This is a genomic window from Promicromonospora thailandica, assembly GCF_024171955.1.
In the GTDB taxonomy this organism is placed as follows: domain Bacteria; phylum Actinomycetota; class Actinomycetes; order Actinomycetales; family Cellulomonadaceae; genus Promicromonospora; species Promicromonospora thailandica.
In genome coordinates this window covers 1-115,343 of record NZ_JAMTCS010000010.1, presented here as the reverse complement: position 1 = coordinate 115,343, position 115,343 = coordinate 1, and the positions used below count along the sequence as shown (strand labels likewise).

100 protein-coding genes (1 of these 100 running past the window's edge) are annotated in these 115,343 nt (G+C 72.9%); 63 read left to right on the top strand and 37 right to left on the bottom strand.

Features of this window, described 5'->3' with window-relative positions; genetic code table 11:
• The 3 genes in view from APR03_RS16690 to APR03_RS16680 are tightly spaced (at most 29 nt apart) and all read left to right on the top strand, a layout consistent with a single transcriptional unit that may run on beyond the window.
• Positions 1–387, top strand: the 3' portion of a protein-coding gene (locus tag APR03_RS16690) for a quinone-dependent dihydroorotate dehydrogenase (protein WP_253837384.1). Its footprint begins 711 nt before the window's first position; the window shows 387 of its 1,098 coding nt (coding positions 712–1,098); its start codon lies off the left edge, out of view; the stop codon is at positions 385–387.
• Positions 384–593 carry a hypothetical protein gene (locus APR03_RS16685; protein WP_253837383.1) on the top strand — a complete coding sequence of 70 codons (210 nt, stop codon included), beginning with the start codon at positions 384–386 and terminating at the stop codon, positions 591–593. Before APR03_RS16690 ends, APR03_RS16685 begins: the two co-directional genes overlap by 4 nt.
• A 29-nt stretch (positions 594–622) precedes the next feature.
• On the top strand, positions 623–1,414 hold the full coding sequence (locus tag APR03_RS16680) for a putative hydro-lyase (protein ID WP_253837382.1): 792 nt from the start codon (positions 623–625) through the stop codon (positions 1,412–1,414).
• A gap of 34 nt (positions 1,415–1,448) precedes the next feature.
• Here the strand turns inward: APR03_RS16680 and APR03_RS16675 are convergent, their stop codons facing one another.
• Both APR03_RS16675 and yczR read right to left on the bottom strand, forming a co-directional pair.
• Positions 1,449–2,312, bottom strand: a complete 864-nt coding sequence (locus tag APR03_RS16675; protein WP_253837381.1) for a DUF8817 family protein — start codon at positions 2,310–2,312, stop codon at positions 1,449–1,451.
• On the bottom strand, positions 2,309–3,808 hold the full coding sequence (gene yczR, locus APR03_RS16670) for a MocR-like transcription factor YczR (protein WP_253837380.1): 1,500 nt from the start codon (positions 3,806–3,808) through the stop codon (positions 2,309–2,311). Before yczR ends, APR03_RS16675 begins: the two co-directional genes overlap by 4 nt.
• Positions 3,809–3,869: 61 nt before the next feature.
• On the opposite strand from yczR, the gene yczE reads away from it, so the two are divergent.
• On the top strand, positions 3,870–4,547 hold the full coding sequence (gene yczE, locus APR03_RS16665) for a membrane protein YczE (RefSeq protein ID WP_253837377.1): 678 nt from the start codon (positions 3,870–3,872) through the stop codon (positions 4,545–4,547).
• A gap of 72 nt (positions 4,548–4,619) precedes the next feature.
• On the top strand, positions 4,620–5,633 hold the full coding sequence (locus APR03_RS16660) for an aldo/keto reductase family protein (protein ID WP_253837374.1): 1,014 nt from the start codon (positions 4,620–4,622) through the stop codon (positions 5,631–5,633).
• 156 nt (positions 5,634–5,789) lie between these two features.
• Here APR03_RS16660 and APR03_RS16655 read toward each other — a convergent pair whose 3' ends face one another.
• Positions 5,790–6,395, bottom strand: coding sequence for a DUF3043 domain-containing protein (locus tag APR03_RS16655; RefSeq protein ID WP_308216510.1), 606 nt, complete (start codon positions 6,393–6,395; stop codon positions 5,790–5,792).
• A gap of 87 nt (positions 6,396–6,482) precedes the next feature.
• On the opposite strand from APR03_RS16655, the gene APR03_RS16650 reads away from it, so the two are divergent.
• Complete coding sequence (locus APR03_RS16650) at positions 6,483–7,862, top strand: dipeptidase (protein WP_253837373.1); 1,380 nt, start codon at positions 6,483–6,485, stop codon at positions 7,860–7,862.
• Between the two features lie 46 nt (positions 7,863–7,908).
• On the opposite strand, the gene APR03_RS16645 is transcribed toward APR03_RS16650, so the two are convergent.
• The 3 genes from APR03_RS16645 to nadA form a co-directional block, all read right to left on the bottom strand.
• The gene (locus APR03_RS16645; RefSeq protein WP_372494914.1) at positions 7,909–8,445 is read right to left on the bottom strand and encodes an acyl-CoA thioesterase; all 537 of its coding nucleotides are present in this window, start codon (positions 8,443–8,445) and stop codon (positions 7,909–7,911) included.
• 87 nt (positions 8,446–8,532) lie between these two features.
• On the bottom strand, positions 8,533–9,117 hold the full coding sequence (locus APR03_RS16640) for a DJ-1/PfpI family protein (protein WP_253837372.1): 585 nt from the start codon (positions 9,115–9,117) through the stop codon (positions 8,533–8,535).
• Positions 9,118–9,130: 13 nt separating this feature from the next.
• Complete coding sequence (nadA, locus tag APR03_RS16635; protein ID WP_253837371.1) at positions 9,131–10,345, bottom strand: quinolinate synthase NadA; 1,215 nt, start codon at positions 10,343–10,345, stop codon at positions 9,131–9,133.
• A gap of 131 nt (positions 10,346–10,476) precedes the next feature.
• Here nadA and APR03_RS16630 point away from each other — a divergent pair, with 131 nt between their 5' ends.
• Positions 10,477–11,052: a hypothetical protein gene (locus tag APR03_RS16630; RefSeq protein WP_253837370.1), complete on the top strand. Its 576-nt coding sequence runs from the start codon at positions 10,477–10,479 to the stop codon at positions 11,050–11,052.
• A gap of 165 nt (positions 11,053–11,217) precedes the next feature.
• On the top strand, positions 11,218–11,571 hold the full coding sequence (gene erpA / locus APR03_RS16625) for an iron-sulfur cluster insertion protein ErpA (RefSeq protein WP_119143950.1): 354 nt from the start codon (positions 11,218–11,220) through the stop codon (positions 11,569–11,571).
• Between the two features lie 176 nt (positions 11,572–11,747).
• Here erpA and APR03_RS16620 read toward each other — a convergent pair whose 3' ends face one another.
• Positions 11,748–11,996 carry a sulfurtransferase TusA family protein gene (locus APR03_RS16620; RefSeq protein ID WP_253837369.1) on the bottom strand — a complete coding sequence of 83 codons (249 nt, stop codon included), beginning with the start codon at positions 11,994–11,996 and terminating at the stop codon, positions 11,748–11,750.
• Between the two features lie 41 nt (positions 11,997–12,037).
• Entirely contained in the window at positions 12,038–13,246 is a 1,209-nt protein-coding gene (locus APR03_RS16615) for a cysteine desulfurase family protein (RefSeq protein ID WP_372494912.1), read from the bottom strand.
• Between the two features lie 405 nt (positions 13,247–13,651).
• On the opposite strand from APR03_RS16615, the gene ctaC reads away from it, so the two are divergent.
• The 3 genes from ctaC to APR03_RS16600 are packed head-to-tail and all read left to right on the top strand — an operon-like array spanning position 13,652 to position 16,793.
• Positions 13,652–14,578 carry an aa3-type cytochrome oxidase subunit II gene (ctaC, locus tag APR03_RS16610; protein WP_253837368.1) on the top strand — a complete coding sequence of 309 codons (927 nt, stop codon included), beginning with the start codon at positions 13,652–13,654 and terminating at the stop codon, positions 14,576–14,578.
• Positions 14,578–16,395: an aa3-type cytochrome oxidase subunit I gene (gene ctaD, locus APR03_RS16605; RefSeq protein ID WP_253837366.1), complete on the top strand. Its 1,818-nt coding sequence runs from the start codon at positions 14,578–14,580 to the stop codon at positions 16,393–16,395. The genes ctaC and ctaD overlap by 1 nt, the downstream gene beginning before the upstream one ends.
• A complete protein-coding gene (locus tag APR03_RS16600; RefSeq protein ID WP_253837364.1) occupies positions 16,392–16,793 on the top strand; it encodes a cytochrome c oxidase subunit 4 in 402 nt (133 codons plus the stop codon). The genes ctaD and APR03_RS16600 overlap by 4 nt, the downstream gene beginning before the upstream one ends.
• A 121-nt stretch (positions 16,794–16,914) precedes the next feature.
• Here APR03_RS16600 and trpD read toward each other — a convergent pair whose 3' ends face one another.
• Positions 16,915–17,964 carry an anthranilate phosphoribosyltransferase gene (gene trpD, locus APR03_RS16595; protein ID WP_253837362.1) on the bottom strand — a complete coding sequence of 350 codons (1,050 nt, stop codon included), beginning with the start codon at positions 17,962–17,964 and terminating at the stop codon, positions 16,915–16,917.
• The gene (locus tag APR03_RS16590; RefSeq protein WP_253837360.1) at positions 17,961–18,422 is read right to left on the bottom strand and encodes a response regulator; all 462 of its coding nucleotides are present in this window, start codon (positions 18,420–18,422) and stop codon (positions 17,961–17,963) included. Before APR03_RS16590 ends, trpD begins: the two co-directional genes overlap by 4 nt.
• 178 nt (positions 18,423–18,600) lie before the next feature.
• Here APR03_RS16590 and ctaE point away from each other — a divergent pair, with 178 nt between their 5' ends.
• The 6 genes from ctaE (at position 18,601) to qcrB (APR03_RS16560) (ending at position 25,540) form a co-directional block, all read left to right on the top strand.
• Positions 18,601–19,254, top strand: coding sequence for an aa3-type cytochrome oxidase subunit III (gene ctaE, locus APR03_RS16585; protein ID WP_253837358.1), 654 nt, complete (start codon positions 18,601–18,603; stop codon positions 19,252–19,254).
• Between the two features lie 57 nt (positions 19,255–19,311).
• Positions 19,312–20,091 (top strand): cytochrome bc1 complex diheme cytochrome c subunit, encoded by a 780-nt coding sequence (qcrC, locus tag APR03_RS16580; RefSeq protein ID WP_253837356.1) that lies wholly within the window; start codon positions 19,312–19,314, stop codon positions 20,089–20,091.
• Positions 20,088–21,158 (top strand): cytochrome bc1 complex Rieske iron-sulfur subunit, encoded by a 1,071-nt coding sequence (gene qcrA, locus APR03_RS16575; protein WP_253837354.1) that lies wholly within the window; start codon positions 20,088–20,090, stop codon positions 21,156–21,158. Before qcrC ends, qcrA begins: the two co-directional genes overlap by 4 nt.
• A complete protein-coding gene (qcrB, locus tag APR03_RS16570; RefSeq protein WP_253837353.1) occupies positions 21,155–22,873 on the top strand; it encodes a cytochrome bc1 complex cytochrome b subunit in 1,719 nt (572 codons plus the stop codon). Before qcrA ends, qcrB (APR03_RS16570) begins: the two co-directional genes overlap by 4 nt.
• A 165-nt stretch (positions 22,874–23,038) precedes the next feature.
• Positions 23,039–23,668, top strand: coding sequence for a superoxide dismutase (locus APR03_RS16565; RefSeq protein ID WP_253837351.1), 630 nt, complete (start codon positions 23,039–23,041; stop codon positions 23,666–23,668).
• A gap of 177 nt (positions 23,669–23,845) precedes the next feature.
• On the top strand, positions 23,846–25,540 hold the full coding sequence (qcrB, locus tag APR03_RS16560; RefSeq protein ID WP_253837349.1) for a cytochrome bc1 complex cytochrome b subunit: 1,695 nt from the start codon (positions 23,846–23,848) through the stop codon (positions 25,538–25,540).
• 28 nt (positions 25,541–25,568) lie between these two features.
• Here qcrB (APR03_RS16560) and APR03_RS16555 read toward each other — a convergent pair whose 3' ends face one another.
• The 4 genes from APR03_RS16555 to APR03_RS25295 form a co-directional block, all read right to left on the bottom strand.
• Complete coding sequence (locus tag APR03_RS16555) at positions 25,569–25,850, bottom strand: Lrp/AsnC family transcriptional regulator (RefSeq protein ID WP_253837347.1); 282 nt, start codon at positions 25,848–25,850, stop codon at positions 25,569–25,571.
• A complete protein-coding gene (locus APR03_RS16550) occupies positions 25,844–27,682 on the bottom strand; it encodes a DEDD exonuclease domain-containing protein (protein WP_372494911.1) in 1,839 nt (612 codons plus the stop codon). Before APR03_RS16550 ends, APR03_RS16555 begins: the two co-directional genes overlap by 7 nt.
• Before the next feature lie 89 nt (positions 27,683–27,771).
• Positions 27,772–28,602, bottom strand: coding sequence for a phosphoribosylaminoimidazolesuccinocarboxamide synthase (locus APR03_RS16545; RefSeq protein ID WP_253837345.1), 831 nt, complete (start codon positions 28,600–28,602; stop codon positions 27,772–27,774).
• A gap of 43 nt (positions 28,603–28,645) precedes the next feature.
• A complete protein-coding gene (locus tag APR03_RS25295) occupies positions 28,646–29,758 on the bottom strand; it encodes an acyl-CoA dehydrogenase family protein (RefSeq protein ID WP_253837344.1) in 1,113 nt (370 codons plus the stop codon).
• Positions 29,759–29,856: 98 nt separating this feature from the next.
• Between APR03_RS25295 and APR03_RS16535 the strand changes: the two genes are divergently transcribed.
• A complete protein-coding gene (locus tag APR03_RS16535; RefSeq protein WP_253837343.1) occupies positions 29,857–30,792 on the top strand; it encodes an AraC family transcriptional regulator in 936 nt (311 codons plus the stop codon).
• A gap of 21 nt (positions 30,793–30,813) precedes the next feature.
• Here APR03_RS16535 and APR03_RS16530 read toward each other — a convergent pair whose 3' ends face one another.
• The 6 genes from APR03_RS16530 to APR03_RS16505 form a co-directional block, all read right to left on the bottom strand.
• Complete coding sequence (locus APR03_RS16530; RefSeq protein WP_253837342.1) at positions 30,814–32,442, bottom strand: alpha-amylase family glycosyl hydrolase; 1,629 nt, start codon at positions 32,440–32,442, stop codon at positions 30,814–30,816.
• A gap of 87 nt (positions 32,443–32,529) precedes the next feature.
• A complete protein-coding gene (locus APR03_RS16525; protein WP_253837341.1) occupies positions 32,530–34,107 on the bottom strand; it encodes a glucoamylase family protein in 1,578 nt (525 codons plus the stop codon).
• Between the two features lie 82 nt (positions 34,108–34,189).
• Positions 34,190–35,377 (bottom strand): glycoside hydrolase family 1 protein, encoded by a 1,188-nt coding sequence (locus APR03_RS16520; protein WP_253837340.1) that lies wholly within the window; start codon positions 35,375–35,377, stop codon positions 34,190–34,192.
• Positions 35,378–35,403: 26 nt separating this feature from the next.
• Positions 35,404–36,246, bottom strand: coding sequence for a carbohydrate ABC transporter permease (locus APR03_RS16515; RefSeq protein ID WP_253837339.1), 843 nt, complete (start codon positions 36,244–36,246; stop codon positions 35,404–35,406).
• Positions 36,246–37,136, bottom strand: coding sequence for a carbohydrate ABC transporter permease (locus APR03_RS16510; RefSeq protein WP_253837338.1), 891 nt, complete (start codon positions 37,134–37,136; stop codon positions 36,246–36,248). The genes APR03_RS16515 and APR03_RS16510 overlap by 1 nt, the downstream gene beginning before the upstream one ends.
• Before the next feature lie 2 nt (positions 37,137–37,138).
• A complete protein-coding gene (locus APR03_RS16505; RefSeq protein WP_253837336.1) occupies positions 37,139–38,416 on the bottom strand; it encodes an extracellular solute-binding protein in 1,278 nt (425 codons plus the stop codon).
• 222 nt (positions 38,417–38,638) lie between these two features.
• On the opposite strand from APR03_RS16505, the gene APR03_RS16500 reads away from it, so the two are divergent.
• On the top strand, positions 38,639–39,661 hold the full coding sequence (locus APR03_RS16500; protein ID WP_253837334.1) for a LacI family DNA-binding transcriptional regulator: 1,023 nt from the start codon (positions 38,639–38,641) through the stop codon (positions 39,659–39,661).
• 85 nt (positions 39,662–39,746) lie between these two features.
• Here the strand turns inward: APR03_RS16500 and APR03_RS16495 are convergent, their stop codons facing one another.
• Complete coding sequence (locus APR03_RS16495) at positions 39,747–40,514, bottom strand: lysophospholipid acyltransferase family protein (RefSeq protein ID WP_253837332.1); 768 nt, start codon at positions 40,512–40,514, stop codon at positions 39,747–39,749.
• 55 nt (positions 40,515–40,569) lie between these two features.
• On the opposite strand from APR03_RS16495, the gene APR03_RS16490 reads away from it, so the two are divergent.
• On the top strand, positions 40,570–41,286 hold the full coding sequence (locus APR03_RS16490; RefSeq protein WP_253837330.1) for a hypothetical protein: 717 nt from the start codon (positions 40,570–40,572) through the stop codon (positions 41,284–41,286).
• A gap of 82 nt (positions 41,287–41,368) precedes the next feature.
• Here APR03_RS16490 and APR03_RS16485 read toward each other — a convergent pair whose 3' ends face one another.
• Complete coding sequence (locus APR03_RS16485; protein ID WP_253837328.1) at positions 41,369–42,313, bottom strand: ROK family glucokinase; 945 nt, start codon at positions 42,311–42,313, stop codon at positions 41,369–41,371.
• A gap of 164 nt (positions 42,314–42,477) precedes the next feature.
• Here APR03_RS16485 and APR03_RS16480 point away from each other — a divergent pair, with 164 nt between their 5' ends.
• A complete protein-coding gene (locus APR03_RS16480; RefSeq protein ID WP_253837326.1) occupies positions 42,478–44,310 on the top strand; it encodes an AMP-dependent synthetase/ligase in 1,833 nt (610 codons plus the stop codon).
• A 79-nt stretch (positions 44,311–44,389) separates the two neighbouring features.
• On the opposite strand, the gene APR03_RS16475 is transcribed toward APR03_RS16480, so the two are convergent.
• Positions 44,390–44,908, bottom strand: coding sequence for a GNAT family N-acetyltransferase (locus tag APR03_RS16475; protein WP_253837324.1), 519 nt, complete (start codon positions 44,906–44,908; stop codon positions 44,390–44,392).
• Positions 44,909–45,101: 193 nt separating this feature from the next.
• Between APR03_RS16475 and APR03_RS16470 the strand changes: the two genes are divergently transcribed.
• Both APR03_RS16470 and APR03_RS16465 read left to right on the top strand, forming a co-directional pair.
• Positions 45,102–46,328 carry a pyrophosphate--fructose-6-phosphate 1-phosphotransferase gene (locus tag APR03_RS16470; protein ID WP_253837323.1) on the top strand — a complete coding sequence of 409 codons (1,227 nt, stop codon included), beginning with the start codon at positions 45,102–45,104 and terminating at the stop codon, positions 46,326–46,328.
• A 31-nt stretch (positions 46,329–46,359) separates the two neighbouring features.
• On the top strand, positions 46,360–47,721 hold the full coding sequence (locus APR03_RS16465) for a class II 3-deoxy-7-phosphoheptulonate synthase (RefSeq protein WP_253837321.1): 1,362 nt from the start codon (positions 46,360–46,362) through the stop codon (positions 47,719–47,721).
• A gap of 18 nt (positions 47,722–47,739) precedes the next feature.
• Here APR03_RS16465 and APR03_RS16460 read toward each other — a convergent pair whose 3' ends face one another.
• Positions 47,740–48,105: an Rv2175c family DNA-binding protein gene (locus tag APR03_RS16460; RefSeq protein WP_253837319.1), complete on the bottom strand. Its 366-nt coding sequence runs from the start codon at positions 48,103–48,105 to the stop codon at positions 47,740–47,742.
• A 117-nt stretch (positions 48,106–48,222) separates the two neighbouring features.
• Between APR03_RS16460 and pknB the strand changes: the two genes are divergently transcribed.
• Complete coding sequence (gene pknB / locus APR03_RS16455) at positions 48,223–50,196, top strand: Stk1 family PASTA domain-containing Ser/Thr kinase (protein ID WP_253837318.1); 1,974 nt, start codon at positions 48,223–48,225, stop codon at positions 50,194–50,196.
• A 56-nt stretch (positions 50,197–50,252) separates the two neighbouring features.
• On the opposite strand, the gene APR03_RS16450 is transcribed toward pknB, so the two are convergent.
• Both APR03_RS16450 and APR03_RS16445 read right to left on the bottom strand, forming a co-directional pair.
• A complete protein-coding gene (locus APR03_RS16450; RefSeq protein WP_253837317.1) occupies positions 50,253–51,401 on the bottom strand; it encodes a polyprenyl synthetase family protein in 1,149 nt (382 codons plus the stop codon).
• A 78-nt stretch (positions 51,402–51,479) separates the two neighbouring features.
• Positions 51,480–52,097, bottom strand: a complete 618-nt coding sequence (locus APR03_RS16445) for a hypothetical protein (protein ID WP_253837316.1) — start codon at positions 52,095–52,097, stop codon at positions 51,480–51,482.
• A 131-nt stretch (positions 52,098–52,228) separates the two neighbouring features.
• Between APR03_RS16445 and APR03_RS16440 the strand changes: the two genes are divergently transcribed.
• The 5 genes from APR03_RS16440 (at position 52,229) to APR03_RS16420 (ending at position 60,496) form a co-directional block, all read left to right on the top strand.
• Positions 52,229–53,707: a DUF4192 domain-containing protein gene (locus tag APR03_RS16440; RefSeq protein ID WP_253837315.1), complete on the top strand. Its 1,479-nt coding sequence runs from the start codon at positions 52,229–52,231 to the stop codon at positions 53,705–53,707.
• Between the two features lie 73 nt (positions 53,708–53,780).
• Positions 53,781–54,158 carry a universal stress protein gene (locus APR03_RS16435; RefSeq protein ID WP_253837314.1) on the top strand — a complete coding sequence of 126 codons (378 nt, stop codon included), beginning with the start codon at positions 53,781–53,783 and terminating at the stop codon, positions 54,156–54,158.
• A 233-nt stretch (positions 54,159–54,391) separates the two neighbouring features.
• Positions 54,392–56,116 carry an RNA polymerase sigma factor gene (locus APR03_RS16430; protein ID WP_253837313.1) on the top strand — a complete coding sequence of 575 codons (1,725 nt, stop codon included), beginning with the start codon at positions 54,392–54,394 and terminating at the stop codon, positions 56,114–56,116.
• A 76-nt stretch (positions 56,117–56,192) separates the two neighbouring features.
• Positions 56,193–57,761, top strand: a complete 1,569-nt coding sequence (locus APR03_RS16425; RefSeq protein WP_253837312.1) for a SpoIID/LytB domain-containing protein — start codon at positions 56,193–56,195, stop codon at positions 57,759–57,761.
• A 119-nt stretch (positions 57,762–57,880) separates the two neighbouring features.
• Entirely contained in the window at positions 57,881–60,496 is a 2,616-nt protein-coding gene (locus APR03_RS16420) for a LamG-like jellyroll fold domain-containing protein (protein ID WP_253837310.1), read from the top strand.
• Positions 60,497–60,581: 85 nt separating this feature from the next.
• Here APR03_RS16420 and APR03_RS16415 read toward each other — a convergent pair whose 3' ends face one another.
• On the bottom strand, positions 60,582–60,788 hold the full coding sequence (locus APR03_RS16415; protein ID WP_020014335.1) for a DUF7455 domain-containing protein: 207 nt from the start codon (positions 60,786–60,788) through the stop codon (positions 60,582–60,584).
• A 219-nt stretch (positions 60,789–61,007) separates the two neighbouring features.
• On the opposite strand from APR03_RS16415, the gene APR03_RS16410 reads away from it, so the two are divergent.
• From APR03_RS16410 to APR03_RS16325, 18 genes are all read left to right on the top strand, one after another.
• Positions 61,008–63,131: a DNA gyrase/topoisomerase IV subunit B gene (locus tag APR03_RS16410; RefSeq protein WP_253837309.1), complete on the top strand. Its 2,124-nt coding sequence runs from the start codon at positions 61,008–61,010 to the stop codon at positions 63,129–63,131.
• 88 nt (positions 63,132–63,219) lie between these two features.
• A complete protein-coding gene (locus APR03_RS16405; protein ID WP_253837308.1) occupies positions 63,220–63,672 on the top strand; it encodes a DUF4430 domain-containing protein in 453 nt (150 codons plus the stop codon).
• Positions 63,651–64,274, top strand: a complete 624-nt coding sequence (locus APR03_RS16400; RefSeq protein WP_253837307.1) for a DUF6580 family putative transport protein — start codon at positions 63,651–63,653, stop codon at positions 64,272–64,274. The genes APR03_RS16405 and APR03_RS16400 overlap by 22 nt, the downstream gene beginning before the upstream one ends.
• Positions 64,275–64,586: 312 nt before the next feature.
• Positions 64,587–65,795: a lipase family protein gene (locus APR03_RS16395; RefSeq protein WP_253837306.1), complete on the top strand. Its 1,209-nt coding sequence runs from the start codon at positions 64,587–64,589 to the stop codon at positions 65,793–65,795.
• A 158-nt stretch (positions 65,796–65,953) separates the two neighbouring features.
• Positions 65,954–66,250 (top strand): WXG100 family type VII secretion target, encoded by a 297-nt coding sequence (locus APR03_RS16390; protein WP_253837305.1) that lies wholly within the window; start codon positions 65,954–65,956, stop codon positions 66,248–66,250.
• 4 nt (positions 66,251–66,254) lie between these two features.
• Positions 66,255–66,536 (top strand): hypothetical protein, encoded by a 282-nt coding sequence (locus APR03_RS16385; protein WP_253837304.1) that lies wholly within the window; start codon positions 66,255–66,257, stop codon positions 66,534–66,536.
• A gap of 16 nt (positions 66,537–66,552) precedes the next feature.
• Positions 66,553–68,001: a hypothetical protein gene (locus APR03_RS16380; RefSeq protein WP_253837303.1), complete on the top strand. Its 1,449-nt coding sequence runs from the start codon at positions 66,553–66,555 to the stop codon at positions 67,999–68,001.
• Positions 67,998–68,720 (top strand): hypothetical protein, encoded by a 723-nt coding sequence (locus APR03_RS16375; protein WP_253837301.1) that lies wholly within the window; start codon positions 67,998–68,000, stop codon positions 68,718–68,720. Before APR03_RS16380 ends, APR03_RS16375 begins: the two co-directional genes overlap by 4 nt.
• Positions 68,717–69,382 carry a hypothetical protein gene (locus APR03_RS16370; protein ID WP_253837299.1) on the top strand — a complete coding sequence of 222 codons (666 nt, stop codon included), beginning with the start codon at positions 68,717–68,719 and terminating at the stop codon, positions 69,380–69,382. The genes APR03_RS16375 and APR03_RS16370 overlap by 4 nt, the downstream gene beginning before the upstream one ends.
• Before the next feature lie 44 nt (positions 69,383–69,426).
• Entirely contained in the window at positions 69,427–71,031 is a 1,605-nt protein-coding gene (locus APR03_RS16365) for a LysM peptidoglycan-binding domain-containing protein (protein WP_253837297.1), read from the top strand.
• 1 nt (position 71,032) lies between these two features.
• Positions 71,033–72,865 (top strand): discoidin domain-containing protein, encoded by a 1,833-nt coding sequence (locus tag APR03_RS16360; protein WP_253837295.1) that lies wholly within the window; start codon positions 71,033–71,035, stop codon positions 72,863–72,865.
• Between the two features lies 1 nt (position 72,866).
• On the top strand, positions 72,867–77,285 hold the full coding sequence (locus APR03_RS16355) for an FtsK/SpoIIIE domain-containing protein (protein ID WP_253837293.1): 4,419 nt from the start codon (positions 72,867–72,869) through the stop codon (positions 77,283–77,285).
• 18 nt (positions 77,286–77,303) lie between these two features.
• Positions 77,304–78,287 carry a hypothetical protein gene (locus APR03_RS16350; protein WP_253837291.1) on the top strand — a complete coding sequence of 328 codons (984 nt, stop codon included), beginning with the start codon at positions 77,304–77,306 and terminating at the stop codon, positions 78,285–78,287.
• 94 nt (positions 78,288–78,381) lie between these two features.
• A complete protein-coding gene (locus APR03_RS16345) occupies positions 78,382–79,656 on the top strand; it encodes a HupE/UreJ family protein (protein WP_253837289.1) in 1,275 nt (424 codons plus the stop codon).
• Between the two features lie 145 nt (positions 79,657–79,801).
• Positions 79,802–82,243, top strand: coding sequence for a purple acid phosphatase family protein (locus tag APR03_RS16340; protein ID WP_253837288.1), 2,442 nt, complete (start codon positions 79,802–79,804; stop codon positions 82,241–82,243).
• Between the two features lie 74 nt (positions 82,244–82,317).
• Positions 82,318–83,379: a WxL protein peptidoglycan domain-containing protein gene (locus tag APR03_RS16335; protein WP_253837286.1), complete on the top strand. Its 1,062-nt coding sequence runs from the start codon at positions 82,318–82,320 to the stop codon at positions 83,377–83,379.
• Entirely contained in the window at positions 83,376–84,077 is a 702-nt protein-coding gene (locus tag APR03_RS16330) for a BMP family ABC transporter substrate-binding protein (RefSeq protein ID WP_253837284.1), read from the top strand. The genes APR03_RS16335 and APR03_RS16330 overlap by 4 nt, the downstream gene beginning before the upstream one ends.
• A gap of 28 nt (positions 84,078–84,105) precedes the next feature.
• Entirely contained in the window at positions 84,106–84,474 is a 369-nt protein-coding gene (locus APR03_RS16325) for a DUF2200 domain-containing protein (RefSeq protein WP_253837283.1), read from the top strand.
• Between the two features lie 22 nt (positions 84,475–84,496).
• Here APR03_RS16325 and APR03_RS16320 read toward each other — a convergent pair whose 3' ends face one another.
• From APR03_RS16320 to APR03_RS16300, 5 genes are all read right to left on the bottom strand, one after another.
• Complete coding sequence (locus tag APR03_RS16320) at positions 84,497–84,913, bottom strand: pyrophosphohydrolase domain-containing protein (protein ID WP_275977636.1); 417 nt, start codon at positions 84,911–84,913, stop codon at positions 84,497–84,499.
• A gap of 382 nt (positions 84,914–85,295) precedes the next feature.
• A complete protein-coding gene (locus tag APR03_RS16315; protein WP_253837281.1) occupies positions 85,296–86,012 on the bottom strand; it encodes a DUF4232 domain-containing protein in 717 nt (238 codons plus the stop codon).
• 64 nt (positions 86,013–86,076) lie between these two features.
• A complete protein-coding gene (locus APR03_RS16310; RefSeq protein WP_253837279.1) occupies positions 86,077–87,708 on the bottom strand; it encodes a type 2 periplasmic-binding domain-containing protein in 1,632 nt (543 codons plus the stop codon).
• A gap of 94 nt (positions 87,709–87,802) precedes the next feature.
• Positions 87,803–88,774, bottom strand: coding sequence for a carbohydrate ABC transporter permease (locus tag APR03_RS16305; protein ID WP_253837277.1), 972 nt, complete (start codon positions 88,772–88,774; stop codon positions 87,803–87,805).
• Positions 88,771–89,727, bottom strand: a complete 957-nt coding sequence (locus APR03_RS16300; RefSeq protein WP_253837275.1) for an ABC transporter permease — start codon at positions 89,725–89,727, stop codon at positions 88,771–88,773. The genes APR03_RS16305 and APR03_RS16300 overlap by 4 nt, the downstream gene beginning before the upstream one ends.
• Before the next feature lie 244 nt (positions 89,728–89,971).
• On the opposite strand from APR03_RS16300, the gene APR03_RS16295 reads away from it, so the two are divergent.
• The 6 genes from APR03_RS16295 to APR03_RS16270 all read left to right on the top strand — a co-directional run bounded on the left by APR03_RS16295 (position 89,972) and on the right by APR03_RS16270 (position 97,073).
• Positions 89,972–91,063, top strand: coding sequence for a LacI family DNA-binding transcriptional regulator (locus tag APR03_RS16295; RefSeq protein WP_253837273.1), 1,092 nt, complete (start codon positions 89,972–89,974; stop codon positions 91,061–91,063).
• A 2-nt stretch (positions 91,064–91,065) separates the two neighbouring features.
• The gene (locus APR03_RS16290; protein ID WP_253837271.1) at positions 91,066–92,526 is read left to right on the top strand and encodes an MGH1-like glycoside hydrolase domain-containing protein; all 1,461 of its coding nucleotides are present in this window, start codon (positions 91,066–91,068) and stop codon (positions 92,524–92,526) included.
• Positions 92,527–92,596: 70 nt separating this feature from the next.
• A complete protein-coding gene (locus APR03_RS16285) occupies positions 92,597–94,138 on the top strand; it encodes a peptide MFS transporter (RefSeq protein ID WP_253837269.1) in 1,542 nt (513 codons plus the stop codon).
• A gap of 130 nt (positions 94,139–94,268) precedes the next feature.
• Entirely contained in the window at positions 94,269–94,835 is a 567-nt protein-coding gene (locus APR03_RS16280) for an AAA family ATPase (RefSeq protein ID WP_253837267.1), read from the top strand.
• 259 nt (positions 94,836–95,094) lie between these two features.
• Positions 95,095–96,540, top strand: a complete 1,446-nt coding sequence (locus APR03_RS16275) for a GntP family permease (protein ID WP_253837265.1) — start codon at positions 95,095–95,097, stop codon at positions 96,538–96,540.
• Positions 96,537–97,073: a gluconokinase gene (locus tag APR03_RS16270; RefSeq protein ID WP_253837264.1), complete on the top strand. Its 537-nt coding sequence runs from the start codon at positions 96,537–96,539 to the stop codon at positions 97,071–97,073. Before APR03_RS16275 ends, APR03_RS16270 begins: the two co-directional genes overlap by 4 nt.
• A 12-nt stretch (positions 97,074–97,085) precedes the next feature.
• Here APR03_RS16270 and APR03_RS16265 read toward each other — a convergent pair whose 3' ends face one another.
• The 3 genes from APR03_RS16265 to ilvD form a co-directional block, all read right to left on the bottom strand.
• The gene (locus tag APR03_RS16265) at positions 97,086–98,279 is read right to left on the bottom strand and encodes an MFS transporter (RefSeq protein WP_253837262.1); all 1,194 of its coding nucleotides are present in this window, start codon (positions 98,277–98,279) and stop codon (positions 97,086–97,088) included.
• 70 nt (positions 98,280–98,349) lie between these two features.
• Positions 98,350–99,831 carry a sodium/proline symporter PutP gene (gene putP / locus APR03_RS16260; RefSeq protein WP_253837261.1) on the bottom strand — a complete coding sequence of 494 codons (1,482 nt, stop codon included), beginning with the start codon at positions 99,829–99,831 and terminating at the stop codon, positions 98,350–98,352.
• A 121-nt stretch (positions 99,832–99,952) separates the two neighbouring features.
• Entirely contained in the window at positions 99,953–101,656 is a 1,704-nt protein-coding gene (ilvD, locus tag APR03_RS16255; RefSeq protein WP_253837260.1) for a dihydroxy-acid dehydratase, read from the bottom strand.
• 123 nt (positions 101,657–101,779) lie between these two features.
• Between ilvD and APR03_RS16250 the strand changes: the two genes are divergently transcribed.
• The 10 genes from APR03_RS16250 (at position 101,780) to APR03_RS16205 (ending at position 112,177) form a co-directional block, all read left to right on the top strand.
• Positions 101,780–102,817, top strand: coding sequence for a LacI family DNA-binding transcriptional regulator (locus tag APR03_RS16250; protein ID WP_253837259.1), 1,038 nt, complete (start codon positions 101,780–101,782; stop codon positions 102,815–102,817).
• A complete protein-coding gene (locus APR03_RS16245; RefSeq protein ID WP_253837258.1) occupies positions 102,814–104,088 on the top strand; it encodes an extracellular solute-binding protein in 1,275 nt (424 codons plus the stop codon). The genes APR03_RS16250 and APR03_RS16245 overlap by 4 nt, the downstream gene beginning before the upstream one ends.
• Before the next feature lie 5 nt (positions 104,089–104,093).
• Positions 104,094–105,014 carry a carbohydrate ABC transporter permease gene (locus APR03_RS16240; RefSeq protein WP_253837257.1) on the top strand — a complete coding sequence of 307 codons (921 nt, stop codon included), beginning with the start codon at positions 104,094–104,096 and terminating at the stop codon, positions 105,012–105,014.
• A gap of 1 nt (position 105,015) precedes the next feature.
• Positions 105,016–105,858: a carbohydrate ABC transporter permease gene (locus tag APR03_RS16235; protein WP_253837256.1), complete on the top strand. Its 843-nt coding sequence runs from the start codon at positions 105,016–105,018 to the stop codon at positions 105,856–105,858.
• A gap of 8 nt (positions 105,859–105,866) precedes the next feature.
• Entirely contained in the window at positions 105,867–106,853 is a 987-nt protein-coding gene (locus tag APR03_RS16230) for a glycoside hydrolase family 130 protein (protein ID WP_253837255.1), read from the top strand.
• 176 nt (positions 106,854–107,029) lie between these two features.
• Positions 107,030–108,367 carry an extracellular solute-binding protein gene (locus tag APR03_RS16225; RefSeq protein WP_253837254.1) on the top strand — a complete coding sequence of 446 codons (1,338 nt, stop codon included), beginning with the start codon at positions 107,030–107,032 and terminating at the stop codon, positions 108,365–108,367.
• Positions 108,368–108,370: 3 nt separating this feature from the next.
• Positions 108,371–109,345, top strand: a complete 975-nt coding sequence (locus APR03_RS16220) for a carbohydrate ABC transporter permease (protein WP_253837252.1) — start codon at positions 108,371–108,373, stop codon at positions 109,343–109,345.
• A gap of 1 nt (position 109,346) precedes the next feature.
• The gene (locus tag APR03_RS16215; RefSeq protein WP_253837251.1) at positions 109,347–110,252 is read left to right on the top strand and encodes a carbohydrate ABC transporter permease; all 906 of its coding nucleotides are present in this window, start codon (positions 109,347–109,349) and stop codon (positions 110,250–110,252) included.
• Positions 110,253–110,276: 24 nt separating this feature from the next.
• Positions 110,277–111,047, top strand: coding sequence for an IclR family transcriptional regulator (locus APR03_RS25290; RefSeq protein ID WP_253837248.1), 771 nt, complete (start codon positions 110,277–110,279; stop codon positions 111,045–111,047).
• 20 nt (positions 111,048–111,067) lie between these two features.
• Positions 111,068–112,177, top strand: a complete 1,110-nt coding sequence (locus APR03_RS16205; protein ID WP_253837247.1) for an enolase C-terminal domain-like protein — start codon at positions 111,068–111,070, stop codon at positions 112,175–112,177.
• A gap of 76 nt (positions 112,178–112,253) precedes the next feature.
• Here APR03_RS16205 and APR03_RS16200 read toward each other — a convergent pair whose 3' ends face one another.
• Together APR03_RS16200 and APR03_RS16195 are read right to left on the bottom strand one after the other, a co-directional pair.
• Positions 112,254–114,914 (bottom strand): FtsX-like permease family protein, encoded by a 2,661-nt coding sequence (locus APR03_RS16200; RefSeq protein ID WP_253837246.1) that lies wholly within the window; start codon positions 114,912–114,914, stop codon positions 112,254–112,256.
• The coding region (locus APR03_RS16195; protein WP_253837245.1) for an ABC transporter ATP-binding protein at positions 114,914–115,343 on the bottom strand (430 nt) is incomplete at its 5' end. The genes APR03_RS16200 and APR03_RS16195, both read right to left, overlap by 1 nt.

Below are 115,343 nucleotides of genomic sequence, written 5' to 3'. Positions count from 1 at the left end.
CTCCTGGTCAAGATCGCCCCCGACCTCGCCGACCAGGACGTCGACGCCGTCGCCGACCTGGTGCTCGAGCTGGGCCTGGACGGCGTGGTCGCCGTCAACACGACCATCGGGCACGACCGCGGACCGGGTGGGCTGTCGGGCCCGCCGCTGCTGGGCCGTGGCCTCGAGGTCGTCGCCCGGCTGCGGGAGCGACTGGGCGAGGGTCCGGTCATCATCGGCGTGGGCGGCATCACCCGGGCCGACGACGTGCGCGCCTACCTGCGCGCGGGCGCCGACCTGACGCAGGGCTACACGTCGTTCGTCTACGAGGGACCCCTCTGGGCGTCGGAGATCAACCGTGCGCTGACCCGGTCGGCGGGTTCGACGGCAAGTGGGAGGTACGAGTGATCCGTCCGCAGTGGGAGTGGGCCCTGGACGACGCCGAGGGGCGTCGCCTGAGCGAGCCCGTCACGCCCGTCTTCACCGCCCAGTACGACGCCGAGCAGTGGCTCGGTGAGCACTGGCGCGAGCTGGCCGCCGCCGGGGCGGTGCGGGCGCGCCTGCTGCACGACGGCACGCAGGCCGCGCCGGCCGTGGAGCTGCGGGTCGCCTGATCCGAGGTGGCCTCGGGCATCATGGGCGGATGGACCACGACGCCGCACCCGGCCGGTACACCCCCGACGAGGCCAGGGCCCTGTTCCGCGGTGGCCTGAGCGTGCCGACGGCGGGCTGGGCCACCGGCTGGGCGCAGGCGAACCTGCTCGCCCTGCCGCGCGCCGACGCGTACGACTTCCTGCTGTTCGCGCAGCGCAACCCCAAGCCGTGCCCGGTGCTGGACGTGACCGAGCCGGGGGCGACGTCGGCGTCCGTCTTCGCGGGCGACCTGCGTACGGACGTGCCCGCCTACCGCGTGTACCGCGACGGCGAGCTGGTCGAGGAGCTCACCGACGTGTCGGAGGTGTGGCGGGACGACCTGGTCGCCTTCCTCGTCGGCTGCAGCTTCACCTTCGAGTCGGCGCTGCTGGACGGCGGCGTGCCGGTGCGGCACCTCGAGGCGGGGTCGAACGCGCCCATGTACCGCACCGACCGGGAGTGCCGCCCGGCGGGCGCCCTGTCCGGCCCGCTCGTGGTCTCCATGCGCCCGGTCCCGGCCGACAAGGTGGCCGACGCCGTCCGCATCACCGCGCGGTACCCCGCCGTGCACGGCGCGCCGGTCCACGTGGGCGACCCGGGCGCGCTGGGGATCACCGACCTCGGCACGCCGGACTTCGGCGACGCGGTGGAGATCCGCCCGGGCGAGGTGCCGGTGTTCTGGGCCTGCGGCGTGACGCCGCAGGCGGCGGTGATGCGGTCCCGGCCCGCGTTCGCGATCAGCCACGCGCCGGGGCACATGGCGATCACGGACGCGCGGGACGCGCAGTACGTGGTGCCCTGAGGTCGCCAGGTCGCGCGCCGCCGCCGTCGGGCCGTCAGCCGGGCGGCAGGACCGCGCGCGCCTCGGCCACTGCGTCGTCGACCGCCGCGGCCACTGCCGGGTCGACCGCCGGGTCGACTGCCGGGCCCCCGGTCCCGGCGAGCGCCGCGAGCCGGGCGAAGGCGTCCCGGGCGGCCTGCTCGTCGCCCGTGCGCACGCACAGCTCGACGAGGTAGGCCAGGGCGCGGGCGAGCTCCGCGACGGGTGTCGGCGCGACCGTCGCGCCGTCCTCGGCGGCGCGGCGGTCCTGGTCGGTGGCACGGCGCAGGGCGCCGGTGAGGGCCTTGCGGGCCTGGGCCGGTTCGCCGTGGGAGTCCGCCTGCACGACGGCGGCGTCGAGCGCCCGGGCCAGGGGGCCGGCGCCCTCCTCGGTGACCCACACGGTGACGTCGCCGTCGGGTGCGACGGGTCCGGCGTCCGGCGGCGGGAGGCGGCTGAACCGCACCCAGTTGCCGGCCGGGTCGATCAGGCTGAAGCCGGTCAGGCCCGCGTTGTTGGCGCGTCGGCGCGGGCGCGTGATGCGCGGTACGCCGTCGACGGGCAGGCGCCCGAAGCGTTCGCGCAGCCCGGCGGCGAACCGCTCGTAGAGCGGGGTGGTGTCGGGCACGCCGACGACGCAGGTCGAGTGCGACGCCTCCGGGTCCCACCGGGGCATGCCGTAGTAGTGGAGCGCGATCCGGCCGAGCTCGAGGGCCACGTAGGGGTTGGGGCGACGCTGCCGGTAGGTGACCGTCAGGCCGAGCCCGGTCCAGAAGTCCGCGATCACGTCGATGTTCCCGCAGGGCAGGAACGGCACCATGACGGCGGCCGCCGCTGTGGCGCGCAGGGCGTCGTCCGCGGGAGGAGGGGTGTCGGTCATGCTCCGAGCCTGCCAGACGCCCCCGGGCGGCCCGACGACACGCGGTGCCAGGCGCGCACGAGCCGGGGCACGGCGTCGGCCAGCTCGGCGGGGGAGCGCGTGAAGGTGAGCCGCACGTGCGAGCCGGCCCCGGCGCCGTCCGGCGTGAACAGGGGGCCGGCGGCAACCCGTGCGCCCTCGGCGGCGGCCGCGGCGGCGAAGGCCTGGGCGACCGGCCGGCCCAGGTCGACCCAGCAGAACAGTCCGCCCGCCGGCACGGGGACCTCCCAGGGGAGCGCGGCACGCAGTCCGTCGACGAGCAGGTCCCGGCGTTCACGCAGCAGTCGCCGCCGGGCCGGGAGCACCTCGGCGCGGCGGGCCAGCAGCTCGGTGACGGCGAGCTGGTCGAGCACGGCCGTGGCGATGTCGGCCGACTGCCGGGCCCGGGCGAGGTGGGCGATGACCTGCGCGTGGGCCCGGATCCAGCCCACGCGCAGGCCGCCCCAGAACACCTTCGAGGCGGAGCCGACCGACACCACGTGCGGCGAGGTGCCGTCCCCGGCGAAGGGGGGCGGCGTGCCGTCGTCCGACAGGCCGAGCTCCACGAGGGTCTCGTCACCCACCACCGTGACGCCGTACCGGTCCGCGATCTCGCGGACCGCGGCCCGCTCGTCGCCGGCGAGCACGGAGCCGGTCGGGTTCTGGTAGTCCGGCACGAGGTAGACGAGCCGCGGCCGGGCGCGGTGCACGGCCGAGGCGAGCTGGTCGACGTCGAGCGGCCCCGTCGGCACGCCCAGGAGCCGCCCGCCGGCCTCCCGCATGGCCTCCATGGCGTGGAAGTACGTGGGCGTCTCCACCACCGCCCGGTCGCCGGGGCGCAGATGGGTGCGGGCGAGCAGCGCGATCGCCTGCTGGGCGCCCGTGGTGACCAGGATCTCGTCGGCCGTGGTGGGCACGCCGCGCTCGCGGTAGCGCGCCGCGACGGCCTCGCGCAGGGGCGTCAGGCCGTAGGGCTCGTACCCGCCCGAGTCGAGGTAGGCGGGCAGGCCCTCCAGCGCGCGGGCGAAGGCGTCGTGCAGCTCGGGCGGCGCGGGCGGGGTCGCCTGCCAGAGGTCCAGGTACCCGCCTCCGGCGTCGACGCCGGTGATGCCGCCGCCGCGCAGCGCGTCGTCGGCCACGGGGGCGTCGCCGCCCGCCGTCGGGGACGGCCCGCGGCCGGCCGACCGCTGCGGCAGGGTCGTGACGGTGCCCGAGCCGACCCGGCTCACCGCGAACCCGAGCTCGCGCAGCCGCGCGTACGCGCCCGACGTCGTGGTCCGGGAGACGTGCAGCGCCGCGGCGAGCTCTCGCTCGCTCGGCAGCCGGGTGTGCGGGGCGAGCGTGCCGGACAGCACGGCCACCCGCAGCGCGTCGGCGAGCGCCACGTAGGCCGGGCCGCCGGCGTGCCAGGCGCCGAGCAGGCGTGCGGTGGACGCGGGGGAGAGCTGGCGCAGCACGGTCGGCGTCGCGGCGGGCATGAGGCCACTCTTGCGCGATTGGACCTGGAAGACAAGGCCAATGAGTCGCACGATGGGGTCCATGACCGTTCCCACGACACCGACCACGACCACCGGCCGTCAGGTTTCGCCCGATGCGCCCCCTCCCGTGCGGATGCACCCCGCGCGCCGCGTCGTCCAGCTCGTCCTGGGCCTCGTCGGCTTCGGCGTCGCGACGGCGCTCATGCTGCACTCGGGGCAGGGCGCCATGCCGTGGGCGGTGCTCGACCAGGGCATCGTGGACCGCACCGGCCTGGCCTACGGCTGGGTGGTGCTCGGCGTGGGCCTGCTGGTCATGCTCGCGTGGATCCCCCTGCGGCAGCGGCCCGGGGTCGGCACCGTCGCGAACATCATCGTGATCAGCATGGTCATCGACCCGGCGCTGTGGCTCCTGGAGCTGGTGCTCCCCGAGCCGGCGCTCGTGGCGGGGGTCGCGCTGGCGCTGGCCGGGATCGTGCTGCTCGGGGTGAGCACGGCGGCCTACGTGGGCGCGCGGCTCGGGCCGGGCCCCCGCGACGGGCTCATGACGGGCCTGGTGCAGCTCACGGGCCGGCCGGTCTGGGCGATCAAGACGGCGATCGAGGTCTCCGTGGTGGTGCTCGGCGTGCTGCTGGGCGGCACGTTCGGCTGGGCCACCGTGGTGTTCGCGTTCGGTGTGGGACCCGTGGTGCAGGTGTCCGCCCGCTGGCTCGCACCGGCGGGGCTGACCGGGCACCGCTGAGGGATGCTCTTGTCCGGAACCGGTCCGTCGGCAGGGTCGATTCGATTCGAACTCTTGTCATAGGGTGCTGACATGGTCAACTACCGGTACCTCGGCAACAGTGGTCTCAAGATCTCGGAGATCACGTACGGCAACTGGCTCACCCACGCGTCCCAGGTGGAGAACGACGTCGCCGCGGCCTGCGTGCGCGCCGCGCTCGACGCCGGCATCAGCACCTTCGACACGGCGGACGCCTACGCGAACACCGCGGCGGAGCAGGTTCTCGGCGACGCCCTCAAGGGCGAGCGCCGCGAGTCGCTCGAGATCTTCACCAAGGTGTACTGGCCCACCGGCCCCAAGGGCCCCAACGACGTGGGCCTGTCGCGCAAGCACGTCATGGAGTCGATCAACGGGTCCCTGAAGCGGCTCGGCACGGACTACGTCGACCTCTACCAGGCGCACCGCTACGACGTGGAGACGCCGCTCGAGGAGACGATGCAGGCCTTCGCCGACATCGTCCGCCAGGGCAAGGCCCTCTACATCGGCGTCTCGGAGTGGACCGCCGACCAGATCCGCGCCGGCGCCGCCCTGGCCAAGGAGCTCGGCTTCCAGCTCATCTCCTCGCAGCCGCAGTACTCGATGCTGTGGCGCGTCATCGAGGACGAGGTCGTGCCGGCGTCCAAGGAGGTGGGCGTCTCGCAGATCGTGTTCTCGCCCATGGCGCAGGGTGTCCTGTCGGGCAAGTACCTGCCGGGGCAGCCGGCGCCCGCCGGGTCGCGTGCGACCGACGAGAAGGGCGGCGCGCAGACCATCAGCCGCTTCATGACCGACGAGACCCTCGCCGCCGTGCAGAACCTGCGGCCCGTCGCCGACGAGCTCGGCCTGTCGATGGCGCAGCTCGCCGTCGCGTGGGTGCTGCAGAACGACAACGTGGCCGCCGCGCTCGTGGGCGCCTCGCGTCCCGAGCAGGTCGCGGAGAACGTGAAGGCGTCGGGCGTGACCATCCCGGACGAGCTGCTGAAGCAGATCGACGAGGCGCTCGCGGGCGTCGTCCAGCGCGACCCGGCCAAGACCCTCGAGGGCATGCCGAAGCAGCGCCCGGCCTGACCCCCATCCCGCCGAAGTAGAACTGCAGCGAAGTAGAACTGCAGCGAGATAGAACTGTGGCGAGGTAGAACTCTGGCAACCGCCAGGGTTCTACTTCGCCACGGTTCTACTTCGCCACGGTTCTATCTCGCTGCAGTTCTATCTCGGCGAGACGGGTTACTCCGGGTAGTTGCCGCGCTTCTTGCTCATCGGCTTGGGCAGGCGCGAGCGGCGCAGCTGGTAGGCGCGCGTGACCGTGTACATGAGCAGGCCGCGCGGCACCTCGCCGAACTTCGCGGTCAGGCGCTTCTTCAGCGACCGCCACAGCAGCCAGACGTCGACGATCGTCAGGAGCAGGAAGCCGTACAGGCCGAGCATCACGACGATGCTGAGCTCCGGGTACCGCTGCGTGAAGAACGTGGCGAACAGGAAGACGAACGCGACGGGCAGGAAGAACTCGCCGAGGTTCCACCGCGCGTCCACGAAGTCGCGCACGTAGCGGCGGACCGGTCCCTTGTCCCTCGGGGGCATGTACCGCTCGTCGCCGGTCTGCATCGCCTGGTAGGTGCGCTCCCGGTCGACGCGCGACTTCTCGCGCTGCGCCTTGCGGGCCGCCCTGCGGTCGTCCGGGACCAGCGGGCGCTTGTTCGCCGCCTGCGCGACGTTGCGCTTGGGCGTCGGACGGCCCTTGCCGGCGGCGGACGGCGCCTGCGTCACCTCGTCCGGGGACTCGCCCACGGGGGTCACGCCGTCGGGTGTCGAGGTCTTGCTGCGGGAGAACACGGTCCTAGCCTATCCGCTCGCGCCGGTGCCCCGCTGCGAGCCCTCCGACCGCCCGGCCGGTGACCGCCCAGCCGTTAACGTGGTCCGGTGACCACAGAGACCACCGCGGCCCTCCGGGCCCGCGTCGCCGAGCTGTTCCCCGCCCTGCAGGCCGACCTCGAGGCGCTCGTGCGCATCCCGAGCGTCTCGGCCGCCGCGTTCGACCAGGCGCACGTCGCCGCCAGCGCCACGGCCACGGCGCAGCTCCTGCGCGACGCCGGCCTGCCCGACGTCCAGATCCTGTCCGCGCCGCGCCCCGACGGCACGGCCGGTGCGCCCGCCGTCGTCGCGCGCCGGCCCGCCCCCGAGGGCGCGCCGACCGTGCTCCTGTACGCCCACCACGACGTGCAGCCCCCGGGCGACTCGGCCACCTGGGACACCGACCCGTTCGAGCCCACCCAGGTCGGCGACCGGCTGTACGGTCGCGGCGCCGCCGACGACAAGGCGGGCATCGCCGCCCACCTGGGTGCCCTGCGCGCGCTCGGCCTGCCCGAGGGCGCGGACCTGCCCGTCGGCGTCACCGTCTTCCTCGAGGGCGAGGAGGAGTCGGGCTCACCGTCGTTCCGGGCCTTCCTGGAGACCTACCGCGACCTGCTCGCGGCCGACGTGATCGTCGTGGCCGACTCCACCAACTGGAAGGTCGGCGTGCCCGCGCTCACGACGTCGCTGCGCGGCCTGGTCGACGGCGAGATCGAGCTGCGCGTCCTGGACCACGCGGTGCACTCGGGCATGTTCGGCGGCGCCGTGCTCGACGCCGTCACCCTGATGTCCCGGCTCGTGGCGACGTTCCACGACGAGGCCGGCGACGTCGCCGTCGAGGGTCTGGTCACCGCGCCCGAGCCCGAGGTCGACTACGCCGAGGCCGAGTTCCGCGCCGACTCGTCGCTGCTCGAGGGCGCTCGGCTGGCCGGGACCGGGACGCTGTCGGGTCGGCTGTGGTCCAAGCCGGCCCTCTCCGTGATCGGGATGGACGTGACCTCGGTGGCCGCGGCGTCCAACACGATCGCGCCCCGCTGCACCGCGAAGATCTCGCTGCGGCTCGCGCCGGGTCAGGACCCGGTGGCCGCCGACGCGGCGCTCGCGGCCCACGTGGAGCGGCACGCGCCGCTGGGCGCCCACGTCACGTGGCGCTCGGGCGAGCAGGGCAAGCCGTTCCTCGCGCCGGGCGACACCGCGGCGATGCGCGCGGCGCGCGCCGCGTTCACCGAGGCGTGGGACACCGCGCCGGTCGACGTCGGCGTGGGCGGGTCCATCCCGTTCATCGCGGACCTGCTGGAGGTCTTCCCCGACGCCGCGATCCTGGTGACCGGCGTCGAGGACCCGGACTCGCGCGCCCACGGCGCGAACGAGTCGGTGCACCTGGGCGAGCTGCAGAAGGTCGTCCTGGCGGAGGCACTGCTGCTGACGAAGGTCGGCGAGGGGCTCTGACACGAGCCGCCCGCGGGGCGTGGTCGCGCGCCCCGCGGGCCGTCGCTCAGGCGACCGGGCGGGGCGACACGTCCACGGCGCGCGCCCAGGCGGCGACGTCCGCGGGCAGCTCGGGGGAGGCCGGCACCTCGCCGGTCGCGTCGCGGATCACGTCGGCCGGAGCGATCCGGTTGCCCTTGCGGTCGAGGAAGCGGCTGGCCACCCAGCCCCGCGCGTACAGCGTGTCACCGCGCGTGAAGACCTGCTCCAGGTAGAAGACGCGCTCGTCCCAGCCGAGGATCCGGGTGGTGATCTCGAACCGGTCGAACGGCTGCAGCGAGCGCCGGTACTTCATGGTCGACGCCGCGACCACCGGAGCCCAGCCCTTCCGCCGGGCGACCGGGAACAGGCCGAGGTCGGCGATCTGGTTGTTCCGGGCCACGTCCATCATCTGCAGGTACGTGCCGTTGTTGACGTGCAGGTAGGAGTCCAGGTCCAGGGGGCCGACGCGCATCCGGGTGACCGAGGGGTCGAGCAGCGTCTGGCCGGGGCGGGCCTTGCGCGGGAGCAGTCCGGACAAGGTGAGCTGGAGCATGCGAGCCATGTGCCGAGGTTATACCGGGAACCGGAAGTATCAGATACCTGCTCACCGGAGCGCCCGGTTCATGCTCACCGCCCCGCCGCGCGGTGGTCAGGTCGCCTGGATCTCGAACCGCACGGCCCGTGCCACGCCGGGCGTCTCGAGGCGCTCGACCAGGTGGAGCGCCATGTCGATCCCCGCGGACACGCCCGCGGAGGTGACCACGTCGCCGTCGTCCACGTACCGCGCCTCGGTGTCCACGAGGATGCTCGGGTCGATGTCGGCGAGCTCGTCGTAGTGGTTGTGGTGCGTGGTCGCGGGCCGGCCCGCGAGCAGGCCTGCGGCCGCCAGGGGCAGGGCGCCCGTGCAGACGCTCGCGATGACGGGGGTCTGCTTGCGGATCTGCCGCAGCCACTCGAGGTGGCCCGGCTCGGCCAGCAGCGGGCGTGTGCCCAGCCCGCCGGGGTAGACCAGCACGTGCAGCGGGCCGACGTCGTCCGCGCCGTGCGCCGGCAGGATCCGCAGCCCCTTCGCGAGCCGCACCCCGGCTCCGTCCCACGAGAACGTGCTCACCGTGGGACGGAGCTGCGAGTGCGAGCCCCACTCGGCGAAGACCTCGAAGGGCCCGACCACGTCGAGCTCCTCCGCCCCGTCGAAGACGAAGATCCCGATGCGCAGCCCGCCGTTGCCGCTCATTGGCCCGTGCGGGTCAGATCCCGGGGAGGGCCAGCATCTGGTCGAGCGCCACGCGCGCCCAGTGCGCGTCGTCGGCGTCCACGACGATCCGGTTCACCATGCGGCCCTCCACGAGCGACTCCATGGCCCACACCAGGTGGGGCAGGTCGATGCGGTTCATGGTCGAGCAGAAGCACACCGTCGAGTCGAGGTAGTGCACCTGCTTGTCCGGGTGGGCCCGGGCCACCCGGCGGACCAGGTTGAGCTCCGTGCCGATGGCCCACGAGGAGCCGGGCTCCGCGGCCTCGAGCTGCTTGATGATGTACTCCGTCGAGCCGACGTGGTCGGCCGCGGTGACGACCTCGTGCCGGCACTCGGGGTGCACCATGACGTTGATGCCGGGGACCGCCGCGCGGATGTCGGTGACGTTCTTCTCGGAGAAGCGGCCGTGCACGGAGCAGTGGCCGCGCCACAGGATCATCCGGGCGTCGCGCAGCTCCTGGTCGGTGAGCCCGCCGTTCGGCTTGCGGGGGTCGAACACCACGCAGTCGTCCAGCGACATCCCGAGCTCCAGGACGGCGGTGTTGCGGCCCAGGTGCTGGTCGGGGAGGAACAGCACCTTGCCGGTGCCGTCCACACCGCCCACCTGGTCGAACGCCCAGCGCAGCGCGACCTCCGCGTTCGAGGACGTGCACACGGTGCCCGCGTGGCGCCCGGTGAACGCCTTGATCGCGGCCGACGAGTTCATGTAGGTCACGGGGATCGTGGAGTCCGCGATGCCGGCGTCCTGCAGCACCGCCCAGGCCTCCTCGACCTGGCCGATCGCCGCCATGTCGGCCATGGAGCAGCCCGCGGCGAGGTCCGGCAGCACGACCTGCTGCTGGTCGGACGTCAGGATGTCCGCGCTCTCGGCCATGAAGTGCACGCCGCAGAACAGGATGAACTCGGCCTCGGGGCGGGCGGCCGCCTCGCGCGCGAGCTTGAAGGAGTCGCCGGTGACGTCGGCGAAGTCGATGACCTCGTCGCGCTGGTAGTGGTGCCCCAGCACGAACGCCCGGTCACCGAGCGCGGCACGCGCGGCGCGGGCCCGTTCGACGAGGTCGGGGTCGCTCGCGGCGGGCAGGTCGCCCGGACACTCCACGCCGCGCTCGGAGGCCAGGTCACGGCCCTGGCCGAGCAGCAGCAGCGGGGACGGGGCGGGCTCGGAGAAGCCGGTGGGATCAGCCAGCAGGGTGCTCACAGTGACCATCATGACACGCGGCGGTGACGCTCAGACAGCGTCGTCCACAGGGCCGGGGCGGGCTTCCGGACGGTCGTCGGGCGCGGGATCCGGGCGCGGTGTCCAGGTGGGGTGGTGGCGCGCGCCGGGCGCGTGCCACGATGCCTGTCGTGCACGTGCTGCTGCTTGCCGAGACCCTGCCCGACGCCGAGCGACTCGCCTCCGCGTGGCACGCCGCCGCGCCGCACGCCGTCGCCGAGGCCCGTGAGGTCGTGGTGCCCGGGGCGCGTGGCACGGCGCCGTCCGTGCCTCCCGCCCTGGGGCACGAGCCCGCGAGCGGCAGCGTGCTGCTGGCGGGGGCGGCGATCCCCGTGGGCCGGCCGGCCGCCGTCGGCGCCACGGACGCGGGACCCGCGCAGCCCGGCCCGAGCGCACCCGGCCCGGCGCCGTCCGTGCTGCCGCCCGCCGACGGGGCGGCGCTCGGGAGAGCCGCCGCGGGGGCCGACGTCGTCGTGGCGTACGTCACGCGGCTGGACGGCGAGGAGCTGCGCCGCGGCGTCGTCGTGGAGGCGGCCGCCGCGGCCGCGCCGCACGCCGTCCCGGTCGTGGTCGTCACCGACCGCAGCGAGGTGACCAGGCGCGAGTGGTCCACCGCGGGCCTCAGCGGGGTGCACGAGGTGACCGACGGCGACGTCGCCCGCGTGGCTCGGACCTGGACCCCCGGCTGGGCCTCCTGAGCCGGCGCCCGGTGGGCGCCGCGCTGTGGACGCATGGTTGCCCCCGGGGTCCTGAGGCGTACGATCGTCGGAGAACAACCGGTAGCGGGAACAGACGGACGATCCAACGGGTTGGAACGGCTGAAAGTACGACTACGGGTATGTCGAACACGATCGGGAGATGACATGACCGACACCACCACGGACATCGCAACCCACGGCGTCAACGTCACCGACGTCGCCGCGGGCAAGGTCCGTAGCCTGCTCGAGCAGGAGGGCCGCGACGACCTGCGCCTGCGCGTCGCGGTGCAGCCGGGTGGCTGCTCCGGGCTGATCTACCAGCTCTACTTCGACGAGCGGCTGCTCGACGGGGACGCGCTGCGGGACTACGACGGCGTCGAGGTCGTCGTGGACAAGATGAGCGTGCCGTACCTCGAGGGCGCCACGATCGACTTCAAGGACACGATCGAGCAGCAGGGCTTCACGATCGACAACCCGAACGCGGGCAGCGCATGCGCCTGCGGCGGGTCGTTCTCCTGATCTGAGCCGCAGCGCCCGAGGCGGGCCGGTCACCACGGGTGACCGGCCCGCCGTCGTCCGCCCGGGTGGATGCAGGAACTCGCCGAGGTCGGTCGCTTGCCTCGAGATCGGTCCATCGATGGACCGATCTCGAGGCAAGCGACCGACCTCAGCGATACGAGCGGACGTGACCGGGGTCAGGCCAGGCGGACCGTGACCGCCCAGCCCGTCCAGGGGTCGTCGTCATCCTCCGCCCGGTGCTCCCGCGTCGCCACGTGCACGTGACCGCGCATGCGGCACCAGGCCGGGACGTCGAGCCGGGCCGCCGGGTCGGTCGACAGCACCGTGAGCTCCGTCCCCGCCGGCAGGTCCTTCGCGGCGGCGGCCAGACGGATCACCGGCAGCGGGCACCGCAACCCGCGCGCGTCCACCAACGTGTCAGACACGCACGCCACTCTAGTGACCTGTGCGTCGGACACGGGCGGCGTCACAGGCCGCCGACGCCGAGCATGTCCCGCACCCGGGCGACCGCGCCGGGCAGCACGGCGCAGAACCGGTCGACGTCGTCCGCCGTCGTCGAGCGGTCCAGGGCGACGCGCACGTTGCCGTGCGTGAGCACGCCCATCGCCGCGAGCACGTGCGAGGGCTCCAGGGTGCTCGCCGTGCACGCGGACCCGGAGCCGACGGCGAACCCCTGGCGGTCGAGCTCCGTCACGAGCGCCTCGCCGTCCACGTAGAGGAACGAGAACGTCGCCACGTGGGGGAGCCGGTCGTCCGGGTCGCCCACCACCTCGACGTCGGGGATCCGGGCCACCTCGGCGCGCAGCCGGTCGACGAGCTCACGCCGCCGGGCCTCCTGCGCCACACGGTCGGACTCGACCGCCTGCAGCGCCACCGCCGCCGCGAACGCGAGCGGCACGCTCACGCCGCCTGGCGCCCACGGCTCCTCGTCCTCCGGCCCCACGGGCGTCGTCCGCACGCGCTGGCGCACCGCGAGGACGCCGAGACCCGCCGGTCCGCCCCAGTCGGCGGGGTCGGCGGCGAGCAGGTCCCAGGCGTCGGCCACCGCCACGTGGCCGAGGCTCGCCCCGGCGTCGACCAGCAGCGGGACGCCGGCCGCCCGCGCCGCCTCGTGCACCGCCCCGACCGGCTGGTGCGTGCCGACCTCGCCGTTGGCGTGCTGCAGGGCGGCCAGCGCGACGCCCGGCCCGCGGACGGCGTCCGCCATCGCCGCCGCGTCGACCCGCCCCAGCCGGTCCACCGGCACCAGGTGCGGTCCGGCCTCCGGGCCCGCGACGTGCTCCGCCGCGTGCAGCACCGCCGCACGCTCGACGGCGCTCGCGACGACGGTCGTGCCCGCCCGCCGCCGGGCCGCGGCGGCGGACGCGACCGCGGTGTGCAGCGACGCCGTGTGGCTGGGTGTGAACCAGACCTCCTGCGTGCGCGCGCCGAGCACGGCCGCGACCGCCTCCCGGGAGGCGTCGAGCAGCCGGGCGGCCCGGCGTCCCTCGGCGTGCAGGCGGCGTGGGTCGGCCCAGCCGTCGGCGAGGGCCTGCTCGAACGCCTGCCGCGCGAGCGGGTGCCACGGGGCGCGGCCACCGTTGTCGAGGTGCACCCGCTGCGGTTGCGTCCGGCGGGCAGGGTCCGGCTGCTCGGGGTCGGCCCGGCCTGGAGTGCCCGGGGTGGCGTGGCTCACACGTCCTCCTGCTCGTGGGGTCCGGCGGGAGCGTCGCGCCCGTGGCCGGGCGGGCGGCTCCGGCGCCGGGGCGGCGTCGGGACGACGGCGGGACGGGTGCCGTTCCCGTGCGGTTCCGGTGCGGTTCCGGCGCGGGAGCGGGTGCGCCGCCGTCGTCGTCCCCCCGATCCTCGCACCCGCGCGCGAGGCCCCGCGCAGCGATCGTTCTGACACGACCCGGGCGCGTGTCCTGAACAGCACCGACACCTGCCCCGGATGCGGAGTGCGTCACGTCTCCGCGGGCCCCTTCCGGGCATCATCAGGCCTCCGGGCGCGCTAGGCTGCATCTCATCGAGGACGAAGGTTCTGCGTGGAGCTCGGGAGGAAACCGGTGCGACGCGCCGGACGAGACGTGAAAGGCCTCCCTTGCACTCGAAGCCACCTACCCGCACCCCGCGGGCCATCCTGCGCGCGTCGGCTCTCGCCGTCGCCGTCGCGGTGCTGGCCACGGGCTGCGCCAGCGACTCCGTACAGCGCGGATACCTGCCCGGCTACAGCGACGGGGAGGTGACAAACCAGACCGCGCGCATCACCGACCTCTGGGTGGGCTCGTGGATCGCTGCCCTCCTGGTGGGCATCGTGACGTGGGGCCTGATGCTGTGGTGCATCGCGGCCTACCGCAAGCGCAAGGACGACCACCAGCTCCCGGTGCAGACGCGCTACCACCTGCCGCTCGAGCTCATGTACACGGCCGTGCCGCTGATCATGGTGCTCGTGCTGTTCTGGTACACCGACCGGGACATGACCGAGATCAACCGGGTCGACGGCACCGCCACCGAGCACATCCAGGTGATCGGCAAGCAGTGGAGCTGGGACTTCAACTACCTCGACGCCGACGTCTACGACTTCGGCGAGCACGAGGCGGACCCGGGCAGCGTCACGGCGGAGGACGAGCTCGACGGTGCCGTCGGCACCTCGAAGTCCTTCCCGACCCTGTACCTGCCGGTGAACGAGACCGTGGAGTTCACGCTCGACTCGCGTGACGTCATCCACTCGTTCTGGATCCCCGCGTTCCTGTACAAGCAGGACATGATCCCCAACCGGACGAACACGTTCCAGGTGACGCCGACCCGTGTGGGCACGTACGCGGGCAAGTGCGCCGAGCTCTGCGGCGAGTTCCACTCCGGCATGCTCTTCAACGTGAAGGTCGTCTCGGCCGAGGAGTACGAGGCCCACATGGACGAGCTCCGGGCCAAGGGCCAGACCGGCTCGCTGGGCATGGACCTCGCCCGCACGGCCGGCCCGGTCGACAGCCGCCCGGGAGAGACAGAAGAAGAGGAGGCTGGGCACTGATGGCCGCAGCAACCACCGAGCTGGTCCCGGGCCTGGCGCCCAGGCGTCAGACGCTCGGCCGGACCGTCGTCAAGTGGATCACCACCACTGACCACAAGACCATCGGGTACCTGTACCTGATCACGTCGTTCATCTTCTTCTGCATCGGCGGCCTCATGGCCCTGCTGATCCGGGCCGAGCTCTTCGAGCCCGGCATCCAGCTCGTGCAGAGCAAGGAGCAGTACAACCAGCTCTTCACGATGCACGGCACCGTGATGCTGCTGCTCTTCGCCACCCCGCTCTTCGCGGGCTTCGCGAACGTGATCATGCCGCTGCAGATCGGTGCGCCCGACGTCGCGTTCCCGCGCCTGAACATGTTCGCCTACTGGCTGTTCCTGTTCGGCGGCCTCATCACGACGGCCGGCTTCCTCACCCCCCAGGGTGCCGCCTCGTTCGGCTGGTTCGCGTACGCGCCGCTGTCGACCACCACCTACAGTCCGGGGTTGGGCGGAGACCTGTGGGTCTTCGGCCTGGCGCTGGCCGGTTTCGGCACGATCCTCGGTGCGGTCAACTTCATCACCACGATCATCACGATGCGTGCGCCGGGCATGACGATGTTCCGGATGCCGATCTTCACCTGGAACACGCTGATCACCAGCCTCCTGGTGCTCATGGCGTTCCCGCCGCTGGCCGCCGCGCTGTTCGCGCTCGGCGCCGACCGCCGCCTCGACGCGCAGATCTTCAACCCGGAGAACGGTGGCGCCATCCTCTGGCAGCACCTGTTCTGGTTCTTCGGCCACCCCGAGGTGTACATCATCGCGCTGCCGTTCTTCGGCATCGTGTCCGAGATCCTGCCGGTCTTCAGCCGCAAGCCGATCTTCGGCTACACGGGCCTCGTGTACGCGACCATCGCCATCGCCGCCCTGTCGGTGACGGTGTGGGCGCACCACATGTACGTGACCGGCGCGGTCATGCTGCCGTTCTTCGCGTTCATGACGATGCTCATCGCGGTGCCGACCGGTGTGAAGTTCTTCAACTGGATCGGCACGATGTGGCGCGGGAAGCTCACCTTCGAGACGCCGATGCTCTGGTCCATCGGCTTCCTGGTCACGTTCCTGTTCGGCGGTCTGACCGGCATCATCCTGTCGAGCCCGGCCCTGGACTTCCAGCTCTCCGACTCGTACTTCGTGGTCGCGCACTTCCACTACGTCGTCTTCGGCACCGTGGTGTTCGCGATGTTCGCGGGCTTCTACTTCTGGTGGCCCAAGTTCACGGGCCGGATGCTGAGCGAGCGCCTCGGCAAGTGGCACTTCTGGCTGCTCTTCGTGGGCTTCCACACGACGTTCCTGATCCAGCACTGGCTGGGCGTCGAGGGCATGCCGCGCCGCTACGCGGACTACATGCCCCAGGAGGGCTTCACCTGGGAGAACCAGGTGTCCACCATCGGTGCGTTCATCCTCGCCGCCTCGACCCTGCCGTTCCTCTGGAACGTCTTCGTCACGGCCCGCAAGGCGCCCAAGGTCACGGTGGACGACCCCTGGGGTTACGGCCGCTCCCTGGAGTGGGCCACGTCCTGCCCGCCGCCGCGGCACAACTTCGCCTCGCTGCCGCGCATCCGTTCCGAGTCGCCCGCCTTCGACCTGCACCACCCCGAGGTCGTCGCGATGGAGCGCCCGGACTACGACGCCGACCGTGGTGTGCTCGAGAACATCTACGGCGAGGCCGACCGTCGCGGTCAGGAGAAGCAGGGTCAGCAGCGCGCCGCGGACGGCGGCGGGCAGCCCGGCGAGAGCACGACCACGATCGTCGACAACCCGGACGAGGGGACCAGCAAGTGAAGATCGAGAGCCGCCTCTTCCTCTGGGGTACTCCGCTGTTCGTCGGCGCGGGGATCGTCTACGGCTTCATGACGGACTGGAGCGAGCCCGTCGGCTTCCTGGGCATGCCGCTGGTCGGCGGCCTGGTGGCCATGATCGGCGCGTACCTGGCCCTCACGGCCCGCCGGATCGATGCCCGCCCGGAGGACGACCCGAACGGCAACATCGAGGATGCCGCGGGCGACCAGGGCGTGTACGCGCCCTGGAGCTGGTGGCCGCTGGCGATCGCGGGTTCCGCCGCGGTCTGCTTCCTCGGCCTGGCCGTGGGCTGGTGGGTGCTCTACATCGGCTTCTGCGTGGCTGTCATCGCGCTGGTGGGCTGGGTGTTCGAGTTCTCGCGAGGCATCCACTCGCACTGACGGTTCCGCCGAGATAGAACCTTGGCGAGATAGAACTGGGGCCGGACCGCTGATCAGCGGTCCGGCCCCAGTTCTATCTCGCCAGCGTTCTATCTCGCCAAGGTTCTATCTCGGCAGGGGGCTAGCGGCTGGCCGCGATCCAGGCGTCCAGCGTGCTCTGGGCCGCGCCCGAGTCGATCGCCTGGGCGGCCAGGTCCAGACCGGCCGTGAGGCGCTCCACGAGCGAGCCGTCGGCCGTGCCCGGCAGGGTGCCGTCGGCCACCAGGCCCGCGGCGGCGTTGAGCACCACGGTCTCGCGGACGGGGCCGCTCTCGCCGGCGAGGACGGCGCGGGCGACGCCCGCGTTGTAGGCCGCGTCCTGCCCACGCAGGTCCTCGACCTTGATGCGCGTGAGGCCCAGGTCGGCGGCGGGGTCGATCCGGTGCTCGGTGACCGTGCCGCCGGACACCTCCCACACCGTGGCGCCCGCCGTGGCGGCGAGCTCGTCGAGCCCCTCGTCACCGCGGAACACCAGCGCCGACTTGCCGCGCTCGGCGAACACACCGGCCATGAGCGGCGCCATCCGCGCGTCGGCGCACCCGACGGCGGCCGCGCGCGGCTGGGCGGGGTTGGTGAGCGGGCCCAGGAAGTTGAACGCCGTCGGCACGCCGAGCTCGCGGCGGGTCACGCCCGCGTGGCGCATCGACGGGTGGAACGCCGCGGCGAAGCAGAACGTGATGCCCGCCTCGAGCGCGATCCGCGCCACGCGCTCCGGCGGGTGGTCGAGCCGGATGCCGAGCTCCTCCAGCACGTCCGCGCTGCCCGACGACGACGACGCCGCCCGGTTGCCGTGCTTCACGACGCGCAGGCCGGCGCCCGCGATGACCACCGAGGCCATCGTGGAGATGTTCACCGTGTGGGCGCGGTCGCCCCCGGTGCCGACGATGTCCACCGACGGTCCCGGCACGTCGATCCGGGTCGCGTGCCGCACCATGGAGTCGGTCAGCCCCGCGAGCTCCTCGACCGTCTCGCCCTTGGCCCGCAGCGCCACCAGGAAGCCGGCGAGCTGCACGGGGGAGACCTCTCCGGTCATGACCCGGTCCATCGCCCAGGACGCCTCGGCCTGGCTCAGGTCGGTCCCCGTCATCAGCCCGGCGAGCAGGCCGGACCAGGTGGGTGCCTCGAGGTTCACGCGGTACCCGCTCGCGGGCCGGAGAGCAGGCGCGCGACGGCCTCCTGGACCTCGATGGCGTCCAGCGGGCGGGACACCACGCCGTCGGCCAGCGACCACGTGGCGAGCCACGCGTCCTGCGGGCGGCCGGTCAGCACGAGCACCGGGGGGCACTCGTAGATCTCGTTCTTGAGCTGGCGGCACAGCCCCATGCCGCCGGTCTGGTCGGCCTCGCCGTCGAGGACGAGCAGGTCCCACGTCTCGTTGTCCGCGCGGTCCACCACGGCGGCGGGCGTCGCTGCCTCGCTCCACTCGATGGCGGGCGCGCCCGCGCGCAGGCGCGGGCCCACCGCGAGGCGCACCTGCTCGCGCACCGTGCGGTCGTCGCTGTACAGGAGGACGCGCGGGCTCGACACCGAGCCGCCGGGCTCCGCGGCGTTCGTCGCCGCGCTGGTCACATCCGTCGTCATGCCAGTCATGCGTCGATCGTGGCACAGTCCCCGCCCGGACGGCAGTTCTGTCCGCGCCCTTTTCATGGCACTCTGCCAGTTCGCGTCAGCAAGAGACGCCGCAGGTAGGGCGTTGAAAGGACTTTGTGAGATTCGACGCGAGCGTCTGTGACGGTTCGGCGTTCGGGACACCCGAACGTCGGCCATAATGGCTGTCGTGTCGACCGCAACGGCTGCAGCCACCCCCACGCACCAGCACGTGACAGTCAATCGTCCGAACCCGGTCTCGGTCGGGACGATCGTCTGGCTCGCGAGCGAGCTCATGTTCTTCGCAGCGCTCTTCGCGATGTACTTCACCGTCCGGCAGACCATGCCGGCCGAGGAGTGGGCACTCCAGGCGGACAAGCTGAACATCACGTTCTCGACGATCAACACGATCGTCCTGGTGCTCTCGTCCTTCACCTGCCAGTGGGCGGTCTTCAAGGCCGAGGAGTTCAAGCCGTCGCGGTCGGGCAACATCTTCCAGTTCTGGAAGTGGGGCATGCACGAGTGGCTGACGCTGACGTACCTCATGGGGGCGTTCTTCATCGGTGGCCAGATCTTCGAGTACACCGAGCTGGTCCACGAGGGGCTGACCATCGCGTCCAGCCCGTACGGCTCGGTCTTCTACATGACCACCGGCTTCCACGGTCTGCACGTCACCGGCGGCCTGATCGCCTTCCTCTTCGTGCTCGGCCGCTCCTTCGCCGCCAAGCGCTTCGGTCACCACGAGGCCACCACGACGATCGTCACGTCCTACTACTGGCACTTCGTCGACGTGGTGTGGATCGCGCTGTTCGCGGTGATCTACCTGCTGCGCTGACCCACACAGGTTCATGACAGAGAAGCTCCATCACCACAGCGAGACGAGGATATTTTCGTGAAGGCACTCGCCGCCCGCAGGCACCACCGGCTGGCGCCGGTCGTGCTCCTGCTGCTGGCGCTGCTGACCACGGGCGGCATCTATGCCGCCCTGGCTCCGAGCACGGCCAATGCCGAGACCGTCAGCACCGCGGACATCGAGACCGGTAAGAAGCTGTTCCAGGCCAACTGCGCGACGTGCCACGGCGCGAACGCGGAGGGCACCGACGGCGTGCCGTCCCTGGTGGGCGTCGGCGCCGCAGCCGTCGACTTCCAGGTGTCGACCGGCCGCATGCCGATGCAGATGAGCGGCCCCCAGGCACAGGCCAAGCCGCGCCAGTTCGGCGACGAGGACACGGCAGCGCTGGCCGCGTACGTCGCCTCGCTGGGCGCCGGGCCGGCCATCCCGACGGACGACCAGGTGGACGCCGCCCAGGGCGACGCCGCCAACGGCATGGCACTGTTCCGCACGAACTGCGCCATGTGCCACAACGCGGTCGGTGCCGGCGGCGCGCTCTCGGAGGGCAAGTTCGCCCCCTCGCTGTGGGAGACCTCGGAGCGCAACATCTACCAGGCGATGCTCACCGGCCCGCAGTCGATGCCGGTGTTCAACGACGCCAACATCACGCCGGACGAGAAGCGCGACATCGTCGCCTTCCTCGTCGAGCAGCGCGAGGGCTCGGCGGGCGGTAACGCCCTGGGCTCCCTCGGCCCGGTGTCCGAGGGCCTGTGGGCCTTCGCGATCGGTCTCGGCCTGCTCATCGGCGCCGCAGTGTGGATCGGAGCGAAGTCCTCGTGAGCGAGAACCAGAACCCCCGGACCGACGCCTCGAACGAGGTGACGGTCGCCCCCGAGGCCGGCAACGCCGTGGTGCACGCCGACCGGTTCCCCGACCCGGGCGTGCCGGAGCACAAGCACCGGCTCACCGACACCGACCCGAAGGCCGCCAAGCGCGCCGAGCGGACGGTCACCCTCCTGTTCGTCCTGTCGATCCTGGGCACCGTCGGCTCGATCGTCGCGTACGTGCTGGTGCCGCCGGACGGCACGACGGCGGGCGTGCGCCTGTCGACCCTGCTGATCGGCCTCGGCCTGGCGCTGTCGCTGCTGGGCATCGGCGTCGCCGGGATCCACTGGGCCAAGACGCTCATGGGCGACCGCGAATTCGTCCAGGAGCGGCACACGCTCGCGACGCAGGGCGAGGCTCGCGAGACCGCCATCCGCGACATGAACGAGGGCCTCGAGGACTCGGGTGTCATCGGCCGCCGCGGCGTGCTCAAGGGCGCGTTCTTCGGCGCGCTCGCCCTGTTCCCGCTCGCCATCGCGGTGCCGCTGATCGGCTCCGTGGGCGGCGACTGGAACATCTCCAAGTTCAAGCACACGATGTGGCAGCGGGGCACGCGCCTCGCGATCGACCCGTCGGGTCGCCCCATCAAGGCCGCCGACGTCACCGTCGGCTCGGTGTTCCACGTGGTCCCCGAGACCACCGAGGAGTTCCGTGAGACGCACGAGTGGATCACGGAGAAGTCCAAGGCCGTCGTGCTGATGGTGCGCCTCAACCCGGAGGACCTCCGGACCGACCAGTCGCCCGAGGGTGAGACCTGGTCCCACGAGGGCATCGTCGCCTACTCCAAGATCTGCACGCACGTGGGCTGCCCGGTGGCGCTCTACGAGCAGCAGACCCACCACCTCCTGTGCCCGTGCCACCAGTCGACGTTCGACATCGCCGACAGCGCGAAGGTCGTCTTCGGCCCGGCCAACCGCCGGCTGCCGCAGCTGCCGATCACGGTCGACGACGAGGGCTACCTCGTGGCGCAGGACGACTTCGCCGAGCCCATCGGCCCGAGCTTCTGGGAGCGCCTGAAGTGAGCACCGCGACCCACGACACCCAGCGCGAGGCACCGGCCAAGCCGACGACGACGGTCGGCAAGGCGGCCGACTACCTGGACCAGCGCACGTCCATCGGCGTGGCCGTCAAGGAGTTCGCGCGCAAGGTCTTCCCGGACCACTGGTCCTTCATGCTCGGCGAGATCGCCCTGTTCTCCTTCGTCGTGCTCATCATCTCGGGCTTCTTCCTGACGATGTTCTTCGAGCCGTCGATGGCGCTCACGCGCTACGAGGGCGAGCACCCCGCGAGCATGCACGGCGAGCTCATGTCGGTGGCCTTCGCCTCGACCCTCGACATGTCGTTCGAGGTGCGCGGCGGCCTGCTCATGCGGCAGATCCACCACTGGTCGGCCCTGATCTTCATGGCCTCGATCGTGGTGCACATGATGCGTGTGTTCTTCACGGGCGCGTTCCGCAAGCCGCGCGAGATCAACTGGATCGTCGGCCTGCTCCTGATGATCCTCGGCCTGGCCGCCGGCTTCACCGGCTACTCGCTGCCCGACGACGTGCTCTCCGGCAACGGCCTGCGCATCACCGACGGCGTCGTGAAGTCGATCCCGCTGGTCGGCTCGTTCATGTCGTACATGATCTTCGGCGGCGAGTTCCCGGGCCACCACATCGTGCCGCGCCTGTTCACGCTGCACATCTTCGTGGTGCCGGGCATCCTGCTGGCCCTGATCGCGCTGCACCTGTTCCTCATGGTGCTGCAGAAGCACACCCAGTACCCGGGCGGCGGCCGCACCGACAAGAACGTGGTCGGTTACCCGGCGCTGCCGGTGTACGTGGCCAAGATGACCGGCAACTTCTTCCTGGTGTTCGGCGTGCTGGCGCTCATGGGTGCCACGATGTCGATCAACAACGTCTGGAACTACGGGCCGTTCGACCCGTCGCCGGTGTCCGCCGGCGCCCAGCCGGACTGGTACATGCTGTTCCTGGAGGGGTCGCTGCGCCTCATGCCGGGCCAGGGCACCGAGTGGGTCATCTTCGGGTACACGCTGCCGCTGAACATCCTGATCCCGGCCGTGGTCGTGCCGGGCATCCTGTTCACGTTCCTGTTCGTGTACCCGTTCGTCGAGGCCAAGGTGACCGGCGACGACCGCGAGCACCACGTGCTGGACCGCCCGCGCAACAAGCCGGCCCGGACCGGCCTGGGCGTGGCGTTCCTGACGGCGTTCATCATCCTGGCGCTGGCCGGGTCGAACGACCTCATCGCGACGCACTTCCACCTGTCCATCAACGCGATCACGTGGGTGTTCCGCATCCTGTTCTTCGTGGGGCCGGTGTTCGCCTACGCCATCACCCGGCGCATCTGCCTGGGGCTGCAGCGCAAGGACCGCGAGCTGGTGCTGCACGGCCACGAGTCGGGCCGCATCGTCCGGTTCGCCAACGGCGAGTACATCGAGGTCCACACCCCGCTGGACGAGCAGGAGCGCTGGCTGCGGGTGAACTACGAGGCGCCGGCACCGCTGGAGATCGCCCCGAAGACGGACGCCCGTGGTGTGAAGCGCAAGGGCTACTCGTCCGACAAGCGCTGGCAGCGCCTGTCCCGGTTCTTCTACGAGGACCGGGTGGAGCCCGTCACGCCCGCCGAGCTGGAGGCCGCGCACTCGCACGGCGAGCACGACCAGCTCGAGGACGGCGAGTCCGGGCACCAGGCCGTCGAGGCCGGTGCGGGCGCCACCTCGCGGGAGCACTGAGCGACCTGCGACACCAAGCGATGGCCTGTGTCTCCCGGTCCGCGTCTGCGGCCGGGGACACGGGCCATTGCCGTCCCGCCGGGCACCACAGCGGCGCACGGCCAGGACGGCGGCATGACCCGCGTGCCGTCCGGCGCGCGGACCGATCCTGGAGGTACCTCAGCAATGGCTGTCTACACGCTCCCTGACCTGACCTACGACTACGCCGCGCTCGAGCCCCACATCTCGGGCAAGATCATGGAGCTGCACCACTCCAAGCACCACGCGACGTACGTCAAGGGCGCGAACACTGCCCTGGAGCAGCTCGAGGAGGCCCGCGAGACGGGCAACCTGGCAGGCGTCAACAAGATCGAGAAGGACCTGGCCTTCAACCTGGGTGGGCACATCAACCACTCGATCTTCTGGACGAACATGGCTCCCGAGGCCGGCGGCGAGCCCACCGGTGACATCGCCGCGGCGATCGACGAGCACTTCGGCTCGTTCGAGAAGTTCAAGGCGCACTTCACCGCCGTGGCCGCCGGTGTGCAGGGTTCCGGCTGGGCCGTCCTGGCCTGGGACTCGGTCGGTCAGAAGCTGGTCGTGGTGCAGCTCTTCGACCAGCAGGGCAACATCCCCTTCGCGCTCACGCCGGTCCTCATGCTGGACTGCTGGGAGCACGCCTACTACATCGACTACCTGAACGTCCGCCCGGACTACATCAAGGCCTGGTGGAACCTGGTGTCGTGGGAGAACGTGTCCGAGCGCCTGGCGCGGGCCAAGACCCAGACGGCGGGCCTGGTCGTCGCCTCGGCGTGACCTCCTGACCTGATCCGGCGGGCCGCCCGGGGACCTCGTCCCCGGGCGGCCCGCCGGAACTGTCGTGTCACGCGCCGGGCGTCGGGTTTCGTCGTCGGGGTGGAAGGCGCGGCCGCCCGGGTGTCTACTGGAGACATCGATGGGCAGGCACGTGTCTCCTACCCCAGGGGTGATGACGTGGCACAGCAGCAGCGTCCGACGACGCGGGTCGGCAAGGCGGCCGACTACCTGGACCAGCGCACCAGCATCGGAGCGCTGGTCAACCAGCTCGCGCGCAAGGTCTTCCCGGACCACTGGTCGTTCATGCTCGGCGAGATCGCGCTGTTCTCGTTCGTCGTCCTGATCGCCTCGGGCTTCTTCCTGACGATGTTCTTCGAGCCGTCGATGGCGCTGGTCCGGTTCGAGGGCGAGCACCCTGCCGCCATGCAGGGGCAGCTCATGTCGGCGGCGTTCCGGTCCACCGTCGAGATGTCCTTCGAGGTGCGCGGCGGTCTGCTCATGCGCCAGATCCACCACTGGGCGGCGCTGATCTTCGTGGGCTCGATCGTGCTGCACATGTTCCGGATCTTCTTCACGGGCGCGTTCCGCAAGCCGCGCGAGGTGAACTGGCTGGTCGGCGCCCTCATGCTGGTGCTGGCCCTGGCCGCGGGCTTCTCGGGCTACTCGCTCCCGGACGACGTGCTGTCGGGCAACGGCCTGCGCATCATCGACGGCGTCGTGAAGTCGATCCCGCTGATCGGCTCGTACCTGTCGTTCCTCGTGTTCGGCGGCGAGTTCCCGGGCGAGCACATCATCCCGCGCCTGTTCACGCTGCACATCTTCGTCATCCCAGGTCTGCTGATCGCGCTCATCGCGCTGCACCTGTTCCTCATGGTGCTGCAGAAGCACACCCAGTACCCGGGCGGCGGCCGCACCGACAGGAACGTCGTCGGGTACCCGGCGCTGCCGGTCTACGTGGCCAAGATGACGGGCAACTTCTTCATCATCGCGGGCGTGCTGACGCTGATGGGCGCCACCATGGCGATCAACAACGTCTGGAACTACGGCCCGTACGACCCGTCCCCGGTCTCCGCGGGCACCCAGCCGGACTGGTACATCCTGTTCGTCGACGGCGCGCTGCGGCTCATGCCGGGGCCGGGCTGGGAGTGGGTGATCGGCGGGTACACGCTGAGCATGAACCTGCTGATCCCGGCCGTCGTGGTGCCGGGCATCCTCTTCACCCTGCTGTTCGCGTGGCCGTTCGTCGAGGCCCGCGTGACGGGAGACCGGGGCGAGCACCACGTGCTGGACCGCCCGCGCAACCGTCCCGTGCGGACCGCCATGGGCGTCGCGCTGTTCGTCGCGTTCATGGTCTGCGCCCTCGCCGCGACCAACGACCTGATCGCCACCCACTTCTCGCTGTCGATCTTCGCGATCACCTGGGTGCTGCGCGTGCTCCTGATCGTCGGCCCGGTGCTCGCGTTCTGGGTGACCAAACGCGTGTGCCTCGGGCTCCAGCGCAAGGACCGCGAGCTGGTGCTGCACGGCCACGAGTCGGGGCGCATCGTGCGGTTCGCCAACGGGGAGTACGTCGAGGTGCACACGCCGTTGGACGAGCAGGAGCGGTGGCTGCGGGTCAGCTACGAGTCGCCCGCCCCGCTGGAGATCGCACCGCTCACGGACTCGCGGGGCGTGCGGCGTGCGGGCTACCGGTCCGAGCGGCGGTGGCAGCGTCTGTCGCGGTTCTTCTACGAGGACCGCGTGGAGCCCGTCACGCCCGCCGAGCTCGAGGCCGCGCACGCCGCGCACGCGCACGGCCGGCACGCCCAGGTCGAGCGCCCCGCGGCGGCCGTCGGCGCTGGGACGGAGCGCCCGCCGCAGGAGCGGGCGTAGGCCTCGGGCGCGACGGCCGTCGCGGAGCTCAGTCGTCGAGCCCCAGGGCGAACGCCTGCTCCAGGTCCGCCTTGGAGTACGCGCGGAACGCGATGAGCGTCTCGGTGTTCTGCACCCCGGCGACCTTGTTCACGCGGTCGGAGACGACGCCCGAGAGCTGCTCGTGCTCGGGCACGCGGACGATCGCGACGAGGTCGGTCTTGCCCGTCACGGAGAAGACCTCGCTCACACCGTCGATGTTCGCGACCTCCTGCGCGACCTCGGGGATGCGGGACGTCTCGGCGTCGATGAGGACGATCGCGGTCAGCATGCCGTCATCGTATCCACGCGCCGCGCGTTCCCGGCACCCGGGAGGGGAGCCGGGGTCGCGGTGTACGGAAGCGCGACGTCCTGCCCGGCCTCCGTCCCGATCTCGGTGCGCACACGGTCCGAGGCCCACGCGAGGTCGGCGTGCGCGCCCGCCGCGCGCACCGGGCACGCCCACTCGTCGCTGACGTGCACGAGCCGCACGCCGGGGGAGTCGAGCCACGCCAGCAGCAGGTCCGTCTCCTCGGGGTGCGCGGCCGGCGCGGGCGCGACGGGCGGCTCCACGTGCTCTGCCGTCGTCCGCAGCGCCGACACCAGGGGGAGCGGGTCGGCACCCGGCGCGGAGACGTCGGTGGCCGCGAGCCGGCCGTGCCGGACGACCACGATCTCCCAGCCGCCCGGCCTGCCCGGGGCGTCGCCGATGCCGGACGGCCGCGCCGCCACGAGCTCGGCGCAGCGGGCGAGCGGGTCCAGCCGCTGCGCGCGGTGCGCGCCCGAGACGAAGGCGCGCAGCCGCCTCGTCACCTCGCCCGCCTCCTCGTACCGCTCCTGGTGGGCGAGCGCCGCGATCCGGTCGGACAGCGCACGCACCACCGGCTCGGGGTCGCCCGTGAGCGCACGGCGGGCGGCGTCGGCCACCTCGGCGTAGGCGGTGTCGGGCGCCTCGGTGGCCACGCACGGCGCCGAGCAGCGGCCCATGCCGGCCAGGGCGCACGGGCTGCCCGGCGTCCTGGAGACGAGCGGGATGCGGGCGGTGCACTGGCGCAGGTTCAGGGCGTCGTGGAGGGCGTGCACCGCCTCCTGCGCGGTCCTGCGGGACCCGAAGGGGCCGATGTGGGCCGCACCGGCCACGACCGCGCCGACGACCGACAGCCGCGGGTACGCCTCGTCGGTGAGGCGCACCCACGAGTGCCGCTCGGGGAACTTGGAGCGCCGGTTGTAGCGCGGCGCGTGCTCGGTGATGAGGCGCAGCTCGCGCACCTGCGCCTCGAGCGGGGTGGCGCACGCGACCGGCGTGACCCGCTCGGCGATGCGCACCATCTCGGTGATCCGCTTCCGCTTCTCGGCCGCGGTGAAGTACGAGCGCACGCGCTTGCGGATGTTGACCGACGTACCCACGTACAGCACCTCGTCGCCCGGACCGCGGAACAGGTAGACGCCGGGTGCGTCCGGCAGGTCGTCGGCGAGGTGCCGCTTGCGGCGCACCTCCGGCGGCACCGGGTCCGCCGCCGTGGCCAGGTCCTCCAGGTGCGTCACGCCCATCGGCGCGAGGCGGTCGAAGAGGGCGTGCAGCACGTCGACCGTCGCGCGGGCGTCCGCGAGGGCGCGGTGGTCGGGGGAGACGGTGGCGTGGAACAGGTTGGCGAGCGTCGACAGCTTGTGGTTCGGCGCCTCGTCCCGCGTGACCAGGCGCCGCGCCAGCGGCACGGTGTCCACGACGGTGAAACCCGGCCACGGGTAGTCCAGCCGGGAGCACATCTCCTTGAGGAAGCCGACGTCGAACGGCGCGTTGTGCGCCACCAGCACCGTGTTGCGCGCGAACTCCAGGAAGCTCGGCAGCACCAGGGCGATGTCGGGGGCGGTGGCTACCATCGCGTTGGTGATGCCCGTCAGGCGCGCCACGAACGCCGGGACCGGCTGCCCCGGGTTCACCAGCGACTGGAACTCGCCCAGCACCTCACCGCCGCGCACCTTGACGGCGCCGATCTCGGTGATGCCGCCCTCCTTGGCGCTCGTGCCCGTCGTCTCCAGGTCGACCACGACGAAGGTGACGTCCCGCAGCGGCGTGCCGAGCTCCTCGAAGGTGGCCTGGTACGCGGATGTGGTGGTGCTCACGGGCAGAGGCTATCCGGAGACACTGACACGCTTGTTCGAGCCGCGCCGCGGCCCGCCCGCCCCGGGGACGGGCGGGCCACCCGGGACGGTCAGACCCAGCGCTCGCCCGTGAGCTGCTCGTAGATCTCCACGTAGCGGGCGCGGGTCTCGGCCACGACGTCGGCCGGGACCTCCGGGCCGGGGTAGGTGCGGTCCCAGTCCGTCAGCGTCGCCGACCAGTCCCGCACGAACTGCTTGTCGTACGACCACTGCGCGCGGCCCGGCTCGTACTCGCTCGCCTTCCAGAACCGCGAGGAGTCGGGCGTGAGCACCTCGTCGGCGAGCGTCAGCACGCCGTCGGCGTCGAGCCCGAACTCGACCTTGGTGTCCGCGATGATCACGCCGCGCTCGCGGGCGATCTCGGCGCCGCGCCCGTAGATCGCCAGCGTGAGGTCCCGCAGGCGGTTCGTCGTCTCCTCGCCGAGGTCGCGCGCGATCTCCTCGACGGAGATGTACTCGTCGTGCCCCTCCTCCGCCTTGGTCGACGGCGTGAAGACGGGCTCGGGCAGGCGGGAGGCCTCCACGAGCCCGGGCGGGAAGGCCACGCCCGAGACCGTGCCCGTGGCCCGGTAGCTCTCCAGCCCGCCGCCCGTGAGGTAGCCGCGCGCGATGCACTCGACCGGCACGATCTCCAGCCGCTTGCAGCGGATGGCGCGGCCCGCCCACTCGGCCGGCACGTCCTCGCTGATCACGTGGTTGGGCACCAGGTCGGCGAACTGCCGGAACCACCACAACGAGAGCTGGGTCAGGATCGCACCCTTGTCGGGTACCGCCGTCGGCAGCACGACGTCGTAGACCGACACGCGGTCGGAGGCCACCAGGATCACATCGTCGCCGTCCGCGTAGACCTCGCGAACCTTGCCCTTCCGGATCAGTTCCACGGGGCCAAGGCTAACCTCCGGCCGGCGCTCCGGGCCGACCCGTCTACGGCGCGGGCGGCGGCACCAGCGACCCGCCCAGGTTCTCCGTGGCGAGGTAGGGGTTGAGCAGCGGGTGCCGGCTGCCCACGGCGACGTCCCGCCAGAGGCGCTGGAGCCGGTTCGAGGTGCGGAACCCGCTCGTCCCGTTCAGGTCGAGCACGAGCTCCAGGGCCGCCCGGCAGTCGCGGGCGGCGTCCGCGAGGGCCAGGCGCTGGTGGTGCCCGTCGGGGCCGTCCAGGGGGTCCGGCCCGGCAGGAGCCGCCGCGGCGTCCGCCCGGGCGGCGACGGCGAGCATCGTGGTCTCGGCGCGGTGCACCAGGTTCGCCGCCTCGGCGAGCCAGTGCCGCGCCTCGGGGGAGTCGCCCATCCGCGTGTACGCGGACATGTACGGCTTGCGGCCCGAGGCGAACATCTCGGTCGTCGCGTCGAGCGCGCCCTGCGCCGCACCCACCACCGGGGCGAGCACCGCGATCGCGTACAGGAGCCGGTCGGCGGGGCCGAACGGCGCCTTTCCGGCGGTGTGGTCGTCGCGCACGAAGAGGTCCTGCGCGACGACGGTGTGGCTGCCGGTGCCGCGCATGCCCGCCATGTGCCAGGTCCGCTCCACCGTCAGGTCGTCGAGCGGTACGACGACGAAGGTCAGCACGCCGTCGACCAGCACGCCCAGGGTGGCCCAGACGGCGTCCTCGCACCCCGAGACGCTCGGCCAGCTCCCGGTGACGCGCACGCCCCCGGGCACCCGCTCGCCGTGGCCGCCCGGGAACCCGGACCCGCAGAACAGCGCGTCCGGGTCGGCGAACACCTCCGCGACCGTGGCCTGCGGGAAGGAGTACGCGGCGATGTTCTTGGCGGTCAGGCAGGTGCCGGCCACCCAGGACGACGTCGGGCACGCCCGCCCCACCTCGGTCAGCCGGCGCGCCACCGTGGTCGCGTCCGCCTCCGCGCCGCCGTGGGCTCGTGGCGTGCGCAGCGCGAGGGTGCCGAGCGCGCGCAGGGCCGCCAGCGTGTCGGGGGTCGGTCGTTCGTCGTGCTCGGTCGTCCCGGCCTGCGCCCGCAGGATGTCGAGGAGCGCGGCCTGGTCGGTCGGGGTGGTGCGGTCGGCGATGTCGTTGCTCACCGCACGAGTCCAGCAACCGGCGGACCCACGGACCATGCGCGAGCCGCGCGGGTCCATACGCGACCGTGCCCCGAGACCCCGGGGTTAGCATCCACGGTATGGACCTGGTGGGTGAGGTGATCCGTTCCGTCCGAGTGGGCCGGCCGGGGGCGCGGCTGGTGCGGCAGACCGGCTCGCGCGGCGTACGGTTCCCCGCCTTCGAGGGCAGCGGCTTCCACGTCGTCCTGGCGGGCACGTGCTGGCTGGTCACCGAGCAGGGCGACCCGGTCGAGCTCCGGCCGGGCGACGTGGTGCTCACGTCGGCGGGTGCCCCGCACGGGCTCTCGTCCGTCCCGGCCAGGCTGCGCGACCTGCCGATGGTGGAGCTCGGCCCGCACCGGCCGGAGCCGGGTCCCGCGAGCTTCGAGTTCCTGTGCGGGTCCTACCACCTCGGCCCCGGCCGTGCCCCGCACTACCTGCGGACGCTGCCCGACCTCGTCGTCGTGTCTCCCGACCCCGAGCGCGGCCCGCGGCTGCGGGCGCTGACCGACCTGCTGCGCGCCGAGGTGTCGGCGAGCCCGGAGGGCGACGACGCGACGGTGCCGGCCCTCCTGGACCTGGTGCTCGTCCACGTGCTGCGGCAGTGGCGCGACGAGCACGAGCCGGGCGCCGGCGCGCTGACCGACGACCCGGCCATCGCGACCGCCCTGCGGCAGATCCACGAGAACCCCGCGGAGCCGTGGACCGTGGAGCGCCTCAGCCGGGTCGCGGGACTGCCGCGCACGTCGTTCGCGCGGCGCTTCGCCGCGCTCGTCGGCCGGCCGCCCATGCGCTACGTCACCCAGTGGCGCCTGGAGCGGGCGGCCGGGCTGCTGCGCGAGACCGACGCGCCGCTCGCGACGATCGCCCGCCAGGTCGGCTACTCGACCGAGTTCGCCTTCTCGGCCGCCTTCCGGCGTGCGCACGGCATGCCGCCGGGCAGCTTCCGCCGGATGCCGCGACCGGCGATGGGTGTCTCGGCGGGCAGCGCCGGCGGCGTCCGCGCGGAGGGCTGACCGGCCCACGCCGTCTGCAGGTCAGCCGGCGGCGGCCAGGTCGAGCACCGCGTACCCGTGCCCGGCCAGGCGGACGACGTCGCTCGTGCCGTCGCCCGTCCCGCCGTCGCCCGGCTCCACGTCCAGACCGCGCGCGAGCACCGTCCGCGCCGCGGCGGCGCCCGCCAGGGGGAGCCGCACCTCCACGCCGCCCGGGTTGAGCACGACGGCGAGCGTGCCGCCCCGCAGGTATGCCAGCGGGTACCCGGTGGCGAGCACCTCGACGGGGGCGCCGACGTCGAGGCGGGAGTCGCCGTGCCGCAGCGCGATCAGGTCCCGGACCAGGTGCAGCAGCGATCCCTCGTCGTCCACCTGGGCCGCGACGGTCGGCCGGTCCGGGTCGGGGTCCTGCGGCAGGTAGGTCGACGTCGCGGGCGTCCCGGGGCCGTACGGGCCGGCGGGCAGGTCGCCCCACTGCATCGGGGTGCGCGACCCGGAGCGGTCGTACGCCGGGCCGAGCCGCGATCCCTCCAGCGTGGGCGTGCCCGGCACGTAGCGCATCCCGATCTCGTCGCCGTAGTACACCGACGGCATGGCGGGCCACGTCATGGTCAGCACGTGGGCCACGCGCGCCTGCTCGGCGTCGCGCGGGCCGGCCACGAGGCGCGTGAAGTCGTGGTTCGAGGTCGGCAGGCCCACCACGCCGCCCCGCCCGTCGGCGGCGATGGCGTCCGCGGCCGCCTGCCAGGCCCGCACGAACGTCAGGGCGTCGCCGCGCGCCTCCGCGGCCGCCCACGCGGGCACGTCGCCCCAGGCCGGGTCCACGACGCCCGCGCCGTTGTTCCACAGCGAGCGCAGCGGCAGGCCGTTGTCGTCCCCGCCGAACTGGAGGAAGAAGTCCGCGTGGAACCCCGCCGGCACCGAGACCCTCGGGTCGCCCCACTCGCTGACGATCACGCGGCCGGGCCACTCGCGGTCCAGCCAGGCGCGCATCTCGCGCCACAGCTTCCCGGTCTCCACGTGGCCGGGGTCGTCCTTGACGAGCGACGACGCCATGTCCACCCGGAACCCGGCCACGCCGAGGCCGAACCAGTGCGCCATGATCTCCCGCAGCGCGGCGCGGTTGGCGAGCGGCCCGGGGGCGTCCACCGGCTGGCGCCACGGCTCGGCGGGGTCCAGGCGGGCGTACCCGTAGTTCAGCGCGGGCTGCACGGGGAAGAAGTTGGGCCTGTAGTACCCGCCCCGCGTGCCGGGACCGGGCTGGAACCCCTCGGCGGGCACGTCGCTCCACACGAACCGGTGGTCCTCCGGGTCGTCGGCGGACGCGCGGAACCACGGGTGCTGGTCGGAGGTGTGCCCGGCCACGAGGTCGAGCAGCACGCTGATGCCGCGCCGGCCGGCCTCCTCCGTCAGCCGTGCCATGTCCTCGTTGGTGCCGTAGCGCGGGGCCACGGTGAGGAAGTCCGCGACGTCGTACCCGGCGTCGGCGAAGGGTGAGACGAAGCACGGGCTGAGCCAGATCGCGTCCACCCCGAGCCACGCGAGGTAGTCGAGGCGCCCGGCGATCCCCGCGAGGTCGCCGATCCCGTCGCCGTTCGCGTCCGCGAACGACTGCGGGTAGATCTGGTAGAGCACGGTGCGTCCCAGGCGGGAGGCGAGATCGACGGTCAACGGACTGCTCCTTCGTCAGGTACGGACGTGTCGGACGCTCAGGTCACCATGGTGGCCTGAGCGTCCGACACGCGCGGGGGGTGGGGGTCAGTCGCGGCCCACCGCGAACTCCTCCATGCGCATCAGCGGGCGCACCTCGCGCTCCAGGGCACCGCGCGAGACGTAGCGGCGGACGGCGTCCCCGGCCAGCTCGTTGCCCAGCGCGGCCATGATCATGCCCTGGTCCAGGGCCAGGTAGCGCTGCGACACCTGGCCGCTGCGCACCGCGACGGCGTCGTAGAAGCCGCCCGGGCCGTAGGCGTCGAAGTCCGCGGCGATGTTCCGCAGGTTCGCCATGGCGTCACCGTGCGCGTAGCGCAGCGCGAGGAACGAGGCGTGCGGCGTCACGACGCCGTCGCCGTACTCCGTGGGCGCGGGCGAGCCCTCGCGGCAGCCCTCGTACGGCTGGTCCACCGTCGTGCGCTCCTGGTCCGAGGTGTAGCCCGGCCCGTCCAGCCCCAGCTGGTCCACGCCGTACTCGCGGTACCCGCCCGCCGGGTCGTTCGACGGCGAGAAGCCCCAGTACCCGTAGCCCGCCTCGTGCAGGCCGTGCTCGATCTGCCCGCGCACGTACAGCGGGTGGTTGCGGCCCCAGGACCGCGGGCCCCACCGTTCCTCGGGCACGAACAGCGGCACCATGAGCGCCTCGAACATGCTGCCGCCCCACGTCGGCACCACGCGCGTGCCGCGGTAGGGCAGGGCGCCCTCGAACACCGGCACGCCCAGGTACTCGGCCCAGTGCCCCGTGGGGCGTGTCTCGGTCCAGTCCCAGTCGCACGAGTCCGGGAACGTGCGGTACGTGCCGAAGTAGTGCTCCGCCGGGATCTGCCCCGCCGCGATGCCCAGGTAGGACGCGATGCGCGGCTCGGTGTTGAACGCCCCGTAGTGGTGACCCGTGTACCAGACGTCGGCACCCATCGCGCAGTAGTCGCCCGGCACGGGCGCCGTCTCCTGCGGGTCCTCGTCCCAGAAGCCGCCCCGGATCTGGTTCTGCGCCGGGTCGTAGAAGCAGCCGAAGTCCATCCGCTCGCGGACGGCGTCCGCCTCGTCGGCCAGCGCCGGGTCCGCGCGGCTCGCCAGCAGCAGGCCCGTGGCCAGCCACCCGTTGTCCACGCTCGACAGGAACGGCTTGACCGGGTCGCCGCTCGTGGGGAACTCCAGGAGCTTGTCGCCCGTGGCCGGGTCGTACCAGTTGTAGAACATGCCGCTGGGCTCGTGGTGCTCCAGCCCCGCCACCGTGCCCAGGGTCGTCGCCAGACGGCGGTGCGCCTCGCGCGCCCCGATCAGGCCCAGGTCACGCGCCACCACGGTGCTCCACAGGTACGCGCCGATGTTGGTCGGCGACGTGTACCCGCCGCGGCTGCCCGGGTCGAGGTCGCCCCCGATGTTGTCGTCGGGCAGACCCGTCTCCTCGACCACCAGGGCGTCGAACGACCGCCACGTGTCCGCGGCCCAGGTGCGCAGCTGCCGCCGGTCCTGGCCCGCGGAGGCCGCTCCCGGGGCCTCCTGCCCGGCTGCCTCCTGTCCGGTGGCGCTCGCGGGCAGCGGCGTCAGCGCCAGCGCGGCGACGGCGGCGGCCGCCACGGCGCTCCGGCGCGCTCTCGGATGTCTTCCCAGGTGTCCCATCGTGCGTCTCCTCTACGTCGTCGTAGCCGGTTTCGTACAGGTCGGTTCGTGCAGGTCGGTTCGTACAGGGGCTCGTGCGGCCTCAGCCGGGCAGCTCGCCCGTGCGGGCGACCGTGCCGAGCCACCCGAGACTCGGCTTGGGGGTGCGCTCGAACGTGGTGCGGTCGACGGCGACCAGCCCGAACGTCGGGGCGAAACCGCTCATCCACTCGTAGTTGTCGAGCAGCGACCAGTGCAGGTAGCCCTCGACGCGGGAGCCGGCGGCCATCGCCCGCGCCATGCCCTCCAGGGCGCCACGCGTGTAGTCGATGCGCCGGCTGTCGTCGGCGGTGGCGATGCCGTTCTCGGTGACGATCATGGGCACGCCGCCGGTGATGCGGTGGGTGTACTCCAGCGCCTCGCCGAGCGCCTGCGGGTAGTACTCCCACCCGGTCAGCGTCTTCTCGACGTCGTCGCCGAAGGGCACGGGCTCGCCGTCCGCCCCGATGATCGTGCGCAGGTAGCTCTGGACGCCGACGAAGTCGTCGCCGCGGGCCACCTCGAGGAAGAAGTCCTCCCGCGGGTAGGCGTAGGCGTCGCGGGCCTCCTGCGCGCCGTGCGCCGCCTGGAACACCTGGTTGGCGATGGTCCAGCCGGCGCGCACGTGCCCCAGCCCGTGCAGGATCTCGACGGCACGCCGGTGCGCCGTCGCCTGGATCTCGGACGCCGCCTCGTCCGGGGCGGCGAGCCCCGCGGCGTCGAGGTTGGTGCGCCGGCTGGCGCCGAGCATCATCGAGGTGATGTTGGGCTCGTTGATGGTGACCACGTGCCGCACGTCGGCCAGGATCGGCGTGACCGCCTCGACGTAGCGCGCGTACGCGTCGATCGCGTCGGGCGCGAACCAGCCGCCGCGCTCCGCGAACCACCGCGGCAGCGTGAAGTGCAGCAGCGTCACCACGGGGGTCACGCCCGCCGCGAGGCAGGCGTCGATCATGCGCCGGTAGTGCGCGAGCTGGGCCCGCGAGATCTCGCCCTCGGCGGGCTCGATGCGTGCCCACTCGACCGAGAAGCGGTAGGCGTTCAGGCCCGCGTCCGCGAGCAGGCGGATGTCCTCGGGGTAGCGGTGGTAGCTGTCGACGGCGTCGCCCGAGCTCTCCGCGCACAGCGACCCCGCCACGTGCTCCTTGGCCCACCAGTCGCTGTTGACGTTGCCGCCCTCGATCTGGTGCGCGGCGGTCGAGGCGCCCCAGAGGAAGCCGGGGGCGGTGGGCAGCGTGGTCTCTTCGGTCACGGACGAGCTCCTTGGAACGGGGACGGCTACTTGAGGCCGGTGGTCGAGATGCCCTGCACGATGTGGCGCTGCAGGACGAGGAAGACGACGAGGATGGGCAGCACGATGACGGTGGCGCCCGCCACCAGCAGGCCGTACTGCACGGTGTTCTGGCCGGTCGAGTACAGGGCCAGGGCCACGGGCAGGGTGTACTTGTCGGCGGACTGCACGGCGACCAGCGGCCACAGGAAGTTGTTCCAGGACCCGAGGAAGGTCAGGATGCCGAGCGTCGCCAGGGCGGGCCGGGCCTGCGGCAGCACGATGCGGAAGAAGGTGCGGAACTCACCGGCACCGTCGACGCGGGCGGCGTCGAGCAGCTCGTCCGGCACGTCGAGCATGAACTGCCGCATGAGGAACACCCCGAACGGGGCCGCGAGGAACGGCAGGATCAGCGCCGCGTACGTGTTGATGAGGTCCAGGTTGGCCACCAGCACGAACAGCGGCACGAACGTGACCATGCCGGGCACCATGAGCGTGCCCATCACGAGCGCGAACAGCGTGCGCTTGCCAGGGAAGTCCAGCTTGGCCAGCGCGTAGCCGACCATCGCGCTGAACAGGACCGACCCGACGGTGACGGCCAGCGCCACGACCACGGAGTTGAGGAAGTACCGCGGGAAGCTCAGCTGCGCGAACAGCTCGGTGTAGTTGGACCACGTGACCTCGTCGGGGATCAGCGTGGGCGGGAACTGCCGGATCTCGCCCTCGGGCTTGACCGAGGACACGACCATCCAGACCAGCGGCCCGACGGAGGCGACGAGGCCGACCAGCAGGGCGACGTTGAGCAGCAGGGCGCGGGGCGCCAGCGGCCGGGACCGGGTAGCGGTGGCCATCACTTCTCCGTCCGGAGCAGGCGGAACTGCAGGTACGACAGGATCACGATCGCGACGAACAGGATGTAGCTCATCGCCGCCGACAGGCCGTAGTTGCCGAAGCCGAACTGGTTGAAGATCTCGTACGCCACCGAGTTGGTGGCGCCCAGGGGCCCGCCCTGCGTCATCACGAACGGCTCCTCGAAGAACTGCAGGTACCCGATGCCGGTGATGACGGCGCAGAACAGCAGCGTCGGCCGCAGCAGCGGGACCGTGACGGACCAGAACTGACGCACGGGACCAGCGCCGTCGATGGCGGACGCCTCGTACACGTCGCGCGGGATGCCCTGGAGGCCCGCCAGCAGGATCACCATCGAGTAGCCGACGTTGCGCCACGTCGCCATGACGATGAGGGACGGCATGGCCCACACCTCGTCGGTGAGCCACCGCGGCCCGTCGATCCCGACCACGCCGAGCGCGGAGTTCACCAGACCGAAGTCGGGCTGCAGCAGGAACCGCCACACGACCGCCACCGCGACGATCGACGTCACCACGGGGGCGTAGAACCCCACGCGGAAGACCGACCGGAACCACGCCAGCCCCGAGTTCAGCAGCACCGCCAGCAGCAGCGCGATCGCGAGGGTGAGCGGCATGGCCACCCCGACGAAGTAGAGCGTGTTGCCGGCGGCCTGCTGGAACTTCGGGTCCGCGAGGGCCTCGGCGAAGTTGTCGAACCCCACGAAGTTGACGGCCCACGGGCTCCGCAGGTCCCGCCCGCGCATGTCGGTGAACGCCATGTACAGGGAGGACGCGACGGGGACCAGCATGAAGACCGCGAACAGCACGGTGAACGGCAGCGCGAAGCCCCAGGCGGCGATGCCGGTGCGGCGGCGGCGTGCGGAGACGGCCACGGTCAGTCCAGACCCGTCCCGATCGAGGTCGCGGCGTCCTGCATCTGCGTGGCCGCGTCCTGCGGGGTCAGGTCGCCGGCGATGACCTGCTCGATGATCAGGTCGAGCTCGTGCTCGATCTCGGCCCAGGTCGGGATCGCCGGGGTGGAGCGTGCGGTGGTCAGCACGTCCTCGTAGACGGCGACGGCGTCGTCGTCGGCCAGGGCGGGGTCCTCCCACGAGGCCTCGACGGCGGGCAGGTCGCTGGAGATCCCGAACCAGTCCACCTGCGTGGCGGGGTCGGTGGCGAACTGGACGAACTTCCACGCGGCGTCCGGGTTCGCGGCGTCCGCGAGCACGGCGAGGTTCGAGCCGCCGATGAACGACGCGGTGGTCTCGTCCGACGGCAGCGGCACGACGCCGAACTTACCGGCGAAGTCGTCACCCGCCGTGGTCAGCAGGTTCGCACGCTCCCAGGGGCCCGAGACGAACGAGCCGAGCCTGCCGTCGACGAAGTTCTGCACCTTCTCGTCCTCGACCAGGACAGGGGGCGCGAGGCCGTCGCGCATGAACGACGAGTAGTACTCCAGGGCCTTGACCTGGGCGTCGTTGTCGAGGGTGAACTCCCCGGCGTCGTCCATGATCTCGCCGCCCGCCTGCCAGTAGAACGGCAGGTACATGAGGGCGGTGGAGTTGCCGCGGGTCTGCAGCGCGATGCCCTCGTCGGCCCCGGCGTCCTGCAGGCCGGCGGCGAACTCGGTGAGGTCGGCCCAGGTCTGCGGCGCCTCGACGCCCGCCTCCTGCGCGAGGTCGGTGCGGTAGTACAGCACGCGCGACTCGACGTACCAGGGCACGCCGTAGGAGGTGCCGTCGACGACGGTGGTGTCCCACGCGCCCGGGAAGAACGCGTCGGGGTCGATGGCCTCGGGGGTGGGAGCGAGCCCATCCAGCCCGACGAAGCCGCTCATCAGGGTGGTGCCGACCTGCATGACGTCGGGCACCTCGCCGGTGGCGATGGCGGTGTTGATCTTCTCGGTGGACGACTCCCACGGCACGGGGGTGACGTTCACGGTCGCCTCGGGGTTGTCGGCCTCGAACTGCTCGGCGAGCTCGGGCAGCAGCTCGCCCTCGGTGCCCATGGCCCAGACCTCGATGGTGCCCGTCGCGGGCCCGTCGGTGATGCCGGTGGATCCTTCGTCCGTGGTGCCGGCCTCGTCGCTGCGGCCGCACCCGGTGAGGGCGAGGGCCAGCGTGAGGGTCGACGCCGTCGCCGCCGCGACGAGGCGAGGTGTCCTGTTCACGATCACTCCTTTGTTGATCCGCTGGTGATCCGCGAGGATCAGTTCCCGAAATTTCGAAGGTGAATCTCGGAAAGACCCCGGGAGGTTAGGCGGGCTCTGCGGCGTTGTCAACGGGCCCGGCGCTCGGCTACGGCCGGTCGCCTCAGGCAATTACGGGGTCGGTCCGTTCGTCGGCTACGATCCGGATTTCGGAAACGCATCGCCGACGACGCCGGAGGACCCATGGCAGCCGACCAGCCCCGCACACCGCTCGCCGTGGTGGCGGCAGAGGCCGGCGTCTCGGTGCCGACGGTCTCGAAGGTCCTCAACACCCGCCCCGACGTGTCGGAACGGACCCGCACCCGCGTGACCGAGGTGCTGGAGCGGCATGGCTACGAGGTGCGGCCGCCGGCCGCCAAGCCCACCGGGATGATCGACGTGCGGATCGTCGACTTCGAGGGCACCTGGTCGGAGGCGGTGGTCCGTGGCGCCGTCGCGGGCGCGCGGCGGCTCGGCCTCGACGTCGTGCTGGCCGTCGAGCCCGACCCCGACGACTGCAGCGCCTGGGTGCGGCACGCGCTCGAGCGCGGCACCGACGGCCTGGTCAGCATCGTCGCGGTGCCCGACGCCGAGGCCAGGCGCGCGCTGGCGACCACCGGCACGCCGCTCGTCGTCGTCGACCCGCGGCAGCGGCCGCCCGAGGGCATGCTCAGTGTGGGTGCCACCAACTTCCAGGGTGGGCTGGAGGCCACGGGGCACCTGCTGTCCCTCGGCCACACCCGCATCGCGACGATCACGGGTGCGCTGGAGCAGGACAACGCCATCGCCCGCCTCGCGGGCTACCGCGCGGCCATGATCCGGGCGGGCCTGACCACCGACGACGACCTCGTCTACGTGGGTTCGTACGGTGTCACGTCGGGGTACGAGGGGGCGCAGCGGCTCATGGCCCTCGACGACCCGCCCACGGCGATCTTCGCGAGCAGCGACGACACCGCGCTCGGGGCGCTGCGCGCGCTGCGCGAGGCGGGCCTGTCCGTGCCGCGCGACGTCTCGCTGGTCGGCTTCGACGACCTGCCGATCGCGCCCTGGATCGACCCCGCGCTCACCACGGTGCGCCAGCCGCTGGCGGAGATGGGCGCCACCGCCGTCGACCTGGTGCACCGCGCCCGCACCGCGAGCGGCCACACCCTGCGCACGGAGCTCGCGACGAGCCTGGTGCAGCGGGCTTCGACGGCGCCGCCGCGGGCGACGTCGGTACCTCGATGAGGTAAACCCCTTCGAGAACGACCTGCGGGACGCTTTCGGCCTCGGGAGCGTCCCGCAGGTCGTTCTCGACGCGGACTCGGTGGCCTCAGCGGCGGGTCGGGCGGCGCGGCTTGTCGACCTCCGGGAGGGGGAGGCCGCCCGGGCCCTCCTCGGCGGTGGGGGGCGGGGCCTCGCCGCGCGCCATCCGCTCCTTGGCGCTGGCCGCGTAGGCGTCGACGTACTCCTGGCCGGAGAGCGCGAGGATCGCGTACTCGATCTCGTCGGCGACGGCGCGCAGCACGAACTTGTCGGTCTCCATGCCCTTGTACCGGCTGAAGTCGAGCGGTTCGCCGATCACGGCGCCGAGCGGCATGAAGGCGGGCAGGCCGCGGCCGGGCGGCTGCGCGACGTCCGTGTCGACCATGGCGACGGGGATCACCGGCGCGCCGGACTCCAGCGCCATCCGGGCCACGCCGGTCTTGGCCTTGTAGAGGCGGCCGTCGGGGCTGCGGGTGCCCTCCGGGTAGATGCCGAACAGCTTGCCCTCGCTCAGCACCCGCAGACCGGTGCGCAGCGCGGCCTCGCTCGCGGCGCCGCCGGAGCGGTCCACGGGGATGACGCCGATCCCGGTCATGAACCAGGCGACGACCCGGCCCTTGAGGCCCTTGCCCGTGAAGTAGTCGGACTTGCCGAGGAACGTCACGCGGCGCGGGACCACGAGCGGCAGGATGAACGAGTCGATCACCGCGAGGTGGTTGCTGGCCATGATCGCGGGGCCTGTGCGCGGCACGTTCCGGGCCCCCACGACCCACGGCTGGTAGGCGAGGCGCAGCCACGGGCCGACCAGCAGGTTCCTCATCACCCAGTAGAACAAGATTCCTCCTCACGACCCGGCCCCGCGGGCCCGCGTCCGACAATAGAGTGTGCGCATGGCCGCATCGAACACCGACGACCGCGACGACGACGTACCCGGCGACACCCCCCGGGAACTGGGCGACGACGACGTGGCCTCGCGCTGGGCAGACATCGTCGCCACGCTCGGCGACCTCGACGGATCCCGGGCCGACGACGCCGGACGCGACGCCTCCCGCACCGGCGGCCCCGAGGGTGCCGACGGCGCGGACGAGGGCGACGGCGATGCCGACGGCCCGGGCAAGACCGCCGAATCCTCTCAGACTTCGCGGCCGGATGACGAGACCGGCGGTGCGGGCGGCGGCGCGGGCGGCCGCCGGGTGGGCGGCTGGTCCGAGGGCGGCTGGGCGGCCGGCGACTGGACGGTCGCGGGTGCCACGTCCGAGCCGGACGCCGCGGCGCGCCCGCGACCGTCGGGCAGCGGTCCGCGCGACTGGCCGCTGTCGCCCGAGGCCGAGGCGCTCGAGGAGGCCGAGAGCCACTTCACCCCGCCGGAGCCGCCCCCGCTGCTGTCCCGCGACCCGCTGCTGACGATGGCGTGGAGCTTCGTCGTGGGCGTGCCCGTGCTCGCGGTGATCGGGATGATCCTGGCGGCGGCGATCCCCGCGCTGGAGATCCCGCCGCTGGTCGGTCAGATCGGCATCGGTCTGTTCGTGGCCGGCCTGGGCGTGCTGATCTGGCGCATGCCGCACCAGCGCGACCCCGACGACGACGGTCCGGGCGCGGTCGTCTGACCTCCTGCGTCCGCTGCCGCACCTGTCAGACGCTCGGCTCACCCGGGTGGGCCGAGCGTCTGACACGTCCGGGGCGAGCGGGTCAGCGCCGGGCCAGGTCCGCCGCGCCCACGATGCCCGCCTCGTTGCCGTGCTCGGCGAGCTCGATCTGGGCGACGGGCCGGTGGCCCATCGCGGAGAGCTGCGCCTCGAAGCCGCGGCGCACGGGGCCGAGCAGCAGGTCGCCCGCCGCCCCCACCCCGCCGCCGATCACGATGAGCTCGGGGTCCAGCAGGGCCGCGACCGACGCGGAGCCCTCGCCGATCCAGCGGCCGAGCGTGGCGAGCAGCTCGACGGCGAGCGGGTCGCCCTCCTGCGCCGCCTCGGTCACCATGCGGCCGCGGATCTCGGCCGCGTCGCCGCCCGCCAGCTCCAGCAGCCGCGCGGCCTGGTCCACGCGCGCGACGGCGGCGTGCTGGGCGTCGCGCTCCAGGGCGCTGCCCGAGGCGTACTGCTCCCAGCAGCCCTCGTGGCCGCACCCGCAGTAGTGCCCCTCCGGCACCACCCGCATGTGCCCGACCTCGGCGGCCATGCCCCACTTGCCGCGCACGAGGTCGCGCTCGGAGATCACCGCGCCGCCCAGGCCCGTGCCGACCGTCAGCATCAGCATGTCGGTGGCGTCCCGGCCCGCGCCGAACCGGAACTCGGCCCAGCCGGCGGCGTTGGCGTCGTTCTCCACGACGATCGGGACGTCGGCGTCGACCAGCGCGCCGACCTTCGCGGCCAGCGGGTACTCACGCCAGGCGATGTTGGGGGCGAAGTTCACGGAGGTGCGGTCCGGGCTGACGAAGCCGGCCGCGGCGAGCCCGATGGCGCTCACCTCGTGCTCCTTGACGAGCTCGTTGCAGGCGTCCGCGATCGCCTCGTCGATGTTCGCGACGTCGTCGGCGTCGGTCTCCCGGCGTACCTGGGCGAGGATGTTGCCCTCCTCGTCGACGACTCCCACAGCGATCTTCGTGCCGCCGATGTCGACCCCGATGGCGTGCATGCGTCCTCACGTTCTCTCGTTGCACGACGGCCCGCGGGCCGTCGGAAAGGGGGTTGCACCTGTCGGGTGCGCACACCCAGGGTAGCGACCGCCGGCGGTGCTCCACGCGGCGTCCGTTTCCCGGTATCTTTGCAGGCACGGTCAGTACTGCCACTGGAGTCAGAATGGACGAGATCAACAGCCCGGTCCTCATCGAGCTGCCCCCCACCTCCAACCTCAACGACGTGCTCGCGGATCGGGTCGGCAAGGGTGCCGACAAGCCGATGATGGAGGTACCCGCCGGCAAGGACGAGCCCTGGCGGGTCGTCACGGCCGGCCAGTTCGACGCCCAGGTGGTCGCTGTGGCGAAGGGCCTGGTGGCCCGCGGGATCGAGCCCGGCGACCGCGTCGGCATCATGTCGCGCACGCGGTACGAGTGGGCGGTGCTGGACTTCGCGGTCTGGGCCGCCGGGGCGGTCCCCGTACCGGTCTACGAGACCTCCTCGGCCGAGCAGGTCGAGTGGATCACCTCGGACGCCGAGGTGAAGCTCCTCTTCGCGGAGACGGCCGCCAACGCCGCCACCGTCGCGGAGGTGCGCGACACCGTGCCGTTGCTCACGGACGTGCTCGTCATCGACGACGGCGCGCTCGACGCGGTCGCGGGCGAGGGGACCGCGGTGACCGACGAGGAGATCGCCCGGCGACGGAGCCTGGCGAACCTCGACGACGTCGCCACGATCATCTACACCTCGGGGACGACGGGGCGCCCGAAGGGCGCCGAGCTGACGCACCGCAACTTCGCGTCGCTCGCCGTGAACGCCGTCGAGGCCGTGCCGGAGGTGTTCTCCAAGCAGGACGGGCGCACCCTCCTGTTCATCCCGATGGCGCACGTGTTCGCGCGGTTCATCCACGTGCTCGGGGTCGCGGGCGGCGTGGTCACGGGCCACTGGGGCGACACGACCACGCTGGTCGACGCGCTGGGCCAGTTCCGCCCCACCTTCATCCTCGCGGTGCCGCGCGTCTTCGAGAAGGTCTACAACACGGCCGAGCAGACGGCGGCGGCCGGCGGCAAGGCGAAGATCTTCCACTGGGCCACGGCCACGGGCATCGCCTGGTCGCGGGCCCTCGACACGCCGTCCGGCCCGGGCCTGGGCCTGCGGCTGCAGCACGCCGTCGCGAGCGCGCTCGTGTTCTCCAAGCTGCGGGCCCGGCTCGGCGGCCGCGCCGACTTCGCGGTCTCCGGCGGCGGCCCGCTGGGCGAGCGCCTCGGCCACTTCTACCGGGGCCTCGGCCTCAAGGTGCTGGAGGGCTACGGTCTCACCGAGTCCACCGCCCCCACGAGCGTGAACCGGCCCGCGTCGACGAGGATCGGCTCCGTCGGCCTGCAGCTGCCGGGCTGCAGCGTCAAGATCGCCGAGGACTCCGAGATCCTGCTCAAGGGCCACCACATCTTCCGGGCGTACCACAAGAACGAGGCCGCCACGGCGGAGGCGTTCACCGAGGACGGCTGGTTCCGCACCGGCGACCTCGGCGTCCTGGACGACGACGGCTTCCTCACGATCACCGGTCGCAAGAAGGAGATCATCGTCACGGCCGGCGGCAAGAACGTGGCGCCGTCCAACCTCGAGGACCGGATCCGGGCCCACGCGCTGGTGAGCCAGTGCGTGGTGGTGGGCGACAACAGGCCGTTCATCGGCGCGCTCATCACGCTCGACGCCGAGGGGCTGCCCGGCTGGCTCAAGATGCACGGCAAGCCCGCGCTCACCGTCGAGGAGGCCCGCAAGGACCCGGACGTGCTCGCCGCGCTCGACCAGGCCGTGCAGCGCGCCAACAAGGCGGTCTCCAAGGCCGAGTCGATCCGCAAGTACACGGTGCTGCCGGGCGACCTGACCATCGAGAACGGCTACCTCACACCGAAGCAGAGCGTGAAGCGTGCGGTCTTCCTCAAGGACTTCGAGGCCGACGTCGAGCGCCTGTACGCGGACAAGAACAAGGAGTCGCTCCACCTGATCGGCTGAGCCCTGCGAGGTCGGTCGGTTGCCCCGAGATCGGTCCATCGATGGACCGATCTCGGGACAACCGACCGACCTCGGGCACTCACGCCGTCGTGAACGAGATCCAGGTGTCCGGGGGCAGGTCCGGGCGGCCCGGGACGGGGCGGTGCTCCTGCGTCCACGCCTGTCCGACGGCCTCCGTGGCCACCGCCCGCCAGAACCGGACCGCCGGCGGGTTGGCGTCCTGGAACGCGATGTCCCAGCGCCCCGGGTAGGCGGTTAGCACGTGGGCCGCGAGCCGCCGTCCGACGCCCGCGCGACGCGCACCGCGCACCACGAAGAACGAGGTCAGCACGCGTGTGGGCTCGTCCAGCCCGCGCACCAGGGCGAACCCCGCCGCCGCGGGCTCGCCGCCGTGCTCCAGGTGCGCGACGACGCCGCCCCACCCCGGGTCGGTGAACGCCGCGTCCAGGCGCTCGCGGCGGAACTGCCCGGACGCGTCCGGCAGGGCGCCGGAGACCTCGGACATGTCGTGGCGGAACAGGAGCCAGAGCCGCTCCAGGAGCGCGCGGTCGGCGGGGGTCGTGGGGCGCAGGACGAGGCGTGTCGTGTCGTCGGTCATGAAAAAAGCCTCCGGACGCTGCGCGTCGGGAGGCTCACCGTCATCTTCCCACACCCTGGCCCGGGCTGCCCAGTCACCGGACGCGCCGGGCGCTGTCACCGCCCGTCAGTAGGATGACGACGAAGGGTGCCGCGCGGGCGAACACCGGCGCGGGCACCCCCAGAAATTTCCCTGATGAGAGGTGCTCCTGGAGATGGCTGTTCGTCGTGTGGCCCTGCTGACCGCCGGCGGCTTCGCGCCCTGCCTGTCGTCCTCGGTCGGCGGTCTGATCGAGCGTTACACCGAGCTCGACCCCGAGATCGAGATCATCGCCTACCTGCACGGCTACCACGGCCTGCTGACCGGCAACAAGATCGAGATCGACGAGGAGGCCCGCAAGCAGGCGCACGTGCTGCACCGGTTCGGCGGCTCGCCGATCGGCAACTCGCGCGTCAAGCTGACCAACGTCAAGGACGCCGTGAAGCGCGGCCTCGTCCAGGAGGGTCAGGACCCGCTGCACGTCGCCGCGGAGCAGCTCAAGGCCGACGGCGTGGACGTGCTGCACACCATCGGCGGTGACGACACCAACACCACGGCCGCCGACCTCGCCGCCTACCTGCACGAGAACGGCTACGAGCTGACCGTGGTCGGTCTGCCGAAGACGATCGACAACGACGTGGTGCCCATCAAGCAGTCGCTCGGCGCGTGGACCGCCGCCGAGGAGGGCGCCAAGTTCGCCGCGAACGTCATCGGCGAGAACCGCGTCGGCCCGCGCATGCTGATCGTGCACGAGGTCATGGGCCGGCACTGCGGGTGGCTGACCGCCGCGACCGCCAAGGCGTACCGCACCTGGCTCGACGAGCAGGAGTGGGCGCCGGCGCTGGGCCTGTCGCGCGAGCGCTGGGACGTGCACGCGGTGTTCCTGCCCGAGCTCGAGATCGACATCGAGGGCGAGGCCAAGCGTCTGCGCGAGATCATGGACACGCAGGGCAACGTCAACATCTTCCTGTCCGAGGGCGCGGGCATGCACGAGATCGTGGCGCAGCTCGAGGCCGCGGGGGAGACCGTCGAGCGGGACCCGTTCGGTCACGTCAAGCTCGACACGATCAACCCGGGCCAGTGGTTCGCGAAGCAGTTCGCGGAGAAGCTGGGCGCCGAGAAGACGATGGTGCAGAAGTCGGGCTACTTCTCGCGCGCGGCCGCGGCCAACAGCGACGACCTGCGCCTCATCAAGTCGATGACCGACTACGCGGTGGAGTGCGCGCTGCGGGGCGAGTCCGGCGTCATCGGCCACGACGAGGAGGACGGCGACCGGCTCAAGGCCATCGCGTTCCCGCGCATCGCCGGCGGCAAGGCGTTCGACGTCTCGCAGGAGTGGTTCGGGCAGATCCTGTCCGAGATCGGCCAGCCGCTGGTGCCGGCAGCTCCCGCGGAGCACTGAGCACCGTGCGGGCACCACGAGGGGCAGCCAGATGAGCGTCGTCACCGATCCGGCCGAGCGGGCCGCGGGCCCGTCGGGCCTGGACCACTTCCGCACGCTCGAGGCGCGCCAGCAGCCCACCTGGCCGGACGCCGCCGCGCTGTCGGCGGCCACCGGCCGCCTGTCCCAGGCCGCGCCCATCGTGGTGCCCGCACAGGCCGACACCCTGACCGAGCGGCTCGCCGCCGCCGGCCGGGGCGAGGCGTTCCTGCTCCAGGGCGGGGACTGCGCGGAGACGTTCGCCGAGGCGAACGCCGACCGCATCCGCAACAAGATCCGCACCATCCTGCAGATGGCGGTGGTGCTCACGCACGGCGCGAGCACGCCCGTCGTGAAGATGGGCCGGATGGCGGGCCAGTACGCGAAGCCGCGCTCCAGCGACACCGAGACGCGCGACGGCGTGACCCTGCCCGCCTACCGCGGCGACATGATCAACGGGTTCCCCTTCACGGAGCAGGCCCGCGTGCCGGACCCCGAGCGGCTGGAGCAGGCCTACCGGATCTCGTCGGCCACGGCGAACGTGGTGCGAGCCTTCACCCAGGGCGGGTTCGCCGACCTGCGCCAGGTGCACGAGTGGAACCGCGGCTTCATGCGCAACCCCGCCTACGCGCGGTACGAGAAGACGGCGGACGAGATCGACCGCGCCATCCGCTTCATGCACGCCTGCGGCGCCGACTTCGACGCGCTGCGCTCCGTCGAGTTCTTCCTGAGCCACGAGGCGCTGGTGCTCGACTACGAGCGGGCGCTGACCCGGACCGACCAGCGCACCGGCAAGGCGTACGACACCAGCGCGCACTTCCTGTGGATCGGCGAGCGCACGCGCCAGCTCGACGGCGCGCACGTGGACTTCATGTCCCGCATCGCCAACCCGATCGGCGTCAAGCTCGGCCCGACGACGACGCCGCGCGACGCCCTGGCGCTCACCGAGCGGCTCAACCCCGACAACGTGCCCGGGCGGCTCACGTTCATCACGCGGATGGGTGCCGGGCAGGTCCGGGACGTGCTGCCGGCGATCGTCGAGGCCGTCACGTGGGCGGGCGCCAACGTCACCTGGGTCACCGACCCGATGCACGGCAACACGATCACGTCGGAGAGCGGGTACAAGACGCGCCGCCTCACGGACGTGCTGGACGAGGTGGCGGGGTTCTTCGAGGTGCACAAGCGGCTCGGTACCGTGCCGGGCGGCCTGCACATGGAGCTCACCGGCGACGACGTCACCGAGGTGCTCGGCGGCAGCGAGGAGATCTCCGACGCCGGGCTCGCGCTGCGCTACGAGACCCTGGTGGACCCGCGGCTGAACCACCAGCAGTCGCTGGAGCTCGCGTTCCAGGTCGCGGAGATGCTGCGGGCCTGAGCGCAGGTCAGGGCAGGGTCAGAGCAGGGTCTGGGCCACCCGGCGCACGGCGGCGCGCTTGCCGTTGATGAGGGCGTCCACCGGTCGCTCGCCGAGCTCGTCGTTCGGCGTGAAGAGCCACTCGAGGATCTCCTCGTCGGTGAACCCGGCGTCGGCCAGGACCATGACCGTTCCCCGGAGCGTCGGGATGGGGCCCGGGCGCCCGTCGACCTCGGGGAGCACGAACCGGGCCGGTACCTGGAAGGTCTTGTTCTCGCCGCGCTTGATGCCCACGACGTACCGGTCGCGGACGAGGCCACGGCACTTGCCCACCTCGACGTCGAGGGTCTCGGCGAGGTCGGGCAGGGTCAGCCATTCGCCCACGAGGGCGTCGAGATCGGTCACGGGAGAAGCCTAGGCGACGAGGGCCGGGTGGTCGTCCGGCAACGATCCGGCAACGGCGCACCGTCCGCTATGGGCGTTTCGTTCAGCCTGGGGGTGGTCCCCCGTACACTCCCACCCGTGGCTCAGGTGACGGCAGACTCGCTCATCGGCCGTCTGGTCGACGGCCGGTACCGGATCGTGGCGCGCGTGGCGCGCGGCGGGATGGCCACGGTCTACCGTGCGCACGACACCCGCCTGAACCGCGAGATCGCCCTCAAGGTGATGCACCCGCACCTCGCCGAGGGCGACCAGGCGGCGAGCTTCCTGCAGCGGTTCGAGCGCGAGGCGCGCTCGGCGGCCGGGCTCCAGCACCACGGCGTCGTCGCGGTGTACGACCAGGGCACCGACGGCACCATGCGTTACCTGACCATGGAGTACGTGCCGGGCACGAACCTGCGGCACCTGATCCGCGAGGGCGAGCTCACGCTGCGCCGCTCCTTCGCGATCCTCGACGTGGTCCTGTCCGCCCTGGCCGCCGCGCACGCCAAGGGGATCGTGCACCGCGACATCAAGCCCGAGAACGTGCTGCTGGAGGAGGGCACGGGCCGGCCCAAGGTGGCTGACTTCGGCCTCGCGCGCGCCGTCTCCGAGGTGTCGAACACGACGACCGGCACCGTCCTGGGCACCGTCGCCTACCTCGCGCCCGAGACCATCTCGACCGGGCACGTGGACACGCGCGCCGACGTGTACGCGGTGGGCATCCTCGCCTTCGAGATGTTCACGGGCCGCCTGCCCCACGAGGGGGAGGGAGCCATCCAGGTCGCCTTCGCGCACGTGAACAACGACGTACCGCCGGTGAGCGCCTTCGCGGGGCACCTGGGCCGCCCGCTGGACCAGCTCGTCCGTGGCCTCACCGCGCGCGACCCGGACCAGCGCCCGGCCGACGCGGTCGTGGCGCTCGACGTGCTGCGCACGACCTTCCGGCAGATCCCGAACGAGGTGCTCGACATCCCCGCGAAGGCCGCGCCGCCGCCGTCGGCGTCCGCGGTCAAGGCCGCGCGGACCGCCGTCGTGGAGCGGCCGCAGGCCGGCCGGTGGGCGGCCCGGCAGACCCGCCCGCCCGCCACCGTGCCCGGCGCTGTGCCCGGCGCTGTGCCCGGCGCTGTGGCTGGCACCATGCCCGCCTCGGCGACCGCGCAGCCGCCCGCCCCCTCCGTGCCACAGCGGTCCCGGCGCGGTGGCAAGATCCTCCTCGTCCTGGCGCTCGTGGCCGTCCTGCTCGGCGCGTGGTGGTACACCGAGCGCGGTCCGGGGGCGTACGGGGTGGTGCCCGGCGGCGTCGTCGGCGCCACCGCGGAGCGCGCCGAGGAGGCGCTGACCGAGGCCGGCTTCACGCCGTCGAGCACCGAGGAGTACGACTCCGACGTGCCCGAGGGTCAGGTGATCTCGGTGCGCCCGGACGAGGGCAGCCGCGCCGAGCGCGACCAGCCGGTACGGCTCGTGGTCTCGCTGGGGGAACAGCTCGCCCAGGTGCCGGCCGGCCTGGTCGGCATGTCCGAGGACGACGCGGTCGCGGCGCTGGACGACGCGGGTCTGGCGGATGTCGAGGTGTCCCGCGAGTACACGGACGACGGGCCGGAGGGCACCGTCATCTGGGCCTCGGTCCGGGACGGCGACGAGGTGCCGACGGACGAGCACGTGCGGCTCACGGTGTCAGACGGCCCGGCGCCGGTCACGGTGCCGGAGGTCGCGGGCACCTCCGCCGACGAGGCCGAGGCCGCCCTGCGCGCCGAGGGTTTCGAGGTCACCCGCGAGGAGCGCTTCGACGAGCAGACCCCGGCCGGGGCGGTCGTCTCGACGCAGCCGGCGGGCGGCAAGGGCGCCGCGCGGGGCAGCACCGTGACGGTCGTCGTCAGCAGAGGGCCGGAGGGTGCGGTGCCGGACGTCGTGGGGATGTCCGTCGAGGAGGCCACCGCGGTGCTCGAGGAGTCCGGGTACACCGTGTCGGTGCGCGGCTTCGGCGAGCTGTTCGGCGAGGGCGTGCAGGAGACCGACCCGGCCGCGGGCGAGCGGCTCGAGCGCGGGGGTCAGGTCACGCTCTGGACGTACTGAGCGGTGCTGGGCGGTACCGAGCGGTGCTGAGCCGTACTGAGCCGTGCGTCCCGGCGTCAGGCCGCGCGGTCGACGGCGGCGTGCGCCAGGTCCGTCAGCACCCCGCGGCCCGGCTCGCTCAGGTCGGCCAGGTCCAGCAGGGCGTGGGCGCGCACGGCCAGGTCGTCGATGAGGTGCTCGACGGCGTCCAGCGCCCCGGACCCGACGATGATGCCGCGTACCCGCTCGACGTCCTCGTCGGTCAGCGCCTGGTCGCCCAGCGCCGCGCCGAGGGCCGTCGCCTCGGCCCCGTGCGGGTCCGGCAGCATCGCGAGGGTCCGGGCCACGATCACCGTGCGCTTGCCCTCGCGCAGGTCGTCCCCGGCGGGCTTGCCGGTCACCGCCGGGTCGCCGAACACGCCGAGCACGTCGTCCCGCAGCTGGAACGCCTCGCCCAGGGGCAGGCCCGCGGCCTCGATCCCGGCCGCCGCCTCGGCACCCCGGCCCGCGAGCAGCGCACCCATCGCGAGCGGCGCCGCCGCGGAGTAGCTGGCCGTCTTGGCGCGCAGCACCCGGCGGGCGCGCTCCTCGTCGGCCGCCGGGTCGTCGCCCCAGGGCTCGGCCTGCACGAGCACGTCGAGGTACTGGCCCACGACGACCTCGCTCTGCATCGCGTCGAAGCGGGCCCGGACCGGCTCGGCGACGTCGGCCGGCAGGGGGGCCAGCGCCGCCGAGAGCTCGCGCTGGGCGGCCAGGAGCACCAGGTCGCCCAGCAGGATGGCGGCGGCGTCCCCGAACCGGTCGGGCTCGCCGGCCCAGCCCGACGCGGCGTGCTCCGCGGCGAACGCGCGGTGCGCGGTGGGGCGCCCGCGACGCGTGTCGGAGTTGTCCATCACGTCGTCGTGCAGGAGCGCAGCCGCCTGGAAGAGCTCCAGCGCCGCGCCGACACGGACCGCCGCCACGCGGGCGGGGTCGTCCGGCGACGCGGAGCCCCCGTGCGCACGGAACGACCAGTAGCAGAACGCCGCGCGCAGGCGCTTGCCGCCCGTCAGCAACCCGGTCGCCTCGTCCACCATCGCCCGGGCGCTCGGGCTGATCGCGCTGACCTCCGCGCCCAGCAGGGCCAGGTGGGCGGACACCGCGGCGTCGACGTCGGCACGCAGGCCCTCGGCGTCGAGCAGCGCGGCAGGGGTCAGGGCGCCGGTACGGGCGGATGAGGCGGACACGCCCCCAGCCTATGGGGTGCCACGGATGGGTTTCGCGGATGAGGTTCCGCGCGGGGTCCAGGCCGCGGGCCTCGGCCGCTACGGGGTGCGGACGGTGCCGCTGATCGAGGCGAGCCGCCGGTCGCCGTCGTCGAGCACCCCCACCACCAACGACTCCTGCACCTCGCCCGCCTTGGTGCGCGAGATGCGCAGGAACGCCGTCTGGGCCGTCAGGCCGCTGGACTCCGGGGCGGAGACCTGCCGGAAGCCCTGCGCGAGCAGGATCTCCCGGGCCTGACCGATCACCTTCTTGGCGGGAAGCTGCGACGACAGGTTGAGCGTGACCTGCGTCATGGGGGTGCCCGAACCCTTGCCGCCGCCCTTGCCGTCGCCTGCGCCGCCGCTCGGCGTGCCGCTGGTCGCCGGACGCGCCGAGGACGCGAGCAGCGTGGCCCCCTCCGGCAGCGGGAAGAGGTCGGGCGGGAACCCCTCCGCGTACGTGGCGACCGCGGACGACGGGTCGAAGGTGGGCAGCTCGGCCGGACCGCCTGAGGCGGCTGCGACCGGCTCCGGCGAGGCGTCCACGGTCGCCGGCTGTCCTGCCGCGGGCTGGCCCGCCGGCTGCCCGGCCTCCGTCCCGCACCCGGCGGTCGCCAGCGCCAGCCCGACGACGGCGGCGAGCGTAGCGGTGCGGCGGACCGGAACGAGGTGAGGCACGTCGGACACGGTAGCCGGAGAGACCCTCGCGACGACAGCGCAAGGCGCGGACCTCCCCCACAGGCGCGGCGTCGTCCACACGTGCCGTCCTGGGCGCGCCGGTGCCCCGCCCGGCGGCTGGGATCGGAGGCATGAACCTCGAACCCTTCGCCGAGCCCTTTCCCGAGCCCCGTCCCGAACCCTTTCGCGAGCCCTCTCCGGAGCCGCCTCCCGACGGCGGCGCCGGACCCGCACCCGTGCCGGGCCGCATGCCCGACTCCGTGCACGACCGGTCCGCGCGGCTGTCGGGTCCGGCCGCCACGGTCGTCCGGGTGGCCGGACCCGAGGACCTGCTCGCCTACATCCCGTACCGGCTCGGCTTCCAGCCCGCCGAGTCCGTCGTCGCCGTGAGCCTGACCGGTCCGCGGCGGCGCGTCGGGCTCGTGGCCCGCGTGGACATCGACGACCTGCGCCTGCGCGGCACAGGCGGACCGGACGGACCGGACGGACCGGACGGCGCCGCCACCGCGCGCTGGCTCACCGAGCACGTGCTGGCCGACGGCGCCGACCGGGCCGTCGTCGTGCTCTACACCGCGACCGACCCGTCCGCGCCGACCGGCCCCGCACGCCGCGCCGTGGAGGTCCTGCGGGCCCGGCTCGAACGACGCCTCCCCGGCGTCGAGGCATGGCTCGTGGCACCCACCGGCTTCCGGGCGCTCGACTGCACCGACCCGCTCTGCTGCCCGCCGCAGGGACGGCCCCTGTCCGCGCTCACGAGCAGCCGGGTCGCCGCACACATGGTGCTGGAGGGCCGCACCGTGGCCGGCACCCGGGAGGAGCGGTACGCCCTGCGCCCGGCGTCCGAGACGGCACGCACCCAGGCGCGCCGGGCGGCCGCACGCTGGAGCGGCACGTACCGCAGGCTCCTCGACGACGTCCGGCCCCCGTCGTCAGCCCGTACCGCCCGGCCCGGGTCCGCCGTCCGGGACCGGGAGGCGCTCGCGGGCTGGGGCGCCGAGAGCCTGCGTCTGTGGCGGTCCGCGGTCCGGCTCGCCGCCACCGCCGCGCCCGGCCGGTCCGTGGAGCTGTCGCCCGTGACGCTCGGCAAGATCGGGGCGGCGCTCGCGGACACGCCGGTCCGGGACGCGGTGCTCCTCAGCCTGGCGCCGGGAACCGAGGACACGGCCCTGCGCACGGCACGCCGCGAGGCGGACGAGGGCACGGACGCCGCGACCGGCGCCGTGATGGCGGGCATCATCGATCCCGTGCGGGGCGTGCCACCCGACACGGACCTCACCGGCCCCGCGCGCGACGTCCTGGAGGCGGTGGTCGCGCACGTGCCGCGGAACCGGCGTGCGCCCGCCTACCTGCTGCTGGCCCTGATCGCGTGGTGGCACGGCGACGGCGGGCTGGCCGCCGAGCGGGTGACCGACGCGCTCGGGGTGGACCCGGGCTACCGGCTGGCGCAGCTGCTGCGCAGCGCGATCGTCGGGGGAGTCCCGCCCGGCTGGGTGCGGCGCGAGCAGGAGCGGCTCCACGGTGGTGAGCCGAGGAGCAGGCGGGGCACGGCGGCCGGCACGGCGCGTGACCGGGGGCGCGGTGCCGGCTCGGCACCGGAGGGGGCGGCATGACCGCGCCCGGTGCGCGCGTCCGGTCCCGTGTGCCGTGCGATGAGCGAGCGGCGGGTGGGGTAGCGTCGGTGGAATGACGATCGTCGTCGGCCACCTCGCCACCCCCGAGGGCCAGGAGGCCCTGCGCACCGCTGTCACCGAGGCCAGGGAGCGCGCGGTCCCGCTGGTGGTCGTCACCAGCGGGAAGCGCCCGCTGGACGAGTGCCGGAGCGAGACCGAGGAGCTGGTCGGCCGGCTCGGGGCGGGCGTCGACCTGCGGGTCGAGGAGGGCACCGGCGACCTGGCCGAGGACCTCATCCGCGCCGCGGCGAGCGTCGGCGCCGGGCTGATCGTGATCGGCCTGCGCCGGCGCAGCCCCGTGGGCAAGCTCATCCTCGGGGCGGGTGCGCAGCGCATCCTCGTCGAGGCTCCGTGCCCGGTGCTCGCGGTCAAGGTGGGCTCGGAGGCCTGACCCCGCCCGGGAATGGTGCGGGGGTCTCGTTCGTTGACTCTGGGCACGCGAAAACAGCACGCAGAATCTCAGACACCCACGGGGCAGCATGCCCGACGTGACTTCGCACCGAGTTTGCGACGAACGCCGCGTTCGTCGCGGCGTACATGGCTGCCGACGGTACAATATATATGTTCGCCGGCGGAAGAAGAAGGTCCAGTGAAGGCCCCGTCGGCGGTACACCGCCCCCTCGAATGCCGAAAGGTCGGTTTGTGGCGCCCACTCCGCTGAAAGCCCCCCAGGACATCACACCTGTCCCCGCACGCGACAACCTGCCCCGCGAGTTCGAGCATCCTGCCCTGCAGGAGCTCCTTGCTCGCGGCACCGCCGAGGGCTCGGTCGACGCCGAGAACTTCAGGCGTGCATGCGAGACCGCGGAGGTCGGTGACGCCAAGCGGCTCAAGGCGGTGCTGCGGGCGCTGGCCAACGCAGGTGTGCAGGTCGGTCTGCCGACCATGACCAAGACCAAGGTGGCCGCCGCTGCGGCCACCCGTTCCACGGCGGTCGCGGCGAAGGCCCCCGCCGACGGCGACGCCGAGACCGACGCCCCGGCGAAGCCCGCCCGGCGTCGCACGACGACCGCGAAGTCGACGGCCGCCAAGAAGACCACGGCCGCCAAGAAGGCTCCGGCGCGCTCCGGCGCGAAGACCGAGGCGCCGGAGGAGATCGACGAGATCGAGGAGGTGGACGACATCGACCTGAGCGAGGTCGACGACCTCGACGAGGAGACCACCAGCACGCGGAAGAAGCCGGCCGGCAAGACCGCTTCCAAGAAGGCCGCGGCGCGGGGCAAGTCGAAGTACGACAACATCGAGCCCGACGGCGTCGCCGTCGAGGACCCCGAGGACGAGACCGAGGCCGGTGCCGAGACCACGACGCGGGCGACCCGCGGCCGTGCCGGCAAGGCGACGAAGGAAGGCGACGAGAGCTCCGGCTTCGTCGTCTCGGAGCTGGATGACGACGACCAGCCGGCCCAGCAGGTCGTCACCGCCGGTGCCACGGCGGACCCGGTCAAGGACTACCTGAAGCAGATCGGCAAGGTCGCGCTGCTGAACGCCGAGCAGGAGGTCGAGCTCGCCAAGCGCATCGAGGCCGGCCTGTTCGCGGAGGAGCGTCTCGCCACCACCGAGTTCGACCGGAACGACAAGGACCAGCGCCGCTTCGAGCGCGACCTCAAGTGGATCGCGCACGACGGCAAGCGCGCGAAGAACCACCTGCTGGAGGCCAACCTCCGCCTCGTGGTCTCGCTGGCCAAGCGCTACACGGGCCGCGGCATGCTGTTCCTGGACCTGATCCAGGAGGGCAACCTCGGTCTGATCCGTGCGGTCGAGAAGTTCGACTACACCAAGGGCTACAAGTTCTCGACCTACGCCACCTGGTGGATCCGGCAGGCGATCACGCGTGCCATGGCCGACCAGGCCCGCACCATCCGCATCCCGGTGCACATGGTCGAGGTCATCAACAAGCTGGCCCGCGTGCAGCGCCAGATGCTCCAGGACCTGGGCCGTGAGCCCACGCCGGAGGAGCTGGCCAAGGAGCTGGACATGACCCCCGAGAAGGTGGTCGAGGTCCAGAAGTACGGTCGCGAGCCCATCTCGCTGAGCACCCCGCTCGGTGAGGACGGCGACAGCGAGTTCGGTGACCTCATCGAGGACTCCGAGGCCGTCGTCCCGGCGGACGCCGTGTCCTTCACGCTGCTGCAGGAGCAGCTGCACCAGGTGCTCGACACGCTCTCCGAGCGCGAGGCCGGCGTGGTCTCCATGCGGTTCGGCCTGCAGGACGGCCAGCCCAAGACGCTCGACGAGATCGGCAAGGTGTACGGCGTGACGCGCGAGCGCATCCGCCAGATCGAGTCCAAGACGATGTCGAAGCTGCGCCACCCCTCGCGGTCGCAGGTGCTGCGCGACTACCTCGACTGACATTCCACCGACGCCGGGCGGGTGAACTTCTGCGGAAGTCACCCGCCCGGCGTCGTCGTGTGGGAATCTGCCCGACATGTCCTCATCGACCGGCGCCGCGCGGCTCGCGCGTGCGGTGTCCTTCCTCGTCGCCCTGCTCGTCGCCCTCGGCCTGTCCGCGGTCCCCGCGGCCGCGGCCGGTGACACGCTGACGGCGTCCGGCACCTCGACCACCACCGCGTCGTCGCCGCGGACGCTGTCGGTCTTGTACCGGCGCGACGGAGCCCCGCGGAAGAACGTCCGGGTCGCGCTGCAGCGGTACAGCGGGGGCTCGTGGGTCCACGTCCGGCACGTGACCACCGGCTCCACCGGGCGGGCGAAGACGACGGTCAACCCGTCCGTCACGACGAGGTACCGGTTCCGGACGACCACGGCGACGAGCGCGACCATGACCGTGACCGTCGTGCCCGGCTCGTGGGCCGTGGCCGGGTCCGGCAGCGGGCACGGCGTCGGCATGTCGCAGTGGGGCGCGTACCAGATGGCCCGGGAGGGCAGGACGACGTCGGACATCCTGCGCTACTACTACCAGGGCGCGACGGTGAGCACCACGAACAACCCGTGGACGTCGATCGACGTGCAGGTGCTGGGGCGCGCGTCCGACCCGGCCACCACCACGCTGTCCCTGACCGCCGGGTCGTGGCGGATCCTCGACGCGAACCGGGCGCGGCTCGCCACGGGCACGCCGGCGCGGACGATCACCATCGCCCGCACCAGCGCGGGGGTGACCGCCAAGGTCGTCGAGAACGGGACGGTGCGGCAGACGATCAGCGCCCGCCGGACGCTCTACCTCGAGTGGACCGGCACCGATTACTGGCCCGGTACGGCGGGCACCGTCAAGGTGGCCGGGGCGCAGGGCACCTACCGGCACGGCCGCCTGCGGATCACCGCTCCCGGCACGCGGCCGAACGTGGTCAACCAGGTGGTCATCAACGACGAGTACCTCTACGGCCTGGACGAGATGCCGTCCCTGTGGGGCACGAGCGGCTACGGCGGCGCCGCGGCGCTCCAGGCGCAGGCGGTCGTCGCGCGCAACTACGCCGTCCTCGCCAAGACCGCGGGCCTCAAGGCCGCGTGCGACTGCCACGTCTACGACGACACCGCGAGCCAGAACTTCACCGGCTGGCGCAAGGAGGGCGGCGAGGCGGGGGCGACGTGGCGGGCCGCCGTCGACGCCACGCGGCAGGACGACGCCTCGACGGTGACCGTGCTGCGCAACGCGTCCGGCGGCATCGCGGAGACGCCGTACTTCGCGTCGTCCGGTCGGGGCGGCAGCTATGCGGGCACCACGAACAACCAGGACGCGTTCGGGACGGCGCCCCAGTCCCACCTCGTGCACGTGAGCGACCCGTACACCCGGCGGTCCTCGGGCAACCCCTCCGTCTCCTGGACCGGCCGGCTCACGCAGGCCAAGGCCCGCAGCATCTTCGGGCTCGGCTGGGTCCGGTCGGTCAAGGTCACCGCGCGGTACTCGAGCGGGCAGATCAAGACCGTGCAGGCGGTCTCGGACAAGGGCGTCACCCGCACCCGCACCAAGACCGCGGAGGGCTGGCGCACCACGCTCGGGTTCCGGGCGTCGTGGGCGCACACCGTGACCGCCCAGAAATAGCGGTGAGCATGTTGCCCGCATTGGAATGAACTAAATAGGGGTCTATGCGGCAACTTCACCTCCGGCTACGGTGAATCCTGGCAAGGATGCCCCGTGCTCGGACCAGGAAGGTGACGTCGATGTCGCTAGCAAGGCCGCACCGCGAAAGATCCTCCAGCCTCTCCGCACCCGGCACGACGCGCAGGCGCGTCGGCGCCGCGTTCGTGGCCCTCGCCACGGGCGCGGTGCTCGCCGTCGTCCCGGGTACGTCGGCGCCGGCGGCGACGACGTCGGCCGACGGGCAGGCCGTCTGGCCGGTCACGGACGCGCACCTGCCGACGCCGTGGACCGAGCAGGTCACACCGGACAACGCCCTGCCCGAGTACCCGCGGCCGCAGCTCGCGCGTGACCGCTGGGAGAACCTCAACGGCCTGTGGGAGTTCGCCGGTGCGGCCGAGGGCGAGGCGCCGCCGTTCGGCGAGACCCTCGCCGAGGAGATCCTCGTGCCGTACCCGACGGAGTCGGAGCTGTCCGGGATCGACCGGCACGAGGACCACATGTGGTACCGCCGCACGGTCGACGTGCCCGCCTCCTGGCGGACGGGCGGGCAGCGCGTGGTGCTCAACTTCGGCGCCGTCGACCACACCGCGACCGTGTGGGTCAACGGGCAGGAGGTCGCGCACCACGAGGGCGGCTTCGGCCGGTTCTCCGCCGACGTCACGGACGCCCTGACGGCGTCCGGCCCGCAGGAGGTGCTGGTCGGGGTGACGGACCGCACCGACGACACGTGGCAGCCGGTCGGGAAGCAGCGCAACGTCCCGGACCGGGGCATCTTCTACGAGGGCGCCTCCGGCATCTGGCAGACGGTCTGGATGGAGCCCGTCGCGGCCGCGCACGCCGTGCGGCTCGACCTGACCACCGACGTCGACACGAGCACCGTGCACGTCACCGTCGAGGGCAGCCGGGCGGCGGCAGGCGGGCGGGTCGACGTCGTCGTCCGCGCGGGCGGGGTGGCGACGGACGAGGCGGCGGACGCCGGCGCGAGCAAGGGCGCAGGCAAGGGCAAGGTCGTCGCGAGGTCGGTCGGCGCGGTCGGTGAGGACCTCGCCGTCCGGGTGCCGCGCGCCCACCTGTGGACGCCCGACGACCCCTACCTGTACGACCTGGAGGTCCGGGTCCGCGACGCCCGCGGGCGTGTGGCCGACACGGTGACCTCCTACGTGGGCCTGCGCGAGGTCGGCATCGCGAAGGGCGAGGACGGCCGCAACCACATCACGCTCAACGGCGAGATTCTGTTCCTGCTGTCCACGCTCGACCAGGGCTACTGGCCCGACGGCATCTACACCGCCCCGACGGACGAGGCGCTCGCGTTCGACCTGGAGCAGCACAAGGTGCTCGGCTTCAACACCGTGCGCAAGCACATCAAGGTCGAGCCGGACCGCTGGTTCTACCACGCCGACCGCCTCGGCCTGCTGGTGTGGCAGGACATGCCGTCGATGAAGCCCGGCCGGCCGCCGGTCGAGGCGCAGGAGCGGTTCGAGGACGAGCTGCACGAGATGGTCGACCAGAACTCGAGCTGGACGTCGGTGATCGGCTGGGTCCCGTTCAACGAGGGCTGGGGGGAGTGGTCGCAGGAGGCCACCGGCCGGATCGCCCGTGAGGTCAAGGCGCAGGACCCGACGCGCCTGGTGAACGCCCACTCGGGCGTGAACTGCTGCGACTCGCTCGGTGACAGCGGGGCGGGCGACGTGCTCGACTGGCACGCCTACGTGGGCCCGGGGCAGCCGGTCCCGGACGCGACGCGTGCCTCCATGGACGGCGAGCACGGCGGCTTCGGCCTGGAGGTCGACGGGCACATGTGGTTCGAGGACGGGCACGCCTACGAGATGACGCCCGACGTCGCCACGCTCACCCGACGCTACGTGGAGAACCAGGAGGACGTGCTCACCGCCGCCCTGCAGTGCGGTATCAGCGGGTCGGTCTACACGCAGATCACCGACGTCGAGCACGAGGTGAACGGCTTCTTCACCTACGACCGGCAGGTCGAGAAGATGGACTTCGGGCAGGTCCGGGACGTCAACGAGGAGATCATCGCGGGCGCGGACGGCAGCGGCGGGGAGCCGCCCGTCGTCGGCCCGGGCACGCCCGGCCTGGCCGGCGTGCACGCCTGGGCCTTCGACGAGGGGTCCGGCAGCGTGGCCACGGACGGCGTCGGCGACGCCGACGCGGCCCTCACCGGGACCACCTGGGCCGACGGCGTGGCGGGCGGCGGCCTGTCGTTCGACGGCGCCGGCGAGGCGGACACGGGACAGGCCCTGGTGCGCACGGACGGCTCCTACAGCGTCTCGGCGTGGGCGCGGCTGGACGTCGCCGACGACGGCTTCCAGACGGTGGTCAGCCAGGACACCGGCAGCAACAGCGCGTTCTTCCTGCAGTACTCGGGTCAGGACCGGCGCTGGGCGATGAGCTTCGTGGGGACGCGCGCGCTGTCACCCACCACGCCCGAGCCGGGGCGCTGGTACCACCTGACGGGCGTGCGCGACGCCGAGGCGGGGACGCTGTCGCTCTACGTCGACGGCGAGAAGGTGGCGAGCCAGGACGTCTGCACGGCGCCGGACACCGAGGGGCCCCTGGTGATCGGCCGGGGGCAGTACGGCGGCAACGAGGTGGACCACCTGCGCGGTGACGTCGACGACGTCCGGCTGTTCGACCGCGCGCTGTCCGACGAGGAGGTCGCCGAGCTCGCGGCGGGCTGACACCCCCGGACATGCCGACGGCGGTGGGTCACCGGGAAGGTGACCCACCGCCGTCGCGTTGGTCTGGTGGGTGTCCGGCCTGGGTTCAGGCCTGGCCGTGCTCCGCGTGGAGCCGGTCGGTCTCGTCCTGGACATGGGTGGCGACGTCCGCGTAGGCGGACGCGTGTGCGCGAGCGTGGTGGCCGCAGAAGAGCAGCTCCCCCACGGGCAGAACGACGCGCACGTAGGCCTGCGCGCCGCAGCGGTCGCAGCGGTCGAGGGCGGTGAGCGGTTCGGTCGTCAAGGTCGTCACATCTCCATCCAACCATTCGCTCGCGCGGTTCATGCCGACCCGGGCGGCCGGTTCGCTGCGAGCATAGCGGCGTCGCTCACAGTCGTGGTGCCATCCGCCCCCAATTGCGCTGAAAGGGTAATTTCCGTCATGGGGTGAATGTTGACGTCACACAGCCGTTCGGACGGCGTCACGGAGTGGCTGTCGGGGGATGTCGGACTCCTCGTCTACGCTGTCGCCGTGACCGCAACGTCCGAGTCCTACACCGCTCGCCACCTGTCCGTCCTCGAGGGTCTCGAGGCGGTGCGCAAGCGTCCCGGAATGTACATCGGGACCACCGACTCCCGTGGCCTCATGCACTGCCTCTGGGAGATCATCGACAACTCCGTCGACGAGGCCCTGGGCGGGCACGCGACGAAGATCGGCATCGTGCTGCACGCCGACACGTCCGTGACGGTGTCGGACGACGGCCGCGGCATCCCGGTGGACATCGAGCCGAAGACCGGCCTGAGCGGCGTCGAGGTGGTCTACACCAAGCTGCACGCCGGCGGTAAGTTCGGCGGCGGCTCCTACCAGGCCTCCGGTGGTCTGCACGGCGTCGGCGCCTCGGTGGTCAACGCGCTGTCCTCGCGCCTGGACGTCGAGGTGGACCGCGGCGGCAAGACGTACCGCATGACGTTCCACCGCGGCGAGCCCGGCACGTACGCGGACCCGGCGTCCGGTCCCGGCCCCGAGTCGCCCTTCCAGCCGTTCGTGGACCACTCCGAGCTGGCCGTGGTCGGCAAGGCGCCCCGTGGCCGCACCGCCACGCGCGTGCGGTACTGGGCGGACCGCCAGATCTTCCCGAAGTCCGCGGTGTTCAGCTACGACGAGCTGGTCACGCGCGTGCGGCAGACGACGTTCCTCGTGCCGGGGCTCGAGATCGTCGTGCGCGACGAGCGCGGTCTGCCCGGCACGCCCGGCGAGAACGGGCCTCACGAGGAGTCGTTCAAGCACACGGGCGGCGCGGCCGACTTCGTCGACTTCCTCGCGCCGGACACGCCCGTCACCGCCACGTGGGTGCTGCAGGGCGCCGGAAGCTTCAAGGAGACCGTCCCGGTGCTGGACGAGCGCGGCCACATGACGCCGCGCGAGGTGCAGCGCGAGTGCGAGGTCGACATCGCGCTGCGCTGGGGCACCGGCTACGACACCGAGGTGCGCTCGTTCGTCAACATCATCTCGACGCCCAAGGGCGGCACGCACCTGACGGGCTTCGAGCAGGGCCTGCTCAAGGTGATCCGCAAGAACGTCGAGGCCAACGCGCGCAAGCTCAAGGTCTCCACGAAGGACGGCGCGGAGCGCATCGAGAAGGACGACGTGCTCGCGGGCCTCACCGCCGTGGTGACGGTGCGGCTGGCCGAGCCCCAGTTCGAGGGCCAGACCAAGGAGGTGCTGGGCACCGGGCCGGTGCGCCAGATCGTCTCCCGCGTGGTCGAGAAGGAGATCCAGGCCCGGCTGAGCTCCACCAAGCGCGACGAGAAGACGCAGGCCTCGCTGCTGCTCGACAAGGTCGTGGCCGAGATGCGGGCGCGCATCACGGCGCGCAAGCAGAAGGAGATCTCGCGGCGCAAGAACGCGCTGGAGACGTCCTCGCTGCCGGCCAAGCTGGCCGACTGCCGCTCCAACGACGTGGACCGCTCCGAGCTGTTCATCGTCGAGGGGGACAGCGCGCTCGGCACCGCCAAGCTGGCCCGTTCCAGCGACTTCCAGGCGCTGCTGCCGATCCGCGGCAAGATCCTGAACGTCCAGAAGGCGTCGATCAGCGACATGCTGCGCAACGCCGAGTGCGCCGCGATCATCCAGGTGCTCGGGGCGGGCTCGGGCCGCTCCTTCGACATCGAGGCCGCGCGCTACGGCAAGATCATCATGATGACCGACGCCGACGTCGACGGCGCGCACATCCGTACGCTGCTGCTGACGCTGTTCTACCGGTACATGAAGCCGATGGTGGAGGCCGGGCGCGTGTTCGCCGCCGTGCCGCCGCTGCACCGCGTCGAGGTGATCGGCAGCGGCCGGCGCAAGAACGAGTACATCTACACCTACTCCGAGGCCGAGCTGGGCGTCACGCTCAAGAAGCTCGACAAGGCGGGCCGGCGCTACAAGCCGGACATCCAGCGCTACAAGGGCCTGGGTGAGATGGACGCGGACCAGCTCGCGGAGACCACGATGGACCCGCGGCACCGCACGCTGCGCCGGGTGACGGCAGAGCACGCCGAGGCGGCGGAGCGAGCGTTCGAGCTGCTGATGGGCACCGACGTGGCGCCGCGCAAGGAGTTCCTCATCGCCGGTGCGGCGGAGCTGGACCGCTCGCGCATCGACGTCTGACCGGGTGCGCCGCAGCCCGGTCCGGCCGGGGTGGCCGAGGACTGGGACGCCGGGGCCGCCAGGCCCCGGCCGACCTAGACTCGCGGGCGTGAACACCACTTCCTTCCGCCCGTTCCGGGCGGCCCGCGTCGCGACCTCCGTGGTCCTGGCGGCGGGGCTGGGTGCGGGCCTGCTCGCCGGGTGCGGCGGCGGCACGTCGGAGCCGACGTCGACCGCTCCTCCGGTGATGAGCGAGCGCTCGGCGTCACCGTCCGGGTCGCCGTCGGACGACGCGTCGCGGAAGCCGGGCGCCGACACGTTCAGCTACCCGGGCCGGACCGGGTCGACCGCCCTGGAGCTGCTGCTGGAGGAGGACCCCTCGGCCGAGCTCACCGGTGAGGGCGAGAACGCGTTCGTCACCGCCATCAACGGCCGGGTCGCGGACGAGGCCGAGAACGAGTTCTGGTCCCTGTCGGTGGACGGCGTGCCCGCCCAGGTGGGCGCCGGGATGCTCGACACGGAGGACGGTCAGGAGATCACGTGGACGATCGAGACGTACTGAGTGACCTGAGCCTGCGGGAGCTGGCGCGCCGCTGGTGGCGTCCGGCCACGGTGGTGCTCGTGCTCGCGGCGGCCGTGGTGTGGCGCCTGGTCGCGCCCGACCTCGGCGCACCGCCCAACCTGGAGCTCGCCACGGGCGCGACCTTCCTCGGCGTGCTGCTGCTGCGCAACCGCTGGGCCGCCGTGGTGCCGTTCGCGGTGGTGGCGGTGAGCGACGCGGTGCTCGGCAACACGCAGATCCTGTGGTTCACCTGGTCGGCGTGGGCGGTGGTCGGGCTGGGCGCGATCCTGGCGCGGCGTCTGCGCGGCCCGGCCCGGTACGTGGCCGCCCTCGGCGTGGGCCTCGGCGGTTCGCTGTGGTTCTTCCTGTGGACCAACTTCGGCGTCTGGCTGATGGACGGCCTCTACCCGCAGACCGCGGACGGCCTGCTGGCCAGCTACGTGGCGGGCCTGCCGTTCCTGCGCACGATGCTGCTGGGCAACCTGGTGCTCGTCCCGCTGGCGGCGGTGGTGGCGAGCCTGGTCGAGCGCGCCGAGCGGGGCCTGGCGCCCGCACCGGCCGCGGCGCTGCCGTCGTCGTCCACCGGCACCCCTCCTCTTTGAGACCGAGGTTGCTTGGCTTTGCGCCCCCGCAAAGCCAACCAACCTCGGTCTCGAAGAGGGTTCGGCGGGGGTAGGCACCAGCCCGGGTTCGGCCGGGCCTGTTGCTGTCCACGTTATTGGGGTTAGAGTCAGTAGCGGCCCGCTCGCGGGCCCGGGCGCACGACGACGTGCGCCCGAGGACCTCGACGAGGAGATCCGATGCCGCACGCCCGACGTTCGCAGGCTTCACCCACCCCACCCGCATCGTCCGAGCAGGCCCCGACCGACTCGGCTCCGGGCGTCCCGCGCAGAGGGAGGGGTCGCCGCGCTCGGGTGCGGTGGGCCGTCGTCGTCGCGGGACTGACGGCGCTCGCCCTGCCCGCCCTGGGCGCGACGCCGGCGGCGGGGGCCGACGTCGTCCGCGCCGGGGCGGACGTGCCCGACGTGCCCGTGGTGCCGCGCCAGTCCGTCGCGACGGACGACTTCTACACACCGCCCTCGCCGCTGCCCGACGGCGCCGACGGCGAGGTGGTCCGGTGGCGCGAGGAAAACCGGCAGCTCAGCGCGCGCAGCTACCTGGTGATGTACCACTCGACCAACGCGACCGGCCAGGACATCGCGGTGACCGGCCGGGTGCTGGTGCCGACCACGCGGTGGCGGGGTGACGGACCACGGCCGATCGTCTCGGTCGCGAGCGGCACGCGCGGGGTCGGCGACACGTGCGCGCCGTCGCGCTGGCTCGACTACGAGCGGCCTTTCATCGAGCCGATGCTGCTCAAGGGCTGGGCGGTGGTGGTCACCGACTACGAGGGGCTCGGGACGCCGGGGCTGCACACCTACGTCGTCGGCCAGTCGGAGGGGCGGGCCGTGATCGACATGGTGCGCGCCGCCACGAACGTTCCGGCCACGGGCCTGGAGGCCGGCGGCAAGGTGGCCTTCTCCGGGTACTCGCAGGGCGGCGGCGGGGCGATGTGGGCGGGCGAGCTGCAGCCGGACTACGCGCCGGAGCTCGACCTGGTGGGCATCGCGGCGGGTGGTGTACCCGCCGACCTCACCGAGGTGGCCGAGGGGCTCGACGGGCAGGTCGGCTTCGGGTTCCTGCTGCTGGCCGCGTACGGGCTGGACGCCGCGTACCCGGAGCTCGACCTGGAGTCGTACCTCAACGAGCGCGGCCGCCGCACGTACGAGGCGGAGCAGGACGCGTGCGTGGACGCGACGCTCGCGCACGCGTTCCAGGACATCGGCATGTTCACGACGACGAACCCGCTCCGGGAGCCCGCGTGGCAGGCGCGCCTGGCGGAGAACCGGCTCGGGTCCAACCCGCCCGACGTGCCCGTCCGCCTGTTCCACGGGACGCTCGACGAGATCGTCGCCCCGGGTCAGGCGCGCACGCTGCGGAACGAGTACTGCGCGGCGGGGGCCGACGTGCAGTGGGAGTGGCACGTCGGGGAGCACGTGTCGACGATGGTCACGGGTGCGCCCGGCGTCGTCGCGTTCCTGGACGGCCGGTTCCGGGAGCGGCCGTTCCTGCTGCACTGCTGAGACCCGCGCGCGGGACGTGACGACGAAGGGTCCGGGGTTTCCCCCGGGCCCTTCGTTGCTCGTTCGCCGGGTGTTCACGCGCGCGTAGCCGCCCGGTTAGTCCGGTTCGTGACGATTGCGGCGCACGGGTTCACGACACACGAGCGAGAGGTTCCGCCATGGCCAACATCAAGGTGACCTTCCAGGAGATGGAAGACGCCGCGCAGCGGATGAAGCAGGAGTCGGACGACATGCAGAGCAAGCTCGACCAGCTCCGCGCGATGGTGGACAACCTGGTGCAGGACGGGTACGTGACGGACAAGTCGTCCAAGCGGTTCGACGAGTCCTACAAGGAGCTCGACAAGGGTGGCAAGCAGGTCATGGAGGGGCTCACCGGCATCGGCGAGTACCTCAAGCAGGCCGCCGAGGCGCTGCGCAAGACCGACGAAGAGCTCGCCAACGCGCTGAACAAGTAGCGCCGTGCCCGACCTGGTCGTCACCTCGATCGCCCTCGACGAGGCCGAGAAGCAGCTTGCGGCGATCGTGGACGAGTTCAAGGGCATGGACAAGCTCTGGGGCGACGGCAGCCTCTGGGGCCACGACACCGTCAAGAGCGCCATGAACGACTTCATCGACGACTGGTGGGTCAAGCGGGAGAAGCTGACCACCAACCTCTCGGACCTGCAGAAGAAGATGAAGCAGGCGGCCGAGCAGTGGAACGACCTCGAGATCGAGCTCGCGAAGTCCTTCGACGAGCAGTAGCACAGGAAGAGGACCGATGAGCGCTGCCCGGGACGGGGACTGGCACCTGCTCGGTTACGACACGGACCCCGTCCCGGCGGAGGCATCCGGCCTGGACGACGTGATCAGGCACTACGAGACCATCACGACGCAGATGGAGACGCAGGCCAAGCTGCTCAAGAAGATCGGCGACGGCGACGAGACCCTCCTCAAGGGGGTGGCCGCCGATGCCATGCGCAAACGGGCCCGGGAGAGCGCCGACGCGCTGAACAACGCGGCGGGACGGTACGCCGACGTCCGCGACGCGCTGCGCACCTACAAGCCCGAGCTGCGGACCGCACGCTCCGAGACCGGCCTCGCGCTGCGGGACGCCCAGGACGCGGCGGCCGCGCAGCGCGCCGCGGAGGGCCTGCCCGACCCCGTGAACGCACAGCGGGACGACGACGCGCCCCCGCTGACCGACGACGACCGGCAGGCGTCGGCGAACCGTTCGGGCAAGATCGACGCCGCGAAGCAGGACCTCGAGTCGGCCCGCGCCCGGGCGGCCGCCGCGATGACCGCGCTGGGTACGGCCGCCGACGCCGCGGCCCGCAAGATCCGTGAGAACTGGGGCAGCGACGGGCTGACGCACAGCGGCTGGGAGGCGTTCCTGCACCGGCTCAACAAGTTCCTCAAGAAGCTCGTGGAGATCCTGATGTACATCGGGATGGCGCTCGCGGTGCTCAGCATCCTCATCCCGGGACTGGGCATCCTGACGCTGCTCAGCGTCGTCGCCACGGTCGTCTCGGTGGCGGCGAGCTTCATCCTCGCCGTCCAGGGCGAGGGCAGCTGGCTGAGCGTCATCATCGGCGTGCTCAGCCTGGGGCTGATCGGCGTGGCCGCGAAGATGGCAGGCTCGCTCAAGCTGGTCCAGGGCGCGCAGCTCGGGTCGAAGGTGCGGTTCACGCCGGGCGCGCTGAAGGAGCTGAACAGCCTGGCCGGCCGGCTGGCCATCTACTCGAGGTCCACGGCGCGGCCCTTCGACCGGTTCATGGCCGGCAGGCTGGGTGCGCAGATCAAGCCCTACACGAGCTGGGGCAGCTTCATCCAGACGACGCGCGTCTCGCCCGGCTGGTGGCAGATCGGCAAGCCCAACGCGTGGGTCAAGGGCGACTTCAGCAGGCTGAACGCCTGGTTCCGCAACGACGTCAGCCGGTTCACCACCGCGGTCAAGGGTGGCCCGTGGCGGTGGGACCGCCTCATCGGCATCAGCGACATCAAGGACGTGCAGAAGATCAACGCCGCCCTGTCCCAGCTGGGCATCACCGGCTTCGCCATCAAGCCCTGGATGTACATCGGGCCGATCTCGTACACGTTCTCCTGGGGCATGCGGCCGTTCAGCCTGCTCAACCCCTCGAACTTCAACCCGGCGGACCCGCGCTGGAGCCTGTACGGCTGGCGGGACGCCGACTACGCCGGCCTCTACTCGGACCAGGTGGGCCTGTGACCGCGCGCAGCGCCGAGGTCCCCGCCGGCGTCGGCGTCGCGGGCTGGACGTGGTGGGTGGACCCGCCGGCCCGCTGGCTCGTGGTCCCGGCGGTGGGCCTGGACGACCCGGCCGACGTCGCCCGCTGGGAGCGGGAGGCGGTCGGCGTCGTGCGCGCCTCTCTGGAGCCCGAGCCGGGGCCGGAGCCCGATCCCGATCCCGGGCCCGAGCCCGATTCCGGCCCTGAGCTCGACGACGCCGCGCGCGCCGGGCTCGACCGGCTCGCGGCCGACGCGGTGGCGAACCTCCGGGCCTTCGCGGACGGCGTGGTGCCCTCCGGCAGCCGCGTGCTGGCCGCGCTCGGCGTGCACGGGAACGGTCCCGTCCCCGTGCTGGTGGCCGTGGGCGTGAGCGATCCCGCCGAGCCCGACGACGGCCTCATGGCCGCGCTCGGGGCGACCGGTGGTGAGCCGGCCGCGCCCCCGAACGTCGAGCACCTGGACCTGCCCGACGGCGACGGCGTGCGCGTGGTCCGCCTCGACATGGACGAGGCCGGCACGGGCTGGATGAGCGTGGCCGTCGGACGGCGGGTCGAGCACCCGGACGCCGTCGTCGACACCGTGCTGGTCTGGCGCACCGTGGACCTGTTCCTCGTCGCCACGATGGCGGAGCTGCTCGACGAGCTGCTGCCCGCCGTGCGGGTCGAGCGGTCCGCGGCCGACCGCGGGGGCGTCTCGTGACCGGTCGGCCGACCGACGGCTGGGTCATGCTGCTCCCGCCCGGCTGGGCGCGGTTCCCGACGGGTCCCGAGCGGACGCGCGAGCTGGACGACGCGATCGAGGAGGTGGTCGCCCGCGCCCTGCCGGACGACCTGCCGCGGGACACCGCCGAGCCGCACCGGCACCTGCTGCGCGACCGGCTCCGCACGACCCTCGAGGGCGCGCGCGACGCGGGCAGCGGCGCGGTGTACCTGCCGACCGAGCCCATGAACGGCACCGTCGTGCCGGCCTCGATCACCGAGCTGGAGTTCACGAGCGACCCCGGCAGCGACCCGGTCGTCGTCGCCACCGGCATCCTCGCCGACGGGTACGAGCAGAGCGAGCTGGTCGAGGTCGACGGCCGGCCCGGCGTCCGGGTCGTGGCGACCTCGCACGAGGTCGAGCGCGAGGGCGACTGGCCCGTGGTGTCCACGCGGCAGGTGCTGTACGCGATCTCCCGTGACGAGGCGGAGGGCGCCTGGCTCGCGATGTCGTTCAGCACGGTCTGGAGCGGCCACGACTCCGAGCGGCTGGCGGAGGCCCTCGTCTACTTCTTCGACGCCGTCATGGGCACCTTCCGCTGGGCCGGGCCCGGCACCGACGTGGTGGGGCTCCCCCCGCAGCGCGTCCCCGGCTCGGCGTGAGCAACGCACCAGTCCCACCGAACAGAACTGAAGACGGAGTCCACGTGCCTCACCCCCTACGCACCGTCCCCGCCGTCGCCGCGGCCGTCGTGGCGGTCTGCGTCGCCGTCGCCCTGGCCACCGCGGGACCGGACGCGGCGCGCGCCGCGTCCGGCGACGCCGAGCGCGTCACGTACTACGTGGTGCAGCCGGGTCCGGAGGGCGAGCAGGAGTACCTGTTCCAGATCGCCCAGCGGCTCCTCGGCGACGGCAACCGGTACGAGGAGATCTTCGCGCTCAACGAGGGGCGCACGCAGCCGGACGGCAACGTGCTCACCGACCCCGCCTCCGTGCTGCCGGGCTGGGTGCTGGTGCTGCCCGACGACGCAAGGGGCGAGGGCGTCCAGGTCGGCGTGCTGCCCCAGGGGTCGACAGGAGCCGATGCAGAGGCGCAGGGGAGTACGGCGAGCGACCCGGCCGCGGTGCCCTACTACGTGATCGGGCGGACGCCGGAGGGCGAGACGGAGTACCTCTACCTCGTCGCGGAACGGTTCCTGGGCGACGGCGAGCGGCACCCCGAGATCTTCGCGCTGAACGAGGGCCGGACCCAGCCGGACGGCGGCGTCCTGACCGACCCGGAGGTGGTCGAGGTGGGCTGGGTGCTGCAGCTTCCCGCGGACGCGGCGGGGGAGGGCCTGCGGTACGGCCCGCTCCCGGGCCCGGGCCCGACCGCCGGGGTGAGCGCCCCGCCGTCGGCCACCGCCGAGGACCCGGCCGCCGCCGCCGAGGGGACCGCCGGCGTCCCGGCCCCGTGGGCGACGGCGGCGCTGGTCGGCGCGGGCGCCGTCCTGCTGGCCGCGGCCGTGGCCGGCGTCCTGCTCCTGGTGCGCCGCCGGCGTGCCGGCCGCGCCGAGCCGTTCGACGACAGCCTGCTGCGCACCGACACGTCGGCGGCGTGGATGGTCGACCGCGCGCTGCGGGTGCTCCTCGCCGCGTGCGAGCGGGACGGTCTGGAACTGCCCGTGGTGACCGGGGTGTTCGTCGAGGGCGCCACGATGCGGCTCCGGCTCGGGAGCCCGGCGTCTCCGGCGCCCGCGCCGTGGGGTGCGAACGAGGACGGGCAGAGCTGGTCGGCGCCGCTGGCCCGGTTGCAGTCGGCCCCGGCCTCGGAGGGGTCGACGGCGCCGTTCGCGCGCCTGGTGACGATCGGCGTGGGTGAGACGGGGCGGGTGCTGGTGGACTTCGCCGCGGCTCGTGGCGTGATCAGCCTGGACGGTCCGACGCGGGCGCGGCACGAGGTGCTGCGCCGGTGGCTGGGGGAGCTGACGGGCAACCCCTGGTCGGACGACCCGCGCGTGGTGATGGTCGGCAACGGGCTGCCGCAGCCCGAGCACGCGGAGCACCTGCCCGCGATCGAGCAGGTGGTCCCGGAGCTGGACGGTGCGCACGGGGGCGTGCTCGTGCTCTCGCACGCGCCCTCCGCGGCGCAGCAGGACCTGCTCGCGGCGCGGTTCGCGGACCCGCGCTTCGGCTGGGTGGTCGTCGTGCTGGGGGAGTACGCGTCGGCGCGCTGGCGCCTCACGGCCACGGAGGACGGCTGGCTGCGCAGCGGGTTCCTGCCCGACGTGCGCTACGCGGAACAGACGGCAGTGCGACGGGGAGGCGAGTGAGGTGCGGGCGCGTGCGGTGCCGGTGCTGCTCACGGTGATGGGCACGGCGGCCGGGCTCGCGGCGGGTCCGGAGGCCCCGGCGGCCGCCCAGGACGACCCGGTGCTGCTCTCGCAGGGCAGGCCCGCCGTGGCGTCGGCGCTGGAACGGCCGGAGCACGCCGCCCGGTTCGCGGTCGACGGCGACGGTCAGACGCGCTGGTCCAGTGCCTTCAGCGACCCGCAGTGGATCTGGGTGGACCTCCAGCAGCGGGCCGAGGTGCGGCGGGTCGAGATCGACTGGGAGGTGGCGCACTCCACGGCGTACTCCGTCGAGATCTCGGACGACGCCGAGAGCTGGCGCGTGCTGTGGTCCACGGGCGCCGGCGACGGCGGCGCGGACAGCATCCCGGTCGACGGGACCGGCCGCTACGTGCGCGTCTACTCGACGGCACGCAACGGCACGGCCGGCAACTCGATCTGGGAGCTGCGCGTGCTCGGTGTGCCCGAACCCGAGCCCGAGCCGCAGGAGCAGGAGCCCGAACCGTCCACGCGGCCGCCGTCGGCGGCTCCGACCCGGCAGCCCGAGCCGACCCGGTCCGCACCGGCGGTGCCCGCCCCCACGCCGTCCCGGCCCGTGCCGGAGCGCACCGGACCACCCGGCTCGGTCGTGTACTACGTCGTGGGCAAGGGCGCCGACGGCAAGCCCGAGAAGCTCAACGACATCGCCGGCCGGTTCCTCGGCGACCGGAACAGGTGGCCCGAGATCGCGGAGCTGACCGAGGGGCACCGGCAGCCCGACGGCCGGTACATGACCGACCCCAGGACGCTGCGGACCGGGTGGGTGCTCAAGCTGCCCAAGGACGCGGCGGGCAAGGGCCTTAGGTTCGGCCCGTTGCCGGGCTTCGAGCCGCCCCGGCCGTCGCCGTCGGCGTCCCCGTCGCCGTCGGCCACCCCGACCGTCGCCGCCGTGGCCGTCGAGCGGGCCGCCGTGCGGCTGCCCGGCGCCCCCGTCTGGTTCGCGGTCGGCGGGGCGCTCGCGGTCGCTGCGCTGGCCTGGCTCGGCACCTGGCTCCTGCGCCGGCGCCGCACGCGCCAGGAGCCGTTCGACGACAGCCTGCTGCGCACCGACACGTCGGCAGCCTGGACCGTCGACCGGTCGCTGCGCGTGCTGATGGCGGCCTGCGAGCGGGACGGCCTGGACGTGCCGGGCGTCACCGGGGTGTTCATCGAGGGCGGCTCCCTGCGCCTGCGGCTGACGGATCCCGCGGCGCCGGCGCCCGAGCCGTGGGCGGTGAGCGACGACGGCCAGAGCTGGGCGGCCGCGCTCGCGAGCCTCCAGTCGGGCACGGCGTCAGAGGGTTCGACGGCGCGGTTCGCGCGCCTGGTCAACCTGGGGATGAGCGAGACCGGCCGCGTGCTGGTGGACTTCGCCGCGGCTCGTGGCGTGATCAGCCTGGACGGTCCGACGCGGGCGCGGCACGAGGTGCTGCGCCGGTGGCTGGGGGAGCTGACGGGCAACCCCTGGTCGGACGACCCGCGCGTGGTGATGGTCGGCAACGGGCTGCCGCAGCCCGAGCAGGCGGAGCACCTGGCGGGTCTCGAGCAGGTGGCGCCCGAGCTGGAGGTGGGCCGGGGCGGCGTGCTCGTGCTCTCGCACGCACCGACCGCGGCGCAGCAGGACCTGCTCGCGACCCGGTTCGCCGCGCCGGAGTTCTCCTGGGTCGTGATCGTGCTGGGCGCGGCGCCGTCGGCCCGGTGGCGCTTCACGGCGGGCGACGACGGCTGGCTGCGCAGCGGGTTCCTGCCCGAGGTGCGCTACGACGAGCAGACCGCCGTGCGCCGGGGAGGCGAGTGACGTGCGGGCCCTGGTGACCGCGCGCCACGGCGCGCGCGAGACGATGCTGAGCCTCGACCTGGACGACCGCACCACGGCGGCCGACCTCGGCGAGCGCCTCGCCGCCGAGGTCGGAGCGCCCGCGGGCAGCACCCTGTTCGTCGACGGCCGCCCGGTGCCGACCCGTCACGGTTCCGGTGACGCCGTCCTCGCCCCGGCCACGGGCGTGCGCGACGGCGCCGTGGTCACCTTCGGGGCCGAACCGCCTGCCGCGTGGGGTCCGGCCGGGAGCGGGCCCGGTGGTGGCCCGGTCGACCTGTGCGTCACGGGCGGCGCCGGGGCCGGGGCGGTGGTGCGCCTCGGCGTCGGGGAGTCCACGGTGCAGGTCGGGCACGACGGCCGGCTCCGCGTCGACGAGCCGCGCGAGGGCGGGGCGGCGACGGTCGCCGTCGTCGTCGCGCTGGACGGCGGGGTGCGGGTGCGGCGCGTCGCGGACCCGCGCTCGGTGAGCCGGGTGGTCGAGCTGGACCGCCTGGAGGGCCCGCTGGGCGAGGACGAGGAACCGTGGCCCACCGGCACGCAGCTGCGCCTGGGCGGCTGCGTGCTGACGGTCCAGCCCGCCACGCGGGCGGACGCCGACCTGCGTCCCGCCGCCGAACCCGGCCATCTCGACTACAACCGGCCCCCGCGGCTGCTGCCGCCGATGCCGGCCACGCACTTCCGGCTGCCCGCCGAGCCCGTCCCGCCGGGTCGCAACCCGCTGCCCTGGCTGGCGATGGCGATGCCCGCCGTGCTGGGTGTGGTCATGGCGATGGTCTTCCGGTCGCCCTACTACCTGATGTTCGCCCTGGCCTCGCCGCTGATGGGCCTGGGCAGCTGGTGGATGTCCAAGCGCAACGGCGTGATCACGCACAAGGAGCGGCTGCGGCAGCACGCGCAGGAGCGTGCGGCGCTGGAGGCGGAGGTGCTGGAGGCGGTGCGGCGCGAGCAGCACCGGCGGAGGGTGTCGAGCCCCGGCGCCGCCGAGCTGCGGCTGATCGCCACCACGCCGACGCGGCGCCTCTGGGAGCGGCGCGCGACCGACGGCGACCACCTGGTGGTCCGGCTCGGGCTCGCCGACGCGACGAGCCGGGTCGAGGTGGAGGACGGCGCGGAGCCCGAGCACCGCCGCAGGAGCCGCGCCACGGTGCGGTCGGTGCCGGTCACGGTGCCGCTGCGGGAGGCCGGGGTGGTGGGCGTGGCGGGTCCGGGGGACTGGCCGCGGCGCCGGGCGCGGTGGATGGTGGGCCAGCTCGGCGTGCTGCAGAGCCCGCGCGACGTCCAGGTCTACGTGCTGACCACCTCCGAGCACGTGCGCGACTGGGCGTGGGCCGCCTGGCTGCCGCACGCGCGCCCGGCCCTGGGCCAGGCGGCCGTCGCCCTGATCGGCACGACGACGGAGACGCTCGCGGCGCGGGTCGCGGAGCTGACGTCGCTGGTCACGCAGCGCCGGGCCGCCATGGAGGTCGCGGGCGGTGCCCTGCCGCCGGGTCCGCAGGTGGTCGTGGTGCTCGACGGCGCCCGGCGCCTGCGCGCGCTGCCCGGCGTCGTGTCGGTGCTGCGCGACGGTCCCGCCGTCGGCGTCAGCGTCGTCTGCCTGGACGGGGACGAGCAGCTGCTCCCGGAGGAGTGCACGGTCGTGGCGCTCGCGCGGGCCGACGGCGGCATGACCCTGCGCCGGCAGGACGCCGACGACCTGCGGTCGGTGCTCGTGGACGAGGTGGCCGACGACTGGTTCGAGCCGGTCGCGCGCGCCGTCGCCGCGGTGCACGACGTGACGGCCACCGAGGGCGAGGGACTGATCCCCGACTCGGCGCGGCTCGTCGAGGTGCTCGGCATCGAGGAGGTGGACGCCGAGCAGATGGCGGCGCGCTGGCGCGGCGTCACGCGGGGGAGCACCGCGGCGGTCGTGGGCGTGTCGCTGGACGGGCCGTTCACGCTCGACCTCGTGCGCGACGGGCCGCACGCCCTCGTGGGCGGCACGACCGGGTCGGGCAAGTCGGAGTTCCTGCAGACCGTCGTGGCCTCCCTCGCGGTGGTCAACACGCCCGAGACCATGAACTTCGTGCTCGTGGACTACAAGGGCGGCGCGGCCTTCAGCCAGTGCGAGCGGCTGCCGCACACGGTGGGGATGGTCACCGACCTCGACTCCCACCTCGTGGAGCGCGCCCTGGACTCGCTGCGCGCGGAGCTCACCTACCGCGAGCACGTGCTCGCGGACGCCGGCGCGAAGGACCTGGAGGACTACCTCGACGCGCAGGCCCGCGGACACGTGGGCCCGACGCTGCCACGGCTGATGATCGTCATCGACGAGTTCGCCTCCATGGCGCGCGAGCTGCCCGACTTCGTCACCGGCCTGGTGAACATCGCCCAGCGCGGCCGCTCGCTCGGCATCCACCTGGTGCTCGCGACCCAGCGGCCCTCCGGCGTCGTCTCCCCGGAGATCCGCGCCAACACGAACCTGCGTGTCGCGCTGCGGATGACGGACGCGGGCGAGTCGAAGGACGTCATCGACGCCCCGGAGGCGGCCCACATCGCCAAGTCGCAGCCCGGCCGTGCCTACGCGCGGCTCGGGCACACGTCGGTGGTGCCGTTCCAGTCGGCACGGGTGGGCGGACGGCGGCTGTCGCCGTCCGACGCCGGGCGGGTGCAGGAGCCGTACGTCGTCCGCGTCCCGGTGGCCGACCTCGGGGCGCTGCCCCCGAGCCGGCCGGCCGCGCGGCGGCGCGAGGACGTCGAGACCGACCTGGCCGCCCTCGTGGCCACCCTGCGCGAGGCCGCGCGCCTGAGCGACCGGCCGACGCCGCGCCGGCCGTGGCTGCCCGCCCTGCCGGAGCTGCTGCCGCTGGCGGCGGTGGAACAGCCGGGGGCCGCCGAGGGCGGCGCGCCGGCGGCGTTCGCGTGGGCGCTGGAGGATGCGCCGGCCGACCAGCGGCAGGGCCCCGCCGTGCTCGACCTGGACGGCTTCGGCCACCGGTACGTGATCGGCGCGCCGGGCAGCGGGCGCTCCACCGCGCTGCGCACCACGGCGTTCGCGGCGGCCGCCGCCCTGCCCGTCGCGGACCTGCACCTGTACGCGATCGACTGCGGCAACGGGGCGCTGGCCGTGCTGGACGAGCTGCCGCACACCGGCGCCGTCGTGCAGCGCGGGCAGAGCGACCGGACCGGCCGCCTGCTGGCCCGGCTGCGGGCGGAGCTCGCCCGGCGCCAGCAGGTGCTCGCCGCGGGGAGCTTCGCGAACGTCACCGAGCAGCGCGAGCACGCCGGGCCCGGCACCGCCCTGCCCCGGGTGCTCGTGCTGATCGACCGCTGGGAGAGCTTCGTGAGCAGCTACGGCGAGGTCGACGGCGGTGCGCTGGTCGACGCGGTGCAGGAGCTGCTGCGGGACGGCGCGAGCGCGGGCATCCACCTGCTGGTCGCGGGCGACCGGAGCCTGCTGTCCAGCCGGATGAGCGTGCTGACCGACGACGCGCTCGTGCTGCGCCTGACCGACCGGTTCGACTACGGCATGGTGGGCATCAACCACAAGAAGCTGCCCGAGGAGATCCCGCCCGGGCGGGCCTTCCGGTCCGGCAGCGGGCTGGAGGTGCAGGTCGCGGTCCTGGGCGACGACCCGGCGGGCCGGGCGCAGACGGCCGCGGCCCGGCGGCTGGCCGCCACGATCCGGGAGCGCGCGGACGTCGCACCCGGGAGCGGGCCGTTCCGCGTGGACGACCTGCCCTCGACCATCACCCTGGACGACGCCTACCGGTACGCCGGCCGGGAGGCCGCGCGCCCCCTGTGGGCCGTGCTCGGCGTGGGCGGCGACGACCTCACGGCGTACGGCATGGACCTGGCGGACGACGCGCCCACGTTCGTCGTCGCCGGCCCCGCCCGCTCCGGTCGGTCCACGATGCTCGCCGTGATGGCACGGTCGCTGCTGCGCGGCGGCACCGAGCTGGTGCTCGTCGCGCCCCGGGCGGGAGCCCTGCGTGACCTCGCCGGCACGCCCGGGGTGCGGGCGCTGGTCACCGACCCGGACGAGGTGACCGAGGAGGTGCTCGCGCCGCACCTGGACCCGGACGGCACGCCCGTGGCGCTCGTCGTGGACGACGCCGAGCTCGTGGCGGACGCCCCGGCGAAGTCCTGGCTCCGTGCCTACCTGCGCGGCGCGACCGCCAACCGGCGCGCGCTCGTGCTGGGCGGCGACGCGTCCGAGGTGGCCGGCGGGTTCTCGGGCTGGCAGGTCGACGCCAAGAAGAACCGGCGCGGGGCCCTGCTCAGCCCCGCGGACCGGTTCGACGGCGACCTGGTCGGGGTGAGCCTGCCCCGCTCGGCGGTCGCGAGCCAGGTCACGCCCGGCCGGGCGCTGGTGCACCTGGGGTCCGGGGAGCTGATGACCCTGCTGGTGCCGACCCTGTGACCGTGCCACCGTAGGACCGTGCCGGCCGAGCGCTCCACGGACCCCGACGAGACGGTCGACGACCTGTACACCAGGCCGCTCGACGAGTTCGTCGCGGCCCGCGACGCCGCCTCCCGCCGGGCCGCCGACGCCGGGGACCGGCTCGGCGCCCAGCGGATCAAACGTCTGCCGAAGCCGTCCGTCGCCGCCTGGGTGGTCAACCACGTGGCGCGCGAGCACCCCGAGGAGGTCGCGGCGCTCGTCTCGCTCGGCGACGAGCTGCGGGCCGCGACGGCCGACCGGGACCGGGGTCGGGTCCGGGCGCTGGACCAGCTGCGGCGGGAGCGCGCCGACGCACTGGTCCGCACCGTGCGCGAGGCCGGCGAGGTGGGCGGGCGGCCGGTGTCCGCGGCCGTGCTGGACCGCCTCGCCGAGACCCTGACCGCCGCCGTGATGGACCCGGACGCCGCCGAGGTGGTCCGGGCCGGGCGGCTCTCGCGGGCGCTGCAGCACGTCGGGTTCGGCATCGTCGACGAGCAGGGCGAGGAGGCCGACCTCGTGGTGCTCCGCCCGGGGGACGGGTCGGCACAGGACGCGTCCGAGGGGCCGGACGAGGAGTCGGGCCGGGAGTCGGGCCGGGAGTCGGGCGAGGAGTCGGGCGAGGAGCCGGACGAGGACGGTCCCGGCGAGGACGCCGCGGACGAGCTGGCGGCGGCCGAGCGCGAGGTGCAGGAGAGCGCCGCGCTCCTCGACCGGCTCGAGGAGCGGCGCGACACGGCCCGTGACCGGCAGCAGGACGCGGAGTCCGCCGTCGAGGACGCGCAGGCCGAGGTGGACCGGATCGAGGAGGAGATCGAGCGGCTCACCGCCGAGCGGGACACCGCCCGCCGGGCGGCCGAGGAGGCGCGGTCCGCGGCCGAGGACGCCCGCGCCGAGCTGGCCGCCGTCGACGACGAGCTCGACGACGCCGAGGAGCGGGCCGCCGAGGCCCGGCGTCGGCGCAGGCGGGCCCGCGGCCGCTGACCGCGAGCCCCGCGCGTCCCGCACGTCACGGAGATCACCGGGTCGTCGTCCGGCGTTGGTGCGGCGTTCATCCGGGTGGAGCAGGGTGCGGCGCGTGCGACACCGTCCCAGCCCCTCGTCCGCTCCCACGCCCACGCCCGTGCCCGCCCGGCGGCGCCTGCCGGTTGCGGCCCGTACGGCGGCCGCGCTCGCGACCGCCGCGGCGCTCCTGCCCGCGCTCGCGCCGCCCGCCACCGCCCACGGGTTCACCTCGACGGTCTACGCCGACGTCACGACGCCGGCGCCCGACGTCGTGCGCACCGAGCTCGGCCTCGAGTACGACCTGCTCGTGGTCTCCGCGGCCGAGCACGAGCACGACCCCGCGTTCTTCGACGAGGGCATGGCCGTCTGGGAGACCGGCGAGGAGCCGACGGCGCTCGCGGCGCACGCCGCGACCGTGCTCGGGTACGTCACCGCGCGCCTCGAGGTCACGGCCGACGGCGCCCCGTGCGTCCCGGAGCCGGTGGGCGACCTCGGGATCACGCAGCGCGACGGCGTGCCGTACGCCGTCGTCGTGCTCGACCACACGTGCCCCGCCCCGGGCGAGGAGCCCGTGGACCACGAGGTGCGCAGCACGCTGTTCAGCGACGACGAGGGGTACGTCACCGGCACCACGACCGTCGTCGACTACGACCTGGCCGGCGTGACGGGGAGCGCGGCGCTCACGCAGCGGACGCCGTCGTTCTCGACGATCGAGCCCTGGTACGAGCGGATGGGCCACTTCTTCGTGCTGGGTGCCGAGCACCTGCTGCTCGGGCCCGACCACCTCCTGTTCCTGCTCGCCCTGATCGTGGGCTCGCGCCGGCTGCGGGACGTGGTCCTGGCCGCGACGTCGTTCACGCTGGCGCACTCGGTGACGTTCCTGCTGGCCGCGCTCGGCGTGGTGAGCGCTCCGGCCGCCGTGGTCGAGCCGGTCATCGCGCTCTCGATCGCCGTGGTCGCGGCCTGGCACGTGTGGACGCTGCGGCGCCAGGGCGCCCTGGGGGCGGGCCGGGTGGCCGACCCCGTGCTCGGTCCGCGCCGGCTCTCGCGCGCCGACTGGTTCCGGCTCGCCGTGGTCTTCGCGTTCGGTCTGGTGCACGGCCTCGGGTTCGCGGGGGCGCTCGGCATCGACGAGCCGTTCTCCTGGACGCTGCTGTGGTCGCTCCTGGTGTTCAACGTGGGGATCGAGGTGGTGCAGCTCGCCGTCGTGGCGGTCGTGTTCCCGCTGCTGGTCCTGCTGCGCCGCCGCGCGCCCCGGGCCGGGCTGTGGACGGGCCTCGTCTGCGCGGCGGGCGTCACGGTGGTCGGGCTGTTCTGGTTCGGGCAGCGGCTGCTCGGCGTCGGCTGAGGTCCCGCGGCGCCCGGCCGGACCGAAGATCACCCGCTGCGCGACCCGTTGTTCACCTGACGCTCATCGCGCCGTCGGACCGGGTTCGTATGGCGGGGCAACTGTCGGGCATGGCGCCGCCTGGCGCCCCGTACCTGGAGGATTCATGCAAGCGAATGCTCATCCGAGCGCTCACCGTCGCGCCCTGCCGCGCGGCTGGGGGCGTCCGGCCGTCGCGGCGCTGGGGCTCGTCTCCGTCGTCGCGAGCGGCCTGACGTACGCCGCGACGTCGGCGGGCGCCGCGGACCTGCCCGAGACCTTCGTGGGCAGCGCGACCCGCTGGACGTACTCGGACACGAACACGGACCCGTCCGCGGGCTCCGCTGACCGCCTCACCTGGACCTACGCCGGTTTCGACGACTCCGCGTGGAAGTCGGGCACCGGCCCGTTCGGTGCCAAGAGCGGCTCGCCCGCCCCCGACCTCGGCGCGGACTTCCCGGTCGCCACGGTGCTCGACCACTACGTGGACCCGGCCGCCGCGACGAAGGTCGCCATCCCGACCTACCACCTGCGCACGACGTTCGACGTCACCGCGGACCAGCTCGACCGGATCACGGCGCTCCGGGGCGACGTGACGTTCGACGACGCGGTGCAGGTCTTCGTCAACGGCACCCAGGTGGCCGGCTTCGCCGACGAGCGCGTCGAGGCGGCCCCCGAGGCGCAGCGGAACCTCACGTACGCCGGTACGAGCGCGGGCGACCCGGTGGACCGCCGGTTCAGCGTGCCGGCCGACGTGCTCCAGGCCGGCGTGAACACGCTGGCGATCGGCCTCTACAACGACCGGCCCGGCAGCTCGGACGTGTACCTCGACGTCGCGTCGCTGGCGCCCGTCGAGGGGTCGGAGCCGGAGCCCACGGCGTCGGTGACCGACCTCGTGCTCGGGATCGGGGCCACCGAGGCCGAGCGCAACCTCGCCTGGTACACGGACGTCGACACGGAGCAGGTGGCCCAGATCGCCCCGGCGGGCGAGGTCACCGGCGGCGTGTTCCCGGCCGACGCCGTCAGCGTGCCGGCGACGGGCGGTCCGTCGTCGAGCGGCGAGCTCTACCGCCACGCGACGTTCACCGGCCTGGAGGAGAACACGGCGTACTCCTACCGCGTGGGTGCCGAGGGCGCCTGGTCCGCGGTGCACACGTTCCGCACGCGGGACTTCGACGGGGCGTTCGACTTCCTCTTCTTCGGCGACCCGCAGCTCGGCTCGTCCGGCAACCTCGCGCGCGACACCGAGGGCTGGGTGGACACGCTCGACGTCGCCACGGCCGCCTACCCGCGCACGGAGATGCTGTTCTCGGCCGGCGACCAGGTCGAGTCGGCGAGCAGCGAGGCCCAGTACGAGGCCTTCCTGTCGACCGACCACCTGCGCCAGATCCCGTTCGTCGCGAACAACGGCAACCACGACGTGGGCAACAAGGCCTACCGCCAGCACTTCAACACGCCGAACCTGGACGAGACGGCCGGTCCCGGCTCCGGCACCAGCTCCGGCGGCGACTACTGGTTCGTCTACAAGGACGTGCTGTTCCTCAACCTCAACTCCAACAGCCGCGACTACGCCTCGCACGAGCGGTTCGTGCGCGACGTGATCGCGGAGCACGGCGACGATGCCCGCTGGAAGGTCGTGTCGTTCCACCACTCGATCTACTCGGTGGGCCCGCACGCCACCGACGGTGACGTGATCGACCGCCGCGGCACGTGGCCCACCCTCTTCTCGGAGGTGGGCGTGGACCTGGTGCTCCAGGGGCACGACCACAGCTACGCCCGCTCGTACCTGATCCGCAACGGTGAGAAGGCCGATCCCGCCGAGGAGGCGGGCGCCGACATCCTCACCCCCGGGCCCGGCGGCGTGCTGTACGTGACGGCCAACTCGGCGTCCGGCTCGAAGTACTACTCCGCGAACGCGGCCGGCTCGTGGTGGCTGTCCGCCTTCAACCAGGAGAACGTGCGCAACTACACGGCCGTCGAGGTGACCGACGACGCGATCTCGGTGCGGACCATCCGCTCCGAGGCCAAGGACGCCGACCGCCCCGTGAACTCGGTCGTGGACCAGGTGACCATCGCGAAGCCGGTGGACCCCGGCACGCAGAAGCTGCAGGTCGTGGTGCCGCAGGGCGCCCCGGGCGAGTTCGTCTGGAGCATCGACGGCGCCAACACGCTCGTCGACCTCGGCACCGCCGAGGCCGCGGGCGACCACTACGCCGCGGACGGCTCGATCAACCCGATCCGGGTCACCGACACGCGCCGCGGCGCCCCGCAGTGGTCGCTGTCCGCCCAGGTGGGCGACTTCACCTCGAACGGCGAGTCGTTCTCCGGCCGCTACCTCGGCTGGGCGCCGGACCTCGCCGAGGCAGGCGGCGACGCCGTCGCCGGGGCGCGGGTCGCCTCCGGGTTCGACGGCGGCGCGGGCCTGTCGCAGTCGTCCCTGCTCGGCCGCGCCGCGACCGGGCACGCGGCCGGCTCGGCCCTCCTCGGCGCGGACCTCGACCTCAGGATCCCGGTCGACGTCACCGACGGCACCTACCGGGCCACGCTGACCCTCACCGCCCTGAGCTAGACCCCTCACCACCGGTCAGGGGCCCGGCGAGCACACGGCTCGCCGGGCCCCTGACCCGACCGCAAGGACCTCTCATGAGCATGAACGTCTCGCGCGTGCTCGCCGTCGTCGGGACGGCGCTCTGCCTGGCGGCCGGGCCGGCCGCGGCAGCCGCCGCCTCGTCCGGCGACGACGCCGACGCCGTCACCTGGGGCGTGCGCACCGCCGCCACCGACCACGGCGCCGACCGCGACAACTTCCGCTACACCCTGGACCCCGGCAGCGAGCTGGCGGACGAGCTCGTGGTGACCAACCACGGCGACGACGTGCTGCGGCTTGACGTCTACGCGGCCGACGGCTACACGACGTCGGCGGGCCAGCTCGACGTGCTCACCCGCGACACCACCTCGACCGGGGTGGGTGCGTGGCTCGTCCCCGGCGTCGAGCAGGTGCGCCTCGCCCCGGGCGAGAGCGCCGACGTGCCCTTCACCCTCCGTGTGCCCGACGACGCCACCCCGGGCGACCACGCCGGCGCGATCCTCACCTCCCGCACGGTGTCGGCCCAGGACTCGGGCCTCGACTACGAGACCCGCTCCGGCATCCGCGTCCACGTGCGCGTCGCGGGGGACCTCGCGCCCCGCCTCACCGTCGCGGATCCCCACGTCGAGTACCACCCCACCCTCGACCCGTTCGGCCTCGGCGACGCGACCGTCACCTACACCGTGCGCAACGAGGGCAACGTACGGCTCGCCGCCCGGCAGGAGGTGGGCGTGGCCGGCCCGTTCGGCTGGTTCCGGGCCGACGGCGTCGCCGCGGACGTCCCCGAGCTGCTGCCCGGAGAGTCCTGGCCCGTGACCGTGCGGGTCGACGGCGTCGTGCCCCTGTTCCACGTCGGCGCCGACGTGCTGCTCCTGGGCGAGCTGCCCGAGGTCGAGGGCGCGACACCCGGCGTGGCACCCGTGACCGCGCACGCGTCGGGCTGGGCCGTCCCGTGGCTCCACCTGACCGTCGTCGTGCTGCTCGCGGCGGGCGTCGTCCTGGCGGTGCGCCGCCGCCGGACCCGCACGCGCCGCGAGGACGCACGCGTGCGCGAGGCCGTGGAGCGGGCGCTCGCGGAGCGGGCGGCGGTCCCCGAGGACGAGGCGGTCGCGCCGTGAGGCGCCGCGCCCTGCCCGCGCTCGCCGGGACGGCGCTCGCGGTCGCGCTGGTGGCTGCGCTCGCGGGCTGCGGCGCCCCGAACCCGGGTGGTCCCGGAGGCGAGGCGGTGAACCATCCGGTGCCCTCCGCGTCGCCGCTGACCGGGTTCGCCGCGCGGTTCGTCGGCTCGGCGGAGCGGCCCGCCCCCGAGGCCACGGTGCGCCCCGCGCCGGGCACCTGGGACGACGTCGCCTTCCCCGCGGGCGGCGCGATCGTGCTCATCGTTCGCGGGGACGACGGCACCACGGCGATGCTGACCGCCGCCGTCCGCCACTACGCCGGCCTGCACGGGGCCGAGCTGACGGTGTTGCGGGCCGCCACGGACGATGACGTCGAGCGACGCCTCGACGAGGCGGTCGCCGCCGCGCCGGACCTCGTGGTCGGCGTGGGGGACGGCGTGGTCGACGTGTTCGCGCTGATCACCGCCCAGTACCTGGAGACCGACTTCCTCCTGGTCGGCGCGCAGCTCCCGGAGCCGACGCACAACGTGACCGCCGTCGTCTGGCCGGGGGCCGAGTTCCGGGGCACGGGCCTGGGCAACCCGAACGCGACGCCCGGGGCCGTGACCGTCGCGCGGGCGCGGGAGGCCGTGAGTGCCGGTGTGGCGAGCGTGCTGCACGACCTGAGCGGCATCGTGATCGAGCTCGGCGAGCCGTGATGTCGGTGGCGGCGGTTATCGTCGGGACATGGCGCACCACAAGCTCTTCGGCATGAGCTTCGCGACGATCTACCCGCTCTACGTGCAGAAAGTGGAGCGCAAGGGCCACACCCGCGCGGAGCTGAACCGGGTCATCTCGTGGCTGACGGGCTACGACGACGCCGGTCTGCGCGCGGCCGTCGACTCGGGGATCGACCTGGAGACGTTCTTCGCGCAGGCACCGGCCATGAACCCGAACGCGTCCGAGATCACGGGCCTCATCTGCGGCTACCGGGTCGAGGACATCGAGGATCCGCTGATGCAGCGGATCCGCTACATGGACAAGCTCGTCGACGAGGTCGCCCGCGGCAAGAAGATGTCCTCCATCCTGCGGGGCAGCGACCGCGTGGCCCGCTGACGCCGGCGCGGCCGGGGGACGTCTACGTACCCGGCGGAGGGCTCACGACGCCGTCGAGCACCGGCGGCTCGTACCCCGGCCCCTTGAGCACCTTGCCGTCGGCCCGGCGCAGCACCTGCCCGTCGTCGCCGATCTTGCTCATGTTGGAGCGGTGCACCTCGACGAAGACGGCCGGCAGGTCGATGCCCAGCGCGTCGGCCGCGCCGTAGGTGACGTAGAGGACGTCGGCGAGCTCCTTGGCCACTGCCCGGTACGCGGTGGTCGGGTCGGCACCGGAGCGCAGCGCGTCCGCGAGGTCGGTCAGCGCCTCGGCGGCCTCGGCCGCTTCTTCGGCCAGCAGCGTCCGGCGGTGCTCCGCACGGTCCGGGTGAGCGGTCCCACCCTCACCGCCGAACGCGGTCCGGAACTCCGCGACGCGTCGCATCGGCTCGTGGTCCATGGGCAGACCCTACGTGCGTCCGGTACCACGCGGCGCACTTTTCTGGCGGTTCACAGGAGCGCTGCGAGGGCGATGAAAAGTTGTCCACAGGTAGGAACTAGGGCGTGCGGTGCGTATGGATGTTCGAGAAATGCATCAGCATGCGCTGGGCCGGTAAGAACACCACCACGACCGGGGCCGAGGTCCTGGTGGAGACCGGGTGGGCCTTCACCGACGCCCACGGGCAACGCATCCGCCTGCCCCACACCATCGACCCCCGCACCGATGACCCCCACGACGACGACCGACCACTACCCGACGCCGCATCAGGAGGAAAGGACCGGGCCGGCCAGGCCGACCGGCCCGGCCAAGCCCTGCCGTCCCGACTGCCCCGGTCACCCGGTCACGCGCCCGGCTGGAACGCGCCGACCTCCAGCAGCTCCTGGTCCGCGCTCGCGCACGCCGTCAGTGTGAGCTCGTCGTTCTGCACGAACAGCGAGCGGGTCTCGCCCGGCGCGTAGACGCGCAGGCCGTCGGCCGGGGTCTGGTGGCAGTCGTCGCCGTAGTTCTCCGCGTGCGCGACCTGGAGGTCGGCGTGCGCGGCGTCGCCCGGCGCGAGGGGCACGGGCTGGTGGGCGCTGGACCGGTCCAGGATCGCCGCGGCACCGAGCTGCGTGCCGTCGCCGTCCCCGACGAACGACACACCGGGCCAGCCCTGCAGCACGCAGTCCTCGTCGCCCGTGTTGGTCAGGACGATCTCGAGCTGGTCGTGCCCGGCCGAACCGCCGCCGGGTGCCGCGGCCAGACTTCCTGCGAGGTCCGGTTCCAGGCACCGCTCCGACTCGGACGCGGCGCCGGCCCCGTCGGTCGCCCCGGAGGCTCCGGAGGCCCCGTCCGAGGCGCCGTCGCCGGAGTCGGCGCCGTCAGTCGTGGCCGAGTCCGCCTCGCCTGACGGGGCATCCGTACCCGTGTCCGACGAGGCGGACGGCGCGGTCGCGGACGGCGTGGTGCCGCCCCCGGTCGTGTCCCCGCCCGTGTCGGCCGTGCACCCCGCGGTGAGGAACAGCAGGGCCGCGAGCGCGGCGCCGGAGGACAAGGACCTGAGCTGTCGAGTGATCACACTTTCACCCTACGCCGAGCGTTGACCGAGGCAACTAAAGTCGCCGGCCGTTGCCACGCCCGCCTCAGCCGTTGCGCTCCGCCAGCGCCCGCTCGTACTCGTCGCGGATCGTGTCGCCGCCGCCCGTCGCCCAGGTCTTGACCGCGGCCGCCCAGTCGCTGACGGGTCGCCGTCCGGCCAGGATGTCCTGCTCCGCGGCGGCGAGGCGTTCGCCGATCTGGCTGCCGCGGCGGCTGGCCGTGTCGCTGAACAGGCCCTGCACCGGGTTGCGCACGGCCTGCGGTACGACGGCGGCCTGGGCGTCGTGCTCGGCCTGGGCCACGTCGGGGTCGCTCGCCTGGAAGTTGACCCACGGGCCCTCGACCACGTACTTGAGCCCGAGCTGGATCTCGGTGCGGCCCTGCTCGGTGAGCACCGGGTCGGTGCCGTCCAGCTCGTGGTGCACACCCTCGAGGCCGTAGGTCCGGAACAGGTGCTCCGCGGACCCGAACGGCGCGGCCAGGTAGTTCAGCACGTCGAGCAGCGCCTCCGCGCGCGCCTCGGACCGGGCGCTGACCGCCGTGATGTTCTGGATCGGCGCGCCCAGGTGGATGCCCGCGGTGCCGCCGCCGTCGGCCAGCGGGGGAGGCGCCACGGACAGCCGGAACTGGTCGTCGATGGGGTAGTTCGAGAAGTCGGGCCAGGCGCTGAACGTGTCGTCGAGCATGCGGATGGTGCCGTTGACCAGCCAGGTCTTGCGCTGCGGCTGGGTGGCGGGCACGCCGTCGGGGTGCACGAAGCCGTCGGCGACGAGGCGCCGGCCCAGCTCCAGCGCCTCCTGCTGGCGGTCGTGCAGGTTCGCGCTGGTGAGCGTGCCGCCGTCCTCCGACCAGCCGTTCGGGATCTCGTACATCTGGCGCAGGTGTCCCAGCGGAACCCGGCCGAGGGCCCACGTGTTGCCGCCCGAGAGGTCCTTGCACAGGTCGTAGAACTCCTCGGCGGAGCCCACCTGCGGGTCGATGCCCTCGGCGTCGAACCAGTCCTGGCGGGCGTAGAAGACGCCGCTCTGCGCCGGGCCGCGCGGCACGGGGACCGCGAAGATCTTGCCGTTGTAGACGCAGGACTGCCAGCTCTCGGTGGGGATGTTCGCCAGGAACGGGTACTTCTTCACCGCGTCGCCGGACAGCAGCGACGTCAGGTCAGTCGCGCGCTCCTCCAGCAGGTTCGGCAGGCCGGGCACGTCCGCGGGGAACATCTCGAAGAGGTCGGGCAGCCGGTCGCCGGCCACCGTCGTCTGGAAGCGGTCGGAGTAGTCGCCGCTCGGCGTGAGCGCGATCGTCAGGGCGAAGCCGAGCCGTTCGTGCAGCTCCTGCCAGTAGGCGTTCTTCTCGACCGACGGTGGTACGGGCGTGTTGGTCAGGCCGAAGATGCCGATGTCCTGACCGTCCCCGGGCGGACCGTCGGTAACCGGCCGCGGGTTGGCGGGGTAGCGCAGCATCGTGTCGGGCACGCCGTCGGCGCCCTTGATGTCCATCGGCACACCGGTGTACGGGACGTAGGTGGGCAGGGCCACGCTGCCGCCCGCGGCCAGCGCCTCGCCGCCGCGCCCCTCGTTGCTGCAGCCCGCCAGGCCGAGCAGCGCGAACGCGCCGAGCACCGTGCCTCCCTTCAGGAGGCTGCGGCGGCTGAGCACGGGATCGGTGAGATGGCTGGTCATGACGACTCCTCGTTGAGTGATGAAGCTCGAGTGATGAAGCTGGCGTGATGAGGTTGGGTGATGAGGTGCGAGCGGTGAGCGCCGAGCGGCGCCGTCAGCCCTTGACGGCGCCCGTGAGCATGCCCTGGGCGAAGTGGCGCTGCAGGAACGGGTAGACCAGCAGCACCGGCACCACGGAGACCACGAGGATCGCCATCTGCAGGGAGGTCTGCGGCGGCAGGGACGCGGCGTCGATGCCGAGGTCCTGCGAACCGAGCTGGGCGCCGTCGACCACGTAGGTGCGCAGCACGAGCTGCAGCGGCCAGCGGCTGGCGTCCGACAGGTACAGCAGCGCGTTGAAGAAGGCGTTCCAGTAGCCGACGCCGTAGAACAGCCCGACGACGGCGAGCACCGGCTTGGACAGCGGCAGGCCGATGCGCCGGAAGAGCTGCCACTCGGAGGCGCCGTCGATGCGCGCGGCGTCGAGGATCTCCGCCGGGAGGCGCACGAAGAACGCCCGCACGACCACCACGTTGAAGGCCGAGACCGACGTCGGGACGATCAGCGCCCACAGGGTGTCGAGCAGGCCCAGCCGCTGCACCACGAGGTAGCTGGGGATGATTCCGGGGTTGAACAGCAGGCTGACCAGCACCACGAGCAGCATCGCGCGGACGCCGAACGCGCCCCGGCGGCTCAGCGCCCAGCCGAGCGTCGTGGTCAGGGCCAGGCTCAGCGCGGTGCCGACGCTCGTCACGACGACGCTGACCCACAGCGCCTGTGTGACCACGCCGCCGGCGAAGATCATGCGGTAGGCGCTCAGGTCGATCCCGGTGGGCAGCAGCACGAAGCCGCCGGCCTCGGTGACCTGCTCCGGCGTGGCCAGGCTGGTGGACACGATGCCGACGAACGGCAGCACGACCAGGGCGCACGCGACGGTCAGCACGACGGCCTTGACGGTGCGTTCGAACGGTCCGGGCAGCGCGACGCCGTCGACGACCGGCCGCCGCCGGCCGCCCGGGGCGGTGCCGCGGGCGCGCGGCGTCCCGCCCCGCCCCGTGGTCTGACGTGTCGTGGTCACGGTGCTCATGCCCGGTACACCCCTTCCTCGCCGAAGGCGTGGGCGGTCTTGTTCGCGACCAGCACCAGCACCAGCCCGATCGCGCCCTTCACGAGGCCGACGGCGGCCGCGACGCCCCAGAACCCGCCCAGCACGCCCTGGTTGTAGACGTAGGTGTCGAGCACGTCGGACACGCCGAGCCCGACCGCCTGCTGCTGGAGGATCAGCTGCTCGAAGCCCACGCTCAGCGAGTCGCCGAGCTTGAGGATGAGCAGCATGACGATGATCGGCCGCATCCCCGGCAGGGTGACGTGCCAGGTCTGGCGCCAGCGGGAGGCACCGTCGACGGCGGAGGCCTCGTAGAGCGACCGGTCGATCCCGGCCAGCACCGCGAGGAACAGGATGGTGGCCCAGCCGGTGTCCTTCCAGATGACCTGGGACGTGATCAGCGCGTAGAACGCGTCGGCGTTGCCGATGACGTCGACGGGCTGCCAGCCGTGCGCCCGCAGGAAGTTGTTGAGCAGGCCCGCGCCACCCAGCACCTGCTGGAACACCGCGACGACGATCACCCACGACAGGAAGTGCGGCAGGTACAGCACGGACTGCACGACCTGCCGCACGCGGTTGGACACCAGGCTGTGCAGCAGGAGTGCCAGGACGATCGGCGCCGGGAAGACGAAGACGGTCTGCAGCAGCGTGATGGCCAGGGTGTTGCGCAGGGCGTTCAGGAACTCGGGGTCGCCGGAGAACAGGATCTGGAAGTTCTCGAAGCCGACCCACAGGCTGCGCTCGATACCGAGGTAGGGCTGGTAGTCCTGGAACGCGATGACGTTGCCGCCCAGGGCCAGGTACTGGAAGACCACGATCACCGCCATGCCCGGCAGGGCCAGGAGCAGCACCGCGCGGTCGCGCGCCAGCCGTCTCCGCCAGGGGAGGGTCCGCTGCCGGGGGACGGCGCGGGGTGCTGCGGGGGATGTCTTCACGGGCTGCTCCGTCGCAGGGTGATCGATCACACTTTCGGGCATACGGTAGGAGGTGATCGATCACATCGCAAGGGTCCCGCGGCTGCGGGCGTCACCCGGGCCGGCCGGACGGGGTGTCGGTGCCGGGTGCCAGAATGATCGCCGGGGGGCGGCAGGCCCGGGAAGGATTGGGCCAGGACGGGGTCGGTATGGGCTCGACAGGGTTCGACAGGTCCGGACAGGGCCGGACAGGCGAGGACGGGGCATGACGGACGAGAGCTCGACGCAGGACGTGGCACGGGACCCGGCACAGAATTCGGCACAGCACCCGGCGGCCACCGGCCGGCGGGCCACTATCTGGGAGGTCGCCAGGGCGGCGGGCGTGTCCCACCAGACGGTCTCGCGCTACCTGCGCAACGACGCCAAGATGCGGCCCGAGACGGTCGCCCGCATCCGCACCGCCGTGCGCGACCTCGACTACCGGCCCAACCTGACCGCCCGGTCCATGCGCACGCGCCGCAGCGGCCGGATCGCCGTCCTGCTGCCTGCCGTGGCCACCTACGGTCCGCCGCAGATCCTCAGCGGGGTCATGGAGGTGGCGCACGAGCACGGGTACACGATCGAGGCGTTCAGCGTCGAGGGCGGGCCCGCCGAGCGGTTCGAGCGGGTCCTGGAGCTCGCCGACTCGGGCCAGGTCGAGGGTGTGCTCGCCCTGGCGCCGCTGCCGCCGGAGTCGGAGCACCGGTTCCCGGACCGTGCCGCCATCGTGGTGTCCGCGGACTACGACGACGAGTTCCGCGGCGTGGGCGAGCTCGCCGACGGGTCGCCCGTGGCGGAGCTCGTCGAGCAGCTCGCGGCGCTGGGCCACCGCAAGTTCCTGCACGTCACGGGCGCGCTCGACTTCGCCTCGGCCCGCGGCCGCCGCGACGTGTTCGTCCAGACGATCGAACGGCTGGGCCTCGGCCCCGCGCTGGTCCACGAGAGCGACTGGTCCGCCGAGGGCGGGCGCGCCGCCGTGCACACCCTGCCCGAGCGCGACCACCCGACCGCGATCATCGCGGCGAGCGACGTCGGCGCCGCCGGCGTGGTGCTGGGCGCCCGCGAGCGCGGCTGGTCCATCCCGGGCGACCTGAGCGTCACCGGCTGGGACAACAACCAGCTCGGTGCCTACCTGCAGCCCACGCTCACCACCGTGCACGTGGACCACCGCAAGCTCGGCCGGGCGGCCATGGCGCGGCTGGTCGCCACGCTCCGGCCTGGCGGTGCCCCCGAGGCGGGGCCCGGCAGCGGCACGACGACGCCCGAGCCGCCGTTGAACACGATCATCTGGCGGGAGTCGACGGGGCCGGTGAGCTGACCGTGCTGCCCTCGCTGACCTGCGCCGACCCCGCCATGCAGGACCTGCTCGCCCCCGCCTGGGCGGGCGCTCTCACGAACCTGCTGCGCACCAACACGGTGCCCTACGACCCGGCCGTCTACGACAGCACGGGGCTGCTGGACCCGCGGGTCGGCACCTTCTTCCGCGCGGGCGGCGGGTACGAGCAGCCGTGGACCCGTGACGCGGCCGTCAACGCGTGGAACGCCGGGAGCCTGCTCGCGCCCGGCGTCGCCCGCAACACCCTGTGGTCGGTGGTGACCCGGCAGCCCGACGGCGCCCTCGTGGTCCAGCAGGACGACCAGTGGTGGGATCAGGTGGTCTGGGTGCCCGCGGCGTGGCACCACTACCTCGTCACCGGGGACAGCGCCTTCCTCGCGGACGCGTACCGGACCGCCGCGACCACCCTGGCGCTCCGGGAGTCGAGCCAGTGGGACGAACGGTACGGGCTGTTCGCGGGCCCGTCGTTCTTCAACGACGGGATCGCCGGCTACCCCGACGCCCTGGCGCTCCTGGACGACGGCGCGAGCAGCTTCGTGCTCGACCACCCGGACGCCGTGACCCAGCTGGCGCTGAGCACCAACGCCCTCTACCACGGGGCGTACCTGAGCCTGGCGGCCATGGCGGACGAGCTCGGCCGGGACGCCACGACGGCACAGGGGTACCGGCGGCGTGCCACCGACCTGGCCGCGGCCGTCGAGCGGCACCTGTGGCAGCCCGGACGCGGACGGTACGGCTACACGATCCCGACCCGCGGGCCGGCGTCGGGCGAGCTGCAGGACTACCAGGAGGGTGCGGGGCTCGCCTTCGCCGTCCTGCTCGGGGTCGCGGACGGCGCCCGCGCCCGGGCCGTGGTCGACGGCGCGCGCGTGTCGCCGCACGGCATCACCGACGTGCACCCGCGGTTCGGCCGGTACGTCGCCGCGGGGCACGCCGGCCGGCACAACGACATCGTGTGGCCCGTGGTCCAGGGCTTCTGGGCCGAGGCCGCCGCCCGCACCGGCCACGCGCCGGCGTTCGCGCGCGAGGTCGAGGCCCTGGCCCGGCTGTTCGCCCGGACCGGGAGCTGGTTCGAGATCTACGACGCCGGCACCGGCACCGTCGACGGCGGGTTCCAGACCGGTCACGTCTGGGAGTCGCAGCCCGACCAGACCTGGTCGGCCACCGCGTTCCTGCGGGCGGTGCACGCCGGGCTGTTCGGCCTGCGTCCCCGGCCGGACGGGCTGGACCTCGCGCCCGTGCTGCCGGCCGGCTGGGGCGAGGTGACGCTGACGGGCCTGCCGTACCGCGCCGCGGAGCTGACGCTGCGGCTGCGCGGCGCGGGCACGCGGGTCGTGTCGCTGACCGTGGACGGCGAACGGGTCGACGACGGCCCGCACCTGCCCGCGGGCCTCACCGGCTCGCACGCGGTCGACGTGCTCCTCGCGGACACCGGCGCGCGCTGACCCCGCCGTCGTCCCCTCGCCCCCGCCGTCCCGAGGTGCGCCGCGCGCCGAACGCGCCGACGATCGAACCATGAGCACAGGCGCGGCGACACCGCCGCCGTCCGGACCCGTACCGCCGCCCTCCGTCGCAGCCGGCGACGACCGCCGGTTCTTCGGGCATCCCCTCGGCCTGATGACGCTCTTCACCACCGAGCTGTGGGAGCGGTTCAGCTACTACGGCATGCGCGCGATCCTGGTCTACTACCTGACCGACACCATCGCGAACGGCGGCCTGGGCCTCGACCAGACGCTGGGCGAGGCGGTCGTGTCGATCTACGGCACGGGCGTGTACCTGCTGTCCGTGGTGGGTGGCTGGCTCGCCGACCGCGTCATCGGCGCGCGGCGCTCCACGCTCTACGGCGGCATGATCATCGCCGCCGGGCACGTGTGCCTCGCCGTGCCGGCCGCCGGGTTCTCCTACCTCGGCATCGTGCTCGTCGCGTTCGGCACCGGCCTGCTCAAGCCCAACGTCTCCGCGATGGTCGGCGCCCTCTACGACCGCGGCGACACCCGGCGCGAGTCCGCCTTCCAGATCTTCTACATGGGCATCAACATCGGCTCCCTGTTCTCGCCGATCATCGTGGGCGCCGTCCGCGCCGTCTGGGGCTACCACGCCGGGTTCTCCGTGGCCGCCGTGGGCATGGCCGTCGCGCTCGTGTTCTTCGTGCTCGGCCGCAAGCACCTGCAGGGCGCGGGCGACGACGTGCCCAACCCCGTCCGGCCCGGGGAACGTCCCGCCGTGGCCCGCATGTTCGCGATCGTCGCGGGCGCCGTCGTCCTCGTGTACCTGGTGGCCCGCCTCGTGTCGGGGGAGTGGGGCGTGCTCGCCCTCATCGACACCCTCAGCTACGTCGCCTTCCTCGCGCCCATCGCGTTCTTCGTGGTCATGTACCGCTCGCCCCGCGTGACCGACGCCGAACGCCCCCGGCTGCTCGCCTACATCCCGCTGTTCGTCGCGGCGATGCTCTTCTTCATGATCTTCGAGCAGGCGGCGACCACCCTGGCCACCTTCGCCGCCGACCGGACGTCGCGCGAGGTGCTCGGGCTCACCGTGAGCCCCGAGTTCTTCCAGTCGGTCAACCCGGCCTCGATCATCATCCTCGCGCCCGTGTTCGCCTGGCTCTGGGTGCGCACCAAGGACCGCCCGCCCACGCCGTACAAGTTCGCGATCGGGCTGGCGCTCGCGGCGACCTCGTTCCTCGTGCTGGCCGCGGCGTCCGCGATGGCGGGCGACGGGCTGACGCCCGGCTGGGTGCTGGCGAGCGTGTACGTGATCCAGACCCTCGGTGAGCTGTGCCTGTCCCCGGTGGGCCTGGCCGCGACCACGCTGCTCGCACCCCGGGCGTACCAGGGGCAGGCGATGGCGCTGTGGTTCCTCGCGCCCGCCGCCGGGCAGGCGATCACGGCGCAGCTGGTCCAGGCGACGGCGGGTGCCTCGGACACGGCGTACTTCGGCGGGATCGGCCTGGTCGCGCTGGCCTTCGCGGGCGTGCTGGCGCTGCTCGGCCCGTGGGTCACGCGGCACGTGCGGCGCGCGGACCAGCTCGAGGGCGTCCGCACGGCGGGCGAGTAGGCCGCCGGCCGTCTCCTCTTCGAGACCGAGGTTGCTTCGCTCTGGGGCGCCCCAAAGCGAAGCAACCTCGGTCTCGAAGGGGAGTGGGGCGGGCGGACGGCGGCGCGGTGCGGACGGTAGCGTCTGCGGCGTGGGCGACGGCGCGGGCGGGATCGGGAGTCCGGACACCTGCCTGGTCGTGGTGCGCGGGCCGTCGGGCGCCGGGAAGTCGACGGTCGCCCGGCGGCTGCGCGAACGGATGGGGCGTGGGACGGCGCTGGTCGAGCAGGACTACCTGCGCCGCGTCCTGATGTGGGAGAAGGACCGGCCCGGCGCGCCGAACATCGGGCTGATCGACACGGTGGTCCGGCACGCGCTCGGCGTCGGGTACTCGGTGGTGCTGGACGGCATCCTCGCCGCCGACCACTACGGACCGATGCTCCGCGAGCTGGTCGCCGACCACGTGGGGACCACGGTCTGCGCCTACCTCGACGTGTCGTGGGAGGAGACGGTGCGTCGGCACGCGGGACGGCCGCAGGCGGCCGAGTTCACGCCCGCGCAGATGGCCGGCTGGTTCGTCCCGGACGACCGGCTCGGCGTGGCCGGCGAGCTCGTCGTGCCCGAGGGGTCGACGGCCGGAGAGACGGTCGGGGCCCTCTGGGCGGCGACCGGCCGCGCCGACCCCGGCGGCGGGGCCGCCGTCGTCCGCCCCGGGTAGCGCGCCCCGGGTGGCCCCCGGCCGTCTCCTCTTCGAGACCGAGGTTGCTTCCTCTTCGAGACCGAGGTTGCTTCGCTCTGGGGCGCCCCAGAGCGAAGCAACCTCGGTCTCGAAGGGGACGAAGGGGAGCACCCCGGCGGGGTGGACGACGGCGGGGCGCGCCGGGCGTGACCTGCACGTGCCCGAGCCCTGCCACCTGGTAGGTTCGCCCACGTATCGAGATCGTTTCACCAAGTAGGCCCACCGCAAGGAGGCGGTCGTGACCGAGATCGAACCCGTCTACGGGGCCGGGACCCTGCTGCTGATCGCCGCCGCGGCGGTCGCGCTGCTCCTGCTCCTGATCATCCGGTTCAAGCTGCACGCCTTCGTCGCGCTCGTGCTGGTCAGCCTGCTCACCGCCGTCGCCGCCGGCATCCCGGTCGCCGACGTGCCCGCCGCCCTGCTGGCGGGTTTCAGCGGGACGCTCGGCTCGGTGGCGCTGCTGGTCGGCTTCGGCGTGATGGTCGGCCGGCTGCTCGAGAGCACCGGTGGCGCGCAGGTGCTGGCCGACACGCTCATCGCCCGCTTCGGGGAGAGGCACGCCCCGCTCGCGCTCGGCGTCGCCGCGCTCATCTTCGGCCTGCCGATCTTCTTCGACGCGGGCCTGGTCGTGTTCCTGCCGATCATCTTCACGGTCGCGCGGCGCTTCGGCGGCGGCATCCTGCGGTACGGCCTGCCGACGGCCGGTGCCTTCGCCGTGATGCACGCCGTCGTGCCGCCGCATCCCGGGCCGGTCGCCGCCGCCGCGAGCATGAACGGCAACATCGGGCTGACCCTCCTGATCGGCCTGCCGATCGCCGTCGTGGCGTGGATCATCGGCGCCTACCTCGTGGCCCGGTTCCTCAGCGGGCGGTACGTGGTCGACATCCCGGACGCCGTCTTCGGCCCCATGAACGGCGGCCGGAACGGGGACGCCGGCGCAGACGCGAACGAGGGCGGCACCGGCGGCGGCACCGCCACCGCGACTGCCACCAAGGCCCCGCCGCGGTTCGCCACGGTGCTGCTCCTGCTGCTGCTCCCGCTCGTGCTCATCTCCCTGAACACCGTGGTGGACACCCTGACCAAGGCGGGCGTCGTCCCGGAGGGCGCCGTCTGGGCCAGCACGCTCCTCCTGCTCGGGCAGACGCCGATCGCCCTGCTCATCACGGTGCTCGTCGCGCTCGCGGTGCTCGCCCCCGGCCGGTTCACCGCCGAGCGTGCGAACGGCATGCTCGACGACGCGCTCGGCCCGATCTGCTCGATCATCCTCATCACGGGTGCGGGCGGCATGTTCGGCGGCGTGCTGCGCGCCAGCGGCATCGGCTCGGCGCTCACCGACTCGCTGTCCGGCATCGGGCTGCCGCTGATCCTCCAGGCGTTCGTCATCGCGACGGTGCTGCGTGTCGCGCAGGGCTCCGCCACGGTCGCCCTGACCACGACCGCCGGGCTGATCTCGGCCCAGGTCGACGCCGAGGGCATCGGCGACGCCCGGATCGCGCTGCTCGTGTTCGCGGTCGCGGCCGGCGCCACGGTGCTGTCGCACGTCAACGACTCCGGGTTCTGGCTCGTGAGCAGGTTCTTCGGCATGGACGTCAAGACCACGCTGAAGACCTGGACCGTGCTGGAGACCACCCTGGGCCTCACGGTGTTCCTGCTCGCCGCGGCGCTCTGGCCGGTGCTCGGATGACCGCGCAGGGAGCGCCCGCGGCGGCGCCCCGCCACGTCGTCGTCATGGGCGTGACGGCCACGGGCAAGACGACGACCGGCCGGGCGCTCGCGGAGGCCCTCGGCGCCGAGTTCGTGGAGGGCGACGCGTTCCACCCGCAGGCCAACATCGACAAGATGTCGGCGGGCATCCCGCTGGACGACGACGACCGCCGCCCTTGGCTCCGTGCCCTCGCCGGCGAGATCGCCCGGCTGGAGTCGGAGGGCCGGACCTCCGTGACCGCGTGCTCGGCGCTGCGCCGCACGTACCGGGACTGGCTGCGCGAGGGGGACCCGGGCCTGTACTTCGTGCACCTGGACGCGACCTACGAGGTGCTGCTGGACCGGATGCGGCGGCGCACCCACTTCATGCCGCCGTCCCTGCTGCAGTCCCAGCTCGACACGCTGGAACCGCTGGAGCCCGACGAGGCGGGCGTCGTCGTGGACGACACGCAGACCGTGGACGCCGTGCTCGCGGACGCCCTGGCCGCGGTGCGCGCGGGCGCCACGCGCTGACCGGGCGCGGGCCTAGCCGCCCCGCCGGTCCCGGTCGGCGCGGCCCGTCCAGTGCCCCACCCAGACGGTGCCGGCCAGCGCCAGCACGCCGATCACGACGGGCGCGACGGCCAGCGGCGCGACGGCGGCGACGGCCGAGACGAGCAGCGGCCCGCCGGTGTTGCCGATGTCGCCGCACAGCCGCCACCCGCCGAGGAACTGCGACCGGCCCTCCTGCGGGGCGACGTCGGCCCCGAGCGTCATCACGATGCCCGACCCGAGCCCGTTGCCGAGTGCGATGACGGCCATGACCAGGCCGACGCCCAGGGCGTCGTCCGTCAGGGGCAGCAGCAGGCAGCCGACGCCCACGGCGAGCACCACCGGGATGGCCACCACCTGGCGGCCCTTGGTGTCGAGCAACCAGCCGCCCGGGAGCGTGAGCAGGATGTCGATGGTGGCCGCGACAGCGAACAGCAGCGAGACCACGGCGGCGGAGATGTGCACGTGGTCGGCCCACAGCGGCAGCAGGCCGGTGCGTACCGAGCGGGACGCGCCGATGATGATGACCGCCACGCCCAGGGTGAGCAGCGTGCGGCGGTGCTCCCACAGCACAGTGCGCACGGGCAGCGGGGTGATGCCGCGCGACACGCGGCCGAAGTCGGGCATGCGGGTCACGATCAGCGCCGAGGCGAGCGACGCGCACGCCGCGAGCACGAACACCGACCGCACCCCGAGCACGTGGATCAGGAGCGCGCCGAGCAGCGGGCCCACCAGGATGCCGAGGCGCATCGACCCGCCGAGCAGCGCCATGCCCCGGGCCCGGTGGCTGACCGGCACGGCGTCGATGAGGAAGCCCTGGCGGGCGAGCAGGAACGCCGTCCAGCTCATGCCGCTGACGAACACGGCCACGCACAGCAGCCACACCGACGGCACCAGGAAGGCGGCGAGCATCGCGGCGGCGTCGACGAGGCCCGCGATCACGAGCGTGCGGCGCTCGCCGAGCCGGGCCACCAGCGCGCCCGACGGCAGCGAGTTGGCGAGCTGGCCGATGCCGAGCAGTGCGACGACGAACGCGGCCAGCGCCGTGCCGGCGCCCAGGTCACCGGCGTGGATGGCCAGGATCGGCATGACGGCGCCGTGGCCGACCGAGCTCACCACGGACGGCAGGTAGGCGACGACGGCGATGTCACGGAAGCGGAACTCGGGGTCTCCTGGTGCGTCCGTCACACCGCCATCGTGCCAGATAGTTACCTACGGCAACGACCTGGTCCGCCCAGTGGGCAGCGGCCGGGCGTGGTCACGCCGTCGCGCGCCGCGTCGCCTCCGCGTACTCCTCGCGCACGGCCGCGGACGGGGCGGGCGTGAGGAGGCTGACGACGACGGCGACGAGTGCCCCCAGCACGAAACCGGGCACGAGCTCGTAGAGGGTGTCGGCCAGCGGGGACCGGCCCCAGGCGAACACGACGACGGCGCCGGTGACCATGCCCGCCAGCGCGCCCCAGGACGTGAGCCGGCGCCAGTACAGGCTCAGGATCACGACGGGGCCGAACGCGGCGCCGAAGCCCGCCCAGGCGAACCCGACCAGGTCGAGGATGGTGTCGGTGCGGTCGAACGCGATGATCCCGGCGACCGTGGCGACGAGCAGCACGCCCGCGCGGCCCAGCAGCACCTCGGTGCGGGCGGACATCTCCCGCCCGGCGATCTTGACGAGGTCCTCGACCAGGGCCGAGGAGGACACGATGAGCTGCGAGGAGATCGTGGACATGATCGCCGCGAGCACCGCGGCCAGCACGAACCCGGCCACCAGCGGGTGGAACAGCACCTGCGACAGGTACAGGAACACCGTCTCGGGGTTGTCCAGCGTCTCGCCGCGCGACCCCACGAACGCCACGCCGATGAGCCCGGTGAGCACGGCACCGAGCGCCGTCGCGACCATCCAGGAGATGCCGATCCGGCGCCCGGCGACGGCGTCGCGCGGGGAACGCATCGCCATGAAACGCACGATGATGTGCGGCTGCCCGAAGTAGCCCAGGCCCCACGCGGCCGCGGAGATGATGGTCGTGGCCGACGCGCCGGCCACGAACGACAGGTGGTTGGCGGCGCCGCTGGTCTCGGCGGCCAGCAGGCCCTCGCGGACCGGTCCCCACCCGCCGACCTCGACGAACGCGACGATCGGCACCACGACGAGGGCCGCGAGCATGAGCAGGCCCTGCGCGACGTCGGTCCACGTGGCACCGAGGAACCCGCCGAACAGGGTGTAGGCCAGCGTCACGCCGCCCACCACCCAGATGCCCGTGGTGTAGTCGAAACCGAACGAGCTCTCGAAGAACGTGCCGCCGGCGACCATGCCGGACGACACGTAGAAGGTGAAGAACACGAGGATGATGGCGCCGGAGGCCACGCGCAGCAGGCGGGACGTGTCGTGCAGCCGGTTCTCGAAGAAGCTCGGGATGGTGATCGAGTTCTTCGCCGTCTCCGTGTAGGCGCGCAGGCGCGGCGCGACGAACTTCCAGTTCAGCCACGCGCCGATCGTGAGGCCGATCGCGATCCACGACTCGACCAGGCCGCTCACGTAGATGGCGCCCGGCAGGCCCATCAGCAGCCAGCCGGACATGTCGGAGGCGCCCGCGCTCAGCGCGGCCACGCCGGGGCTGAGGCGGCGCCCGCCCAGCATGTAGTCGCCGAGGTCGTCGGTGCGGCGGAACGCCGCGTAGCCGATCGCGAGCATGAGGACGAGGTAGACGACGATCGCCGTCGTCTTCCAGGCTTCGGGGGACATCGTTGTGCTCCTGGGGTCCGGTGCAGAGTTGTCTTCGCGGTGGTGGCGCGTGAACCCGGGATTCTGGCACGAACATTCACCCGGGCCCAACGCGGGTCGGCGCGGCCGTCGGTTCTGCGGGCTACGCCAGCACCGCACCCTTCGACGCCGACTGGACGAGCTTGGTGTACTTGGCCAGCACACCGCGCGTGTAGCCGTGGGGGAGCGGCGCCCAGCCCGCCCGGCGGACCTCCAGCTCGGCCGGCTCCACGAGCAGGTCCAGCGTCTTGGCCGCCACGTCGAGGCGGATGCGGTCGCCGTCGCGCACGAACGCGACGGGCCCGCCGTCCACGGCCTCGGGGGCGATGTGCCCCACGCACAGGCCCGTGGTGCCGCCCGAGAACCGCCCGTCGGTCACGAGCAGCACGTCCTTGCCCAGGCCCGCGCCCTTGATCGCGCCCGTGATCGCGAGCATCTCGCGCATGCCCGGCCCGCCCTTGGGCCCCTCGTAGCGGATGACGACGACGTCGCCCGCCTGGATGGTGCCGTCCTCCAGCGCGTCGAGCGCCGCCCGCTCCCGCTCGAACACGCGCGCCGTCCCCTCGAACACGTCGGAGTCGAACCCCGCAGACTTCACGACGGCGCCCTCCGGCGCGAGCGACCCGTGCAGGATCGTGATGCCGCCCGTGCGGTGGATGGGGTCGTCCATCGCGCGCAGGATCTTGCCGTCCGGGTCCGGCGGGTCGATCTCGGCCAGGTTCTCCGCCACCGTGCGCCCGGTGACGGTCAGCGCGTCGCCGTGCAGCAGCCCGGCGTCCAGCAGCGCCTTCATCACGACGGGAACGCCGCCGATGCGGTCGACGTCGTTCATCACGTACCGGCCGAACGGCTTGAGGTCGCCCAGGTGCGGCACGCGGTCGGCGACGCGCGAGAAGTCGTCCAGGGTCAGCTCCACCTCGGCCTCGTACGCGATGGCCAGCAGGTGCAGCACCGCGTTCGTCGACCCGCCGAACGCCATGACCACGGCGATCGCGTTCTCGAACGCCTCCTTGGTCAGGATGTCGCGCGCCGTGATGCCCTGGCGCAGCAGGTTCACCACGGCCTCGCCCGAGCGGTGCGCCCACGCGTCGCGCCGCCGGTCGGCCGACGGCGGGGCCGCCGACCCGGGCAGGGACATGCCCAGCGCCTCGGCCGCCGACGCCATCGTGTTGGCCGTGTACATGCCGCCGCACGCACCCTCGCCGGGACAGATCGCCCGCTCGATGCGGTCCACGTCCTCCCGGCTCATCAGGCCCCGCGCGCACGCCCCGACCGCCTCGAAGGCGTCGATGATCGTGACCTGCTTCTCGGTGCCGTCGCTGAGCTTGACCCAGCCCGGCATGATCGAGCCCGCGTAGAGGAACACGCTCGACAGGTCCAGGCGGGCCGCCGCCATGAGCATGCCGGGCAGCGACTTGTCGCAGCCGGCCAGCAGCACCGAGCCGTCCAGGCGCTCCGCCTGCATCACCGTCTCGACCGAGTCGGCGATGACGTCCCGCGAGACCAGCGAGAAGTGCATGCCCTCGTGACCCATCGAGATGCCGTCCGAGACCGAGATGGTGCCGAACTCCAGCGGATAGCCGCCCGCCGCGTGCACCCCCTCCTTGGACGCCTGGGCCAGCCGGTCCAGCGACAGGTTGCAGGGCGTGATCTCGTTCCACGAGCTCGCCACGCCGACCTGCGGCTTCGCGAAGTCGTCGTCGCCGAGCCCGACGGCGCGCAGCATGCCGCGCGCCGCGGTGGCCTCCAGACCGTCGGTCACCTGGCGGGAGCGGGGCTTGATGTCGACCGGGGGGTTGTCGCTCATCCCAGCATTCTGCCCGCGGGCCCACGCCGCCGCAGGTGGGACAGCCGATCGTCAAACCGGTTGGCGGCATCGTCAAACCGGTTTTACGTTGACCGTACCCGAGCAACCGGAGGGAGGAGAGCGATGCAGCGGCCCACGATCGACGACGTCGCCCGCGCCGCGGGCGTCACCAAGGCCACCGTCTCGCACGCCTACAGCGGCAAGCGGCCCATCTCGGCGACCACCAAGGCACGCGTCTTCGCCGCGGCCAAGCGCCTCGACTGGGTGCCCAGCTCCCGGGCCCGGGCGCTCGCGGCCCGCCGCGCCAACGCCGTCGGCGTCGTGCTCTCGCGCGACCCGGCGATCCTCGCCTCCGACGCGTTCTTCCCCGCCTTCATCTCGGGCGTCGAGTCCGCGCTCGCCGGGCACGAGATCGCCCTCCTGCTCCAGGTCGTCACCGGACGCACCGCGGAGGAGCGGGCCTACCGCGCCATGGCCAGCGGCCGGGCGGACGGCGTGATCGTGCTCGACCTCCACCTGGAGGACTGGCGGGTCGACTACCTGCGGCAGCTCCGGCTGCCCGCCGTCCTGCTGGGTGCCTACGACGCCGAGAGCCCGTTCTCGAGCGTCCGCACGGACGACGCCGCACCGGTGCGCGACCTGGTCGCCCACCTGCGCGGCCAGGGTCACACCCGCATCGCCCACGTGTCGGGTCCGCTCGACTACGTGCACTCGGACGCCCGCGCGCGGGCGTACGTGCAGAGCCTCGGCAGCCGGGAGCTGCTGCGTGAGGGGGACTTCACCGCCGGGAGCGGCCGAGCCCTCACCGCCGAGCTGCTCGACCTGCCCGACCGGCCGACCGCCATCCTCTACGCCAACGACACGATGGCCATCGCCGGCTACTCCTACGCACGCAGCCGGGGCCTCCTGGTCCCGGACGACCTCGCCGTCGCCGGATTCGACGACGACCACCTCTCGGCTCACCTGAGCCCCGCCCTGACCAGCGTCTCCACCGACCCGTTCCGCCGGGGGAGGGTGGCGGCCGAACGGCTGCTGGCCGACCTCGCCGGCGAGCCGCCCGAGTCCGTGACGGTCGACTGCAACCAGCTTCGCCTGCGCGCCAGCACCGCCGGCCCCGCACCCGAGGCACACCACTCCGAACTCGAGGAGGAGTTCTCATGAAGCACCCCCGTATCGCCCCGGCCGCCGCGCTGCTCACCGCGGTGGCACTCACCGCCGCCTGCTCCGGCGGAGGCGGTGGCACCGGCGGCGAGAACGCCTCGGGCACCGGCCCGATCACCGTCTGGCTGTCCAACAACGAGCAGGAGGTCGCCTGGGGCAAGGCCGTCGTCGAGGCCTGGAACGCCGAGCACCCCGACGAGGAGGTGACCGCGCAGGAGATCCCGGCCGGCTCGTCGTCCGAGGAGGCGATCACCGCCGCGATCACCGCCGGGACCGCGCCCTGCCTGGTCTACAACATCTCGAGCGCCGCGGTGCCCGGCTGGGTGCGCCAGGGCGGGCTCGTGAACCTGTCCCAGATCGAGGACGGCGCGAGCTACATCGAGGACCGGGTGGGCGACGGCGCGCAGACCTACCTCACCGACGACGGGTACTACCAGCTGCCGTGGAAGTCGAACCCGGTGATGGTCATGTACAACAAGACCGTCTTCGAGAAGGCGGGCCTCGACCCGGAGAACCCGGACATGGCCACGTACGACGACTTCCTCGCCGGCGCGCGGCAGATCGTGGACTCGGGTGCGGCGGACAGTGCCATCTGGCCGTCGCCGACCAACGAGTTCTTCCAGCCGTGGTTCGACTTCTACCCCCTGTACCTCGCCGAGTCCGGTGGCACGCCCCTGGTCGAGGACGGCAAGGCCACGTTCGACGACGAGAACGGCAAGGCCGTCGCCGACTTCTGGGCCACGGTCTACTCCGACGGCCTCGCGCCGAAGGAGGCGTCGACCGACGACGCCATGTCCGCCGGGACGACGGCGATGCAGCTCGCGGGCCCGTGGGCCATCGCGTCGTACGCGGACAGCGTCGACGTCGGCTTCATGCCCGTGCCGACGTCGGACGGCGAGGCCGACCCCGTGACGTTCGCCGACTCCAAGAACGTCTCGATGTTCACCGCGTGCGAGAACCAGGGCACCGCGTGGGAGTTCCTGAAGTTCTCCACCAGCGAGGAGAACGACGGCGCCCTGCTGGAGGCCACCGGCCAGATGCCGCTGCGCACCGACCTGGGCACGACCTACGCCGACTACTTCGCGGACAACCCGGCCTACGAGGTGTTCGCCGACCAGCGCACGGGCGACGTGCCCAGCATCCCGAACTCGGTCGAGGCGTGGCAGGCGTTCCGCGACGCCTACTCCTCGGCGGTCATCTTCGGCACGACCGGCGTGGACGAGTTCCTGAGCGGCGCCGCGCAGACCATCGACGGACTCGTCCAGGAATGATCTGAATGACCACCCGACCCGGCACGACGACGCGCGAGCCCCGCACCACCCGGCACCACTGGTGGGGCAGGCAGCCGATCGGCTCGCTGTTCGCGCTGCCGTACCTCGTGTTCGTGCTCGCGATCTTCGCCTACCCGCTGGGGTTCGCGGTCTGGATCGCGTTCCACGACTACTTCTTCACCGCGCCCGGCGTCGAGGTGCCCAAGCCCTTCGTGGGCCTGGACAACTTCGTCACCGTGCTGCAGGACCCGCAGGTCCTGGAGTCGTTCCGGAACATCGGGGTGTTCCTCGTCATCAACGTGCCGCTCACCGTGGTGCTGTCGATGGTGCTGGCCAACGCCCTGAACGCGGGCATCCGGTGGGCGGCGGCGTACCGCGTCGCGTTCTACGTGCCCTACCTCACCGCGAGCGTGTCGCTGGTCGGCGTGTGGCTGCTGCTGTTCTCGTCGGGCGGGCTCGTCAACGCCGTCCTCGGGCCGCTCGCGCCGGACCCGTCGTGGCTGGTCAGCTCGTCCCTGGCGATGCCGACGATCGCGCTGTACGTGACCTGGAAGCAGCTCGGCTTCTACATCCTGCTGTACCTCGCGGCGCTGCAGAACGTGCCGCGCGAGCTGCACGAGTCGGCCGAGACGGACGGCGCGAACGCCTGGCAGCGGTTCCTCAACGTGACCGTGCCCGGCGTGCGCTCCACCACCGTGCTGGTGCTGGTCCTGGCGATCATCACGGGGGCCAACCTGTTCACCGAGCCGTACCTGCTCACCAACGGCGGCGGCCCGGACGGCGCCTCCGTGACACCCGTGCTGCTGATCTACCAGCGGGGCATCCAGCAGCAGAACCCGGACACCGCCGCGGCCATCGGCATGCTGCTGGTCATCGTCGTCGGCGTGCTGTCGCTCGCCGCCAACCGCATCAACCGGGAGCGCTGACATGCGAACGACTCGACGACAGCCCGGCACCTGGGTGCGCTACCTGCTGCTCACCCTGGCGGCGGCCGTGTTCGCCTTCCCGTTCTGGTTCATGGTGGTGGGGGCCTTCCAGGAGAGCCCCACCAACACCCCGGGCCAGCTCCTGCCGACGTCCGGCTGGACGCTCGGCAACTTCGCGGCGATCGACTCGCGGATCGACCTGCTCGGCTCGCTGCTCAACTCGCTGGTGTTCACCGCCGGCGTGCTGCTGGGCACCGTGACGTTCGGGCTGCTCGCGGGCTACGCGATGGCGCGGCTGGACTTCCGCGGCCGGGGCGCCACCTGGGTGCTCATGCTGCTGGTCCAGATGGTGCCGTTCCAGCTGCTGATGATCCCGCTGTACGTGCAGATCACCCGGGGTTTCGGCCTCGGTGACACGTACCTCGGGATGATCCTGCCGTTCGCGATCAACACGACCGCGGTGTTCATCTTCACGCAGTTCTTCCGGGCGCTGCCGCAGGAGATGTTCGAGGCGGCGCGGATCGACGGCGCGAGCGAGCTGCGCATCGTGCGCTCGATCGCGGTGCCGCTGGTCCGGCCGGCCCTGACCACGGTCGTGCTGGTCACCTTCATCGGGCCGTGGAACGAGTTCCTCTGGCCGTTCCTCATCACCAAGGACGCCACGCTGCAGCCGCTCGCGGTGTCGCTGGCGAACTACATCTCCAACGTGGCCCAGTCCACCGCCAACCCGAACGGCGCGATCCTGGCGGGCGCCACCACGCTCGCGTTCCCCGTCGTCGTTCTCTTCGTCCTGTTCCAGCGGTACTTCACCGCATCCAACATCGGCTCCGCCGTGAAGGGCTGACCCACACCATGAGCGCCACCAGCATGTTCACGAACGCCACCTTCCCCCTGGGCCCGTTCGTGCCGTACGAGCACAACCCGATCCTGCGCCCCCGCGGCGGCAGCTGGGAGTCGGCGAACCTCTACAACCCGGCCGCCCTGGTGGTCGACGACGAGGTGGTGCTGCTGTACCGCGCGCACGCCGAGGACATCGTGTCCCACATCGGGCTGGCGCGGAGCAGCGACGGCTACCACTTCGAGCGCGAGGCCGAGCCGATCCTCTCGCCGTCCGAGGACTACGAGCGCTACGGGTGCGAGGACCCCCGCATCGCGTACATCGAGGGAACCTACTACCTGACCTACACCGGCTGGGACCGGCACAGCGCGCAGCTGTGCCTCGCCACGTCGACCGACCTGCACACGTGGACCAAGCACGGCCCCCTGTTCGAGTCGTTCGACACCTTCGCGACCGTGGACCCGCGCGGCTTCAACTGGTCCAAGGCCGGCGTGATCGTGCCGGTGCGGATGCAGGGGAAGTGGTGGATGTACTTCGGCGAGGGCGCCATCTACTGGGCCACGAGCGACGACCTGATCCACTGGACGCCCGGCAGCCCGGACACCGAGCCCATGTACTCGCCCACGCCCGGCTCGTTCGACGCCGACCTGGTGGAGATCGGCACCTCGCCCGTGCTCACCGACAACGGGCTGCTCGTCATGCTCACCAACGGGGCCACGCGCACGATCAACCCGGACGGCAGCGTCGACGTCGACTACCGGTGCGGGCAGATCGCCATCGACCCCGACAACCCGACGCGGGTGCTCGCCCGGCTGCAGGAGCCGTGGCTGCGCCCGCAGACGTTCGAGGACAGGAACGGGCTGGTCTCGAACGTGACGTTCGTCGAGGGCCTGGTCCAGTTCCACGGGAAGTGGTTCGCGTACTACGGCCAGTCGGACACGACGCTGGCGGTCGCCGTCCACGACCCGTCCCGCCCGTACGGCACGACCCTGGCCCTCTGACCCCGGCGCACCTTCCGCGACCCAGTCATCGCGCCCGGAATCCACCGTGGTTCCGGGCGCGATGACTGGGTCGCGGCGTGTGGACGGGTGTTGACCCCGTGCTTCACCCCCAGTAGTGTCCCGGTGATCGACACAGAGGTCCCGGTCAGCGGGACAGTCACACGATGGGGTGAGACGTGGAGACGAGTACGTTCACGCGCCGCGCGGTCCTGCGGGCGATCGGCGCGGCCGGCCTCGCCGGCGTCGCGGCGGCGGTCACTGGCTGCGCGCCGACGATCGGGACGGCGGCGCTGCCCCGCATCCCGGCGGCCTACGACGGACCGCCGGTCCGGCTGAAGTTCTGGAACGGGCTCACGGGCGGCGACGGCCCCGTGATGCGGGAGCTCCTGGCGGAGTTCACGCGGGAGCACCCGAACGTCCGCATCGACATGTACGCCCTGCCCTGGCCGGACTTCTACCAGAAGTTCCCCGCCGCGGTGACGAGCGGCCTGGCACCCGACTTCGCGCTCATGCACAACTTCCAGGTGGCCACGAACGCCGCCCGGAAGGTGATCATGCCGGTCGACGAGATCCTGCAGACGGTCGGCCTGCGCGAGGAGGACTACCTGCCGGTGGTCTGGGGCTCCGGCGTCTACCGCGACCAGCGCTGGTCGCTGCCGCTGGACATGTGGCCGGACTCGCTGTTCTACAACCGCCGCGTGCTGGAGCGGGCGGGTCTCGACCCCGACGCCCCGCCGGCCGACCGCGCCGCCTACGAGCACGCGCTCGACGCGCTGGCGTCGTCCGGCGTACGGGGCCACTGGCTGCCCGCCGTCGACCCGCAGGGTGTGGGGCGCGGCTTCGACTCCCTGCTGTGGCAGTTCGGCGGCGAGCACTACTCCGGCGACGGCCGCGCCGCGACGTTCGCCGAGCAGCCCGGCGTCGACGCGCTCGCCTGGCAGCAGTCGCTGATCCGGACCGGCTGGAGCCCGCGGGACGTCAGCGGCTCGGACGCCTCGATGGCGTTCAAGAACGACCAGAACGCGTTCCTGTGGGGTGGTCCCGGCGCCTTCATCAACGACCTCGGCTCGGTCGAGGGGCTGGACTGGGACGTCGCCCCGCTGCCGCGGATCGGCACCGAGCAGGCCGCCTTCTCCGGCTCGCACCAGTTCGTGGTGGCCCGCCAGCCCCGGTTCGACGCCGACCGCCTGGCCGCCGTCGTGACGTTCCTCGGCTGGATCCTGGCGAACTCGACCGGCTGGGCGTCCGCCGGCCCGGTGCCGGCGCGCCTGCCCGTCCTCGACTCGCCCGAGCTCGCTCAGATGACAGCGCAGTCACACGTCGCCGGGGGTGTCGAGCACATCCGGTTCTACCCGCTCGTGCCCGGCATCGCCGAGGTGCAGACCAGCATCCTGTACCCCGCGATCGGCGACGCCCTGCTCTCGCTCGGTGACCCCCGCGCGGCGCTGGAGACCGCGACCACCCAGGCGTCCTTCCTGCTGCAGGAGAACGCCGAGAAGTACGGGAGGGCCTGACCCATGACCGCCATCGCCGCCATCGCCTCTCGGGAGCGCCGCACCGGCGGTGCGCCGGCCCCGCGCGCCGGCCTCTACCCGACGCCCCGCTCGCCGCATCGTCCCCGGCCCTGGACGCCGTACGTCTTCCTCGCGCCGTTCGTGCTGATCTTCGGCACGTTCGTGCTGGTCCCGGCTGTCGCCGGCCTGTGGATGAGCCTGCACAACTGGGACTTCTTCCTGCCGGACCGCCCGTTCGTGGGCCTGCAGAACTACGTGGACCTGTTCACCCCGGACGCGCTCGTGGCGCAGCAGTTCTGGGAGAGCATGCGGGCCACCGGCCTGTTCGTGGTGCTCTCCGTGCCGCTGCTCATGGCGATCCCGCTCGGCCTGGCGCTGCTGCTCAACCAGCGGTTCCGCGGGCGCACGTTCTTCCGGGCGGTCTTCTTCGCGCCCTACGTGCTGGGCGTCAGCGTGGTGGGCCTGCTGTGGCAGTACCTGCTCAACGGCAACACCGGCCTGATCAACGGGTACCTGGCGCAGCTCGGCGTCACCGAGCCGGTCCCGTGGCTGACGGCGACCCCGTGGGTCTGGGTGTCGCTCGTGGGCGTGACCGTCTGGTGGACCATGGGCTTCAACTCAGTGGTCTACCTCGCGGGGCTGCAGAACGTGGACGAGGCGCTCTACGACGCCGCCAAGGTCGACGGCGCGAGCCGCTGGCAGCAGTTCGTGCACGTCACGATCCCGCAGCTGCGGCCCGTCATCCTCTTCGTCCTGACCATGACCGTGCTGGCGTCGGCCAACATGTTCGGCCAGTCCTACCTGCTCACCGGCGGCAACCCGTCGAACGAGACCCGCACGGCCATCATGCTGATCGCCGACGTGGGCCTGGAGCAGTTCCGCATGGGCCTCGCCGCCGCGATGAGCTACCTGCTGGCCCTGCTGCTGATCGTCGTCAGCGCCCTGAACTTCCTGTTCCTGCGACAGAAGGAGAGCTGACGTGGCGACCACCGCCGTTCCCGCGAGCAGCACCACCCGTCCCGTGCCCGCCCCGCGCACCCGGCGTGACCCGGCCACGGGGCGCGGCGTCGTCGGCACGCTGCTGCTGTACGCGGCCCTGCTCATCCTGTCCGTGCTGATCCTGGCCCCGCTGCTGTGGATGCTGTCCACGTCGTTCAAGACGACGGGGGACGCGACGGCCCTGCCGCCGCAGTGGATCCCGCCGACGCCGACCGTCGAGGGCTACGGCCGGCTGTTCGCCGACGCCCAGGCCCCGCTGCTGCGCTGGCTCGGCAACTCGGTGCTCGTGGGCGTGCTGCACACCGTGCTGGTGCTGGCCACGGCCTCGGCGGCCGCCTACCCGCTGGCCCGGATGCGGTTTCCCGGCCGCCGGCTGATCTTCGCGCTGGTCATCGGCACGCTCTTCGTACCCGGCTTCGTCTTCCTCATGCCGAACTACCTCATCGTGGACGGGCTGGGCTGGCTCGACAGCGTCTGGGCGCTCGTGGTGCCCGGCGCGGCCAGCGCGTTCGGCGTGTTCTTCCTGGTGCAGTTCTTCCAGAGCCTCCCGGCCGAGCTCGAGGAGGCTGCCCTGATCGACGGCGCCAACCGGTGGCAGATCTTCGTCCGCGTGGTGCTGCCGCTGTCCCGGGCGCCGCTGGCCACCCTCGGCCTGCTGTCCTTCCTGGGCAGCTGGAACGACTTCCTCTGGCCGCTGTACGTGCTGTTCAACCCGGAGCGGCTCACGCTGCCCGCGGGCCTGGCGACGCTGCGCGGCGCGTACGCGACCGACTTCCCGGCCGTCATGGCCGGCGCGGCGATCGCGAGCGTGCCCGTGCTGATCCTGTTCGCCTTCGTGCAGCGGTTCGTGATCGCCGGTGTGGCCCGGTCCGGTCTCAAGGGATGAGCCGGTGCCGTGCAGAATGGCAGCGTGAACGACACGAGCACCGGCAACCCCGGAACCCTCGCACGCGGCCTGGACATCGTGGAACGCATCGCCGCAGGCCCGGGGGTGACGGTGCAGCGCCTCGCGGCGGACCTCGGTCTGAGCCGCAGCGCGGCGTACCGCATCGTGGGCACGCTGCGCGAGCGGGGCTACGTGGTGGGCGACGCCGAGCTGCGCCTGGGGCCCGTCGTCCTGCGGCTCGGGCTGCAGGCGATGGAGGGCCTCGACATCCACGCCGTCGGGCCCGGGCCGCTGCGCGAGCTGGTGGCCGAGACCGAGGAGACGGCGTTCATCGCCGTCGTCGACGACGACCAGATGTGCTACGTCATGCAGGAGGAGGGGCCGCAGGTGGTCAAGGTGGTGTCCAAGCTCGGCAGCCGCGCCCCGCTGCACGCGTCGGCGCTGGGCAAGGCCTACCTGTCGGCCCTGCCCGCCGCCGACGCCCGGGCCGTGGTCGACCGCCTCCCGCTCACCGGGTACACCGACACCACCCTGACCACGCCGTCCGCGCTGCACGCCGACCTCGACCTGATCCGTGAGCGCGGCTGGGCCCTGGACGACGCCGAGCGCGAGCCCGGCGTCCGCTGCATCGCCGCGCCGGTCCGCGGGACGGGCGGCCCGGTCGCCGCGATCAGCGTGGCCGGCCCGCGCGACCGCATCGTCGCGGCCCAGCCCGCCATCGTGGCGGCGGTGCTCCGCACCGCCGCCCGCCTCTCCGCCGCGCTCGGCGCGGCACCCCCGCCCGAACGCACCTGACCCGCACCCGATTGGATCCCATGCCCTCCGCAGACCCCCGCATCAGCTCCGTCCGGCTCGCCTCGCTGGAGACCCGCTACCCCCGGACCGTCGGCCGCAACGCACGGCTCGGCAGCCACGGCTCCGGACCCGACTCCCACGTGGCGGTGCTGGTCACCGACGACGGCCGCACCGGCTGGGGGCTGTTCGAGGGCCCGCCGGGCGACGTCGCCCGGGTCGAGGGGCGTCGGCTGTCGGAGCTGATCGACCCCGCCGCGGGCATCCGCAACGACGCGGAGCACTGGCTCGACATCGCGCTGCACGACCTGCTCGGCGTGGTGCTCGACGCCCCCGTGCACGCGCTGCTCGGCGGGCACGGCTCGCCCGACGTCGCGGTCTACGACGGCGCCATCTACTTCGACGACCTCGACCCCGACGAGGCGCCGCGCGGGATCGACGTGCTGGTCGAGGAGTGCCGCGCCGACGCCGCCCTGGGCCACCGCGACTTCAAGCTCAAGATCGGCCGGGGCAACAGGTGGCTCCCGCGCGAGGCCGGCGACGCCCGCGACGTCGCGGTGACCCGCGCGGTCCGGGAGGCGTTCCCCGACGCGCGCATCCTGGTGGACGCCAACGACGGCTACGACCGCGACGGGTTCCTGGCCTACCTGGAGGCCGTGGCCGACGTCGGCCTGTTCTGGGTCGAGGAGCCATTCCTGGACGACGCGGACGACCTCAAGGCACTGCGCGCCTGGCTCGACGCGCACTCGCCGGACACCCGGATCGCCGAGGGGGAGACCTCGCCCGACGTCGCCGCGCTGCTGCCGGTCGCGGCGGCCGGGTCGATCGACGTGCTGCTCATGGACGTGCTGTCCTACGGCCTGACGGCGTGGCGGCGGCTGATGCCCCGCCTCGTGGCCGACGGCGTGCACGGCTCCCCGCACGCCTGGGGCCGGCCGCTCAAGACCCGCTACGCGGCGCACCTGGCCGCCGGGCTCGGCAACGTCGAGGTCGTCGAGGGTGTGCCGGGCACCGTGGCCGGCGTCGACCCCGCGCTGCTCGACCCCGTGGACGGCGTGCTGCGCCTGGACGACGCCCCGGGCTTCGGCCTCCCGCTCCCGGCCGCCCAGCACCTGCGCCCGCTGCAGTCCTGACCCCGGCCCGCGCCCCGACCCGCCGAGGCGGTCGGGTGGCGACCACCTCGCCACCCGACCACCTCGGCGGGAGGGGTCACTCGACGCCCAGGGCCGCCACCGGGGACGTACGGACCGCCGTGCGCGCCGGGACCACCGAGGCCAGCAGGCCCGCCACGAGGGCGACGCCCAGCACCACCGCGATGTCCGTCCACGGCACGGCGTAGCGCACGTCGCCCATGAGCGACAGCGCGGTGGCCGCACCGGCCCAGCCGAACACCAGCCCCAGCACGATGCCCAGCACCGCGCCCACCCCCGCGATCAGCATGCCCTCGACCGCGAGCATGCCCCGCAGCTGGTCCTTGCCCAGCCCGATCGCCCGCAGGGTCGCGGACTCCCGGGTGCGCTCGATGACCGACAGGGACAGCGTGTTGGTCACGCCGATCAGGGCGATCACCACGGCGACGGCCAGCAGACCCACGACGATTCCGAGGATCACGTCCACCACCTGGCGGAACTGCGCGGCCTGCGCGGCCGGGCCCAGCACGTACGCGCCGCCGTCGGCCTGCGCCACCGCGTCCTGCACGCTGCCCAGCACCGTCGCCGCGTCCGCCCCGGTGATCGTGCCCCAGACCTCCGTCTGCGTGTCGTCGCCGGTGATCCGGGCGAAGTCGGTGGTCGTCATCACGTGGTCGAGCGCCTGGCCCGAGACGACGAGCACGGTCAGGTCGATGGTGCCGTTCGGTCCCTCGACGGTCGTGACGTCGTTCGTGCCGACGCCGAGCGAACCCGCGCTGTCGGCGTTGAGCAGGATGAACCCCTCCTCCAGCATCCGCGCGTCCTCGGGCACGTTCACCACCGAGGCGAACTCGCCGGGCTGGACCGCCGTCACGGTGGTGCTCGACCCGCCGACGGTCACGGTCGCCCGCGTGACCAGCGTCGTGTCACCGACGCCCTCGGTCTCGCCGACCGCGTCGCGCACGTCCTGGACGTACCGGTCGTCCGACGGCGTCACGCTCACGTCGTACGGGAACGTCTCGTCGAGCAGGGAGTCCGCGGACATCCGGGCGCTCGCGGCCCCGGTCGACATCATCGTCACGAGCGTGACGCCGATGAGCAGCGCGGTGGAGGTGGCCGCCGTCCGCCGCGGGTTGCGCAGCGTGTTGGCGACGGCGAGCCGGGCCGCCGGGCCGGTACGCGCCACGAGGCCACCCAGGCCCGCCGCGACGCGCGGCAGCCAGAGCACGGCGCTCAGCACGACGCCGAAGAACGCGAGCGAGCCGCCGCCCACGGACGCGACCAGGCCGACCTGCGGGCTGCCGGCCATCCCGAGGGCCACGCCGAGGCCCAGGGCCGCGAAGCCGCCGAGCATGCAGAGGATCGAGACGACGAGCCGCGTGCGGCCGGCGCGCGCCCGCAGCGTGGGGGCGTCGGACGGGCGCAGCGCGGCCAGCGGCGCGACCCGCGTCGCCGCCCGGGCAGGGGCCAGGGCCGCGAGCACGGTCACGACGGCGCCGACCGCGAGCGGCAGCACCACCACCTGCCACGTCGGCGAGATGGTCGTGGGCAGCGGCACGCCCAGGTCGAACGACGGCGCCACGACGAGGGCGAGCTGCGCGAGCGCCGCGCCCACCACGATGCCGGCCGCCGAGGCGACGACGCCGAGGATCGCCGCCTCCAGCAGCACGCTGCGGTAGAGCTGGCCGGTGCCCGCCCCGATGCAGCGCAGCAGGGCGAGGGTGCGCGTCCGCTGGGCCACGAGCACCTGGAAGGTGTTGGTGATGACCATGGCGGCGATGAGCAGCGCGATGGCGGCGAACGTCAGCACGAACACGAGGAAGACGAGGTCCTCGCCGCCGGTCTGCCGTGCGGTCTGCTCCGCGGCCACGGCCTCGGTGGTGCGGACGGACACGTCGCGCGCGCCCGTACCTGTGTCCGTACCTGTGTCCGTACCTGTGTCGTCGCCGGTGGCGGTCGCGGCGAGGACCGCCTCGCGCAGGTCGGCGGGTACCTCGTCGCCGCGCAGCGGAGCGTCGAGCGCGACCAGCAGCTCGCTCACCGGGTCGGCGAACGGCTCGCCCGCGCTCCAGGTGTCGAGCGTGGCGGCGGGGACCGCGGCGGCACCGCCGTACGACGTGTAGGCGCCGTAGGGGTCGTCCGCGATGCCGCTCACGGTCAGCTCCTCGGTGATGTCGTCCGGCTCGCCGAGCTCGGCCGCGGGGTCGTCGGACTCGCTCTCGGCCCAGCCGTCGGGGTAGACGGTGCGGTTGAGCGTCACGGTGTCGCCGACGCCGACCTCGAGACGGTCGGCGACGCGTCCGGTCAGGGCCACCTCGTCGGCCGCGGCGGGCCAGGCGCCGTCGGAGAGCTCCAGCGGGGACAGCCTGGGGTCGGCGGGTACGGGTGCGAAGAGCTGGAAGCCGCCCTTGCCGCCGCTGCGCAGGTCGCCGAACCAGGTCTTGACGGGCTGCACGGCAGCGACGCCGTCGACGTCGGCGACTGCGTCGACGTCGGCCGCGCTGAACGTGCCGGGCTCGGTCTCGGGCAGGGACACGACGACGTCGGCCTGGGCGTACCCGGCCGCGATCATGTCGCGTGTGGTGCCGTTGATGACACCGCCGGCCAGCAGTGTCACGGTGACGAAGGCGGTGCTGATGAGGATGGCGGTGCCTGCGGCGGCGAGGCGTCCGGTGCTGCGGCGCATCTGCGCCAGGGTCAGGCGCGCCGTCGGCAGACTGGTGGAGGTCGGTGTCGCCATCACGCACCCGTCCGGGTGCTGGTGCCGGTGGTGACGGCCGGTTCCAGGGTGCGCAGGGCGTCCAGGCCGGCCATGGCCGACTCCGGGGTCGGGTCGCTGATGTCCCCGGCGATCCGACCGTCGGCGATCAGCACCACCCGGTCCGCGTACGCGGCAGCCGAGGGGTCATGGGTCACCATGATGATCGTGCGCCCCAGCTCCCGCACCGAGCGGCGCAGGAAGGACAGCACCTCGGCCCCCGAGCGCGAGTCCAGGTTCCCGGTGGGCTCGTCGGCGAAGACCACCTCCGGCTGAGCGATCAACGCCCGCGCGATCGCCACCCGCTGCTGCTGCCCACCGGACAGCTCCCCGGGACGGTGGGTCAACCGGCCCGACAGGCCCAGCGTCTCCACCAGGGTGGCCAGCCAGGCCTGGTCCACCCGCCCGCCG

What these genes read in the sequence shown, in the direction of transcription:
- APR03_RS16340 (WP_253837288.1), top strand. Translation starts at nt 79,802, where the DNA reads ATGCAAGCGAATGCTCATCCGAGCGCTCACCGTCGCGCCCTGCCGCGC.
- ilvD (WP_253837260.1), bottom strand. Translation starts at nt 101,656, where the DNA reads ATGAGCGACAACCCCCCGGTCGACATCAAGCCCCGCTCCCGCCAGGTG.
- APR03_RS16630 (WP_253837370.1), top strand. Translation starts at nt 10,477, where the DNA reads ATGCCTGTCGTGCACGTGCTGCTGCTTGCCGAGACCCTGCCCGACGCC.
- nadA (WP_253837371.1), bottom strand. Translation starts at nt 10,345, where the DNA reads ATGGTCACTGTGAGCACCCTGCTGGCTGATCCCACCGGCTTCTCCGAG.
- APR03_RS16475 (WP_253837324.1), bottom strand. Translation starts at nt 44,908, where the DNA reads ATGACCGACGACACGACACGCCTCGTCCTGCGCCCCACGACCCCCGCC.
- APR03_RS16640 (WP_253837372.1), bottom strand. Translation starts at nt 9,117, where the DNA reads ATGAGCGGCAACGGCGGGCTGCGCATCGGGATCTTCGTCTTCGACGGG.
- APR03_RS16305 (WP_253837277.1), bottom strand. Translation starts at nt 88,774, where the DNA reads ATGAGCACCGTGACCACGACACGTCAGACCACGGGGCGGGGCGGGACG.
- APR03_RS16470 (WP_253837323.1), top strand. Translation starts at nt 45,102, where the DNA reads ATGGCTGTTCGTCGTGTGGCCCTGCTGACCGCCGGCGGCTTCGCGCCC.
- APR03_RS16320 (WP_275977636.1), bottom strand. Translation starts at nt 84,913, where the DNA reads ATGGACCACGAGCCGATGCGACGCGTCGCGGAGTTCCGGACCGCGTTC.
- APR03_RS16285 (WP_253837269.1), top strand. Translation starts at nt 92,597, where the DNA reads ATGAGCACAGGCGCGGCGACACCGCCGCCGTCCGGACCCGTACCGCCG.
- APR03_RS16660 (WP_253837374.1), top strand. Translation starts at nt 4,620, where the DNA reads ATGGTCAACTACCGGTACCTCGGCAACAGTGGTCTCAAGATCTCGGAG.
- APR03_RS16335 (WP_253837286.1), top strand. Translation starts at nt 82,318, where the DNA reads ATGAGCATGAACGTCTCGCGCGTGCTCGCCGTCGTCGGGACGGCGCTC.
- APR03_RS16205 (WP_253837247.1), top strand. Translation starts at nt 111,068, where the DNA reads ATGCCCTCCGCAGACCCCCGCATCAGCTCCGTCCGGCTCGCCTCGCTG.
- putP (WP_253837261.1), bottom strand. Translation starts at nt 99,831, where the DNA reads ATGTCCCCCGAAGCCTGGAAGACGACGGCGATCGTCGTCTACCTCGTC.
- APR03_RS16240 (WP_253837257.1), top strand. Translation starts at nt 104,094, where the DNA reads ATGACCACCCGACCCGGCACGACGACGCGCGAGCCCCGCACCACCCGG.
- APR03_RS16535 (WP_253837343.1), top strand. Translation starts at nt 29,857, where the DNA reads ATGGACCTGGTGGGTGAGGTGATCCGTTCCGTCCGAGTGGGCCGGCCG.
- ctaD (WP_253837366.1), top strand. Translation starts at nt 14,578, where the DNA reads ATGGCCGCAGCAACCACCGAGCTGGTCCCGGGCCTGGCGCCCAGGCGT.
- APR03_RS16270 (WP_253837264.1), top strand. Translation starts at nt 96,537, where the DNA reads ATGACCGCGCAGGGAGCGCCCGCGGCGGCGCCCCGCCACGTCGTCGTC.
- APR03_RS16480 (WP_253837326.1), top strand. Translation starts at nt 42,478, where the DNA reads ATGGACGAGATCAACAGCCCGGTCCTCATCGAGCTGCCCCCCACCTCC.
- APR03_RS16485 (WP_253837328.1), bottom strand. Translation starts at nt 42,313, where the DNA reads ATGCACGCCATCGGGGTCGACATCGGCGGCACGAAGATCGCTGTGGGA.
- APR03_RS16425 (WP_253837312.1), top strand. Translation starts at nt 56,193, where the DNA reads ATGTCCTCATCGACCGGCGCCGCGCGGCTCGCGCGTGCGGTGTCCTTC.
- APR03_RS16235 (WP_253837256.1), top strand. Translation starts at nt 105,016, where the DNA reads ATGCGAACGACTCGACGACAGCCCGGCACCTGGGTGCGCTACCTGCTG.
- APR03_RS16565 (WP_253837351.1), top strand. Translation starts at nt 23,039, where the DNA reads ATGGCTGTCTACACGCTCCCTGACCTGACCTACGACTACGCCGCGCTC.
- APR03_RS16440 (WP_253837315.1), top strand. Translation starts at nt 52,229, where the DNA reads ATGAACCTCGAACCCTTCGCCGAGCCCTTTCCCGAGCCCCGTCCCGAA.
- yczE (WP_253837377.1), top strand. Translation starts at nt 3,870, where the DNA reads ATGACCGTTCCCACGACACCGACCACGACCACCGGCCGTCAGGTTTCG.
- APR03_RS16420 (WP_253837310.1), top strand. Translation starts at nt 57,881, where the DNA reads ATGTCGCTAGCAAGGCCGCACCGCGAAAGATCCTCCAGCCTCTCCGCA.
- APR03_RS16645 (WP_372494914.1), bottom strand. Translation starts at nt 8,445, where the DNA reads ATGGCTCGCATGCTCCAGCTCACCTTGTCCGGACTGCTCCCGCGCAAG.
- APR03_RS16675 (WP_253837381.1), bottom strand. Translation starts at nt 2,312, where the DNA reads ATGACCGACACCCCTCCTCCCGCGGACGACGCCCTGCGCGCCACAGCG.
- APR03_RS16200 (WP_253837246.1), bottom strand. Translation starts at nt 114,914, where the DNA reads ATGGCGACACCGACCTCCACCAGTCTGCCGACGGCGCGCCTGACCCTG.
- APR03_RS16250 (WP_253837259.1), top strand. Translation starts at nt 101,780, where the DNA reads ATGCAGCGGCCCACGATCGACGACGTCGCCCGCGCCGCGGGCGTCACC.
- APR03_RS16230 (WP_253837255.1), top strand. Translation starts at nt 105,867, where the DNA reads ATGAGCGCCACCAGCATGTTCACGAACGCCACCTTCCCCCTGGGCCCG.
- APR03_RS16515 (WP_253837339.1), bottom strand. Translation starts at nt 36,246, where the DNA reads ATGGCCACCGCTACCCGGTCCCGGCCGCTGGCGCCCCGCGCCCTGCTG.
- APR03_RS16435 (WP_253837314.1), top strand. Translation starts at nt 53,781, where the DNA reads ATGACGATCGTCGTCGGCCACCTCGCCACCCCCGAGGGCCAGGAGGCC.
- APR03_RS16680 (WP_253837382.1), top strand. Translation starts at nt 623, where the DNA reads ATGGACCACGACGCCGCACCCGGCCGGTACACCCCCGACGAGGCCAGG.
- APR03_RS16430 (WP_253837313.1), top strand. Translation starts at nt 54,392, where the DNA reads ATGCCGAAAGGTCGGTTTGTGGCGCCCACTCCGCTGAAAGCCCCCCAG.
- APR03_RS16390 (WP_253837305.1), top strand. Translation starts at nt 65,954, where the DNA reads ATGGCCAACATCAAGGTGACCTTCCAGGAGATGGAAGACGCCGCGCAG.
- ctaE (WP_253837358.1), top strand. Translation starts at nt 18,601, where the DNA reads ATGGCTGTCGTGTCGACCGCAACGGCTGCAGCCACCCCCACGCACCAG.
- APR03_RS16220 (WP_253837252.1), top strand. Translation starts at nt 108,371, where the DNA reads ATGACCGCCATCGCCGCCATCGCCTCTCGGGAGCGCCGCACCGGCGGT.
- APR03_RS16295 (WP_253837273.1), top strand. Translation starts at nt 89,972, where the DNA reads ATGACGGACGAGAGCTCGACGCAGGACGTGGCACGGGACCCGGCACAG.
- APR03_RS16500 (WP_253837334.1), top strand. Translation starts at nt 38,639, where the DNA reads ATGGCAGCCGACCAGCCCCGCACACCGCTCGCCGTGGTGGCGGCAGAG.
- APR03_RS16465 (WP_253837321.1), top strand. Translation starts at nt 46,360, where the DNA reads ATGAGCGTCGTCACCGATCCGGCCGAGCGGGCCGCGGGCCCGTCGGGC.
- APR03_RS16325 (WP_253837283.1), top strand. Translation starts at nt 84,106, where the DNA reads ATGGCGCACCACAAGCTCTTCGGCATGAGCTTCGCGACGATCTACCCG.
- APR03_RS16590 (WP_253837360.1), bottom strand. Translation starts at nt 18,422, where the DNA reads ATGACTGGCATGACGACGGATGTGACCAGCGCGGCGACGAACGCCGCG.
- APR03_RS16490 (WP_253837330.1), top strand. Translation starts at nt 40,570, where the DNA reads ATGGCCGCATCGAACACCGACGACCGCGACGACGACGTACCCGGCGAC.
- APR03_RS16525 (WP_253837341.1), bottom strand. Translation starts at nt 34,107, where the DNA reads ATGGGACACCTGGGAAGACATCCGAGAGCGCGCCGGAGCGCCGTGGCG.
- APR03_RS16245 (WP_253837258.1), top strand. Translation starts at nt 102,814, where the DNA reads ATGAAGCACCCCCGTATCGCCCCGGCCGCCGCGCTGCTCACCGCGGTG.
- APR03_RS16380 (WP_253837303.1), top strand. Translation starts at nt 66,553, where the DNA reads ATGAGCGCTGCCCGGGACGGGGACTGGCACCTGCTCGGTTACGACACG.
- yczR (WP_253837380.1), bottom strand. Translation starts at nt 3,808, where the DNA reads ATGCCCGCCGCGACGCCGACCGTGCTGCGCCAGCTCTCCCCCGCGTCC.
- APR03_RS16555 (WP_253837347.1), bottom strand. Translation starts at nt 25,850, where the DNA reads ATGCTGACCGCGATCGTCCTCATCGACGCCGAGACGTCCCGCATCCCC.
- erpA (WP_119143950.1), top strand. Translation starts at nt 11,218, where the DNA reads ATGACCGACACCACCACGGACATCGCAACCCACGGCGTCAACGTCACC.
- APR03_RS16310 (WP_253837279.1), bottom strand. Translation starts at nt 87,708, where the DNA reads ATGACCAGCCATCTCACCGATCCCGTGCTCAGCCGCCGCAGCCTCCTG.